Source organism: Glutamicibacter sp. MNS18 (assembly GCF_026107515.2).
Taxonomy (GTDB): Bacteria; Actinomycetota; Actinomycetes; order Actinomycetales; family Micrococcaceae; genus Glutamicibacter.
This window is the reverse complement of sequence record NZ_JAPCHW010000003.1, coordinates 115,343-229,972: the sequence shown is the minus strand read 5'-3', so window position 1 is coordinate 229,972 and position 114,630 is coordinate 115,343. Positions and strand designations below refer to the sequence as shown.

Annotated in this window: 107 protein-coding genes and 2 tRNA genes (1 of these 109 running past the window's edge); 35 read left to right on the top strand and 74 right to left on the bottom strand. The window is 63.7% G+C overall.

All coding sequences use genetic code 11. The features are described from left to right. From aroC to OK351_RS04595, 9 genes are all read right to left on the bottom strand, one after another. Positions 1–458, bottom strand: the beginning of a protein-coding gene (aroC, locus tag OK351_RS04635; RefSeq protein ID WP_265156716.1) for a chorismate synthase. Its footprint begins 742 nt before the window's first position; only the first 458 of its 1,200 coding nucleotides appear in the window; the start codon lies at positions 456–458; its stop codon lies off the left edge, out of view. Positions 459–487: 29 nt separating this feature from the next. Further along, positions 488–1,309 carry a shikimate dehydrogenase family protein gene (locus tag OK351_RS04630; protein WP_265156255.1) on the bottom strand — a complete coding sequence of 274 codons (822 nt, stop codon included), beginning with the start codon at positions 1,307–1,309 and terminating at the stop codon, positions 488–490. Continuing rightward, positions 1,300–2,568 (bottom strand): endolytic transglycosylase MltG, encoded by a 1,269-nt coding sequence (gene mltG, locus OK351_RS04625; protein WP_265156253.1) that lies wholly within the window; start codon positions 2,566–2,568, stop codon positions 1,300–1,302. The genes OK351_RS04630 and mltG overlap by 10 nt, the downstream gene beginning before the upstream one ends. Before the next feature lie 33 nt (positions 2,569–2,601). After that, entirely contained in the window at positions 2,602–3,075 is a 474-nt protein-coding gene (gene ruvX / locus OK351_RS04620; protein ID WP_265156251.1) for a Holliday junction resolvase RuvX, read from the bottom strand. After that, entirely contained in the window at positions 3,068–5,758 is a 2,691-nt protein-coding gene (gene alaS / locus OK351_RS04615; protein ID WP_265156249.1) for an alanine--tRNA ligase, read from the bottom strand. The genes ruvX and alaS overlap by 8 nt, the downstream gene beginning before the upstream one ends. Then, on the bottom strand, positions 5,755–5,988 hold the full coding sequence (locus tag OK351_RS04610; RefSeq protein ID WP_265156247.1) for a hypothetical protein: 234 nt from the start codon (positions 5,986–5,988) through the stop codon (positions 5,755–5,757). Before OK351_RS04610 ends, alaS begins: the two co-directional genes overlap by 4 nt. 10 nt (positions 5,989–5,998) lie before the next feature. Beyond that, entirely contained in the window at positions 5,999–6,370 is a 372-nt protein-coding gene (locus OK351_RS04605; RefSeq protein WP_265156245.1) for a DUF948 domain-containing protein, read from the bottom strand. Positions 6,371–6,503: 133 nt separating this feature from the next. Further along, positions 6,504–7,130, bottom strand: a complete 627-nt coding sequence (gene rpsD, locus OK351_RS04600; protein WP_265156713.1) for a 30S ribosomal protein S4 — start codon at positions 7,128–7,130, stop codon at positions 6,504–6,506. Between the two features lie 167 nt (positions 7,131–7,297). Beyond that, positions 7,298–8,671: a replication-associated recombination protein A gene (locus tag OK351_RS04595; RefSeq protein ID WP_265156243.1), complete on the bottom strand. Its 1,374-nt coding sequence runs from the start codon at positions 8,669–8,671 to the stop codon at positions 7,298–7,300. 96 nt (positions 8,672–8,767) lie between these two features. Between OK351_RS04595 and dtd the strand changes: the two genes are divergently transcribed. Both dtd and OK351_RS04585 read left to right on the top strand, forming a co-directional pair. Continuing rightward, the gene (gene dtd, locus OK351_RS04590) at positions 8,768–9,205 is read left to right on the top strand and encodes a D-aminoacyl-tRNA deacylase (RefSeq protein WP_265156241.1); all 438 of its coding nucleotides are present in this window, start codon (positions 8,768–8,770) and stop codon (positions 9,203–9,205) included. Between the two features lie 109 nt (positions 9,206–9,314). Next, on the top strand, positions 9,315–9,485 hold the full coding sequence (locus OK351_RS04585; protein ID WP_265156239.1) for a hypothetical protein: 171 nt from the start codon (positions 9,315–9,317) through the stop codon (positions 9,483–9,485). On the opposite strand, the gene OK351_RS04580 is transcribed toward OK351_RS04585, so the two are convergent. Then, positions 9,482–9,811: a PadR family transcriptional regulator gene (locus tag OK351_RS04580; RefSeq protein ID WP_265156236.1), complete on the bottom strand. Its 330-nt coding sequence runs from the start codon at positions 9,809–9,811 to the stop codon at positions 9,482–9,484. The genes OK351_RS04585 and OK351_RS04580 overlap by 4 nt on opposite strands. Continuing rightward, entirely contained in the window at positions 9,804–10,928 is a 1,125-nt protein-coding gene (locus OK351_RS04575; protein WP_265156234.1) for a hypothetical protein, read from the bottom strand. The genes OK351_RS04580 and OK351_RS04575 overlap by 8 nt, the downstream gene beginning before the upstream one ends. A gap of 222 nt (positions 10,929–11,150) precedes the next feature. On the opposite strand from OK351_RS04575, the gene OK351_RS04570 reads away from it, so the two are divergent. Both OK351_RS04570 and OK351_RS04565 read left to right on the top strand, forming a co-directional pair. Further along, entirely contained in the window at positions 11,151–11,882 is a 732-nt protein-coding gene (locus tag OK351_RS04570; protein WP_265156232.1) for a sodium/glutamate symporter family protein, read from the top strand. Then, positions 11,870–12,547, top strand: coding sequence for a sodium/glutamate symporter family protein (locus tag OK351_RS04565; protein WP_265156230.1), 678 nt, complete (start codon positions 11,870–11,872; stop codon positions 12,545–12,547). Before OK351_RS04570 ends, OK351_RS04565 begins: the two co-directional genes overlap by 13 nt. A gap of 80 nt (positions 12,548–12,627) precedes the next feature. Here the strand turns inward: OK351_RS04565 and aspS are convergent, their stop codons facing one another. Next, on the bottom strand, positions 12,628–14,418 hold the full coding sequence (gene aspS / locus OK351_RS04560) for an aspartate--tRNA ligase (protein WP_265156228.1): 1,791 nt from the start codon (positions 14,416–14,418) through the stop codon (positions 12,628–12,630). 66 nt (positions 14,419–14,484) lie between these two features. Next, a complete protein-coding gene (gene hisS, locus OK351_RS04555) occupies positions 14,485–15,810 on the bottom strand; it encodes a histidine--tRNA ligase (RefSeq protein WP_265156226.1) in 1,326 nt (441 codons plus the stop codon). Positions 15,811–15,951: 141 nt separating this feature from the next. Between hisS and OK351_RS04550 the strand changes: the two genes are divergently transcribed. Beyond that, a complete protein-coding gene (locus tag OK351_RS04550) occupies positions 15,952–17,322 on the top strand; it encodes a DUF349 domain-containing protein (protein WP_265156224.1) in 1,371 nt (456 codons plus the stop codon). A 63-nt stretch (positions 17,323–17,385) separates the two neighbouring features. Next, positions 17,386–17,991 carry a hypothetical protein gene (locus tag OK351_RS04545; protein WP_265156222.1) on the top strand — a complete coding sequence of 202 codons (606 nt, stop codon included), beginning with the start codon at positions 17,386–17,388 and terminating at the stop codon, positions 17,989–17,991. Here OK351_RS04545 and OK351_RS04540 read toward each other — a convergent pair whose 3' ends face one another. From OK351_RS04540 to pdxT, 9 genes are all read right to left on the bottom strand, one after another. Then, positions 17,992–20,256, bottom strand: a complete 2,265-nt coding sequence (locus tag OK351_RS04540; RefSeq protein WP_265156220.1) for a RelA/SpoT family protein — start codon at positions 20,254–20,256, stop codon at positions 17,992–17,994. It lies immediately after the preceding gene. 191 nt (positions 20,257–20,447) lie between these two features. Then, positions 20,448–21,419 (bottom strand): protein translocase subunit SecF, encoded by a 972-nt coding sequence (gene secF / locus OK351_RS04535; protein WP_265156219.1) that lies wholly within the window; start codon positions 21,417–21,419, stop codon positions 20,448–20,450. Continuing rightward, positions 21,412–23,109 carry a protein translocase subunit SecD gene (gene secD / locus OK351_RS04530; protein ID WP_265156217.1) on the bottom strand — a complete coding sequence of 566 codons (1,698 nt, stop codon included), beginning with the start codon at positions 23,107–23,109 and terminating at the stop codon, positions 21,412–21,414. The genes secF and secD overlap by 8 nt, the downstream gene beginning before the upstream one ends. Before the next feature lie 52 nt (positions 23,110–23,161). After that, positions 23,162–23,629, bottom strand: coding sequence for a preprotein translocase subunit YajC (gene yajC, locus OK351_RS04525; protein ID WP_265156215.1), 468 nt, complete (start codon positions 23,627–23,629; stop codon positions 23,162–23,164). Between the two features lie 53 nt (positions 23,630–23,682). Continuing rightward, positions 23,683–24,732: a Holliday junction branch migration DNA helicase RuvB gene (gene ruvB, locus OK351_RS04520; RefSeq protein ID WP_265156213.1), complete on the bottom strand. Its 1,050-nt coding sequence runs from the start codon at positions 24,730–24,732 to the stop codon at positions 23,683–23,685. A 9-nt stretch (positions 24,733–24,741) separates the two neighbouring features. Beyond that, the gene (gene ruvA, locus OK351_RS04515) at positions 24,742–25,365 is read right to left on the bottom strand and encodes a Holliday junction branch migration protein RuvA (protein ID WP_265156210.1); all 624 of its coding nucleotides are present in this window, start codon (positions 25,363–25,365) and stop codon (positions 24,742–24,744) included. A gap of 61 nt (positions 25,366–25,426) precedes the next feature. Continuing rightward, the gene (gene ruvC / locus OK351_RS04510; RefSeq protein ID WP_265156208.1) at positions 25,427–26,023 is read right to left on the bottom strand and encodes a crossover junction endodeoxyribonuclease RuvC; all 597 of its coding nucleotides are present in this window, start codon (positions 26,021–26,023) and stop codon (positions 25,427–25,429) included. Positions 26,024–26,037: 14 nt separating this feature from the next. Then, a complete protein-coding gene (locus OK351_RS04505) occupies positions 26,038–26,796 on the bottom strand; it encodes a YebC/PmpR family DNA-binding transcriptional regulator (protein ID WP_265156206.1) in 759 nt (252 codons plus the stop codon). A 4-nt stretch (positions 26,797–26,800) separates the two neighbouring features. Further along, positions 26,801–27,412 (bottom strand): pyridoxal 5'-phosphate synthase glutaminase subunit PdxT, encoded by a 612-nt coding sequence (gene pdxT / locus OK351_RS04500; protein ID WP_265156204.1) that lies wholly within the window; start codon positions 27,410–27,412, stop codon positions 26,801–26,803. A 632-nt stretch (positions 27,413–28,044) separates the two neighbouring features. On the opposite strand from pdxT, the gene OK351_RS04495 reads away from it, so the two are divergent. Both OK351_RS04495 and OK351_RS04490 read left to right on the top strand, forming a co-directional pair. Further along, a complete protein-coding gene (locus tag OK351_RS04495; protein ID WP_265156202.1) occupies positions 28,045–28,416 on the top strand; it encodes a hypothetical protein in 372 nt (123 codons plus the stop codon). A gap of 315 nt (positions 28,417–28,731) precedes the next feature. Next, on the top strand, positions 28,732–29,559 hold the full coding sequence (locus tag OK351_RS04490; protein ID WP_265156200.1) for an aldo/keto reductase: 828 nt from the start codon (positions 28,732–28,734) through the stop codon (positions 29,557–29,559). A gap of 74 nt (positions 29,560–29,633) precedes the next feature. Here the strand turns inward: OK351_RS04490 and OK351_RS04485 are convergent, their stop codons facing one another. Next, positions 29,634–30,800, bottom strand: a complete 1,167-nt coding sequence (locus OK351_RS04485; RefSeq protein WP_265156198.1) for a CapA family protein — start codon at positions 30,798–30,800, stop codon at positions 29,634–29,636. 71 nt (positions 30,801–30,871) lie between these two features. Between OK351_RS04485 and OK351_RS04480 the strand changes: the two genes are divergently transcribed. Both OK351_RS04480 and OK351_RS04475 read left to right on the top strand, forming a co-directional pair. Continuing rightward, positions 30,872–32,884 (top strand): M3 family metallopeptidase, encoded by a 2,013-nt coding sequence (locus OK351_RS04480; RefSeq protein WP_265156196.1) that lies wholly within the window; start codon positions 30,872–30,874, stop codon positions 32,882–32,884. A gap of 2 nt (positions 32,885–32,886) precedes the next feature. Continuing rightward, positions 32,887–33,651, top strand: a complete 765-nt coding sequence (locus OK351_RS04475; RefSeq protein ID WP_265156194.1) for a GNAT family N-acetyltransferase — start codon at positions 32,887–32,889, stop codon at positions 33,649–33,651. Between the two features lie 78 nt (positions 33,652–33,729). Here the strand turns inward: OK351_RS04475 and OK351_RS04470 are convergent, their stop codons facing one another. Then, a complete protein-coding gene (locus tag OK351_RS04470) occupies positions 33,730–34,290 on the bottom strand; it encodes a dihydrofolate reductase family protein (RefSeq protein WP_265156192.1) in 561 nt (186 codons plus the stop codon). Between the two features lie 198 nt (positions 34,291–34,488). Here OK351_RS04470 and OK351_RS04465 point away from each other — a divergent pair, with 198 nt between their 5' ends. From OK351_RS04465 to OK351_RS04450, 4 genes are all read left to right on the top strand, one after another. After that, positions 34,489–35,391, top strand: a complete 903-nt coding sequence (locus OK351_RS04465; protein ID WP_265156190.1) for an alpha/beta fold hydrolase — start codon at positions 34,489–34,491, stop codon at positions 35,389–35,391. A 357-nt stretch (positions 35,392–35,748) separates the two neighbouring features. Continuing rightward, complete coding sequence (locus OK351_RS04460) at positions 35,749–36,213, top strand: prevent-host-death protein (protein WP_265156188.1); 465 nt, start codon at positions 35,749–35,751, stop codon at positions 36,211–36,213. A 118-nt stretch (positions 36,214–36,331) separates the two neighbouring features. Next, a complete protein-coding gene (locus OK351_RS04455) occupies positions 36,332–36,556 on the top strand; it encodes a hypothetical protein (RefSeq protein ID WP_265156186.1) in 225 nt (74 codons plus the stop codon). Positions 36,557–36,562: 6 nt separating this feature from the next. Continuing rightward, positions 36,563–37,414 carry an abortive infection family protein gene (locus OK351_RS04450; protein ID WP_265156184.1) on the top strand — a complete coding sequence of 284 codons (852 nt, stop codon included), beginning with the start codon at positions 36,563–36,565 and terminating at the stop codon, positions 37,412–37,414. Positions 37,415–37,573: 159 nt separating this feature from the next. On the opposite strand, the gene OK351_RS17930 is transcribed toward OK351_RS04450, so the two are convergent. The 7 genes from OK351_RS17930 to OK351_RS04415 form a co-directional block, all read right to left on the bottom strand. Then, entirely contained in the window at positions 37,574–37,723 is a 150-nt protein-coding gene (locus OK351_RS17930; protein ID WP_371931376.1) for a zinc finger domain-containing protein, read from the bottom strand. Between the two features lie 346 nt (positions 37,724–38,069). Then, a complete protein-coding gene (gene pdxS, locus OK351_RS04440; protein ID WP_265156181.1) occupies positions 38,070–38,972 on the bottom strand; it encodes a pyridoxal 5'-phosphate synthase lyase subunit PdxS in 903 nt (300 codons plus the stop codon). 921 nt (positions 38,973–39,893) lie between these two features. Continuing rightward, entirely contained in the window at positions 39,894–40,487 is a 594-nt protein-coding gene (locus OK351_RS04435) for a TetR/AcrR family transcriptional regulator (RefSeq protein WP_265156179.1), read from the bottom strand. Further along, positions 40,480–41,319, bottom strand: a complete 840-nt coding sequence (locus tag OK351_RS04430; RefSeq protein WP_265156177.1) for an alpha/beta fold hydrolase — start codon at positions 41,317–41,319, stop codon at positions 40,480–40,482. The genes OK351_RS04435 and OK351_RS04430 overlap by 8 nt, the downstream gene beginning before the upstream one ends. A 125-nt stretch (positions 41,320–41,444) precedes the next feature. Further along, entirely contained in the window at positions 41,445–42,002 is a 558-nt protein-coding gene (locus tag OK351_RS04425; protein WP_265156175.1) for an HIT family protein, read from the bottom strand. A 29-nt stretch (positions 42,003–42,031) separates the two neighbouring features. Then, positions 42,032–44,044, bottom strand: coding sequence for a threonine--tRNA ligase (gene thrS, locus OK351_RS04420; protein ID WP_265156173.1), 2,013 nt, complete (start codon positions 44,042–44,044; stop codon positions 42,032–42,034). Between the two features lie 109 nt (positions 44,045–44,153). Continuing rightward, positions 44,154–44,801, bottom strand: a complete 648-nt coding sequence (locus OK351_RS04415; protein ID WP_265156171.1) for an ArsR/SmtB family transcription factor — start codon at positions 44,799–44,801, stop codon at positions 44,154–44,156. 79 nt (positions 44,802–44,880) lie between these two features. On the opposite strand from OK351_RS04415, the gene OK351_RS04410 reads away from it, so the two are divergent. The 4 genes from OK351_RS04410 to OK351_RS04395 all read left to right on the top strand — a co-directional run bounded on the left by OK351_RS04410 (position 44,881) and on the right by OK351_RS04395 (position 48,148). Continuing rightward, positions 44,881–46,296: an MFS transporter gene (locus OK351_RS04410; protein WP_265156169.1), complete on the top strand. Its 1,416-nt coding sequence runs from the start codon at positions 44,881–44,883 to the stop codon at positions 46,294–46,296. A gap of 58 nt (positions 46,297–46,354) precedes the next feature. Then, on the top strand, positions 46,355–46,915 hold the full coding sequence (locus tag OK351_RS04405) for a hypothetical protein (RefSeq protein ID WP_265156167.1): 561 nt from the start codon (positions 46,355–46,357) through the stop codon (positions 46,913–46,915). 96 nt (positions 46,916–47,011) lie between these two features. Then, complete coding sequence (locus OK351_RS04400; RefSeq protein ID WP_265156165.1) at positions 47,012–47,452, top strand: VOC family protein; 441 nt, start codon at positions 47,012–47,014, stop codon at positions 47,450–47,452. Between the two features lie 222 nt (positions 47,453–47,674). Beyond that, entirely contained in the window at positions 47,675–48,148 is a 474-nt protein-coding gene (locus OK351_RS04395) for a hypothetical protein (protein ID WP_265156163.1), read from the top strand. Positions 48,149–48,196: 48 nt separating this feature from the next. On the opposite strand, the gene OK351_RS04390 is transcribed toward OK351_RS04395, so the two are convergent. The 19 genes from OK351_RS04390 to OK351_RS04300 all read right to left on the bottom strand — a co-directional run bounded on the left by OK351_RS04390 (position 48,197) and on the right by OK351_RS04300 (position 73,625). Then, positions 48,197–51,640 (bottom strand): DNA polymerase III subunit alpha, encoded by a 3,444-nt coding sequence (locus OK351_RS04390; RefSeq protein ID WP_265156161.1) that lies wholly within the window; start codon positions 51,638–51,640, stop codon positions 48,197–48,199. Positions 51,641–51,712: 72 nt separating this feature from the next. Then, complete coding sequence (locus OK351_RS04385; RefSeq protein ID WP_265156159.1) at positions 51,713–52,027, bottom strand: DUF6504 family protein; 315 nt, start codon at positions 52,025–52,027, stop codon at positions 51,713–51,715. 228 nt (positions 52,028–52,255) lie between these two features. Then, positions 52,256–53,596, bottom strand: coding sequence for a M28 family metallopeptidase (locus OK351_RS04380; protein WP_265156157.1), 1,341 nt, complete (start codon positions 53,594–53,596; stop codon positions 52,256–52,258). Continuing rightward, positions 53,593–53,913: a hypothetical protein gene (locus OK351_RS04375; protein WP_265156155.1), complete on the bottom strand. Its 321-nt coding sequence runs from the start codon at positions 53,911–53,913 to the stop codon at positions 53,593–53,595. Before OK351_RS04375 ends, OK351_RS04380 begins: the two co-directional genes overlap by 4 nt. Before the next feature lie 81 nt (positions 53,914–53,994). Continuing rightward, on the bottom strand, positions 53,995–56,154 hold the full coding sequence (locus tag OK351_RS04370) for a zinc metalloprotease (RefSeq protein WP_265156153.1): 2,160 nt from the start codon (positions 56,152–56,154) through the stop codon (positions 53,995–53,997). A 154-nt stretch (positions 56,155–56,308) separates the two neighbouring features. Further along, a complete protein-coding gene (locus OK351_RS04365) occupies positions 56,309–57,664 on the bottom strand; it encodes an MFS transporter (RefSeq protein WP_265156151.1) in 1,356 nt (451 codons plus the stop codon). A 230-nt stretch (positions 57,665–57,894) separates the two neighbouring features. Then, positions 57,895–59,562 (bottom strand): FAD-dependent oxidoreductase, encoded by a 1,668-nt coding sequence (locus OK351_RS04360; RefSeq protein WP_306349466.1) that lies wholly within the window; start codon positions 59,560–59,562, stop codon positions 57,895–57,897. Positions 59,563–59,599: 37 nt separating this feature from the next. Then, the gene (locus OK351_RS04355; RefSeq protein ID WP_265156148.1) at positions 59,600–60,649 is read right to left on the bottom strand and encodes an alcohol dehydrogenase catalytic domain-containing protein; all 1,050 of its coding nucleotides are present in this window, start codon (positions 60,647–60,649) and stop codon (positions 59,600–59,602) included. 31 nt (positions 60,650–60,680) lie between these two features. Beyond that, complete coding sequence (locus OK351_RS04350; RefSeq protein ID WP_265156145.1) at positions 60,681–60,965, bottom strand: YciI family protein; 285 nt, start codon at positions 60,963–60,965, stop codon at positions 60,681–60,683. A gap of 63 nt (positions 60,966–61,028) precedes the next feature. Further along, the gene (locus OK351_RS04345) at positions 61,029–62,786 is read right to left on the bottom strand and encodes an FAD-dependent oxidoreductase (RefSeq protein ID WP_265156143.1); all 1,758 of its coding nucleotides are present in this window, start codon (positions 62,784–62,786) and stop codon (positions 61,029–61,031) included. A 54-nt stretch (positions 62,787–62,840) separates the two neighbouring features. Continuing rightward, entirely contained in the window at positions 62,841–63,683 is an 843-nt protein-coding gene (locus OK351_RS04340) for an aldo/keto reductase (protein ID WP_265156141.1), read from the bottom strand. A gap of 18 nt (positions 63,684–63,701) precedes the next feature. Further along, positions 63,702–64,547 carry a sugar phosphate isomerase/epimerase family protein gene (locus OK351_RS04335; RefSeq protein WP_265156139.1) on the bottom strand — a complete coding sequence of 282 codons (846 nt, stop codon included), beginning with the start codon at positions 64,545–64,547 and terminating at the stop codon, positions 63,702–63,704. Between the two features lie 48 nt (positions 64,548–64,595). Then, a complete protein-coding gene (locus OK351_RS04330; protein ID WP_265156137.1) occupies positions 64,596–65,738 on the bottom strand; it encodes a Gfo/Idh/MocA family protein in 1,143 nt (380 codons plus the stop codon). 223 nt (positions 65,739–65,961) lie between these two features. Then, a complete protein-coding gene (locus OK351_RS04325; protein WP_265156135.1) occupies positions 65,962–67,359 on the bottom strand; it encodes an MFS transporter in 1,398 nt (465 codons plus the stop codon). A 317-nt stretch (positions 67,360–67,676) separates the two neighbouring features. After that, positions 67,677–68,477: an IclR family transcriptional regulator gene (locus tag OK351_RS04320; protein ID WP_265156133.1), complete on the bottom strand. Its 801-nt coding sequence runs from the start codon at positions 68,475–68,477 to the stop codon at positions 67,677–67,679. A gap of 110 nt (positions 68,478–68,587) precedes the next feature. Continuing rightward, positions 68,588–69,490, bottom strand: a complete 903-nt coding sequence (locus OK351_RS04315; RefSeq protein ID WP_265156131.1) for a shikimate dehydrogenase — start codon at positions 69,488–69,490, stop codon at positions 68,588–68,590. Continuing rightward, positions 69,487–70,839 (bottom strand): MFS transporter, encoded by a 1,353-nt coding sequence (locus OK351_RS04310; protein ID WP_265156129.1) that lies wholly within the window; start codon positions 70,837–70,839, stop codon positions 69,487–69,489. The genes OK351_RS04315 and OK351_RS04310 overlap by 4 nt, the downstream gene beginning before the upstream one ends. 98 nt (positions 70,840–70,937) lie before the next feature. Continuing rightward, entirely contained in the window at positions 70,938–71,840 is a 903-nt protein-coding gene (locus tag OK351_RS04305) for a LysR family transcriptional regulator (RefSeq protein ID WP_265156127.1), read from the bottom strand. 18 nt (positions 71,841–71,858) lie between these two features. Continuing rightward, on the bottom strand, positions 71,859–73,625 hold the full coding sequence (locus OK351_RS04300) for an FAD-dependent oxidoreductase (protein ID WP_265156125.1): 1,767 nt from the start codon (positions 73,623–73,625) through the stop codon (positions 71,859–71,861). Positions 73,626–73,946: 321 nt separating this feature from the next. On the opposite strand from OK351_RS04300, the gene OK351_RS04295 reads away from it, so the two are divergent. The 3 genes from OK351_RS04295 (at position 73,947) to OK351_RS04285 (ending at position 77,682) form a co-directional block, all read left to right on the top strand. After that, positions 73,947–75,032 (top strand): S-(hydroxymethyl)mycothiol dehydrogenase, encoded by a 1,086-nt coding sequence (locus tag OK351_RS04295; RefSeq protein WP_265156123.1) that lies wholly within the window; start codon positions 73,947–73,949, stop codon positions 75,030–75,032. Beyond that, entirely contained in the window at positions 75,032–75,661 is a 630-nt protein-coding gene (locus OK351_RS04290) for an MBL fold metallo-hydrolase (protein WP_265156121.1), read from the top strand. Before OK351_RS04295 ends, OK351_RS04290 begins: the two co-directional genes overlap by 1 nt. A 344-nt stretch (positions 75,662–76,005) precedes the next feature. Beyond that, positions 76,006–77,682 (top strand): methyltransferase domain-containing protein, encoded by a 1,677-nt coding sequence (locus OK351_RS04285; RefSeq protein ID WP_265156120.1) that lies wholly within the window; start codon positions 76,006–76,008, stop codon positions 77,680–77,682. Here the strand turns inward: OK351_RS04285 and OK351_RS04280 are convergent. Next, positions 77,679–78,410, bottom strand: coding sequence for an SOS response-associated peptidase (locus OK351_RS04280; protein WP_265156119.1), 732 nt, complete (start codon positions 78,408–78,410; stop codon positions 77,679–77,681). The genes OK351_RS04285 and OK351_RS04280 overlap by 4 nt on opposite strands. A 36-nt stretch (positions 78,411–78,446) precedes the next feature. On the opposite strand from OK351_RS04280, the gene OK351_RS04275 reads away from it, so the two are divergent. Continuing rightward, positions 78,447–78,725, top strand: a complete 279-nt coding sequence (locus OK351_RS04275; protein WP_265156118.1) for a mycoredoxin — start codon at positions 78,447–78,449, stop codon at positions 78,723–78,725. 115 nt (positions 78,726–78,840) lie between these two features. On the opposite strand, the gene OK351_RS04270 is transcribed toward OK351_RS04275, so the two are convergent. Beyond that, complete coding sequence (locus tag OK351_RS04270; protein ID WP_265156117.1) at positions 78,841–79,575, bottom strand: lipoate--protein ligase family protein; 735 nt, start codon at positions 79,573–79,575, stop codon at positions 78,841–78,843. A 124-nt stretch (positions 79,576–79,699) separates the two neighbouring features. On the opposite strand from OK351_RS04270, the gene OK351_RS04265 reads away from it, so the two are divergent. After that, entirely contained in the window at positions 79,700–80,311 is a 612-nt protein-coding gene (locus OK351_RS04265) for a uridine kinase family protein (RefSeq protein WP_371931375.1), read from the top strand. Here the strand turns inward: OK351_RS04265 and OK351_RS04260 are convergent. Continuing rightward, the gene (locus OK351_RS04260; protein WP_265156115.1) at positions 80,308–81,126 is read right to left on the bottom strand and encodes a thioesterase family protein; all 819 of its coding nucleotides are present in this window, start codon (positions 81,124–81,126) and stop codon (positions 80,308–80,310) included. The two genes, OK351_RS04265 and OK351_RS04260, sit on opposite strands and share 4 nt — an antisense overlap. Positions 81,127–81,222: 96 nt before the next feature. Next, complete coding sequence (locus OK351_RS04255) at positions 81,223–81,801, bottom strand: helix-turn-helix domain-containing protein (protein WP_265156114.1); 579 nt, start codon at positions 81,799–81,801, stop codon at positions 81,223–81,225. A 76-nt stretch (positions 81,802–81,877) separates the two neighbouring features. Between OK351_RS04255 and OK351_RS04250 the strand changes: the two genes are divergently transcribed. Together OK351_RS04250 and OK351_RS04245 are read left to right on the top strand one after the other, a co-directional pair. After that, complete coding sequence (locus OK351_RS04250; RefSeq protein ID WP_265156113.1) at positions 81,878–82,801, top strand: NAD(P)/FAD-dependent oxidoreductase; 924 nt, start codon at positions 81,878–81,880, stop codon at positions 82,799–82,801. A 627-nt stretch (positions 82,802–83,428) separates the two neighbouring features. Continuing rightward, positions 83,429–83,632, top strand: a complete 204-nt coding sequence (locus tag OK351_RS04245; RefSeq protein WP_265156112.1) for a cold-shock protein — start codon at positions 83,429–83,431, stop codon at positions 83,630–83,632. 58 nt (positions 83,633–83,690) lie between these two features. Here OK351_RS04245 and OK351_RS04240 read toward each other — a convergent pair whose 3' ends face one another. The 10 genes from OK351_RS04240 to OK351_RS04195 all read right to left on the bottom strand — a co-directional run bounded on the left by OK351_RS04240 (position 83,691) and on the right by OK351_RS04195 (position 95,352). Next, positions 83,691–84,929, bottom strand: a complete 1,239-nt coding sequence (locus tag OK351_RS04240; protein ID WP_265156111.1) for an FAD-dependent oxidoreductase — start codon at positions 84,927–84,929, stop codon at positions 83,691–83,693. 54 nt (positions 84,930–84,983) lie between these two features. Further along, positions 84,984–86,228 (bottom strand): MFS transporter, encoded by a 1,245-nt coding sequence (locus OK351_RS04235; protein ID WP_265156110.1) that lies wholly within the window; start codon positions 86,226–86,228, stop codon positions 84,984–84,986. A 163-nt stretch (positions 86,229–86,391) separates the two neighbouring features. After that, complete coding sequence (gene nrdF / locus OK351_RS04230; RefSeq protein WP_265156109.1) at positions 86,392–87,366, bottom strand: class 1b ribonucleoside-diphosphate reductase subunit beta; 975 nt, start codon at positions 87,364–87,366, stop codon at positions 86,392–86,394. 193 nt (positions 87,367–87,559) lie between these two features. After that, positions 87,560–89,707 (bottom strand): class 1b ribonucleoside-diphosphate reductase subunit alpha, encoded by a 2,148-nt coding sequence (gene nrdE / locus OK351_RS04225; protein ID WP_265156108.1) that lies wholly within the window; start codon positions 89,705–89,707, stop codon positions 87,560–87,562. Next, complete coding sequence (nrdI, locus tag OK351_RS04220) at positions 89,707–90,189, bottom strand: class Ib ribonucleoside-diphosphate reductase assembly flavoprotein NrdI (RefSeq protein WP_265156107.1); 483 nt, start codon at positions 90,187–90,189, stop codon at positions 89,707–89,709. The genes nrdE and nrdI overlap by 1 nt, the downstream gene beginning before the upstream one ends. A 64-nt stretch (positions 90,190–90,253) precedes the next feature. Next, on the bottom strand, positions 90,254–90,484 hold the full coding sequence (nrdH, locus tag OK351_RS04215; protein ID WP_265156106.1) for a glutaredoxin-like protein NrdH: 231 nt from the start codon (positions 90,482–90,484) through the stop codon (positions 90,254–90,256). A 525-nt stretch (positions 90,485–91,009) separates the two neighbouring features. Beyond that, a complete protein-coding gene (locus OK351_RS04210; RefSeq protein WP_265156105.1) occupies positions 91,010–91,834 on the bottom strand; it encodes a PfkB family carbohydrate kinase in 825 nt (274 codons plus the stop codon). After that, positions 91,831–92,583, bottom strand: coding sequence for a YggS family pyridoxal phosphate-dependent enzyme (locus tag OK351_RS04205; RefSeq protein WP_265156104.1), 753 nt, complete (start codon positions 92,581–92,583; stop codon positions 91,831–91,833). The genes OK351_RS04210 and OK351_RS04205 overlap by 4 nt, the downstream gene beginning before the upstream one ends. Positions 92,584–92,714: 131 nt before the next feature. Beyond that, complete coding sequence (poxB, locus tag OK351_RS04200) at positions 92,715–94,439, bottom strand: ubiquinone-dependent pyruvate dehydrogenase (protein ID WP_265156103.1); 1,725 nt, start codon at positions 94,437–94,439, stop codon at positions 92,715–92,717. 133 nt (positions 94,440–94,572) lie between these two features. Continuing rightward, a complete protein-coding gene (locus OK351_RS04195) occupies positions 94,573–95,352 on the bottom strand; it encodes a YggS family pyridoxal phosphate-dependent enzyme (RefSeq protein WP_265156102.1) in 780 nt (259 codons plus the stop codon). A 143-nt stretch (positions 95,353–95,495) separates the two neighbouring features. Here OK351_RS04195 and OK351_RS04190 point away from each other — a divergent pair, with 143 nt between their 5' ends. Beyond that, positions 95,496–96,104 (top strand): DUF2249 domain-containing protein, encoded by a 609-nt coding sequence (locus OK351_RS04190; RefSeq protein ID WP_265156101.1) that lies wholly within the window; start codon positions 95,496–95,498, stop codon positions 96,102–96,104. Between the two features lie 7 nt (positions 96,105–96,111). On the opposite strand, the gene OK351_RS04185 is transcribed toward OK351_RS04190, so the two are convergent. Continuing rightward, entirely contained in the window at positions 96,112–97,194 is a 1,083-nt protein-coding gene (locus OK351_RS04185; RefSeq protein ID WP_265156100.1) for a PLP-dependent cysteine synthase family protein, read from the bottom strand. A 127-nt stretch (positions 97,195–97,321) separates the two neighbouring features. Here OK351_RS04185 and OK351_RS04180 point away from each other — a divergent pair, with 127 nt between their 5' ends. Further along, entirely contained in the window at positions 97,322–98,149 is an 828-nt protein-coding gene (locus OK351_RS04180; RefSeq protein ID WP_265156099.1) for a tryptophan-rich sensory protein, read from the top strand. Positions 98,150–98,303: 154 nt separating this feature from the next. Next, on the top strand, positions 98,304–98,660 hold the full coding sequence (locus OK351_RS04175; RefSeq protein ID WP_265156098.1) for a hypothetical protein: 357 nt from the start codon (positions 98,304–98,306) through the stop codon (positions 98,658–98,660). A gap of 77 nt (positions 98,661–98,737) precedes the next feature. Here the strand turns inward: OK351_RS04175 and OK351_RS04170 are convergent, their stop codons facing one another. Continuing rightward, entirely contained in the window at positions 98,738–98,938 is a 201-nt protein-coding gene (locus OK351_RS04170; RefSeq protein ID WP_265156097.1) for an AsnC family protein, read from the bottom strand. A 113-nt stretch (positions 98,939–99,051) separates the two neighbouring features. Here OK351_RS04170 and OK351_RS04165 point away from each other — a divergent pair, with 113 nt between their 5' ends. Then, complete coding sequence (locus tag OK351_RS04165; protein WP_265156096.1) at positions 99,052–100,734, top strand: ABC-F family ATP-binding cassette domain-containing protein; 1,683 nt, start codon at positions 99,052–99,054, stop codon at positions 100,732–100,734. 269 nt (positions 100,735–101,003) lie between these two features. On the opposite strand, the gene OK351_RS04160 is transcribed toward OK351_RS04165, so the two are convergent. Continuing rightward, complete coding sequence (locus OK351_RS04160) at positions 101,004–101,906, bottom strand: VOC family protein (RefSeq protein WP_265156095.1); 903 nt, start codon at positions 101,904–101,906, stop codon at positions 101,004–101,006. A gap of 85 nt (positions 101,907–101,991) precedes the next feature. After that, the gene (locus tag OK351_RS04155) at positions 101,992–102,873 is read right to left on the bottom strand and encodes an SDR family NAD(P)-dependent oxidoreductase (protein WP_265156094.1); all 882 of its coding nucleotides are present in this window, start codon (positions 102,871–102,873) and stop codon (positions 101,992–101,994) included. Between the two features lie 205 nt (positions 102,874–103,078). Here OK351_RS04155 and OK351_RS04150 point away from each other — a divergent pair, with 205 nt between their 5' ends. From OK351_RS04150 to OK351_RS04140, 3 genes are all read left to right on the top strand, one after another. After that, the gene (locus tag OK351_RS04150) at positions 103,079–103,558 is read left to right on the top strand and encodes an Lrp/AsnC family transcriptional regulator (protein ID WP_265156093.1); all 480 of its coding nucleotides are present in this window, start codon (positions 103,079–103,081) and stop codon (positions 103,556–103,558) included. 314 nt (positions 103,559–103,872) lie between these two features. Continuing rightward, positions 103,873–104,940: a histidinol-phosphate transaminase gene (gene hisC, locus OK351_RS04145; protein WP_265156092.1), complete on the top strand. Its 1,068-nt coding sequence runs from the start codon at positions 103,873–103,875 to the stop codon at positions 104,938–104,940. Then, entirely contained in the window at positions 104,937–106,346 is a 1,410-nt protein-coding gene (locus tag OK351_RS04140; protein ID WP_265156091.1) for an amino acid permease, read from the top strand. Before hisC ends, OK351_RS04140 begins: the two co-directional genes overlap by 4 nt. 62 nt (positions 106,347–106,408) lie before the next feature. Here OK351_RS04140 and OK351_RS04135 read toward each other — a convergent pair whose 3' ends face one another. Both OK351_RS04135 and OK351_RS04130 read right to left on the bottom strand, forming a co-directional pair. After that, a complete protein-coding gene (locus tag OK351_RS04135; RefSeq protein WP_265156090.1) occupies positions 106,409–107,098 on the bottom strand; it encodes a DNA alkylation repair protein in 690 nt (229 codons plus the stop codon). Between the two features lie 63 nt (positions 107,099–107,161). After that, positions 107,162–107,581, bottom strand: coding sequence for a protein-tyrosine phosphatase family protein (locus tag OK351_RS04130; RefSeq protein WP_265156089.1), 420 nt, complete (start codon positions 107,579–107,581; stop codon positions 107,162–107,164). A 620-nt stretch (positions 107,582–108,201) separates the two neighbouring features. Between OK351_RS04130 and OK351_RS04125 the strand changes: the two genes are divergently transcribed. Together OK351_RS04125 and OK351_RS04120 are read left to right on the top strand one after the other, a co-directional pair. After that, complete coding sequence (locus tag OK351_RS04125) at positions 108,202–109,569, top strand: NAD(P)-binding domain-containing protein (RefSeq protein WP_371931374.1); 1,368 nt, start codon at positions 108,202–108,204, stop codon at positions 109,567–109,569. A gap of 342 nt (positions 109,570–109,911) precedes the next feature. Continuing rightward, complete coding sequence (locus OK351_RS04120) at positions 109,912–110,832, top strand: SRPBCC family protein (RefSeq protein ID WP_265156087.1); 921 nt, start codon at positions 109,912–109,914, stop codon at positions 110,830–110,832. 611 nt (positions 110,833–111,443) lie between these two features. Here the strand turns inward: OK351_RS04120 and OK351_RS04115 are convergent. Next, positions 111,444–111,516, bottom strand: a tRNA-Ala gene (locus OK351_RS04115). A gap of 259 nt (positions 111,517–111,775) precedes the next feature. On the opposite strand from OK351_RS04115, the gene OK351_RS04110 reads away from it, so the two are divergent. Further along, complete coding sequence (locus OK351_RS04110; RefSeq protein ID WP_265156086.1) at positions 111,776–113,233, top strand: hypothetical protein; 1,458 nt, start codon at positions 111,776–111,778, stop codon at positions 113,231–113,233. Here the strand turns inward: OK351_RS04110 and OK351_RS04105 are convergent. From OK351_RS04105 to rsfS, 3 genes are all read right to left on the bottom strand, one after another. Further along, on the bottom strand, positions 113,230–113,688 hold the full coding sequence (locus tag OK351_RS04105) for a GatB/YqeY domain-containing protein (protein WP_265156085.1): 459 nt from the start codon (positions 113,686–113,688) through the stop codon (positions 113,230–113,232). The genes OK351_RS04110 and OK351_RS04105 overlap by 4 nt on opposite strands. Positions 113,689–114,044: 356 nt before the next feature. After that, positions 114,045–114,117: transfer RNA gene (locus OK351_RS04100), tRNA-Ala, on the bottom strand. A gap of 72 nt (positions 114,118–114,189) precedes the next feature. Further along, positions 114,190–114,570, bottom strand: a complete 381-nt coding sequence (gene rsfS / locus OK351_RS04095; RefSeq protein ID WP_265156084.1) for a ribosome silencing factor — start codon at positions 114,568–114,570, stop codon at positions 114,190–114,192. Between the last annotated feature and the right edge of the window lie 60 nt (positions 114,571–114,630).

Genomic DNA, 114,630 nt, shown 5'->3' with positions numbered 1-114,630 from the left:
GCGGCGGCCACCGAACCCAGGGCCACGCGGGCCGCGGTCTCCCGGGCACTGGCCCTTTCCAGCACCGGACGGGCATCATCGAAGCCGTACTTCTGCATGCCGGTGAAATCGGCGTGGCCCGGACGCGGGCGGGTCAGCGGCGCATTGCGCGCCATCGTGGCCAGTTCCTCGGCGTCCACCGGATCCGCGTTCATCACGCGTTCCCACTTGGGCCATTCGGTATTGCCGATCTCGATGGCGACCGGCCCGCCCTGGGTGCTTCCGTGGCGCACCCCGCCCAGGAAGGAGACCTGGTCCTTTTCGAACTTCATGCGCGCACCGCGCCCATAACCGAGGCGGCGGCGCGCCAACGCGTCGCGTACAACCTCACTGTCCACCGGGATACCGGCAGGTAGACCTTCAAGAATTCCAACAAGAGCCGGGCCGTGCGATTCGCCCGCGGTTAACCAACGCAACATGACGTTCATTTTGCCATGTCCTTGGCCATTTACCGGCCTCGATGAAGCCCTACGGCGTTAAACATGGCATTTGTGACATCCTGCCGGGTTCTTTCATCAAAATCCAGGCCGGTGAACAGGCGGACCTGTTCCACCGCCTGGTGCACCAGCATGGCCAGCCCGTTCACCACCGGCCCGGCCCAGGCCTTGGCCAGGGCCGAGGGCCACGGATCGTAGGCCACATCCAGCAATACCCCGCTGCCCGACCCCAGGGAGGCGATCCAGCCGTCGGCGGCACCCGGCGGCAGGGTGGAAACCACCACCGGGGCCGTCTCGATCGTCCCGACCGGCCGCGCAACGGCGGCCAGGCCCAGCGCCCGGGCGAAGTCCACGGTGGGTTGCGCGCGCCGCACGTCACGCACCACCAGGTCCAGTTCCCGCACGCCCATCACGTGCAGTGCCTCCACCGCGGCCAGGGCGGTGTTGCCGGCCCCCAGGATCGTGGCGGCCGGGCTATGCTCCACCCCGGCATCCCGGAAGGCCTGCACGATGCCGTAGATGTCGGTGTTCTCCCCGTGCAGCGCCCCGTCGGCGCCGACCAGGATGGTATTCAGCGCCCCCATGCGCTCAACGGTGGGCGAGAGCGTATCCATCTGCCCAACGAAGACGTCCTTCAGCGGCATGGTCACCGAGCAACCGGCCCAGCCGCCGGTGCGCAGGCCCGCGGCGAAGTCCGGCGCGTCGGAGGGGTCCAGCTCGATGCGCTGGTAGTCCATCGCCACTCCGAGCAGCGCATAGGCGGCCCGGTGCAGGACCGGGGACTTCGAGTGGCCGATCGGTTGGCCCAGTACGGCGGCCTTGTTCACTGGCATACCCCTTGGTTGGCTTGGCACCAGTCACGGAATTCCTGCTGGTTGATTCGGTGTTCGTCATAGCTGCGCGCGAACTTGGTTTCCCCGGTGGAGATGTTCACGGTCACCCAGTAGTAGTAGCCGTTGTCCTGCGGATTCACCGCGGCGGCAATGGCGCTTTCGGCCGGGGACCCGATGGGGCCCGGGGGCAGGCCGGGATGCACATAGGTGTTGTAGGGGTTGGCCGCATCGGCCTTCTCCGCCGCGCTGAACTGCAGGGTGTAACGGTCCAGGCCGTAGATCACCGTGGAATCCACCTGCAACAGCCCGTGGGTTTCCACATTGTCCGTCGCCAGCCGGTTGTTCAACGCCCCGGCCACGATCGCGTAGTCCCTGGGTTGGGCTTCGGCCTGCAGGATCGAGGCGATCTTCAGCACCCGGTAGCCTTCGGCCGGGTCGTTGATGCCCTGCTTGGCCAGCACCTCCTCGGTGGCCTGGACCATGCGGGCCAGCACCTCCCGGGCGCTGGTATCCACGGCGAACCGGTAGCCGGCCGGGTACAGGTAGCCTTCGAGGTTGGCCGCCTCGGCCGGCAGACCGAAGGTCTCGGGCTGGTTGGCCAGTTCCGTCAGTTCATCCAGATCCAGTCCGGATCCCTCGGAGATGGCCTCCAGCGCGGCACCCAGGCGCATGTTCTGGCTCAACCCCACGTAGAAGACCTTGTCCGGCCGGTTGTCGATCATGATCTGCACCGCCTCGGAGGCCGGGATCTGCTGGGGCAGCACATAGGTGCCCGGATGGATCTCCTTGTTCTCGGCCTGCACCTCGTCCATGGCCTTGACAAAGAGCTTGTCGCTGGCGACCACGTCCAGTTCGGCCAGCCGGCGGGAGATGATCGTCACCCCCCAGCCTTCCTCGACGGTCAATTCCACGGTCTGCCCGCCGGGACCGGTGTAGTCATCGGGGTTCAGCGTCTTGTAGATGCCGCGCACGGTGAAGACCGAGCCGAGAACCACCAGCACGAAGACCAGGACGGTGGCCAGCATCACCAGGTTGCGCCGCCGTTTGCTGCGTTGGCGCCGATGCCGGCTGTGCCCGGCAGGGGTTGCCGTCGGCTGCTCCCCCGGTAGCGTGGTATCGCCGGCGGTTTCGGGCAGTGCCTCGAAGATGATTTCCGGGGTGCCGGGCACCGCCAGGGGTGTGCCCTGGCGGGCACGGAACCGCTCATGCAGCTGAAGTTGGGCCTGGCGTTGGGTTTCCCGCCGGGATGCGTCTGGCATGGGGGCCTTCCTGCTGGGATCTCGGGCGCGGGGTTATCGAACGACGACCCGGCTGGCCTGGACACGCACCTGGTTGCGTTGCATCTCCAGTACCTGCTGCAGTATCTCGACCGCGGCCACCTGGTCCACCACCGAACGGTGGTTCTCGCTCTTCCGGCCGGCCTCGTGCAATGCCCGGTGGGCGCTGACGGTGCTCAATCGTTCGTCGATCAGCCAGATGCCGACCTCGATCCCGGCCGCATGGGCCTCTTCGGCCAGGGCAATGGCGTAATCCCGCGCCATCCTAGTTGATTCGGTGTCTTTGCCTGATAGCGACTTCGGCTCCCCAATGTACACGTCAGTAACATCCCGATCAAGAATCATCTTGAGCAGTATGCGCCTATCAGAGTTCTTTTTGGCATCCCGCCGCAGGGTTTGCACCGGCATGGCCAGCACCCCGCCGGACTGGGCGACCGCGACGCCGACGCGGGCGGCACCCACGTCGACGCCAAGCAGGTTGCTAGCCATTGGCCACGGCCGAACGGATCGCGGCCAGGGCCTCGGGAACCAGGGTGGCGTCCTTGCCGCCGCCCTGGGCCAGGTCGTCCTTGCCCCCGCCGCCGCCGCCGAGCACCCCGGTGGCGGTGCGCACCAGCGCACCGGCCTTGTGACCGGCGCCGCGGGCGGCCTCGTTGGTGGCGGCCAGCACCAGCGGACGGCCGTTGGCCACGCCGATGAGCACTACCACGGCCGGGTCGCTGCCCAGTTTGCCGCGCAGGTCCATGGCCAGGGTGCGCAGCGCGTCGGCCGAATCCACGGTTCCGGCATCGTGGGCCAGCAGCTTCACGCCGCCCAGGTCCTGCACCGACTCCAGCAGCGCCTGGCCCTGGGCCAGCAGCTGCGCGCTCTTGAGTTCGGCGATCTGCTTTTCCGCGGCCCTGAGCTTGGCAACGGTGTCGTTCACACGCTCGGAAACCTGCGCGGAGGGCACCTTGAACATCGTGGACAGCTCGTTGACCAGGGCGCGTTCGGCCGCCCCGTGACGGAAGGCCTCCATACCCACCAGGGCCTCGACGCGGCGGTTGCCCGAACCCACCGAAGCCTCGGAGAGCAGGGTCAGCTGGCCGATGGTGGCGGTGGAGGGCACGTGGGTGCCGCCACACAGTTCGCGTGACCAGTCCCCGTTCATCTCCACCACACGCACCTGGTTGCCGTATTTCTCGCCGAACAGGCCGATCGCGCCGCGTGCCTTGGCCTCGGCCAGGGCCATCTCGTCGGTGATGACATTGTGGTTGGCCAGGATCGCCAGGTTCACGACCTCCTCGATCTCCTGGCGTGCGCCGGCCGAAAGCTGCTCGGCCCAGGAGAAGTCGAAGCGCAGGTAGCCGGCCTTGTTGAAGGACCCGGCCTGGGTGGCCTCACTGCCCAGCAGCTGGCGCAGCGCGGCATGCACCAGGTGGGTGGCCGAGTGGGCCTGCTCCCCGGAGTGCCGGCGGATCGCGTCCACCTGGGTGCGCACCAGTGCCTCGGCGGGCAGTTCGCCCTCGCGCACCAGAACCTTGTGCACATTCAGGCCCTTGACCGGGGCCTGGGTGTCGAGTACCTCGAGCACGAATCCGTCACCGGTGATCAGCCCGACATCCCCGGCCTGGCCGCCGGATTCTGCGTAGAACGGGGTTTCCTCCAGCACCAGGTCGATTTCCTGGCCCTGTTCGGCGTAGGGCACCACCAGGCCGTCGCGGACGATGCCGCGGATCCTCGACTCGCCTTCCAGCCCCTGGTAGCCGGTGAAGTTCACCGCACCGGAGGCGGCCAGCTCGTTGTAGACCGCCACATCGGCATGCCCGGACTTCTTGGCCTTGGCGTCCTTCTGCGCGCGGGTGCGCTGTTCATTCATCAGCTCGCGGAAGCGGTGCTCGTCCACGGACAGGCCCGCTTCGGCGGCGATCTCCAGGGTCAGGTCGATCGGGAACCCGTAGGTGTCATGTAGGGCGAAGGCGTCATCACCGGAGAGGTTCGCCCCGGCGGTCTTCGCGTCGGTCAACGCCTCATCCAGCCGGGTGGTGCCCGAGGCGATGGTGCGCCTGAAGGCGCGCTCCTCGGCGTAGGCGATGCGTGCGATGCGCTCGAAGTCCTGCTCCACGATCGGGTAGACGCCCTTCATGGCGTCCCGGGAGACCGGCAGCAGTTCGGGCAGCACCTCGGTGTCCACGCCCATCAGGCGCATGGCCCGCACCGCACGGCGGATCAGTCGGCGCAACACGTAGCCGCGGCCCTCGTTGCCCGGGGTCACCCCGTCGGAAATCAGCATCAGCGAGGAGCGGATGTGATCGGCGATCATGCGCAGGCGCACGTCGTTGGCGTGGTTCGGATCTTCCGGGTCCTCGGTGGAGGTGTAGGTGATCCCGGCCAGTTGTGCGGCGCGGTCCAGCACCGGACGGACCTGGTCGGTCTCGTACATGTTCTCCACGCCCTGCAGGATCATCGCCAGACGTTCCAGGCCCAGGCCGGTGTCGATATTGCGTTTGGGCAGTTCCCCGGCCACATCGAAGTCGGTCTTGGAGCGCACGGCCGAGAGCCGGTACTGCATGAAAACCAGGTTCCAGATCTCGATGAAACGGGTCTCGTCCACGGCCGGCCCGCCGGGCAGGCCGTATTCCGGGCCACGGTCGTAGTAGATCTCCGAGCAGGGGCCACCGGGGCCGGGCTGTCCGGTGTTCCAGTAGTTGTCTTCCTTGCCGGTGCCCACCACGCGTTCGCGCGGGATGCCGATCTTCTCTTCCCAGATGCGCCGGGCCTCGACATCCTTCTCCTCGCCGTCCTCGTAGACGGTGACCCACAGGCGCTCGGGGTCCAGGCCGTAGCCGCCGTCCTCGATGCCGGTGGTCAGCAGCTCCCAGGCCCAGGTGATGGCTTCTTCCTTGAAGTAGTCCCCGAAGGAGAAGTTGCCGCACATCTGGAAGAAGGTGCCGTGGCGTACGGTCTTGCCCACTTCCTCGATGTCGCCGGTGCGGATGCACTTCTGCACACTGGTGGCGCGGGAGTACGGCGGTTCCTCCACCGCGGTCAGGTACGGGATGAAGGGCACCATGCCGGCCACCGTGAACAACAGTGACGGGTCGGTGGAGACCAGCGAGGCGCTGGGAACCGCGGTGTGGCCCTTGGAGACGAAAAAGTCGACCCAGCGGCGGGCAATTTCCTGCGTTTTCATCGTGCTGAGGGTGATCCCTTCATAGTGTCCTGGTCCACGCCCAGGGCGGTGCGTAATTCTTCTTCGCGCTGCGACATGCCGTCCCTGAAGGCCTCGGCGATGTCGGAGAGCCGGTCGGCGTACTTGCCGACCTGACGGTTCAGTGCCGTCCCACTGGAAATTTCCTGGTATTTCTTGGCAGCCAGCACGCCGACGCCCACGCCGATGGCCACCCAGATGATCTTTTTCATGGTTTCGCTCCTAGCGGCTGCGGCGTCCGCTGCTGCGTGGTTTGGCGTTCATTGCGGCCTTGACCCCTGAGGTGAATGCGGCAATCTTGATCAGAGGCTTACCCAGCGTGGCGGCGGCCAGGGCGGACAGGGCCGAGGCGTTGGCCGTGGCATCCGAGACGTTGGAGGTGATCGTATCGACCTTCTTGAGCTGGTCGTTGGTGGTGGCCACGGTGTTGGTCACCTCGCCGATCAGCGGGGTGGTGCCGTCGGACAGGTCCTTGATGGAGTCGCGCAGCTCATCGAAGACCCTTCCCAATTTGATGATGGGAACAGCCAATAAGGCCACCAGGATGGCGAAGACGCCGGCGGCGATGAGCCCTGCAATATCCGAACCCGACATGTGCTTCCTCTTCTAATTGGGTCAGTGGTGCCAGTCCACCTTATCGAACCGGACGGTTGAACAGGTAGTTAAGGGCCAATGGCCCGCAACCGGAACGGTTACGGGCCATTGGTCAGGCACACCAGGTAGTGGCTTAGCGTGCGTAGTACTCGACCACGAGGTTCTCTTCGCAGGTCACCGGGATCTCGGCACGCTCGGGAGCGCGCAGGTAGGTGGCCTGCAGGGATTCGAGCTTCACGTCCAGGTAACCCGGAACAGCTGGCAGCACCTGTGCGTGCTCGCCGGCTGCGGCCATCTGGAATGGAACCATCTTCTCGCTCTTCTCGTGAACGTGGATCATCTGACCCGGCTTCACCTTGAAGGAAGGACGGTCCACACGCTGGCCGTTGACCAGGATGTGACGGTGCACTACCAGCTGGCGGGCCTGCTGGATGGTGCGGGCGAAGCCGGCGCGGAGCACCAGGGCATCCAGGCGGGACTCGAGCAGTGCCAACAGGTTGTCACCGGTCTGGCCGCCGAGGCGCTTGGCTTCCTTGAAGGCGCTGAGCATCTGTGCTTCACGGATGCCGTACTGGGCGCGCAGACGCTGCTTTTCGCGCAGACGCACTGCGTAGTCGCTGTCCTGCTTCTTGCGGGCGCGACCATGCTGACCTGGGCCGTAGGGACGGCGTTCCATGTACTTCTCAGCTTTAGGGGTCAGGGCAAGGCCGAGTGCGCGCGACAGGCGCACGGTACGGCGGGCACGGGCGTTAGCCATAATGTGTCCTCTTTCGTAAGCGACGGGTGGTAACTGGCCTCCCGGACGGAGAGTGGTGGGGCGTCGCATCCCGGTAATCACTGCAACCGCGCGCAGGGCGCGGCTTGCCAGCCAAGGATCAAGTTTACACCAGCCGACGGCACCGGCACGCACCGGTGTAACCAATCTCGCTATCGCTTGCGGCGGATGATCTGGCGCAGGGTGGCCAACCGCGAACCGATGGTCTTTTCCGCGCCGTTGGCGGTGGGCCGGTAGTAGTCCACACCCAGCAGGTCGTCCGGGGCGTACTGCTGGCTGGCGATCGAATGCGGCGCGTCGTGGGAATAGATGTACCCCACCCCGTGCCCCAGGGCCTTCGCCCCGGGATAGTGCGCATCACGCAGGTGGTCGGGCACCTTGGCGCCCTTGCCTTCCTGGACATCGGCCAACGCCTGGTTCATCGCGTTGTAGGCGGCATTGGATTTCGGTGCGGTGGCCAGGTGCACGGTGGCGTGTCCCAGCATGATCCGGGCCTCGGGCATCCCGGTCAGCGCCACCGACTGGGCGGCGGCTACCGCCAACGGCAGCGCGGTGGGATCGGCCATACCGATATCCTCGCTGGCCGAGATCATCAGCCGGCGGGCGATGAAGCGCGGGTCCTCCCCCGCATGCAGCATCCGGGCCAGGTAGTGCAGGGCGGCGTCCACATCGGAGCCGCGGATGGACTTGATGAAGGCGCTGATGATGTCGTAGTGCTGGTCCCCGTCGCGGTCGTAGCGGGCCACCGCCTGGTCCATGGCCAGCTGCACATGCCCATCGTTGATCACCACCGGGGTGTCGGCCGCGCCCCCGGCGGCGTTCCAGGCCACCGCTGCGGCGGCTTCCAGCACCGTCAACGCGCGGCGGGCATCACCCTGGGCCAGGCGCACAATGGTGTCGCGTTGTTCGGCAGGCAGTTCAAGCTCATTGCCGAAGCCCCGCTCATCACCCACCGCCCGGATGAGCAGGTCGGCCACGTCCTGCTCCTCCAGCGGGCGCAGGGTCAGCAGCAGTGAGCGGGAAAGCAGCGGGGAGATCACCGAGAAGGAGGGGTTCTCGGTGGTCGCGGCCACCAGCACCACGACCCGGTTCTCCACCCCCGGTAACAGGGCATCCTGTTGCGCCTTGTTGAAGCGGTGGATCTCATCCAGGAACAGGACCGTGGTGATCCCACGCAAATCCCGGTCGTCCTTGGCCTGGTCGATGACCCGGCGCACGTCCTTGACCCCGGCGGTGATCGCCGAGAGTTCCACGAACTTGCGGTCCGTGGCCCGGGCGATCACGTGGGCGATGGTGGTCTTGCCGATACCCGGCGGGCCGTAGAGGATCACGCTGGCCGGCCCGGACGGGCCGGTGGCCGGGGATTCGGCCAGCTGGCGCAGCGGGGAGCCGGCACCCAACAGGTGCTGCTGGCCCACCAGCTCATCGAGGGTGCGTGGGCGCATGCGCACCGCCAGGGGCGGGCGCGGGCGCCTTACGGACTCGTTGCCTGCGTCATCTGCCAGTCCATCGAACAAATCGGTCACCGCTCCAGCCTACCGACACCCCGGGCCGGGCAACGAACGGACACCGGATCAGGCCGGGGTGGGAGATAATCTGACTACAGCCAGAGAAAGGACAAGATGCGCGCCGTATTGCAGGTGGCCAGCCGGGCCCAGGTCGAAGTCGAGAACGAAGTGGTCGGGGCGCTGGAGCGTCCCGGATTGGTGGTCCTGTTGGGCATCACCCACGAGGATGACCAGGCCACCGCCCGGAAGGTGGCCGAGAAGGTGTACCGGCTGCGCATCCTGGAGGGTGAAACCAGTTGCGAATCGGTGTCCGCCCCGCTGCTGGTGATCAGCCAATTCACCCTCTACGGTTCGGTGCGCAAGGGCCGGCGCCCCACCTGGACCGCCGCGGCCCCCGCCGAGCACAGCGAGCCGCTGTACGAATACTTCGTGGCCTACCTGCGTGAACTGGGCGCCGAGGTTGCCACGGGGAGATTCGGGGCGATGATGGAGGTCTCCTTGACCAACTCCGGGCCGTTCACTGTTCTGGTGGATTCGCACGACCTGCCCTGAGCGGCCGGGGTCCGGTCGGGCCCACCCATCCATTGGTCGTAGATCCGCACCCGCAGGATCATCACTCCGGCCGATCCGCAGCCCTGTGACGGAGCATAGAATCCGGTCTATGGCTGATTCCACTTTCAGGCTCGGCGATGCCGTGCTCACCACGCGTTCACCCGGCACGATCATCGATGTGCGGGCCACCGCCTCCGGCCACTGGGTGTACGGGGTGGAGGCCGAGGATGGCGAGGTCGGCTACTTCACCAGCCGCGGGCTTCGCCCTGCCGCCGGCTAGAGGAGTGTGGCCAGCCTCGCCAGGGCGCCACGGTAGTCCCCCAGCGCGACCCGGCCGCTGGCCGAGATCTCGTAGACCTTGCGTCCGGGCCCGCCCCGGCCCTCCTCCCACGAGGTGCTGACCAGCCCCTCGGCTTCCAGCTTGCCCAGCGCCGGGTACAGGCTGGCCCCCTTGACCGGGCTGAACCCCCGGGCCTCCAGGTTCCTGGCCAGCGCATAGCCATGTGCGGGAGCATCCTCCAGTTCGGCCAACAGCAGGAAGCCGAGCATTGCGCGTTGCCAGCCGGCGGGAATCAGCGGCCCGGACGCGGTCACCTGGCTAGTCATCCCTTGCCTCCAGCACCGCCTCGGCGTCCTTGCGGCGCGCCGTGATCCGTTGCGTGACGTAGTGCCGGCGGTCGGCCGGACGCAGCCCGTACAGCACACAGGCGGCGAAAAGACCCCAGGCGGCCACGAAGGTGATATTCCCGGCGCTAGGTCCCTCGTTCAGCAGCGCGAGGATGCCGGACACACCCCAGAGTGTCACCAGCGAAAGGTAGCACAGCTGGCGCAGCATCCAGCGCCGCACCAGGGGGCGTTCGGTACTGGCCGCCACCGACATAGCGTACTCGGTGGGGGTGCCGAATTCCTCCAGCGGACCGGTGGCCGACTGCCCGGCAACCGTCTCCCGCCAGTGCTGCCGTGCCGGCTCCAGCACCCGGGCCGCCTCGGCGCGGGTGAATCCATAGCGTCCACGCAACAGCGCCGCGCACTGGTCGAACCAGATTCGGTGGTCGGTTGCTTGATATAACCGGCCGGCCACCGCGTCGGGATAGGGCAGCAACACTGCGCCAACCACCAGTACCACCCCGAGCACGGGTACCACCAGGTTCGGGGATGCCAGGGTCTTGTCCCCCTGGGTGATGGCCAAAACCGCACAACTCCCCAGGGCCACGGTCACGCCGAGGGCCAGGGTCAGCCAGCCGGCCCGCAGCCGGCCGTTGCGTCGCAGGAACCAGGCGAGGTTGCCGCTCAGGGCAACCCCGGCCCCGCCGATCAGCGAGGCCAATTGCCAGACCTGCCAGGAGTGGGCCAACCAGCCATCACGGAAAGCCACCCACAGCCCGAAACCCAGCAGCAGCAACCCGATCACGATTCCGGCGCCCAGCAGCAGCGCCTTGGAGCTGTCCACCGGCAGTTCACGCAGGGCCCGCTGTTCGGGGCTGCGGATAGCCTGGGCACGCCGGGTACCGAAGGGCCAGGGCTCGCCCAGTAGTTCTTCCGGATTCTGCCCGCTGTCACGGATGGAGCGTCGCTGCAGCTCCAGTTCCGCAGCGCATTGCTCCGGGGTCAGGTCCGCCCAGACCAGGGACGCATGGAAGGCGTGCGCCCACGCGCGGTCCGCATCCGTGTACCGCTCCAGCACCGGCTCCACCGGGTCGGCCTGCTTCCTGCCGTGCATCATCCATCCACCATCCTTACTAGTCTGATTCCCAACCTAGTCTAGTTCATGTTCTAGAACAGGGAAGTGGCTTGGGTGGATGGGCCGCGCGACGGCACCCCTTGCGGATGTCCGCGGCACCGGTAGCGGCCGCATCCCCTGTCCCGCCCCTTGTCATATCCCCACCGCTGAGTAGGATCGGCAGAAAGCCAGTGCTGGACCGCAGCGGATGGAGCAGGTAGGCCGATGAACTACACGGACGCGCAATGGGTGGGAATCGCTTTCATTTTTCTGGGCATGATCCTGGCACTGGCCTGGGCCGCCCGGGCCTACATACCGGGGCTGGCCTCCCTGTTCATCCCTTCATCGGTGATCGCCGGGTTCGTGGTCCTGCTGATCGGGCCACAGGTGCTCGGAGCACTCGGCGGCGGCCAGGGACTCATCCCGCAACAGGTGCTCGATACCTGGCGGGTGCTTCCGGGGCTGATGATCAACGTGGTATTCGCCGCCGTGATGCTGGGCAAGACGCTGCCCAGCCTGAAGGAGATCTGGGGACAGTCCGCCCCGCATTTCATCCTGGGTTCGGTGCTCTCCTTCGGGCAATTCGCCTTGGGCGCACTGGCGGTGGTGGGGATCCTGACCCCGTTTTTCGGGCTGACCGACAAGGCCGGGTCGATCATCGAGCTGGCCTTCGCCGGCGGCCACGGCACGATCGCCGGCATGGGGCCGCTGCTCACCGAAGCCGGTGCCGCTGAGGTTGTCGACCTGGGACTCGGACTGGCCACGATCTCCATGGCCACCGGCGTCATCGGCGGCACCCTGCTGGTCAAATACGCGCTTCGCCACCAAGGCATTTCCATTGCACGGCAGAACCCGATCAGTGACGCGGAGGCCCTGCATATCACGGCCATTGCCGGTGTGGCGGATCAGGACGACAAGCCGGTCCCCGAGATGACACATCCGGCATGTCGAAGGTGACGGCCGCTTTCATGTTCATCGGGCTGGCCATCGCGATCGCCATCCTGATCCTGGAGACGCTGCGCTGGATCTTCGGCTCGATGGGCGTGGATGTGTTCGAGAATTTCCCGCTGTTCCCGTTCACCGTCATCGGCGGTTTCCTCGTGCAGTTGACCGCCACCCGGATGGGCATCGACGCACGTATCGACCGCGGTGCGGTCACCGGAATATCCGCCATCGCGTTGGATGTGCTGGTGGCCAGCGCGATCGGCACCATGTCCCTGGCCGCGTTGGGCGCCAATATCCCCGCGTTGGTGATCCTGACGCTGATCGCGGTCCTGTGGAGTGTTGTTGCACTGCTCTACCTGGCGCCGCGCTTCTACGCGGTGAACTGGTTCGAGCATGGGCTGGCGGATTTCGGCCAGTCGCAGGGCAATGTCGCCACCGGCTTCATCCTGGTGGAGATGGCCGATCCGCACCACCAGACGAATGCGACCACCGCCTACGGCTACAAACAGCTCAGCTACGAGCCGATCCTGGGTGGCGGTCTGCTCACCGCATTCAGCGTCCCGCTGATCATCCAGTTCGGTTCCCTGGCCTTCGGGCTGGTCAGCGCCGCGATCACCGTCGCCCTGATCATCTGGGGCGTGCTTCGCGGACGACGCGGCATCCGGGTGGGCCAGTAGCCGGGGTCCAGGACACGGCACAGGGCCGGCGCGGAACCCCGTATGGGAGTGCGCGCCGGCCCTGGGTGAAGTCGCCGGACCTACTGGGCGTCGGCGGTTTGTTCGACCTTTTTCTTCTCCGGCTTGAAGTCGATCCCGGCTTCCTTGCGCTGCTGCACGGTAATCGGGGCCGGTGCGGCGGTGAGCGGATCGAAGCCGCCACCGGTCTTCGGGAAGGCGATGACGTCGCGGATGGACTCCGAACCGGTCATCAGCTGCAGCACCCGGTCCCAGCCGAAGGCGATGCCGCCATGCGGCGGGGCACCGTACTTGAAGCCCTCCAGCAGGAAGCCGAACTGGGTCTGCGCCTGTTCCTCGGTGACTCCCATGAGCTTGAAGACGCGCTCCTGGACCTCGCGGTTGTGGATACGGATCGAGCCGCCGCCGATTTCGTTGCCATTGCACACGATGTCGTAGGCGTAGGACAGCGCCGAACCCGGGTCGGTGTCGAAGGTGTCCATGAATTCGGGCTTCGGGCTGGTGAACGCGTGGTGCACGGCGGTCCAGGCACCACCGCCGACGGCCACGTCGCCGGAGGCGACGGCTGCCGAGGCGGGCTCGAACATCGGGGCGTCCACGATCCAGACGAAGGCCCAGTCCCCGTCCTTGATCAGTCCGGTACGGTGGCCGATTTCCACACGCACGGCACCCAGCAGTGCGCGGGATTCGGCCTTGTCCCCGGCGGAGAAGAAGATGCAGTCCCCGGCGGTGGCGCCGGTGGCCTCGGCCAGCCCGGCCTTCTCCGCATCGGAGAGGTTCTTGGCCACCGGTCCGGCCAATTCCCCGTCTTCCTTGATCAGCACATAGGCCAGGCCCCGGGCCCCACGCTGCTTGGCGAATTCCTGCCAGGCATCCAGGGTGCGGCGCGGCTGGGCGGCACCACCGGGCATGACCACGGCGCCGACGTACTCGGCCTGGAACACCTTGAAGCTGGTGTTGGCGAAGTACTCGGTCATCTCGGTCAGTTCCAGCCCGAAACGCAGGTCCGGCTTGTCGCTGCCGTACTTGGCCATTGCTTCGGCGTAGGACATGCGGCGGATCGGGGTGGGGATCTGCACATCGATCAACGCCCAGAGTTCCTTCACGATGGCCTCGCCGAGCTCGATGATGTCGTCCTCCTCCACGAAGGAGGCCTCGATATCCAGTTGGGTGAACTCCGGCTGGCGGTCCGCGCGGAAGTCCTCGTCACGGTAGCAGCGGGCGATCTGGTAGTACTTCTCGAAACCGCCGACCTGCAGCAGCTGCTTGAACAGCTGCGGGGACTGTGGCAGGGCGTACCAGCTGCCCGGGCTCAGCCGGGCCGGGACCACGAAGTCGCGGGCGCCTTCCGGGGTGGAGCGGGTCAGCGTCGGGGTCTCGATTTCCACGAACCCCTGATCATGCAGCAGGTTGCGGGCGATCCGGTTGGCCTCGGAACGCAGCCGCAGCGCCTTGGCCGGGGCCGGACGGCGCAAATCCAGGTAGCGGTGGCGCAGGCGCGCCTCCTCGCCGACTTCCACATGCTCGTCGATCTGGAACGGCAGCGGGGCCGAGGCGTTGAGCACCTGGACCTCGTCGGCGAGCACTTCGATCTCGCCGGTGGGGATGGCGGGGTTCTCGTTGCCCTCCGGACGGCGTTCGACCTTGCCGGTCACCTTCAGCACGAACTCGTTGCGCAGCGGGTGGAAGTCCTCCTCGTCGCGCACCACGATCTGGGCGAAGCCCGAGGCATCGCGCATATCCAGGAAGGCGACACCGCCGTGGTCGCGTCGTCGCGCGACCCAACCGGTGAGGGTGACCTGCTGTCCAATGTGCTCGGCGCTTAGTTCGCCCAGCTTGTGAGTGCGTAGCACTACGGTCCTTTCAGTCGGAAAAGAGTGGAAAAGCCTTGTTTCTAGGTGCGAGTTTAGTTCACTTCGCTAGTTCACCGAATTCACCAGGTCCCCGGCCGGTGGGTTCCAGTTCACCGGATCGGCGGAGATCTGCTCACCGGAACGGATGTCCTTGACCTCGTGGGTACCATCGGCGTGGGTGAACCAGACGAACGGAATCCCGCGGCGATCGGCGTACTTGATCTGCTTGCCGAACTTCTCCGCGCTGGAGGCCACCTCACAGGCGATCCCGCGTTCACGCAGCGCGGCGGCCACATCCTGGGCCTCGTGCCAGGCATCCTCGTTGGCCAAGGTCACATAAACCACCGAGGGCACCGAACGTGCCGCGCTGACCAGCTCCTCGCCCAGGATCCGGGAGACCAGGCGGGTCACACCGATCGACAGACCCACCCCGGGGTAGGTCTTCTTGCCCTTGGAAGCCAACGACTCGTAGCGTCCGCCGGAGCAGATCGATCCCAGCGACTCGTGGCCCACCAGCACGGTTTCGTACACGGTGCCGGTGTAGTAGTCCAGGCCGCGGGCGATGGACAGGTCCGCGACCACCTTGCCCGGGGCGCGCTTGGATGCGGCGGAAATCACCTGGGAGAGCTCGTCCAGCCCGGTGTCCAGCAGTTCATGGGCCACGCCCAGGGCGCGCACCTGCTCCACGAAGGACACGTCGGAAGTGCAGATCCCGGCCAGGGCCAATGCCTTCTCGGCCTGTTCGGCGGTGGCACCGACCTCGGTGGTGAGGATCTCGGCGACCTTCTGCGGCCCGATCTTCTCCAGCTTGTCGATGGCGCGCAGCACCGCATCCGGGTCATCCAGGCCCAGCCCGCGGTAGAATCCCTCGGCCAGTTTGCGGTTGTTCACCCGCAGCCGGAAGTCCCCGATGGGCAGGGCGGAGAGGGCATCGGCAATGGTCAGGGCCAGTTCCACGTCGTAGCTGAACGGCAGCGAACCATCCCCGACCACATCGATGTCGGCCTGGGTGAATTCGCGGAAGCGCCCATCCTGCGGACGCTCTCCGCGCCAGACCTTCTGCATCTGGTAGCGGCGGAAGGGGAAAGCCAAATGACCGGCGTTCTCCACCACGTAACGGGCGAAGGGGACGGTCAGGTCGAAGTGCAGGGCCAGGGCGTTGGGATCGTTCTTGTCCTCGTCCTCGGCGGCCAGCCGTGACAGGCCGTACACTTCCTTGTCGATTTCGCCCTTGCGCAACAGTTGTCCGCGGGTCTCCACCGCGCGGGTTTCGATATTGGCAAAACCATGCAACTCAAAGACCCGGCGCAGGGTGTCCAGCACATGCTGCTCAACCACGCGTTCGGCGGGAAGCCATTCGGGGAAACCGGACAATGAGGCCTTGCGTGCCATGAAACTCCTTAGTTCGTTTGCGCTATCTCCTATAGTAGGGCGCAATAGAACAGAATACTGTGCGCTGCGGCTTACAAAGAAAGCGACGTCACAGGTACAGTTACTAGAGGCAAGTGCACAGTTAGCGAAAGAGTTCCAGCGGTGACAAGCAGTCAGAAATCCGACGACAACCAGATAACCCCGACACCGCAGGCCGTAAAGCCCGCAGTGAAACCGGCAGTCAAGGCCCCGGTGGCCCCGCCGGCAGCCCACTCCACCGATTTGGAGCAGGCACGTCAATTCGCCCGGGTGACCGAGGACGGACACGTCTTCGTCATCATCGACGGCGCCGAACACCCGGTCGGGCAGTACCCTGATGCCACCGAGGACGAGGCCCTGGCCTACTTTGTGCGCAAGTATGACGACGTGGTTTCCCAGATGATGTTGCTCGAGCAGCGGGTGGCCGCCAAGGCCCCGAGCGGCGACATGAACAAGACCATCGACTCGATCGCCGCCGTGGTGGCCGAGCGCTCGATGGTCGGCGATATCGCCGCCCTGGAAACCCGGCTGGAGACCCTGCGCAGTGCCGTGGAGGCCCTGGGTGCCGAACAGCGTCGGGCCACCGAGGCAGCCCGTGCCGAACAGCTCAAGGTCCGCGAACAGATCGTGGCCCAGGCCGAGGAGATGGCGGCCAAGAACCCGGAGCAGATCCAGTGGAAGACCGCCTCGCAGACCATGAACGGCCTGTTCGACGCGTGGAAGGAAGCGCAGCGTTCCTCCGTGCGGCTGCCTCGCTCCACCGAGGATTCACTGTGGAAGCGTTTCCGTGCCGCCCGTACCACCTTCGACCGCCACCGCCGGGCCTACTTCTCCCAGCTGGATGCGGTTAACGCCGAAGCCAAGTCGGCCAAGGAGGCGCTGATCGAGCGCGCCGAGGCGCTGCAGCACTCTACCGACTGGGTCGGCACCGCAGCCGAGTACCGGAAGCTGATGGATGAGTGGAAGAAGTCCCGCCGTGCTTCGCGGAAGGACGACGACGCGTTGTGGAGCCGCTTCCGTGCGGCCCAGGATGTGTTCTTCCAGGCCCGCACCGCGGAGAACGCCAAGATCGATGCCAGCTACCAGGAGAACCTGGTGGTCAAGGAGGCGCTGCTGGAAGAGGCCCGCGCCCTGCTGCCGATCAAGGACCTGAGCACCGCGAAGAAGGCGCTGGATTCGATCCGCAGCCGCTGGGAGGAAGCCGGCAAGGTGCCCCGCGCGGACCTGCAGCGGGTGGAGGCCGGCCTGCGCCAGGTCGAGGACGCGATACGCAGCGCCGAGGAAGAGCAGTGGCGGCGTTCCAACCCGGAGACCAAGGCCCGCTCGAACTCGATGCTCTCCCAGCTGCAGGACACCATTTCGCAGCTCGAGGACGATTTGGCCGCGGCCAAGGCCAAGGGCAACGAGAAGAAGATCGCGGCCGCCCAGGAAGCCCTGGACGCCCGCAGGATGTGGCTCAATACCCTGGAGAAGTCGGCAGCCGACTTCGAATAGGGGCCAATCCACAATCGGAGAAGTTCACCCCCACGCGGCGGTGCGATCTGTTTCAGTAGCTTCATGGACAAAGCTACCGAGCAGCGCACCGCCGCGTTGCGTATTCCCCAGGATCTTTTCATCATCGGCCAGCCCTTCACCCGTAATGAGTTGGGAGCCATGAGTTCACGTGGCTACCTGCGCGAAACCCTGCCCGGGCATTATCTTGACCTGTCCCATGAGTACACCCCTGCGGTGCGGGCCAGGATCGCCCAGCATGTGGCCGGGCGCCACTACCAGCGCGGGGAAGTGTTCACCCGGGCCACGGCGGCGTGGATCCACGGACTGATCGGGCACTGCACGACCCTGAATATCTCCAGTGCCCGGTACCGGCGGCCGGTGCCGCCACGGCACGGCATCAGTTTCGATTTCACCCCGCTGCCGCTGGACGGGCAGGAGACACTGGTGCGCGGGGAGGTGCGGCTCACCGACATGCTGCGCACCGTCTGCGATATGGCCTGCCGGGACCCCTTGCACCTGGCGGTGGAGGCCCTGGCCAGGGTGGGGAGGATGAACGATCCCTACCTGAACCTGGATATGATCGGCGCACGGTTGGGGCAGCTGCCCGCCAGTTCCCCGGTGGCACGCGGACTGCGCCTGGTCGCGTCGATGGACCGGCAGGCCGCCTGATCAGCGGCGGCTGCTGGCCGTGGTGCGGTACACGTCGTAGACCCCGTCGATGCGGCGTACCTGGTTCAGCACATGGGTCAGGAACTTCGGGTCCCCCATTTCGAAGGTGAACCGCGAGATCGCCACCCGTTCGCGGGTGGTCTGCACGCTGGCCGAGAGGATGTTCAGGTGGTTCTCGGACAGGATCCGCGTCACGTCCGAAAGCAGGGACTTGCGGTCCAGCGCCTCGACGATGATTTCCACCCGGAAGACGCCGGCGTGCTTGTCCGCCCAGGCCACCTTCACGATCCGATCGGACTGTTCGTTGAGCTGGGTCAGGTTCAGGCAGTCCGAACGGTGGATGGACACCCCGGAGCCGCGGGTGACGAAGCCGGTGATCTCATCCGGTGGAACCGGCGAGCAGCAGCGTGCCAGCTTGACCAGCACATCTCCCACGCCCTCGACCACGACCCCGGCGTCGTTGCCGGTGGTGGGCTTGACCACCGTCGGTGCGACGGTGACCTCTTCCTCGACCTGTTCGGCCTCTGGCGGGCCGATCAGGGCCGTCAGGTGCTCGATGACGTTTTGGGCACTGGTGTGCCCGTCCCCGACCGACTGGTAGAGCGCCGAGATGTCCTGGTGGTGCAGGCCGGTGGCCACGGCGGTCAGCAGCTCATGGGTCATCAGCTTCTGCAAGGGCAGCTGGTTGCGGCGCAGTTCCTTGGTCAGCAGCTCCTTGCCCTTTTCAATGGCCTCCTCGCGGCGTTCCTTGGAGAAGAACTGCCGGATCTTGGCCTTCGCGCGGGCGGACTTGACGAAATTCTGCCAATCCTGGGAGGGGCCGGCCCCTTCGGCCTTGGAGGTGAAGACCTCCACCACGTCGCCCTGCTTCAATTCGGTATGCAGCGGAACCAGTTTGCCGTTCACCCGGCTGCCGATGGTGCGGTGCCCGACATCGGTGTGCACCGAGTAGGCGAAGTCCACCGGGGTGGAGCCGGCCGGCAGGGACATGATGTCGCCCTTGGGGGTGAAGACATACACCTCATTGGAGCTGATCGAGTAGCGCAGCCCGTCCAGGAATTCCTCGGAGTCCTCGGTGTCGGCCTGCCATTCCATCAGGGAGCGCAGCCAGTCCATGTTCTGCTCCGGGGACAACGAGGAGTTGTCCGGGTCCCCGTGCTTGTACTGGAAGTGCGCGGCCACACCGTACTCGGCGCGCACATGCATCTGGTGGGTGCGGATCTGGATCTCCACCGGCTTGCCGCCCGGACCCATCACGGTGGTATGCAGCGACTGGTAGAGGTTCAGCTTCGGCATGGCGATGTAGTCCTTGAACCGCCCGGGCAGGGGGTTCCATTCGGTATGCACCACGCCCAGTGCACCGTAACAGTCCTTGACCGAGTCGACCAGGATCCGCACACCCATCAGGTCGTGGATATCGTCGAAGTCCTTGCCGCGCACGATCATCTTCTGGTAGATCGAATAGTAGTGCTTGGGACGGCCCGAGACCTCGGCCTTCAGGCCCTGGGCGGCCAATTCGCCATCCAGCAGCTGGCGCACCTTGCCCAGGTACTTTTCCCGTTCCGGGGTGCGGTCCCCCACCATGCGCACCACTTCCTGGTACACCTTGGGGTGCAGTGCGGCGAAGGACAGGTCCTCCAGTTCCCATTTGACGGTGTTCATGCCCAACCGGTGGGCCAACGGGGCGAAGATCTCCAGGGTTTCCTTGGCCTTGCGTGCGCTGGACTCCGGGGACACATAACGCCAGGTGCGCGCATTGTGCAGCCGGTCGGCAAGCTTGATCAGCAGCACCCGGATATCACGGGACATGGCGATGACCATCTTGCGCACGGTTTCGGCCGGGGCAGCGTCCCCATAATGGACCTTGTCCAGCTTGGTGACCCCGTCCACCAGCATCGCGATTTCCTTGGAGAAGTCCTTGGTCACCTGCTCCAGCGAATAGTCGGTGTCCTCCACCGTGTCATGCAGCAGCGCCGCGGCCAGGATCGAGCCGGTCATCCCCATTTCGGCAAGGATGGTGGCCACGGCCACCGGGTGGGTGATGTAGGGGTCCCCGCTCTTGCGCTTCTGCCCCTCATGGTATTTTTCGGCCACCTGGTAGGCGCGTTCAAGCAGGTCCAGGTCGGCCTTGGGGTGCTTGGACTTCACGGTGCGCAGCAGCGGCTCGAGGGTCGGCGAGGTATTGGTGGTACCCCGGCCGGCGAAGCGCACCAACCGTGAGATGGAGCGTCGTTTCGAATTGTTGAGATTGGATGCCGATGCCATACTCAACTCCTTCCACCCGGTTGAGGCGTTTAACCACCAATGCGCCAGTGCGAGGTTCTGCACCGGCGTGACACGTTGTGCTTAGTCCAATGTTTATAGCACGTTCAGGCGTTGACAACTAATTTCGGAATCCGTCCTTAACGTGCAAGGCGCCGCCAACCCGTCATGGGTTGGCGGCGCCTTGCCGTTGCCTAACGCTTGGCCAGCAGCCGTTCGCGCTGGGCCACCACGTCGGGCTCGTTGCGGCGCAGCCACGAATACATCGGGGCCTGGACGAACAGAGTCGACAGTGCCGAGATGATCAGGCCGATGAACAGCGCCAGCGACAGGTCCTTGAGCGTACCGGCACCCAGCAGGTAGGAGCCGATGAACAGGATCGCCGCAACCGGCAGCACCGCGACCACCGAGGTGTTGATCGAACGCACCAGGGTCTGGTTCACCGCGAGGTTCACCAGTTCGTTGAAGGTGCGGTCCTCGTTCTCGATGAAGTTCGCCGTGTTCTCGCGGATCTTGTCGAACACCACCACCGTGTCATAGAGGCAGTAGCTCATGATGGTCAGGAAGCCGATGATCGCGCTCGGGGTGATTTCGAAGCCGGAAAGGCCATAGATCCCCATCGTGATCACGATGACGGTCATCAACCCGATCACGGCGGCCGCGGACATCTTCCAGGTACGGAAGTAGGCGGCCATCAGCAGGGTCACCAGGACCACGAAGGCTACCAGGCCCACCAGGGCCTGCCTCGACACGTCCTGTCCCCAGGTCGGGCCGATGAAGGTACTGGTCACCTGGTCGGTGCCGACCTCGTAGGCTGCGGCCAGTTCCGCGGCGATGCTCAACGTCTGGTCATCATCCAGCCGTTCGGTCTGGATCCGCATGGTGTTCGGGGCGATATTGGTGACGGTGGCTTCCTGGCCTGGTACCGCGGTCGCCACCGCGGTCTCGCCCAGGGACACATCGGTGTTCGCCACCGCCGAGACGGTGAACTCCGACCCGCCCCGGAAGTCGATTCCCAGGTTGAACCCGCCCTTGACCACCGGGACAAGGATCGAGAGCAGCAGCAGCACGGCGGCGATCGAGAACCAGAGCTTGCGTTTGGGGACAAACGGGTAGGAACGTTTGCCGGTGTAGAGCTCATTGCCCCACTGTGCGAGCTTATTCATTGTCCTGCTCCCCCTTGGCTTGCGCGGCGCGGCGTTCGGCGATCGTCATCCGGCGGGATGCCTCGGCACCGGCCTTGGCATGCTTCTTGCCGCGGTTGGCCTCCGCATTCTCACCGAAGCGGCGGATCTGTCCGGCCCCACGGTACAGCGGCACGGCCCCCAGCAGGGATGGATCGAGCCCGGACATGCGGTGGCCTTCGGCGAAGAACTTGGTGCGCGCCAGGACCACCAGCAACGGATGGGTCAGACCGTAGACGATGATCAAGTCGATCACCGCGGTCAGGCCCAAGGTGAAGGCGAAGCCGCGCACGTTGCCCACTGCCACGATGTACAGCACCACGGCGGCGAGCAGGTTCACGGCCTTGGACACCAGAATGGTCCGCTTGGCCCTGCCCCAACCCACGTCGATGGCCCCGGCCAGCGGCCTGCCATCACGCAGTTCGTCACGTACACGTTCGAAGTAGACGATGAAGGAGTCGGCGATCAGGCCGATCGCCACGATCAGACCGGCCACACCGGCCAGTGACAGCCGGTAGTTCATCGTCCAGCCCAGCAGCACCAGTGCCAGGTAGGTCAGCACACCCGAGGCCAGCAGCGACAGGATGGTCACCAGCCCCAGGGCGCGGTACTGGAACAGCGAGTAGATGAACACCAGGACCAGGCCGATGATGCCCGCGATCAAACCGCCGCGCAACTGGTCGGCACCCAGGGTGGCAGAGATCTGTTGTTCGGACTGGATCTCGAAGCTGATCGGCAGTGCACCGTACTTGAGCTGTTCGGCCAGGGCCTGCGCGCTTTCCTCGGTGAACCCGCCGGTGATCTGCGGGCGCCCGTCGGTGATCACCGCGTTGGTGGTCGGGGCGGAGATCACGGTGCCATCCAGGACGATGGCGAACTGGTTGCGCGAGCCCTCCAGCGAGATCAGGCGCTGGGTGGTCTCGGAGAAAGCCGAACTACCGGCCCGGTTGAATTCGATGACCACGGCCCATTCGCCGGTGATGGCGCCTTGGGCTCCACGGCTCATCTGCGCGTAGGCATCGGAAATCTGCTCTCCGGGGATCTCGACCGGACCGAGGATATACTTCACGCCCATCCGCGGGTCACAGGAGATCATTGGCTCGTCCGGGTCATGGACCTCGGATTCGCGCTCGGCCAGCACCGTCGGGCAGTCGAAGGCCTCGAACTGCTGGTAGAGCTCCTTGGTGATCCAGTTGGTGTCCGACGGGTTCTCCGGTTCACCTTCCGGGGTCGGGATCTCGTCCTCGGCGGTACGCTGTTCCTCCGGGTAGGCCTCGAACGGCCCGGTGATCAACACCGGCCGGAATTCCATATTGGCCGAGGCCTGGATCAGTTCGCGGGTGCGGGTATCGGGAGTACCCGGCATCGAGACCACCACGTTGCGGCCGGACTGGGTGGTGATTTCGGCTTCCGAAACACCGGTACCGTCCACACGCTGGCGGATAATTTCCACGGCCTGGTCCAGCTGGTCCTGGCCGATGTTTTCATCACCCTTGACCCGGGGCGCCAGGATCATCTGGGTGCCACCTTCAAGGTCGAGTGCTAGTTTCGGGGCGAAGCTGGTCTTGCCTGCAGCGACGCCGGCGACAAGGATTCCGGTGGCGATAATGGTCAACGCCAACAGCCAGATCATCGCCTTGCGCGCCTGTTTTACAGGTCCAATTGATGACATCTAGTGTGCTTTCTCATCCAGAAGAGGGGTGGGCCCGTCAGGCCCGAACGGCTTAGTTGTTGCGCTCGTCCTTGCCTTCGCCATCCAGGCGGCGCAGGGATTCTTCTGGGGTTTCGGCTGCGGCGGTTGGCTCCTCGGTGACGACCTCGGGGTCGATGAACTGGGCGATTGCCTGGCGGTGAACAGTCAGCACCACGCCGGGGGCGACTTCCAGTTCAATCCGGTCCTGCTCGTCAATGCGCAGCACGGTGCCGAAGATCCCCGAGTTGGTCATGACCTTGGCACCGGGAACGGTCTTTTCCTTCAGGGTTTCCTGCTGCTTGCTGACTTTCTTGCGGCCGCGGATCATCATCAGGATCAGCACTGCGAACAGGCCCACCATCAGGATCAGCGAAGGATTGAAACCGCCACCGGCGGCCTGGGCAATCGTCACGGAGTACACGTATTTACCTGCTAACAAGTCGACTTTAAAGAATGCGTGGCCCGCGGCAACCTTGGAATAGGTCAAGGCACGGGCCACTACAGTCTAGTCGCACTGCATGAACAGGAGACAACATTTACGCGGGAAGAGGACTAATCCTCATCAGATTCATAGTTTTGCGTCCCGGCGAAGAGCGCGTCCTTGGGCATGGTCAGGCCCAGGTGCTCCCAGGCCCCGGGCATGGCGATGCGGCCACGCGGGGTCCGGCCCATCAACCCCTCACGGACCAGATACGGCTCGGCCACGGTCTCCACGGTCTCGGTCTCCTCACCGACCGCGATGGCCAGGGTGGACAGGCCCACCGGCCCTCCCCCGAATTTCTGGCACAGCGCCTCAAGCACCGACCGGTCCAGCCGATCCAGCCCCTTGGCATCCACCTCGTACATGTCCAGGGCCGCGGATGCCGCACGGTGGTCGATCTCCTCCAACCGGTTCACCAGCGACCAGTCACGCACCCGGCGCAAGAGGCGGTTGGCGATACGCGGGGTACCACGTGAGCGTGAGGCGATTTCGCTGAACGCCGCGGAGGTAACCCGCAAATCCAGCATCATAGCCGAGCGGCGCAGTACAAGCTCCAGCTCTTGTGACGAGTAGAACTCCAGGTGCCCGGTAAAACCGAAACGGTCACGCAATGGCCCGGGCAACAGTCCCGCCCGGGTGGTGGCGCCGACCAGGGTGAACGGCGGCAATTCCAGCGGGATGGCGGTGGCACCGGCCCCCTTGCCCACGATGATGTCGACCCGGAAGTCTTCCATGGCCATGTAGAGCATTTCCTCGGCCGGCCGGCTCATCCGGTGGATCTCGTCGAGGAACAGCACCTCGCCTTCGGTCAATGAGGACAGGATGGCAGCCAGGTCCCCGGCATGCTGGATGGCCGGACCTGAGGAAATCCGCAGCGGGGCATTCATCTCCGAGGCGATGATCATCGACAGGGTGGTCTTGCCCAGCCCCGGGGGGCCCGAGAGCAGGACATGGTCCGCGGTCCGCTCGCGGATCCGGGCGGCCTCCAGCACCATGGACAGCTGCTGGCGAACCCGGCCCTGCCCTACGAAGTCATCGAAGTTGCGCGGCCGCAGGGCCGCCTCGATGGTCCGTTCCTCGGTGCCGGAGCCGGCATCGGTGATTCTGCTGGAATCATTCACGTGCTGATCCTATCGGGCGCGGGTGCCGGTGGTCATGCTGCGCAATGCGGCGCGCAGGATCTCGGAGACGTTCCCGGATTCGACAACCTCCGGGGAGGACTTGACGAGCTTGGCCAGGGTTGACTTGGCATCTTTTTCGGTCCAGCCCAGCCCGGTCAGTGCCTCGATGACCTGCGGCTCCCAGATGCTGGTGGTTGACGGAGCGCCGTCCGGGACGGAGCCGGCGGCCCCGGTGGGCACCAGCTTGCCGTTCAGCTCCAGGACGATCCGACTGGCCCCCTTGGGGCCGATGCCCGAGACCTTGGTGAAGGCCGCTGTGTCCTTGGTGTTCGCCGCGATCCGGACATCCTCGGGGGTATGCACGGCCAGGATCGCCAATCCGGTGCGCGGACCGATTCCGGACACCGAAGTGAGCACCTCGAACACTTCGCGTTCATCGGCGGAGGCGAACCCGTACAGGGTCATCGAGTCCTCGCGCACCACCATCGAGGTGTGCACGGTGGCCTCCTGTCCCAACTGCAGGCCTGAAAGCGTATGCGGGGTGGCGTGGATCAGCATGCCGAAACCGTTGACGTTGATGACGGCGGTGTTCAAACCGACCGTCTGGACCTGTCCGGTCAATGAGCTGATCATGCCACTCCTTTGGATGTCTGTGCGATACACCCAGCATATCGAATATATGTACGAATATCGATTAGCGACTGGTGCCGCGGCGCTTTGCCGAGGCCTCGGCGGCAATCCAGGCCCGCTGGGCGTTGGTCAATTGCGTTGAGCCCACGCGACCGGCGCTGGCCGAGGCGTTGGAACCAACGGCCACTCCGCGCCAGGCATGGGCTATCGCCAGGGCCACCGCGTCGGCGGCATCCGCCGGTTTGGGCGGCTCGTCCAGGCGGCAGATCTTGGCGACCATCTTGCCCACGGAGGTCTTGTTGGCCTGGCCGTTGCCGGTCACCGCGGCCTTGACCTCGGTCGGGGTGTGCAATGCGACCGGGATATTGCGTTTGGCGGCGGCGGTAATCACCACACCGGAGGCCTGCGCCGTTCCGATCACGGTGGTCACGCTCACCGCGGAGAAGACCCGCTCAATGGCCAGCACATCGGGCTGGTGCAGATCCAGCCAGGCATCGATGGCCTCGGAAATGGTCAACAGCCGTCGGTCCAACGGGGTACCGGGAGGGGTGCCGGCCACCGACACGTCCACCAGGGAAACTTTTCGGTTGGGTTCGACGTCGACCACGGCCAGCCCGCAACGGGTCAGGCCGGGGTCGACGCCGACTACGCGTAGCGTCAAGTTCGGGTGTTTTCCTAGTCTTCTTCATCCAGCGCGGCATGGACCTCGTCGGAGATATCCGCGTTGGTGTACACGTTCTGCACGTCGTCCAGTTCCTCCAGCGCGTCGTAGAGGCGCATGAACTTCTTCGCCCCGTCAACGTCCAGGTCGACCTTCATCGAGGGCAGGAATTCCAGTTCGTCGGTGTCGTACTGGATCTCGGCCTCGTCCAGGGCCGTGGCTACCGCACGCAGATCGGTCGGCTCGGAAATGACTTCGAAGTGCCCGTCGGCTTCCTGAACCTCTTCCGCACCGGCATCCAGCACCGCCATCAGCACGTCGTCCTCGGTCAGTTCCCCTACCGGCAGGCGCACTACGCCCTTGCGCGAGAACAGGTAGTTCACGCTGCCCGGGTCGGCCACGGTGCCGCCGTTGCGGGTGATGGCCACGCGGACTTCCGAGGCGGCACGGTTCTTGTTGTCGGTCAGGCACTCGACCAGCAAGGCCGACCCCTGGGGGCCGCGTGCTTCGTAGATGATCTCGGTGTAGTCGATGACTTCACCGGTCAGGCCCGCACCGCGCTTGATCGCGCGCTCGATGTTGTCGTTGGGCACGGAGTTCTTCTTGGCCTTGGAGAGCGCCAGATCCAGTGCAGGGTTGCCGGCGGGGTCAGGGCCACCAGTGCGGGCGGCAACTTCAATGCCCTTAATGTACTTGGCGAAAGCCTTGGCGCGCTTGGCGTCGATTGCGGCTTTCTTGTGTTTGGTGGTTGCCCATTTGGAGTGGCCTGCCATGGTGTTAAGCGTCTCCTCGCGTCATGTTGATGAAAAATTCGTGGATGGCATTGCTGCCGGTGACTTCCGGATGGAAGGATGTTGCCAACAAATTTCCCTGTCGTACCGCAACAATTCTATCGTGAATCCCCGCGTCCTGGCCGGGGACGGTGGAAAGCACCTGGACATCGGGCCCAACGTCGATCGCTTCCGGTGCCCGGATGAACACCGCTTCCAACGGCTGCCCGTTGAAGGTCAGTGGGACTTCGAAGGAGTCGACCTGCCGCCCAAAGGCATTGCGGCGCACCGTCATGTCGATGCCTCCGAAACTGCCCTGGACCACTCCGCCGGACCCGCGGGCGGGATTCTCGATACGGTCGGCCAGCATGATCATTCCCGCGCAGGACCCATAGACCGGCAATCCGCCGGCAATGGCCGCACGGATCGGTGCGGCCAGGCCGTAGTTGCGCGCCAACCGGTCGATCACGGTGGACTCCCCGCCGGGAATCACCAGGCCGTCAAGTCCGCCCAGGTCCTCTGCCCGACGCACCGACAGCGTGTCGGCCCCCAATCCGGCTAGCCTTTCCAAGTGCTCGCGGAAGTCTCCCTGTAGTGCGAGCACGCCAATACGAGTCATTAATCATTCCTTCCCTGGCCGCTGCCGGGGTTCGGTTGCGGCGCGGGTCTCAGGGTATGCCCACCGACCCTGCATGGTTTTTATTTTCCCGGCGTGTCGCGGGACCAAATCCGATAGATGAGTCGGGCGCAAGGTGGCATCCATGCACCGGGCCGTCATCTGTTTCCTTCATTGAGCAGGTGAACCAACTCCGGGCGCACGCCGCGATGTCGAGGTTTCGTCCATGGGGCGAGTTACCCGGGGTGCGAACACGCCCCTCTCCTGCGAGGATCCGGCGTGGGTCATGGCTGAAGCCGTCGGAGACGAGCATCTGGGGATGGTGGATCGGTCAGCACGGTACCGGTCGGCACTGTGACACGGGACAGGTAAAACGTTCGGAAAACCATCACACGGATTCCTCAATGCATGCTGGGTTTACAGCGCGTCATCATTCCTCAGGCTCCCAGTCCGCTGCTCAACGTCCGGTTCCCCGTAGTACTTCGAACCTGACGATAAGCCTGTCTCAACACGAAGCGATCTCGAAGGCAGTACGCCCTACAGCCCCACTTTCCCAATTTTATCTATTAGTCTGAGAATCAAAGAATACAAAACTTCCATGTAGATCCAATGCAGGGATATGAATAAAGGATCCCATGTTCACCAGCGCAAAGATTAACTCCATGCCGCGGCTTCTGGCGACAATCATCGTTGGCGTAGCGGTCATTGGATACTGGGCGAAATGGGATGCAACGCCCGTCGTCACGATTTTCCTGATTGCAATTATCCTCCCATTCAGCCTGAGGCCGGCACTGCTTGATATCGAGGCGGATGCCGAGGCCTTGAAGAATCTGGAGAAGACTGGCGTGGTTCTTTTGTGGAGCGCTGCATCGGCCGCAGTATGCCTGACGGTCTGGTCCGGATACTTGATTGCAACCAAGCCCGCGTTCCTGAATTTCACCTGCGGTGTTGCCGGAATCCTGCTCGCCATCGTTCCGATCAAGGGGCTGCTGATTCGAAGTCGTTAGAACATCGTTGTTCCGTTCTAGCCACCTTGATGGAACGGCAAGGAGGGGTCGAATCAACCTCCGTCCATGTCTTGATCTTGGTTCCGATGTCATGAGCCAAGGGCGTCTCGGGTGCGGCCACTTCGAATGATCTGTGAGCCAATACGTAGATGCTTGTCTGGATGCCATTTTGCGGCTCTTGTCCCTTGCCTTGGTACGGCTATCGCTTTCCGATCCGTCGTTACACCACGTCAAGCCTTTGGTGCAGTGGTTGAAGATTGATAGCTTGAGAATCGGATAACCCATTACTGCCACTGCGCGAGGAGAACATCCATCATGAGCAATGCACGTTCTTTGGAACTACCCGGAGGCATCCAAATGCCGTCGCTGGCGCTGGGAACCTGGCCCATGCAGGGCGGTGAGGCCGCCCAGGCCGTTGAATCGGCCTTGCGGCTGGGCTACCGCCATATCGATACCGCGGAGAACTACGAGAACGAGGACGGGGTCGGTGAGGGAATCCGTCGTTCGGGCCTGGACCGCGAGGAAGTGTTCATCACCAGCAAGTTCAACAAGAAATGGCATAGTGTCGCCGGCGCCCGTCAGGCGTGGGAGAACTCCGTGCGCCGGCTCGGCGTGGACTACCTGGACCTGTTCCTGATCCACTGGCCGAACCCCGACCAGGGGACCTATGTCGAGGCCTTTGAAGGCTTGGTGAAGTTGCAGTCCGAGGGCAAGGTCCGGGCCATCGGGGTCTCCAATTTCAAGCCGACCCACCTGCAGCACCTGCTGAAAGCCGGACTGCATCCTGCGGTGAACCAGATCCAGCTGAACCCGACCTGCGTGAACCCCACCGCCCAGGCCTTCCACCGTGAGCAGGGGATCAAGACGGTCGCCTACACTCCCTTGGGTCGCGGCACGGAGTTCCTGGATGAACCGGTGCTCAGGGAGCTAGCCGGGAAGTACGGTAAGACCGCGGCGCAGGTGACCCTGCGCTGGCACGTCCAGCAGGGTATCGGTGCGGCACCCAAGTCCGCCAATCCCGAGCGCCAGCAGCAGAACCTGGAGATCTTCGACTTCGAGCTGGAGCCCGAGGAGATCGATCGGATCAATGCGATGGATACCGGCGTGACGGCCAAGATGGACTCGGACAGCTTCGGCCACTGAGTAGACGGACACCGAATGGCACGGGCCGGGACCGGGATCGATATCCCGGTCCCGGCCCGTGTCGCATGGAACCGTCAGCTACCAGCCGGCTGGTCCGCTTCCGGCACCCAGGGCACCAGGCCGTCCTTGATCGCACCGTACGCATCCACCGTTTCGGTGCTGCGTTCCAGCGATTGTTCGGCCTGTTCCTCAGGCACGCACTCCCCCGGTTCGGCCACCTGGCACCAACGCACCGGATTCTCGGAGAGGAAGTGCGGCACCCAGGCCAATTCGCTGACCTGCCAGGATTCGTCTTCCTCCTGGGTGAAGGTCGCCTTGACGCTGATTCCCTCCCGGTTCAGGATCGTCGGGGTGGCATGTTTGGCCACGGAATTACCCAGCCCGTAGACGATCCAGGTGCCTCGGCGGTTCTCAATGGGTAGCACCGAATGCGTATGGTGCATGTAGATGAAATCAAAAGCCTTTGAATCAGCCAGCTCACGGCCCAGCTTCCGCTGCGCATCGGTGGGCCGGCTGGTGTATTCGGCCCCGTCGTGGACGGCAGCCACCACGATATCCGCGCCTGCTTCCCGGGCCTTTTCGGCGCGCTCAACCAGGGACTGGGCCGAGATGTCGGTATCCACCCGCCATTCGGTATCCGCGCTGAGCCCGTTGAGTGAATAGGTCGAGGCGATGACCGCCAGCTTCACCCCGTCCACGTCCATGATCGGCGGGTTTTGCGCTTCCTGAAGGCTGCGGTAGGAGCCGGTGGCGAACATCCCGGCCGCCTCCAGGGTATCCAAAGTGCGGATAACCCCTTCGGTGCCGTCATCAACGGTGTGGTTGGTTGCGGTGGTGCACCCGTCATAGCCGATGTTGGCCAGGTCACCGACGATCTGGGCCGGTACCGTGAACATCGGGTAGCCGCGATATGGTGGTTCGCCAATCGGGGTTTCCAGGTTGCACAACGCGACATCGGCGTCCTGGATGTAGGGTTCCAGGCCTGCCAGCAGATCGGAGAAGTCGTACTCCCCGTCTTCCTGCTCGGCTTCGGCGAGCAGGGTTGGGTGCAGCAATACATCGCCCGTGACCGCAAGGGACAGGCTCGCCGGCTCCGCAGTCTCCTCGAGGGGAGGGGCCGGTGACGGGCTGGCCGAGCTGGTCGCGGGTGAGGGACTGGCAGTGACCTCGGCAGGGGGCGTTGCACTGCAGCCTGCCAGTAGGGCCGCCATGGCAGCCAAACCTAGAACGTGAAGCTTCATTCTTCTAGCCTACGCAATACGAGCCCGCGTAAATACCGCATATTGCCGGTGCGGTGTGGCAACCTTTGAGTATGGTCAACCCCCTCTTGCAACGCAGCGAACTTCCCTTCCAATGGCCTGACTTCTCCAAGCTTGGCGCTGAGGATTACCTTCACGCAGTCAAGGTCGGAGTGGCGGTACAGAACGAGGAAATCCAGGTGATCCTCGACAATGCCGAGACTGCCGGTTTCGAAAATACCTTCCTGGTCCTCGAACGCAGCGGCCAGGTGCTTCGCCGCGCCTTGATGACCTACTTCACGGTGCTCTCCGCACACGGCACCGAATCCATGTTGGCGGTCCAGTCCGAAATCAGCGGCCTGTACACCCGCCAGGAAGATGAGATCCAGCTCAACTCGCAGCTCTTCGTGCGGCTGAAGAAGGTGGATCTCTCGGTACTCGACGGTGAGGATCTGCGCCTTGCCACCGAGACCCTGAAGCGTTTCGAGCTGGCCGGTGCCACGCTGGATGAAGCCCGCAAATCCGAGCTCAAGGAACTGAACGCCCGGATCTCGGAGCTGTCCACCCGATTCTCCACCGCGGCATTGGAGTCGCTGAACGCCCATGCCGTGCATTTCGCTTCGCCCGAGGAGCTGGCAGGACTGGACCAGTCAGCGATCCAGGCCGCCGCGACCGCGGCACTCGAGGCGGGCCACGAAGGGGGCTACCTGCTCACCTTGGTTTCCCCCACCCAGCAGCCGGTCATGGCCGAACTTAAGCTTTCGGCCTCCCGCCGGAAGGTGTTCGAATCCTCGATGACCCGTGGGCTGGATGATGACACCACCGTGTCGTTGGCCCGGGACATGGCCCAGCTGCGTGCCCAACGTGCGGCGTTGCTGGGTTTCGCCACCCACGCCGATGCGGTGCTGGCCGAATCCACTGCCCCGGACACCCGGGCGGTGGCCACGCGGTTGGCCGAATTGACCGCCGCGGCAACCGCCAACGCGCAACGCGAGGCGGCCGCCCTGGCCGAGTTGGCGGGAGTCGAGCGGATCGATCCCTGGGATTGGTCGTTCTACTCGCAGGCAGTGCTGCGTGAACGCTACGAACTGGACTCGGTGGCCCTGCGCCCGTATTTCGAGCTGGAACGTGTGTTGCATGACGGGGTCTTCGCCACCGCGACCAAGCTCTACGGCATCAGCTTTGCCGAGCGCACCGATCTCCCCCTGTACCACCCGGATGTGCGTGTCTGGAACGTTATCGATGCCGACGGTAGCGCCCTGGGCCTGTTCACCGGCGACTTCTTCGCCCGGGAGACCAAGAAGGGCGGAGCCTGGATGACCTCGTTGCGGGACGCGGCGTCCGATCTGGGCGAGTTGCCTGTGGTGACCAATACCCTGAACATCGGTAAACCGGCTGCGGGTCAGCCGGCCCTGTTGACACTGGATGAAACGCACACGCTGTTCCACGAGTTCGGCCACGCCTTGCACGGGCTGTTCTCCAACGGCAAGTACGCTTCGCTGTCGGGCACCTCGGTACCGCGTGACTTCGTGGAGTTCCCATCCCAGGTCAACGAGATGTGGGTGATGCATCCCGAGGTGGTGGCCAGCTACGCCATCCACCACGAAACCGGCGAGGTGCTACCACCGGAAACCATCAAGCGGATCCGCGATGCCCAACTGTGGGGTGAAGGGTTCGCCACCACCGAGTACCTGGCCGCCAGCGTCCTGGACTGGGCGTGGCATACCCTGGAACCGGGCCAGCAGGTGTCCGATCCCCTGGCCTTTGAACGGGAATCACTGGTTAATGCCGGTTTCGACCCCGACTTGATTCCTCCGAGGTACCGCACCGCCTACTTCCAGCATATTTTCGCCAACGGCTATTCGGCCGGTTACTACTCCTACATCTGGTCCGAGGTGCTGGACGCGGACACGGTGCAGTGGTTCGAGGAAAACGGCGGGTTGCTACGCGAGAATGGGCAGAGGTTCCGCACCGAATTGCTCAGCCGCGGCAATACCCGTGAACCCCTGGAATCCTACGAACATTTCCGTGGCCGTGCGGCAGAGGTCGAACCGCTGCTGCGCCGTCGAGGCTTGGTGAACGCATAACCATGACAACAATCGCTTCAGCCCAGGACGCACTGACCCACTGGCACCAGGCCCTGGCGGTGGCCACCAGTGGCAAGATCTTCACCACCCACGGGTGCACCTGGGTCTGGCAGCCGGTGCGCAAGCGCCTGCTGCTGCTCTTCCCGGAAAACCCGGAACCGGCGGGCCTGCGCCCGGCGCTGGCCGAGGGCCGCCGGTTAGGCGCCCGGCGCGTGGAGGCCTGGATTAATTCGGGTGTTTCCTCCGAGCACCTGGTGGGAGCGGGCTTCACCGATAACGCCCAGGTGTCCTGGCATGCGGGCTTGCTGGCCATTCCCCATGAACAATGGAAAGGCAAGATCCGCCTGGGTCCCAATGTGCCCGAAGCCACCGGCCCCGATGCCCGGGAGCTGGAAGTCATCAACTTGTGGCGCAACCAGGAGACCGGCCTGCGTTCCGGGCATCCGGCACTGCGCCGGATCGAACATGCTGTGGCCCGCACGGAGGAGAACGAGATCGTCGGTCGCGGCTTCGTGCAGCAGGGACTGACGGGGCAGTTGATGGTCCACTCGTTGGCGGTCTCACCGAGCCACCGCCGCCAGGGGGTGGGAACGGCCTTGCTGCACGGTTTGTCCCGTTCCATGATCAATCCGCTGAACCCGCTGGATGACACCGAACCTCAGGAGCTGTTGGCCGCGGCCACTCCACGCAGCGCCGAGTTCTTTACCGCCAACGGCCTGCGGCTACTGGGCCGTGGTCGACATCTGGTACTGCGTTCCTGGATCTAGGAGGGAAGGGTCCCGGGGTCTCCGATCGGTAAGGCCAAAGCCGTGGGAAGCAAACACGTCAGGGCCACATCGGTGGCGCTATCCCGGAAAGCCCACCTCGTAGACCAGACGTGCGAACGGGCCGGTTTGCGCGGCGTGGACCAGTTGCAGCTGGTCCGCGCCGATATTCCGGGGCAGCACGGGTGCTCCCCCACGCAGCGTGGCCGGCGCGATGGTCAGCGCCAGCCTATCCAGGGCCCGGGCGTCAATGAACTGACCCACCAGTTCGCCTCCTCCCAAAACCCAGATATCGCCGTCGCCTGCCGCTTCCCGGATCCCCGGAAGTGCGTCGGCAACCGCGCCGGAAACAAGCCGCACATCGGCTCCCCGAGGGATAGGCAGATCGCGGGAGGTGAAGACGAAGGTGGGTTTGTTGCCGTACAGCTCCTGCCATCGCTGCGGTTGATCCAACAGGTCCTCGTGCTCCAGGACCCATAGATACGTGTTGGCGCCTTCGACGTGCACTGCGGCGTGAGAGGGAAACAGGGAAGGATCAGGTTCCCCGGCCCCTGGAACCTCGAAGAGCCACTGAAGCGAGTGCTGTTCGTTAGCCAGGAACCCGTTGAGGGTACACGCTGCATCGAAAATAATCTGTCCCATGGGCGCAACACTACAAAGACTACGGGAACCGGACAAGGTCACCTGTCGCGTTAATGCGGTTGGACCGCAGTGCACAGCTACGAGGGCCGGACACACCGGTATAACAACGGCCATATTTTTGAGGTGGTCCACTATTGGCGTAGTGCTTCCAGCGGTACACTAGTTTCACTACAAACGTAGTTGCCCAGGAGATGCACCATGCACACCGTCGCGAAGAGCAAACCGACCATGCCCGAGGTGGCCGGAGCTGAACATACCTACGTCGAACTCTCGGATGGCCGCATGCATGTGGCCAGCATGGGTCAAGGTGACCCGGTGTTACTGTTGTCCGGCTTCGCCCAGACCTGGTGGGAATGGCGCGAGCTGATGCCCGCCTTGGCCAAGGCGGGCTTTCGTGCCCTGGCCATCGACCTACGCGGCGAAGGCTGGAGCGATCTGCCGCATCAGGCGCTGACGCGTACCCGTCGTGCCGCGGACGTTCTTGAACTTTTCGATGCCCTCGACGTGCCGTCGGTCCATCTGGTGAGCCACGATATGGGTTCGATTTCCGCATTCCAACTCGGCCTGGAACACCCTGCCCGCGTCCGGAGGCAGGTCCTGCTTGCCGTGCCGCCACCGCAAATGCGCTTCAGCCTGGAGATGCTGCCGGGCATGCGGCATCTGTGGCATCAGGAGGTACTGTCCATTCCCTGGCTGAGTCCGGCCCTGTTGCGCTCGGGTCCGCTGCCGCAGTGGTTGCTATCGCATTTTGCGGCCCGCCCCTGGGACAGCGACGTCTTCGACTTCTACCAGGAACTGCTGCGGGATCCGGAGCTTTCCAGAGCGGCTGCCCCGCTCTGCGGGAGGATGGTATTGCCTGAACTGGCGAGAATCACCCGAGGCGCCTACCGGCAGCAGAGGTTCCAGACACCGACCCTTTTCTGTTTCGGCACCCGGGATCTGGGTTTCCCTCCCCGGGTCACCAGGAAGGTATTCGCCGACACCCGTCCGTATGGGAACGAAGTTCGTTTGGCCCTGATTGACGGAGTGGGCCACTACATCATGGATGAGGACCCGCAGGCGAGCACCCGAGTGATTATGGATTTCCTGCTCGAGGCCTGAACGAAGCGGCCCCGTGGAATCCGGGAGATCCCTGATTCCACGGGGCCGTGAGGCTAAAAGCCAATCAACCGCACTCCGCCAGGCGGTGCAGATCCGTCAGTTCATCGACGTTGATGCCGTGGCCCAAGAATGAAGCTTTGCATGATCCCCCGAGACGACACATCGCATTGCCTCGTAGTACATACTGCAAGTGAAAAACAGGGGCGCAAGGTCGACCTATGGCGGCATACCGCCTTCCTTGAGGTTGCGACAACCAATAGAACTCGCCACTGCCCCTGAAGGCCCATAGCCATTCAATGAGTGACCAGCACGCGCTGTCCACCACTCAACGCCTGGACTTCCGAACACCGTGGACACATGACCACCGCAGCTGAACCCCCGACCCGGACACGGCGCTCCTCGGACCTGAGCAAGCACTCGGCCGAGGTCTTCGCAGAGGCCGAGAACCACCCTGTCACGGTGACCCGCCGCGACGGCGAGTCCCTGGTCCTCATGTCCCAGCGCGAGGCCGATGCCCGCGCTGAGCTGCTGAGCATCGCAGGCACGCTCATCACCGTGACGCTCGAGGACGACCCCCTGACCGGGCGCATGGCCAGCCGCTACCCCTGGATGTACGCGCTGAACGCCCAGGACCGCGAGCAGTGCGCCCGGGACCTCATCGACGCCGCACGGGCATCTTTCTCCACTCAGCAGCCGCACCTGGCGATCACCAAGCTCACCAGCTGGCGCGAGACCGCCACGGCGATCGCCGCCGGCCTGGGCTCACAGCCGGTCGAATGGCTCGACGAGGACACCGACGACGTGGTCGTCGAGCACCCCTGAGCTGCCCAAGGAGACCGTCGTCCCGCGACCAGCGAAGAAGTCGGAGTACGTGCTGAAGCACGCCACGAGGCAGGCCGAGAAAGGCTGACGCGATCTCGTGGCGACGATCAGGAACCCCATGAGCGAGACCTGGGACTTCCTGACCCGCACGCCCCTGCAGACCACCGCGACCAATTACCCGCTGGAGGGATCCCTGGCAGTCATCACTCGCGGCGGCCAGACCTTCCAGCGGTGGCAGCACAAGCCCACGCCCAAGGGCAGCGCCAGGGTGTGGTTCTACGTCGACGGCGGCACCGTCTACCTGGAGCAGGTCCACACAGCGCACCCCAACGAGACGAGGTAGCCGGGCATGGGAACCTTCACGCCGCGGGTGATGCGGTTCCTCTCGGATCAGTTGACGGATACGCCTCTGCGCGAGATCGACGCGCTGCTCGAGGACCGGGGCGTCGCCCTCGGTCCGGAGCAGCTTCGCGAGAACGACGAGAGCGTCCGACGCGAGCGGATGCGGCGCTACCTCGCGACGCTCGACCTGGGCGACCTTGCAGATGCGCAGCGGCTGGCCGCGGTGCTCGGCGACGTGCTGCAGAAGATCACCCAGGACTCCACCACCGGCTGGGGCAACGACGACGGCCTGCGGGACAGGTGGCTCTGGATCCTGCGCGAGGACGGCTTCGACGTCGACGAGTCCACCGGCACGGTGCGCTTGGGCCGGACCGGGGTAGGCGCGCAGTTGACCGAGCGCGCGCTTAACGCCCTTCCCGACCCGCAGTCCATCCACGACCACCTGCGCAGGCTCGGCGACAGCGTCGATACCGACCCGCGGCTCGCCGTGAGCACCGCCAAGGCGCTGATCGAATCGACTGCCAAGTGCGTGCTCACCGCCCGCGGGCAGACCTACAGCCGTGGCGCGAAGGTTCCAGCCCTGGTCAACGCCGCCCAGGAGACGCTCGGCCTTGCACCCAAGTCGGTCAGCGACGAGGACCGCGCCCTCCGCCAGGCCTTGCAGTCGCTGTTCACACCCACCCAGAGCGTGACCGAGCTCAGGAACAGCGTCGGCATCGACCACGGGGCCGAGGAAGTCCCGAAATGGGTGCGACCACGGCACGCCCGCCTGGTCGTCGGGGCGGCACAGGTCTGGTGCCAGCTCATGCTCGAGACGCTCGCCGATCCCGACGCGCCCTGGCGTCGTTCCGAGTCCTAGCGCCGAACGTATGGAGAACGCCAGATCTGATCGCCACGGACTCAGCGACCGAGACCTCGCACCGTCCAATATCCAGGGCGACCGCGATCGGTATACGTTGACGTAGAGCAGCTCGAGGCAGCACCACGATTGAGGTCGGTGTGCGGGCGACCGGTCAAACTAGCGTTTTCGCTGGCAGACGGGGCAAAAGTGGCTCGATCGGTTCATGAAGTTCTTCCGCTCGATCGACGTCCCGCAGCGCCTACAAGGGTGCCCAGCAAGCGCACATATAGCTCGAAAGAGACCTCCCGAACCGGACTTGCCGTCCACGTTGAAACGTAGCGTATCGGAGCATTAGTTTGCTGGTCGAGCGAATCAAGTAATCCAATTAACGCCACTTCCATCATGCATGAATTCGCTAGTTGCAGCGCCCCTGCCCTGATTCACAGACTGCCGAACTGCGGAAAACAGGGACTGTCCGTGGCCCCACTGCGCGGTGAGATTGACTCCAACTCGAAGTATGAACGCAGGCCCAGACTGCGGACGGCCTGAGGGGCGCTCATGCGGATACTCATCGCGAACCACCGATTCGATCATGTGGTCAGTATGAAAAGCAAAGGCCCCACACCACCGCGCGAACGGTGATGTGGGGCCAAATCAGCTTTTGAAATTGTGTTTACCAGCCGCGCTCCGCCAGACGGTGCGGCTCCGGCAGTTCATCGACGTTGATGCCGACCATAGCTTCGCCCAGGCCGCGGGAGATCTTGGCCAGCTCGTCCGGGTTATCGAAGAAGGTGGTGGCCTTCACGATGGCCTCGGCACGCTGGACCGGATTACCCGATTTGAAGATGCCCGAGCCGACGAAGACGCCATCGGCACCCAGCTGCATCATCATGGCGGCATCGGCCGGAGTGGCGATACCACCGGCGGTGAACAGCACCACCGGAAGCTTGCCGGTGGCGGCGATTTCCTTGACCAGCTCGTACGGGGCCTGCAGTTCCTTGGCCGCCACGTACAGTTCGTCTTCCGGCAGCGCACGCAGCTTGGCGATCTGGGTGCGGATCTTGCGCATGTGACCGGTGGCGTTGGAGACATCCCCGGTGCCGGCTTCGCCCTTGGAGCGGATCATGGCCGCGCCCTCGTTGATACGGCGCAGCGCCTCACCCAGGTTGGTGGCACCGCAGACGAAGGGCACGGTAAACGGCCACTTGTCGATGTGGTTCTCGTAGTCGGCCGGGGTGAGCACCTCGGATTCGTCGATGTAGTCGACGCCCAGGGACTGCAGGATCTGGGCTTCGACGAAGTGGCCGATGCGGGCCTTGGCCATCACCGGAATCGACACCTCGTTGATGATGCCGTCGATCATGTCGGGGTCGCTCATGCGCGAGACGCCACCCTGGGCGCGGATATCGGCTGGAACACGCTCCAGGGCCATGACGGCCACCGCTCCGGCATCCTCGGCGATACGGGCCTGCTCGGGGGTGACCACATCCATGATCACACCTCCCTTGAGCATTTCCGCCATGCCGCGCTTCACACGATCGGAACCAAACTGTGGAGCTTTTTCTGGGGTCGACATCTGGGTTGTTCCTTTCCAACACAAACTAAAGGTCTTGGTTACGCCAGTAATCGTAGAACGGCGCGTAACAAAAGCGTCGGGTATTGCGTCACAAAGGCCGACCCGTGGACTTATCTCCTGATATTCTCATGTGACGTAACAATCCGCGGAGCGCAAAATGCCTTGTCAAAGGAAATTCGTGGATTCGTCGCGAAACTATCAGAATGCTTGCTGGCGCGCAACCAAAATCCTGGAATCCCGCCGTGAAGCTAGCGCGGAGGTAGCTCCCCTTGGCACTCCACCGACCCGCTCTCGGCACCCCAGGCGAAGGTGGTCGAGACCCATCGGTCATGCCGGGATTGGACTCCCTTTTGTTGGCATGGATTCAGGTCATGAAGACCTGGCCGTCGTTTATTCGCTCACTATGTGGGATAAATCCGAAGGTCCGGGATATGGCCACGTCCAGGCACTCCCCCTGGAGGAACAACCCGACTGTCCGCGGCGAGGGTCCGGTTGCCCGTTAACCTGAAAGGTGATCCACGACTGCGCCGCACAAGGTACATGCCCATTCCCGTCGGCGCACTCGGCGTCCCACTGTGCCAGTCCACCAGCCCACCGGCGGGGACATGGGGCAAAGGCGCCGGGTTCTTCGATGGGCTCACCGGTGGCCACCGGGGCGGTGGAAGTCGGACTGAATGCGGGCTGCGCGGCACGCTGCGGATGCCAGCCAATCAGTGGCGGACCAAGAGCGAATACTCAGGGTCCAAGACCGTTGCCCCGCTTGCTGAAGCCAATCATTGTCCTTCCGCTCGATGCGCACAGTGTCCAGGCTTTCTCCTTCCGTCCGGACAAAGAGGAATTGAATGAGAATGTCATCGATTTCACTTGTCGTTTTTGATCTACCCATCGTTTATCAAGTGCATGGTTCAGCGATGACGGTGCTCAGACGCCGCGAGCCAAGTGGCGCAGTCCATTGAGCAGGATCGAAACATGGATCTGGAAACTTTCCGCCAGGTCGCGGTCCAGACGGTATCCACCGCGTAACTCGAGGTCTATGAAACCGTGCAGGTGTGCCCGGACCGAGCGGAGAAGGTCCGTTTCATTTCCCTGGAGGGAATCCAGCTCCTGCAACGGCTCTGCCAGGAAATGCAGGACCCGGTCACCGGCCTGTCGCCAGGATTCATCCGCGGGAGCCTCGGGATCCGGGGCGGCTTGTGCCGCCGCATAAAGGCCGGGGAATTCCAGCGCGAAACCGCGAAATGCGACTGCAATGGCCACCAACCGGGCTTCCCAGTCGCCAGTGCCGGGCATGGCCCGTTCCAAGGTGTCAGCGAGTAGTCGCAAGCTGAGGATCGATACACCACGTTTGAGCGAAGCCAGGGAATTGATGTGCTTGTACAGGCTCGGGGTGGCCACCCCTGCCCGCTTGGCTACCTGTGCCAGTGACAGCCTGGCATGGCCTTCCACACCTTGCTCCTGGACCAGTTCGGCCGCAATTTCCACCACCCGTTGCGGGTTGAGCCCGGCCCTAGCCACGGGAATCCTCACGGGAGAGGAAGTCCACAATCAACTCGGCCAGGCGGCCGGGATGCTGGTGTTGCGGGTAGTGTCCGCTGTCCGGCATGACCACGGTGCTGGCATCCAGCAGGCGCCGGGCCAGCTGCATCTCGGAGTCCAGATCCTTGAAGTCCGGGTCCCGCTGCCCGTAGATGGCCAGCGTGGGGGCAGCGGCCTTGGCCGCCCAATCGGCGACCTGCCGGTGATCGAGTTGCAGGCACAGCTGGCGGAAGGAACGCAGCCGGTGGGGATCCGACAGGCTGGTGCGAATCAGTTGCAGGTGCGTCTCAAGTCCTGGTGCCGCAGCCCCCTTGTTCAGCGATCGATAGTAGCCACTCCAGCATGCCGCGCCCCAGGGGCGGGAGAAGAGCAGGCGATAGGCCATATGCAACAGGTACCTGCTGGGGTTCCCGCCTGGTTCGCGCAGGAACCCGTTGACCATGACGGCCGCTGCGATCCGATGCGGATCCATTCCCGCCGCGACAACGGCCGCCGAGCCCGCCATCGAGTTGCCCAGCAGGATCACCCGGTCCTTGCCCAGGTGTTTGGCCAGGGCCAGGAAGTCCTCGGCCGTGGCAAGGTCCCCGTGGTCGTTGAAAGTCGTGTCGCTCTGGCCATGGCCCCGCAGGTCCATGGCCGCGACCTGGTAGCCGGCTGCAACCAAGGCCGGGATGATCGCATCCCAGGTTTGACGCAGGTCCCCCATGCCGGGAAGTGCGATAATCAGTGGCCCGGCGCCCTGGACGGTGTAGGCCAGCCGCCCCTCGGGGCGTGGCAGCCACTGTGTGGTGAGGTCGTGGTGTGTTTCCATACGTTAAAGCTAATGCCATTAGCTTTATTTCGCAAGAGAAATCCGCGGCCGATTAAACGGCTGTCGGGCCCACTCTGGTCGGCGAAAGCCGAAGAGGGTGGGCCCGAGAGTCCAGCAAGCAGTTCCTAGGCCTCATCCCAGGCGTCGGCGATCAATTGTCGTACTTCGTCCAGGGTGGCGCTGATGGCCTTGGTCCCGGCGATGATCGGGAAGAAGTTTCCGTCCCCGCCCCAGCGCGGCACCACATGCTGGTGCAGGTGCGCGGCGATCCCGGCACCCCCGGCCAGCCCCTGGTTCATACCCAGGTTGAAGCCCTTGGCATTGGAGACCTTGCGCAGAACCCGCATCCCCTGTTGCGCCAAGGCGCCCATTTCCGCGGTTTCCTCCACGCTGATGTCATCGTAGTTCGGCACGTGGCGGTAAGGGCAAATCAACAGGTGCCCCGGATTGTAGGGATACAAGTTCAAAAGCACATAACTGGTCGTGCCACGATGGACGATCAGCGACTGTTCGTCGCTGCGCCCGGGACCGGCGCAGAACGGGCAGTCGTCCTTGTCCTTGAACTGGTGCTGCCCGCCCTGCACATAGGCCATCCGATAGGGAGTCCACAGGCGTTGGAACGAATCCGGAACCCCGGCGAGTTCAAAGTCGTCGGTGATCTCCCGATCGTTCGTGTAGTCCATCCCGGTGGACCCCCCTTTTCGGTAACTGGCTAGTTGCTGTTGTCGCGGCTCTTGATCGCGGTCACGATCCGGGCCACGGCCTCGTCAACCGGCACCTGGTTATCCTGGCTGCCATCACGGAAACGGAAGGACACGGCCCCGGCCTCGGCATCCTCGCCACCGGCGATGAGCGTGAACGGCACCTTCTCCTTGGATGCGTTGCGGATCTTCTTCGGGAAACGGTCCGAGGAGTCATCCAGCTCCACACGCACGCCTTCGGCCTTCAGCTTGGCCACGATCTCGGCCAGGTAGTCGTTGAAGGCCTCGGCCACCGGGATGGCGCGAACCTGCACCGGTGCGAGCCAGGCCGGGAATGCCCCGGCGTAGTGCTCGGTCAGCACACCCAGGAAGCGTTCGATCGAGCCGAACTTCGCCGCGTGGATCATGACCGGCTCCTGCCGCGAACCGTCGGCGGCCTGGTACTCCAGGCCGAAGCGGGCCGGCTGGTTGAAGTCGTACTGCACGGTGCCCATCTGCCAGGTGCGCCCGATGGCGTCCTTGGCCTGGACCGAGATCTTCGGACCATAGTAGGCCGCACCGCCCGGGTCCGGGACCAGGTCCACGCCGGTGGCGGTGGCCACGCGCTCCAGGACCTCGGTGGCCTCGGCCCACTGCTCCTCGGAGCCGATGAACTTGTCGCTGTCATCGCGGGTGGACAGTTCCAGGTAGAAGTCCTCCATGCCGAAGTCGCGCAGTAGCGAGAGCATGAAGTTCAGCAGGTGCTCGACCTCGGCCGGGGCCTGCTCCTTGGTGACATAGGAGTGCGAGTCGTCCTGGGCGAACCCGCGCACGCGGGTCAGCCCGTGCACCACGCCGGACTTCTCGTAGCGGTAGACGTGCCCGAACTCGAACAGGCGCAACGGCAGCTCACGGTAGGAACGGCCGCGGCCGCGGAAGATCAGGTTGTGCATCGGGCAGTTCATGGCCTTCAGCCGGTATTCCTGGCCCTGGCGGGTGATATTGCCGTGTTCGTCGCGCTCCTCATCGATATGCAGGGGCGGGAACATGGTGTCCGCGTAGTACGGCAGGTGCCCGGAGGTATGGAACAACCCGTCCTTGGAGATGTGCGGGGTGCCCACGTACTGGAACCCCTCCTCGATATGACGGTCGCGGACGTAGTCCTCCATCTCCCGCTTGATGATGCCACCCTTGGGGTGGAACACCGGCAGGCCGGATCCCAGCTCGTCGGGGAAGGAGAACAGGTCCAGTTCGGCGCCCAGCTTGCGGTGGTCGCGGCGCTCGGCCTCGGCCAGGCGCTCCTGGTAGGCCTTCAGGTCTTCCTTGGACGGCCAGGCGGTGCCGTAGATGCGCTGCAGCTGCTTGTTCTTCTCGCTGCCCAGCCAGTAGGCGGCCGCCGAGCGGGTCAGCGCAAAGGCGTTCTTGATCAGCTTGGTGTTCGGCAGGTGCGGGCCGCGGCACAGGTCCTTCCACACGGCCTCGCCGCTCTTGCGATCCACGTTGTCGTAGATGGTGGTTTCCCCGGCACCCACTTCCACGCTGACGCCTTCTCCGGAGGTGTCATCCGAATCGGCCTTGGCCAGCAGTTCGCACTTGTACGGCTCGTCGGCCATTTCGGCCTTGGCCTCGGCAGGGGTGACGGCGCGGCGGGTGAACAGCTGGTTCTGGTTGACGATCTTCAGCATCATCTTTTCCAGCTGCTTCAGGTCCTCCGGGGTGAAGGGCTCGTCCACGTCGAAGTCGAAGTAGAAACCATCGGTGATGTACGGGCCGATGCCCAGCTTGGCATCCGGGCGCAGCTGTTGCACGGCCTGGGCCATGACGTGGGCCGTTGAGTGACGCAGGACCTCCAACCCTTCCGGATCGCTGATGGTCACGCGGGTGACGGTGGTGCCTGCTTCGAGTTCGCGGGCCAGGTCGCGCAGTTCGCCGTCGACGTGCATCACAATGACGTCTTTCTGGTCGGCGTAGTACTGCAAACCGGAGGTTCCCGCGTCCACCTGTACCTGCTCGCCATCAATGGTGAGAGTCAGCTGCTCGCTCATGAGTTCGGGTTCTACCTTTCGTAACGAAAATGGCTTCATAGCTTGCGGCATACCTTGGCCACAGCCAGCCAACCCCCAGTTTAGTTCAGCGGCACCGTTCGCGCTGTGCTCACGTCGGGTTTTGTGTCGAATCAGCTTCCTCATGTGACTCGTTCAACAGGGATTCGGCCGAGAGCAATCCGAAGTAGTGCCATAGTTCGCGCTCACCGGCCGGCTGCGCGCTGGGGATCCGCCCCTTGTCCAGGTCCTCGCGGAAGGCCGGGATGACTTCTCCCAGCCTGCGCAGCAGCTCATGGGCCTCGTCCTCGGTGAGCATCAGGTTGCTGTTCGACAGCTGCGCCTTGGCCGGCTTGCCGGCATCGGGCCCGTAGAGCCGCTGGGCGTGTCGCAGGGCGGCTTCGAGGCGGCGTTTCTCGTCATGGGCCACCTGGTTCAGGTAGGCGTTCATGGCACTGGCCGGCCCCTGGTCGGATCGTGCGGTCGGCTCGCCGGTGGTGAACCCCTCCCCGGTAGGGCGCCACACCCGGTCGCGCTTGTCCCGCGCAAGCTCCGGGGCCTCGCCGATCATCCCGGCCTTGGCCAGCTCGCGCAGGTGGAAGCTGACCTTGTTGGCCGCGACATCCAAGGCCTGGGCCAGATCCGCCGCACGGGCCGACCCCAGGGCCGTGAGCGTATCGAAGATCCTGCGCCGCAAGGGGTTGGCCAGTGCCCTGAGCATCGGGGTGGTCAGCGTGATATCGGCTTCTTTCGGGCTCATGGTCCCAGCATAGCAATCCCCCAAATATTATTGCGCAAATTCTATTGCGCAAGTTTAGTTGCGGGTCTACTCTTGAACCATGACCTCGTCCCCAGCTCCCGTCCTGCCCCACGCGGACAGCAGCGCCCAGGTGCTGCAGCTGCCCGCCCTGCGCCACCAGCGCGACTACCGCAATTGGTGGTGCGCCGATACCTCGGCATTGCTGGCCGGCTCGATCTACAGTTTCGCGATCCCACTGTTGCTGCTGGCCTTGACCGGTTCCCCGGCCCAGGCCGGCCTGCTGGCCGCGGTAGGTAGTACTGCCCGCATCGGGCTGACGCTTTCCGGCGGTTCCTTGGCCGACCGGACCAACCGATCCCGGCTGATGGTGCTGGGCGGGACGCTGGGAGCGGTACTGACCGGCACCCTGGCCCTGATTTCCTGGATCGGAACCCTGGGCGCGGCCGTATTGTGCATCGGGCACGTGCTGCTGGAGCTGCGCGGCGGCTTGTTCTCCAGCGCCACCGATGCCGCCCTGAAGGATGTTGTGCATTCGAAGCAGCTGGGACGGGCCATGGCCGCGAACCAGGGCCGCGATGCGGTGCTCAGCCTGGGCGGCGCACCCCTGGGTGGTCTGCTGCTGGGATTGGGGGCCGCGCCCACCCTGGCCTTCGTCGCCGTGTTCCAGCTGCTATCTGCCATCTTCGGCCGCACGCTGGCCCCGGCCATGGCCCGGGCCGAGCGCACCGCGGCCGCCGATCCGCAGCACCAGCCCAGCGCGCAGGGGATCCTCTCGGGGCTTCGCTGGTGTTTCTCCCGCCCGCAATTGCGCATGATCCTCTGGGTCATGGTGGCCGTCAACCTGGGCGTCAACGGTGCGGTGACCACCCTGGTTTACGGTTTGCGCTACCGCGGCGAGAGTACCTTCAGCATCGGTTTGGTCAGCGCCTGTATGGGCGTCGGTCTGCTGCTCGGTTCGTTGGCGGCCACCTGGCTGATCGATCGGGTAGCCACCGGGATCCTGGCCTGCCTGGGCCTGAGCACCCTCAGCCTGTCCATGTTGCTGCTGGCCGTCAACGGCGAGCTCTGGTGGCTGGGGTTGATACTGGCTGCCGCGTTCGCCAGTGTTCCGGCCCTGAACGCCGCGGTGGGCGGGTATTTCATGGCCATTGTGCCGCGGGATATGGTCGGACGTGCCAACTCGGTAATGATGTTCATGGCCATGGTGGCCATGCCGGTGGGGCTGGTTGTCGCCGGTATCGGCGTGGAACTGGCCGGGATGGCCCCGACCCTGGTGTTCTTCGCCCTCCTCTCCACCCTGGCGACCCTGGCCGGGTGGACCAGTCGGCAAATCCGTTCCATTCCCGGCCCTGCACTGTGGAGCGAATCGACGGCGGCTCCCGCCGCCACGGCGAGCGCGGGCCGCAATTCCGCCCGAGGTCCTGCCAGCGGCTGGGATACCGGCCAACTGCGTGAACGCCGGCTTGAACCGCAGGGCCAGTGGATCTATCTGTAGGTGGATCTGGATGCAGATCCACCCAGTGTCCTTGTGGGTGCTTGCGCCGAGGTCGATAATGAGCTCACAGGCGGTCAAGGGATCAGGAGGTGCCATCATGGGGGACGCCTTGGAGCATGCGTTGGCCGTGCGGAAGCGTGAGGCAATCCTGCGGGAACTGGTTCACGGTTTGGATGCCTTGTCCGATGAGCAGCTGGTCTCGATTGACGACCCGGTGGGGTTGGGCAAGTCGATGGCCGGGTTGCTGGTCGCGGCTACGGGTTCCTTTGGCCAACTGGTTGGTCCGATGTACCACGCCCAGGCGCTGGAGTCGCTGTGGTCCATATCCCGTCAGGAGCTGGGCAAGCAGGTCACGGCTGGCCAGGTGCTGGCCTTGCAGGTCGGGGACGAATACCTGTTCCCGGTATTCCAGTTCAAGGGCCGGACGGTCCGCGAAGAGGTACTCGCCGTGGTCCGGGTGCTGCGTACCGCGGTCGACCCGTTCACCATTGCCCAGTGGTTGTGCACCCCGCAACAGGATGATCCCTCCGGTCGGACACCCCTGCAGCGTTTGAACGACGGGGAGTATGGCCAGGTCCTGGCCGAGGCTGAACGTGCCACTACCAGGTGGTCGGCCTAGCACCGGTGGTTCCGTTTGCCGCTTCCTTGGCCGGGGCGGGCATCACCGGGCGGTTTCCCTCTTCCACTGGGCATGACAGTTACCTAGGGTGGAGATATGAGCAAACCAGCCCCGCCGACCATCAGCGCGATTACCCTCGGTGTGCGTGATGTGGGCGTTTCCCTGAAGTTCTACACCGAGGGCATGGGTTTCGAACTGGTCCAGCCGGCCCACCCGCAGATCGCTTTTGTCCGGGCCGGGCATGGGCTGATGCTGGCCTTGTGGAATGTGGAGCAGATGCCCCAGGAGTACGGCGAGGTCGGGCATTCGCATCTCGCTCCGCCCATTTCCCTGGGACACAATGTCCGTGATGATTCCGAGGTGGAGGTGCATTACCGGCGGGCGTTGGAAGCCGGTGCCGTATCCGTCACTCCCCCGACGAAGCAACCGTGGGGTGGGATGAGCGCCTGTGTGGCCGACCCGGACGGGTTCCGCTGGGATTTCGTGCACAACCCGACGTTCGTGATCGAGGCCGATGGCCGGGTCAGCTCGGTCTGACTTCCCTTCTCCATCCCAGTTAGGGTGCGGTGAGGTGCCCAGCGGCAACGGCAATCTCCATGCGGTGGTTCGAATTCGCAGGTCCTTGGTAGCTGTCCCCTGCATGGTCCTTGGTTGCGCGACATGAAACCGGTGGCCACTGGCCTGTTTCGTCCCGTTGCCCTGGGGTTGGGCACAATAGTCTTCTTTCCATCCATTGGCTAAATCCTAGGTAGGCGCACCATGACCGTACGATTCAGCGGGCTCCCTGTGCTCGCCCTGCTCATGGTAGGGCTCAGTTCATGTTCCGCATCCGGGGTTGATGCCACGGGTACGGGCAGTGCCGGGGTGCTCGAGCTCGCCGTGGCCGAGACGTGCGCGGACGGGTCGGCACCGGAGTGCGTCCCGGTCAACGGTGAGCATCTGGTGTTGCCACCTAGCTTCGAACAGGCCGGCGTCAGGGATGCCACAGTTGCTGAAGGACAGGGAACAGCAACGATTGAAGTGATATTTACCGAGGATGGTGGGCGAATCCTGCAGGATCTGTCCTCCCAGGCCGTAGAATCTGGGGATTCGTCGCGTCTGGCGATCAAGGTCGGTGACGAAATCCGGGCATCGGTCGTGGTCATGGATGTCATCAAGGAAAACCGTGTCCAAATGTCCTTCGGTTCGGAGGAAAGCGCCCAGGAGATCCTCGAACTCATCCACGATGGCTAAGCGTGGGCTTCACCGCCCCCTGCAGTGAGCACCGGGCGTTGATGTTTCTCAGGCACCTCGTTGGTCCAGCCCTTCGGCCTCCATGCGTTGGGCCAGTTGTCCCACGGTTTCGGTGATCGCCTCGGCCTTGCGCATCCCCCGGGCCCGGGGCCGTAGCGGATCGTCCAGGTAACCTGAGGCTGGCCAGGTTTCGGGTTGGTGCAGGTCCCAGGCGTTCAACGCCTGCAGGGAGATCCCCCGCGGGCCGGTGCGTCGGGTGGTGCCGTGGATCAGCAGCATCCGGGTACTGAAAAGCAACGGCCCGGTCCGTTGCTGCACATCATCGAAGAAGGTCGCATCAATACAGCCGGTGCCGTCATCCACCGAGATGAACACCACGCGCTTGCCGCCACGCATGGGCGGGGTCTGGGTGGCGATACGTACCCCGGCAACCAGCACTTCACTGCCGTTACGCAGGTTCAGCAGCTGGACCGCACGGGTCATCGGCAGATGCCGTAATGCCTGGTTGTAGGACTCGATCAGGTGCTCGCTCACGTCCAGGTGCATCAGATCCAACTCGGTGCGTACCTTCTGGCTGGGAGTCAGTTCGGTGCCGCTGGCCTTGATGGTCTCCAGGTTCCCCAGGGGCAAGGCCAGCTGGCCGGGACCGGGACGGTATTTGGCCGGCAGGCTGGCATGGGCCATGGACTGGGTATGGGCGATGGTATCCGCGCGGGTGGTGCCGGAGAGCAACGAATCGAAGACCCCCAACGCGGCCAGGTTCTGGTAGGTGCGTCGCGAGAGTCCCGCGCGGTGGCGCACATCGGCCAACGAATCATAGGGTTGCCCGGCGACCAGCCGTTGCACCTCCCGTTCGCTCATCTGGTGGATATCACGGAAGGCCAGCCGCACCCCGTATTGTCCCGGACGCACGGTGCCGGCAGCGCGCGGGACCACGGGGGCCTGGCGGGCACTGGGTTCGAAAATACGTTCGACCCGGTAATGGCCGGTGGAACGGTTCACATCCAGCGGCAGGATCGGGATGTTCATCCGCCGCGCCTCGGAGACCAGCAACCGTTTGGGGTACATGCCCGGGTCGTGCTCCCAGATCCCGGCCAGGAAGGCTTCGGGATGGTGGGCCTTCAGCCAGGCCGAATGGTAGGTGGGCACGGCAAACGCCGCCCCGTGGGCCTTGCAGAAGCCGAAGGAGCCGAACCCGGCCAGCACCTGCCAGACCTTGTCGATGACCTCCTGGCCGTATCCCTTTCCGGTGGCTTTGGTACGGAATATGGATTCCACCTCCGGTTCGCGGCGCGGGTTACCCAGGTGCCGCCGGTACACATCGGCCATGCCCAGCCCGCAACCGGTCATCACATCCAGGATCCGCAGCACCTGCTCATGGAAAACGGTCACCCCATGGGTTTCGGCGAGCGCGGGCACCAGATCCGGGTGCAGGTATTGGGCCGGGGCGAAACCGTGGCGGTGCTCCAGATAGGGTTTGACCATATTGGACTGCATGGGCCCTGGCCTGAACAGCGAGATATCGATGATCAGGTCGTTGAATTCGGCGGGGGCGAGTTTGCCGATCAGTTCGCGTTGGCCCGGGGATTCGATCTGGAAGCAGCCCAGGGTGTGGGTGGAGCGGATCAGTTCAAAGGTGATCTGGTCATCCAGCGGCACCTTGGTGAAGTCGATATGCCCGTCCTGTTCGATGTAGCTATCATCCCGGTGCCCGCCGGCCCGGGCCACGGCCTGTTTGTTCGGGTGGAGGCGCTTGATTTCCTCCAGGGTGTAGGCGATGGCCGATTGCATACGCACCCCGAGCACATCGAGCTTGATCAGGCCCATCAGGTCCATATCGTGCTTGTCGAATTGGCTCATCTGCAGCCCGATGCCGGAGGGCTGGACCGGGGTGCGATCCAGCAAGCTGGCGTCGGAGAGGATCACCCCGCAGGGGTGCATGGAGATGTGCCGTGGCAGCCGGTCCAGCCGTTCGGTGACATCCACCAGCTGATCCAGCTGGATATTGCCGTTGATGCGTCCGGCCAGCAGCGCCAACTCGGGCTTTTCGCCCAGTGCCTCACGGAAGGATGAGGCGGGAAACCGCCAGAGCTGCTTGGCGATCTCGTCCACCTGCTCCTGTTCGATCCCCAGTGCCGCCCCGGCATCACGCACCGCACCCCGGGCACGGTAGGCGTTTTGCATGCTCATCAGGCTCACGCGTTCGCTGCCGAAGGTGTCGAAGATCTTGTGGTAGATCTCGTGCCTGCGCGCCGATTCCACGTCGATATCAATATCGGGCAGGGTGGTGCGGGTATCGGAGAGGAACCGCTCGAAGACCAGATCGTGTTCCAGCGGATTGACGTGGCTGATTCCCAGCAGGAAGTTCACCAACGAGGAGGCCCCGGAGCCGCGGGCGGAGACCCGCACCCCCATCTCGGTGATCAGCCGGACGGTCTCCGCCACGGTGAGGAAGTAGCCGGCGAAGTCCAGTCCTTCGATGATTCCCAGTTCCCGTTGGAGCTGGGTGTGAACCTGGTCCATATCGGCGTGGGGCAGTAACCGGGGTACCGCATCCTGGACCCGCTGGGCCAGTTGGTGCTGGGCGCTACCGCGGATGCCGATAATACGGTGCTCGGGGATCACCGGCTGTTTCCATCCCAGATCGGCGTACGGGTCAAGTACCGCCCAGCTGGCAAGCTGCTCGGTGGCGCGCAGCAGCCCGATCCCCCAGCCGCGTTCGGTCACCCGTCCGATATCCCCGGCTAGTCGATGCATGTCCCCTGGGGACTTGAGCCACCCCTGGCCGGTGGGTTGCAGTTCGGCGAGCGCGTCGAGGCTATGCAGTACCCGGGCCGAATCCAGGATGTCGGCGGTGACCGCCCCGTCCGGTCCGGCATAGCGCACGGCGTTGCTCAGGACGGCCTCGATCCGCAGTTCGTGGGCCAGGCGCAGGAACTTGCTGGCGTGCCCCAGGCAATACCGGGAACCTTCGGCGGAAAGATGGGTGGTGATTTCCACACGGAGCATCCGCCCGGCCAGCTTCCGCCAGTGCAGCAGCTGTTCCCGGGCCTTACCGTAGTTGCGGGCCTCGATGGAGCGCCCCACCTCGGATTCGGGCCCCACCAGCAGCATCAGCTGGCCGCCAGCCAAGTGCTTGCGCAGTTGCGGGTAGCTTAGCCCCACGGCCTTGCGCTGGCTATGGGCCGCGCTGACCGCCCGGCAGAGTGCGGCATACCCGGAGCCTTGGGCATGCCCGCGGGCCAACAGGATGATCCGCCCGAGATTGCCCCCGTTCCGGTCCAGCACCATCAGGTTGACCCCGAGGATCGGCGCCAGCCCTTCCTTTATGCAGGCCCCCACATGCTTGACCGCCCCATACAGCCCGTCACGGTCACTGAGCCCCACTGCGCTGGCACCGTCGGCCTTCGCCCGGGCGGCAAGCTGCTCCGGGGTATCAACCCCATAGTGGGCACTGTATGCCGAGCTGACGTTCAGGTGGGTGAAACTCATGGCTGCCAAATCCTTCGAAACTTTCCAGAACACCATTAGAACAAAGTTTCGAAGATTAAGCATGCGGACTACTCAGGCACTCAACGGGAGCTCATGGTGCACCCTGATCAGCCTCCAGCGGGTGGATTGCGGATCGAAGCTGACATCGATGGTGCGCCCCTCACTACGCGCCACCCCCGGCGCGATCTGCAATCGCCAGATCTCATAGTCAACCAGGCCGGCCCCGGCGCCGCGGGGAACCCGCAACCCCTCGTTCCACCATCTGCGGCGCTCGAACCAGCGGTGGGGCTCGGCAACCAGGCGGTACTCGCGTCCCTTCCACTGCACGCGCAACGGCACCCCGGCAGGGGTGCAGGTGACCTCAATCCCCTCGGTGAACGTGCCCACATTCGACTCCTAACTACTGCACCATTGATTCTATTCGAATATGTATTCGATTCACTAGTGACAGTAGTCAGAGCGGCCGACAGTTTGGGCGAGTAGCCTGAAGAGGAAGACCCGGAATGCAGTGAGACTTCCGGCTCGCGCCCATAGGAGTTACCCCGCCAAGGCCCTGGATGCAGCATGCTCCCCACGCCTGTGGGTAACCCCAAATCAGGGACAGATATGTGGCCCCTACCCAGCCCCGAAGACATCCAGCACGCCCGGCCCGCGGGCTATCACCGGGGATGAGCCCTGGCCGCGGCGCGGCTTGCCTTCCGGAGGCTCTCCGATGATGCCGCACAGGTGGGCGGTGGCGACCACGTTCATCGCCACGATATCGCGCATCAGCCCTTCGTCGATTTTTTCCGCCGTGTCGTTGCCGGTGTGGATCGCATGGTTGGAGGAATCCGCACCCTCGATGGTGAGCACTGCGGGCAGCCCGGCGTTGATGAAGGGTACGTGGTCGCTGGCGTAGGGGTTCAGTGAGGTTTCGACCTCCAGGTCGGTGTGCTGGTGGGCACAGTCGGCCAGCAGATTCATCACCGGTACCGAGACCTGCCCGCCTTCGAGCATGACCGAGGCCGGCCCGTCACCGTTCCTACTGCCGATCATGTCCATGTTGATCACCCCGGCAATCCGGTCCCGGTCTGCCGTTGGCAGTGCGGCCACCAGCTGGGTACTGCCATGCAGCCCCTGTTCCTCGCCACCAAACAGCACCAGACGCAGATCGTGCTTGTTGTCCTTCCCGGCCAGCAGCCGGGCGATCTCCAGCACCCCGGCACTGCCGCTGGCATTATCGTCGGCTCCCGGGGCGGGGGCGGCGCTGCCGTCGCGATGGTTAACCGAATCAAGGTGGGCGGTGACATACACCAGCTTCGCATCGGGGCCGCTGCCGGGTTTCTCGGCGACCACATTCGCGCTGCGCCCGGAACCGACGGTGATCAGCGGGGTGCTGACCCGGTACCCGGCGCTACGCAGTTTCCGGGCTGCCCAGGCCGCGGCCGTCTGGTATCCCGGGTGCACCGATAACCGGGTATAGAGGCTTGAGAGGTATTCCACGTCTGCGCGGAGCCGGGAGACATCCACCGTGGCGGCAAGCTCCTCGACCAGCTCGGGCAACCCGCCGCGCCGTGCCTTCGGGGGAAGTACCTTGCGTACCGCTCCCCCGGCCGGTAGCGGCACCGCCCCATAGCAGGCCGGATTAGCCGCGACGCGCTCGAGCACCTGCTCCTCGGTCGGGCCATCCAGATCCACTACCAGCTGCCGCCCGGCATCGAGCACCACCGGCACCTGCGGGAAGTCGGTGAGAAAACTCGTGCCGGCCTGCACCACAAGGTAGAGTCGCCCGGACACCTGCTGCCAGTGATCACTGCCCGCAGGTGCCGCGCAGAAGCCCGGATCCCCAGCGGTGCGTGGCATCCGGGTGGACTGCCCATCAAACCACCACAGGGTGTGTGTGCCCAGCACTGTGGATTGCGCCCCTTCGGGCGCGTCGGTGCGCACCAAGTCCAGTAACAGGTATCGACCGTTCATGATCGTGCAACCCTCAGTATCGTGTCGCTGGCCGTGAGGACCACCAAGCCCGAACTTTCCGGACCGGGCTCACCGGGTACCTGCGCCGTGTAGCGGTTCATGCCGGCGGGCTTCAGGACGGTGCCGGTGGGGTGTGGCCGGTCATCCGGTCCCGGGCCCATTTCCCGGATGCTCCCGTCATCCAGCACCTGCAACATCCGCCGGCGTCCGCGGGTGGGCGGCAGCACATGACTTTCAGGCCGGTAAACCTCTTGGTCCCCACGGTCCTCCTCGAAGGAGTGCACCCACAGCCCGGGTGCCGGTGCCGCTGTGCCCATGACCTGTCCCCCCTCGCTGTTCCAGGCGTATGCCCCATGGTAGTGGCCGCCGGAGTCCGGCCGCCACCGTAAGCCGGTCGGCTAGAAGTCGGTGATAACCCCGCCCAGGGTCTCGAACCCGGTGACCGAGGGTCCCCACGCGTGCCCGTCCCACCACTTGTGGAATAGTGCCCCGTTGGTGCCGGTGACAAACACGTCCAGACGGTCCGGTCCCCAGGCCACGGCCCGGGCCGGGGAGGTGCAGACCCCGCCCAGCCGCTCGAACCCGGTGACCGACGGACCCCAGGAGTTACCGTCCCACCACTTGTGGTATAGCGCGCTATCGGTGCCGATCACGAACACATCCAGCCGGTTCCCTGTCCAGCTGACCGCTTCGATGGAACCGACGCAGACCCCGCCCAGCCGCTCGAACCCGGTCACCGACGGACCCCAGGCGTTACCGTCCCACCACTTGTGGTACAGCGCGCTATCGGTGCCGATCACGAACACGTCCAACCGGTTCTCACCCCAGGACACCGCCCGGGCATCGCTGATGCAGACCCCGCCCAGCCGCTCATAGCCATCCAGCGAGGGACCCCAAGAGTGTCCATCCCACCATTTGTGGTACAGCGCCCGGTCGGTGCCAATGACAAACACATCCAACCGGTTCGACCCCCAGGACACCGCTTCGGGCTGGCCGAGGATGACCCCGCCCTGGCGTTCGTAGCCGGTGGTCGAGGGACCCCAGGAGTGTCCATCCCACCATTTGTGGTACAGGGCCCGGTCGGTGCCGATGACGAACACATCCAACCGGTTTGGCCCCCAGGACACCGCCTTGGGGTCCCCGACGATGATCCCGCCCAGGTTCTCGAATTCGGTGGGTGCCGGCCCCCAGGCGGAGCCGTCAAACCACTTGTGGTAGAGCGCGCTGTCGGTGCCGGTGACGAACACATCCAGCCTGTTCTCCTCCCAGCTGACCACCTGGGGCACCGAGGTGCAGATCCCGCCCTGGAAGTCGAAACTGGTCAGGCTCGGCTGCCACTCTGTGCCATCGAAGTACTTGTGGTGCAGGCCCCGGGTGGTGCCGGTGACGAACACGTCCAGCCGGTTCGCCTCCCAGCTGGCCACCGGCCCGGAGCCCTGGTGCCCGGTGGCGGATTCCTCGACCGTGCCAAAGCCGTTGCGTGGCCCGTCCAGGCAGGCGCGCATGCGGGCGACCTGTCCGGCGCTGAACATCACCATGGCCGCGTCATCGACGTAGTCCATGTAGTTCATGAACATGTCCCCGGGAGGTGTGCTGGTGCAGGACAGGTGGGGGTAGGTGGGCACCCCGTAGTTCGGTTCCTTGTGCTGCGGGGTGTCATCCACATTGTCGCTTCCGGTGCAGCCGATGACATCACCCCAGATGTGCCGCAGGTTCAGCCAGTGGCCGATTTCATGGGTGGTGGTCCGTCCGAGGTTAAACGGGGCGGCAGCGGTCCCGGTGGTGCCGAAGCCCGAGTGCAGGATGACCACCCCGTCGGTGGCGGCCGGCCCGCCGGGAAACTGGGCGTAGCCCAGCAGTCCGCCGGAGAGCTGGCAGACCCAGATGTTCAGGTAGCGGTTGGCCGGCCAGGCATCGTGCCCGCCCTGGGCGGTGAACTTCATCGCGTCGTTGGAGGAGAAAGCGGGCTGGCTGGTGTGGGTGCGGGTGATGCCGTCGGTGGGGTTGCCCTGCGGGTCCACGGTGGCCAACTGGAAGCGGATGCGCGCATCACCGGCCAGTGGAAGGAACGGGGCCGGGGTGTTGTCCGCGTCCGGGTTGGTGCGCCTGAAATCGCGGTTGAGCACCTCGAGCTGGCTATCGATCTGTTCACGGGAGACGTTTTGCGCCGCGGTGTTATGCACCACGTGCACCACCACCGGGATCAGCGTGATCCCGGCGCGCTCGGTGGCCATCTCGGTGAGCAGGAACGCCGCGGCGTGGCGTTCGATGAGGGTACGGGCCGCGGCGTATTCGGGGACCGTGGCCGCCAGCCGCGCGTCGACCTCGGTGGTGGCGCAGCGCCGACGCACCGGCGGCTGGAGCGTTTCGGCCTCGGATACTCCCGGGCCGGCCGGGGGCACCACGGCACGGGGCATGCCGCTGGCCGGGTCGACGTCGGTTTCCGGCTCGGGAATCGGCTCATCGGCCGGGCCGTGCTGCCCGGAAGCCGGCATCTGCCCCTCGTGCGCGTCGGGCATCTGGTAGCCGTCGGAGCCTGGGTGCGGGTCAGTGGGCATGGCGTCCTCCCGGGTTTCGCTGCTGGCGCTGGGCACAGGGTAGGCGCTGCGGTATTACCAAGGTGTTATCGCGCCGTTACCGGTTAACACCACAGCGGCCCGGAACCGACGTGATGTCGGTTCCGGGCCGCTGTGGTGAGCGTCGGAGGGAGGGTTAGTCCACGGGGTTGCCCAGCTCTTCCAACGGGGTGCGGAAGGTTTCCCGGGCCCAGATCGCACCGATCGCGGCGACGATCGAGGATCCGGCGACGATCCAGGCGGCCGGTCCGTAGTTGCCCGGATCGGCACCCACCAACGCGGTGGCCAGCATCGGGGTGAAGCCGGCGCACAGGATACCCACCTGCAACCCGATGGCCACTCCCGAGTAGCGCACCTTCACGTTGAACAGTTCGGAGAACCAGGCCGGGTAGATCGCGTTGGAGACGGCGTAGCTACCTGCGGTGATCGCGATGCTGGCCACGAAGATCAGGCCGATATTGGAGGTGGAAATCGCCCAGAAGTAGACCCAGATCAGCAGGCCCGAGGCCATCACCCCGCCTAGGAAGATGGGTCGGCGTCCGAAACGGTCCGAGAGCCAGGCACTGGCAGGCTGGGAGAAGATCGCGATCACGTTGCCCACGATGCTGACCACCAGCATGGTGGCCGCCGGGATCCCCACGCTGACCGCGTATGCCAGACCAAAGGCCTGCATCAGTGTATTGGTCACGCACTGGAAGGACATCAGCGAGATCTGGAAGAACTGTGCCGGGTGGGTGCGCAGCATCAGCAGGAACGGCATTTTCTCCTTCTGCTCGGAAGACTGGGCCTTGACCTCTTCCTGGAACACCTCGGGCTCCTCAAGCGAGCGGCGCACCAGCATGGCCACGACCATCACCACGATGGACAGCAGGAACGGGATACGCCAACCCCAGGAGAAGCGTGCCGCTTCATCCATGGCCGCCACCGGCATAAAGGCCAGCGAAGCCAGCACGATACCTGCCGAAATACCGCTCATGGCGAAGGAGGGGAAGAATCCGCGGCGACCGACCGGTGATTCCTCCATGGTCAGGGTCGAGGACCCTGCGGTTTCCGCACCGGCCGACAGGCCCTGCAGCAGGCGCATGACCACCAGCAGTGCCGGAGCCAGGTAACCGACCTGCTCAAAGGTCGGCAACAGTCCGATGATGAAGGTGGCCCCGCCCATCAGCATCAGGGTCAACACCAGGGTGTTCTTCCGCCCCATCCGGTCCCCCAGATGCCCGAAGACGATGGCGCCGAAGGGACGGGCCACATAGGCCACGCCGAACGTGGCGAAGGAGGCCATCAGGGTGACGGTGGGATTCCCTGCCGGGAAGAAGATATGCGAGAAGATCAGCGATGCCGCAGTGGCGTAGATGAAGAAGTCGTAGTACTCCAGCATCCCGCCGAGGAATGCGGCCAGCGCGGCCTTCTTGGCCCGCTTCGTGCGATGAACGCGCGTGGCTTCGCTTTCCACTGCACTGGCAGTGAGGTGTTGGATGTCGGTCGCCATGGGAACCCTCCGATGAATAAAGATTGATAGTGTGCGGTATGCGTACGCTGGTACGTAATCCGCACAATAAAAATGATAGCGGCTGTGAGCTGCAACACCAAGGCGGTCGAGTGGGTCACACTGGGGCGAAACGGCCAATAAACTACCACGTCCCGGTAACCAACAGGTCAACTATTGGTTACCGGGACGTAGCAATATGGAATTCGGATTCAGACCAATTCCGGGGGTGATTAGGATGTGGCTGATCTCAATGCGGGTTCCTGCTGGTCGGCAGCCAGTTGCCGGCCCAGGTGGCGGCCCACCGCGAAGGCACGGGTCACACCCGAGCCCAGCGTGGCACCACCGCCCGGGTAGGTGTTGCGGAAGACACTGGCCGAGACATTGCCTGCGGCGTAGAGCCCCGGCAGCGGCTGGTGCCTGAAATCCAGCACCTGCCCCTCGTGGTTGGTCAGCAGTCCCCCGCTGGTGCCCAGCATCCCGGCATGTAACGGCACCGCATAGTACGGGCCGGTGTCCAGCGCGGCCAGGCACGGGTTGGGCAGGTTCCCGGCGTCCCCCAGATGGCGGTCCTGCTCGGTGGACCCGCGACCGAATGCGGTATCCACCCCGGTCTTGGCATCGACGTTGAAGCGGGCCACCGTCTCGACCAGGGCCACCGGATCGATTCCGGCCTGCTGCGCCAAACCTGCCAGCGTTTGATCCTGCAGCATCCACCCGGCGGCTTCGCCCACGGTGGAGCCGGCCACCGGGTACCGGGACAGGTAGCCGGTGTCGAAGACCAGCCAGGCCGGGTTGTTCTGCGCCCGTCCGGTGTGCGGGTCGATATTGGCAAAGACCCTCGAGATGTCGTGGTAGTTCAGCGCCTCGTTCACAAAGCGCCGGCCGGCACTGTTCACGGTGATCGAGCCTGGCAGGGTCATCTCCACGTTGCCCATCCGCCCGGTGGGCCTGCCGTCGTATTCGGCCCCCGCGGCGGTGATCACCGGCACACCCCACAGGGCGGTCATGTCGGTGATGGCGGCCCCGGCACCCAGGGCCAATTCCAACCCGTCGCCCTCATTGGAGGGCGCACCGATCGGGGTGACATCCAAGGGCAGGAAGGCCCGGCGTAACCGCTCGTTGAATTCGAAACCGCCGGAGGCCAAGACCACGGCCCGGGCCGAGATCCGGATCCGCTCGCCGACCACCAGCTCCCAGCCGGTCGCACCGCGTTCCAGTGCGCGTAGCGGGCAGTTCACCGCCAGTACGACCCCCAGGTCCAGGGCACTGGCCGCCAGCGAACCGGCCAATGCCCCACCCATGGTGCGCACCCCGGTGGCGGCACGCTCGGCCAGCAGCTGCGGATCCGGGGCGCGGCCATTGAGGTTGTCACGCTCGATCATGGACAGCAGCGGGAAGTAGGTGGCCGGGCGCAACAGCTCGACCAGTCCCGGGTAGTCCGCTGCCTCGAAGGGCGCATTGTCCAGGCTGCGGCCGCCGTGGGCGGCACCGGGCCATTCCATGTGGTAGTCCGGGCGCCCCAGCGCCACCAGCTGCACACGGGTGTGCCCATCCAGGAAGCGGACCGCTTCACTGGCGGTGCGCACGTACCAGACGATATCCCCGGCGCCGACCGCATGCCCGGCCGCGGCCTGCAGGTAGCGCTCGCCGGCCTGCGCGGAGTCGGCAAAACCGGCGGCCTTGCCCAGGTGGTTGTCCGGAGCCCAGATGACCCCGCCCCCGGCGGCGGTGGTGCCGCCGAGCAGCGCGGCCTTTTCGATGACCGCGACCTTCAGCCCGTCGTGGGCGGCACGGACGGCGGCGGTCAGTCCGGCCGCGCCGGAACCGACGACCACCACGTCATAGGAGCAGTCAAGTTCTGCCGGGTTGCTGCGCACCAGCGGTTGGGGAGTACTCAAGGAAAAACACCTTTGTTTCTGGGCGCCGCGCGCCGGGTTAGTCCGCCACGACGCTGGCGGGCATGTCGATGAGGATCTTGCCGACCTGGGCGGTGCGGTCGGCCATGGTTTCAAAGGCCTGGGGCAACTGGTTGAGCCCGAAGCTGTGGGTTATTAACCGGTAGGCCAACTCGTGGTGGCGATTGAGTACGTCCAGGGCCTCGGGGATCAGGTTCAATGAATTACGGCTGCCGCGGATGTCCAGCTCCTTGAACGGGATATCGCGCATGGACAGGCTGGCGGTGGCCACCGAGATCCCCACCTGCACGATGCGGGCGGTCGGGGCGGCCAGCCGGACGGCGTTCTCGAAACTGGCTGCGGCGCCGGTGGCCTCGATGACGAGGCTCGGCCCGGACATCTGGCAGGATTCCTCGAGCAATGCCTGCCCCCGGCGATCCGGGAACGGGTTCGTCCCGGCCTGCAGGGTGGCGACCGCTCCGAAGGCGCGGGCCAGCTCCAGACGGGATTCATCCAGATCGGCGGCCAGCACCCTGACCCCGCGTTCGACCAGGAACAGGATGGACAGCAGGCCGATGGGTCCGCAGCCGAGCACCAGTGCGGTTTCTCCGGCGACCGGGGTACCCCGGTTGACCGCCTGCATGGCGATCGATCCCGGTTCGCCCAGGGCCGCCAGGCGCAGCGGCATTCCCTCCGGCAACGGGACGAGTTTGTCCACCGGCAGGCTGATGATCTCGGTCAGCGCCCCGTCCTCGTAGCAGCCGAGGCAGGAGATCGATTCGCACACGTTGTAGCGCCCCGCCCGGCAGGGGCCGCAGTCGCCGCAATAGACCATCGGGCTGACCGCGACGGCGGTACCCACCCGCAGGGCGCTGCCGGCTTCGGGGTCGATCGCCTCAATGGTGCCCACGAATTCGTGGCCCTGCACCAGCGGCAGGTCGGTGGGATAGTCGTCATCCCAGATATGCAGGTCGGTGCCGCACAAGGCGACATGGTGGACCTTGACCAGGGCGTGGCCCGGACTCTGCTCCGGGGCCGGCGAGTCACGGAATTCGATGGTGCGGCGTGAGACGGTATGGGCGCTGAGCATGGTTCTCCTCCAGGGTGCTTTCGGCGCGGGCCTAGAGCTTGTCCTTGCCGAAGAAGACATCCCAGCGGCGGATGTCACGTTGGCTGATCAGCCCGGCCTTCGCGAACGGGTCCTGGTCCATCATTTCCAGGGCCGCGGCTTCGCTGTCGGCGGCGACCACCAGCAGGGCGCCGGCTCCCGAATCGACCGGCCCGCTGATCAGCAGCTCCCCGGCCTCGAAACGCTCCTGGAGGAACTCGACGTGGACCGGGCGGACCTCGTCGCGTCCGGCGGCGGTGGTCTCGCAGTAGGTGTAGGTGATGGCATAGGTATTCATGGTCTTGTTCCCTCTGGCTTCTGTATTCGCGGCTTCTGCTGGGTATTGCGGGATGGTGCCGGGTCAGCGCCCGGCCGTGCTGCTGGAAACGGGCTCGTCCTCGTAGCCGGTGGCACCGGCCAGGTCGCGGGCCGCGACGTAGCCGAAGGTCAACGCCGGTCCGAGGTTGATGCCGCCGGCCGGGTAGTGCCCGCCCATGACGTTGGCCTGGTCGTTACCCACCGCGTAGAGTCCCTTGATTGCCCGTCCGTCCTCGTTCAGCACCCGGGACTTGGCGTCCACGTCGATACCGGCGAAGGTGCCGAAGGAGCCGGGAACCACCTTGACCGCGTAGAACGGGCCCTTGTCCAGGGGGGCCAGCGACGGGTTCGGACCCACGGCCGCGTCCCCGCCGTAGCGGTTGAAGGGGGTTTCACCGCGGCCGAAGTGCGGATCGACACCCCGGCGGGCGTTGGCGTTGAATTCGGCGACGGTCGCTTCCAGGTTGGCCGGTTCGATACCGCACTTTTCCGCCAGCTCGGCCAGGGTCCGGCCCTTGACCAGGTAGCCGTTGCGCAGGTACGGGGTCAACGGCACCGGAAGCGGCTTGGCCATACCCAGCGGGTAGCGGCGCACGAAACGGGAGTCGGCGATCTGCCAGGAGGTGACTTCCGCCCCTTCGTCGGTGGCCTTGATCATCGCATCCACGTAGTCGTAGTAGCCGTTGGCCTCGTTCACGAACCGCTTGCCGTTGGCCAGCACACCGATGCTGCCGGGCTTGGCCCGGTCCATGATGTGCGGGAAGGTGCCGGTTGCGCCATTCGGGTAGCGGATCAGCGAGACCGGGCACCAGGCGGCCGGGGAGGCGCCCGCGGTGTTGAACCTGGCACCCACGGCCTGGGCCATGTCCAGTCCCGAGCCGTTGCACTCGGCCGGCGCCAGGGACCAGTGTTCGGCACCGGTAGGGGTCTTGGGGAACAGCTCGGCACGGCGTTGGACGTTCTGCGGGAAACCGCCGGTGGCCAGCACCACTCCGCGGCGCACATTGACGGGGTACCGGCCCTGCGGACCACGCAGCCTCACCCCGGTGACCTTGCCTTCGGCATCGGTAAGCAGTTCCTCCGCCCCGGTATTCACCCGGATTTCCACGCCCAGCTCGTCCGCGGACTTCATGAGCCGGGCGGTCAATGCGGTGCCGTTGACCAGCTGCATGTTGCGCCGGTGGATGGCCAGGTCGAAGACATGCGGGATCACCCGTTTGGCCGCATGCAGGATACCGGTGACCGATCCCTTGGAAGCGGAGAGGAACTTGCCCAGGTCCTCGCCGGCCATGATGCCCATCCCCAGGAAGCTGGTCGCGTAGAGCTGGTGGCGCATCTTGGCGCGCACCTCGGGGCGCACCTGCCGTGCGTTCAGGGGCTTGGGGCCCACCGATCGGTGCCCGGTGCCCGCCCCCGGGGTGTTGCCGTAGATGTCGTTGATCTTGGCGCCGGGGACAAAGTGCAGGGAGGTGTGGTTCTGGAAGAAGCCGACCATATGCGGTACCGCTTCCAGGAAGGCCTCCACCCGGTCCTCGTTGTAGTCCTCACCGAGGCGTTCGCGAAGGTAGGTGCGGAACAGTTCACGGTCCTCGTTGACCCCGTCGGCCTTGGCCAGCGGGTTGCCCGGGGTCCAGGCCCAGCCACCGGACCAGGAGGTCGCCCCACCGCAGGTCTCGGCCTTTTCCACGACCAGCACCTTCAGCCCATGATGGGCCGCGGTGACAGCGGCGGACAGCCCGCCGGCGCCGGAGCCGACAACCAGGACATCGACGTCGGATTCAGTGGAATGGGGGTTGTTCATCGTATGACTTCCGTTTCTCAAGAAAAATGTGCCCGGCAGCTGGTGGCCGCGTGGCTAGTGGCCGTATTCGTCGGAGTCCAGCCGTGGGCCGGCCCCGGTGTCCAGGGCGTTGATCGCACTGATTTCATCCTCGCTGAGCGTGAAGTCGAAGATCTCCAGGTTTTCACGCTGCCGGGTGTCGCTGGCCGACTTCGGCACCGCGATCCGTCCGGAATCAACATGCCAGCGCAGCACCACCTGTGCCGGGCTCTTGCCGTAGCGCGCAGCGGCGGCGGTGATCGCCGGGTGCTCCAGGAAATCCCCGGCCCGCCCCAACGGACTGTAGGCCGCGGTCACCAGGCCCAGTGTGCGGTGGTGTTCCAGCTGCGCCCTCTGCAGGTGCTCGGGGTCCACCTGCACCTGGTTCACGCTCGGCCGAAGACCTGCGGCGTAGACCGCGTCCAGGTGGGCCGGCTTGAAATTGGACACGCCCCAGGCACGCAACGCACCGTCGGCGACCAGTTCGGCCAGCCCCTGGCAGGTGTCCACGTACCGGCCGTGTTCCGGATTCGGCCAGTGGATCAGGAACAGGTCCAGGTAGTCCAGGCCCATGCGTTCCAGGGCCCCTGCATAGGCGTCCTTGACCTTGGTCCGCGAGTGCCCTTCCAGGCTCAGCTTGCTGGTGACCCACAACTGGTCACGGCGGATGCCGGAGCGTGCGATCCCGTCCCCCACCGCGGCCTCGTTGGCGTAGCTGTGGGCGGTGTCCACATGGCGGTAGCCATTGGCGATACCGCGGGCCACCGCATCGGTGGCGTCCTCGCCGGTCAGCGGCCAGGTGCCCAACCCGATCGCCGGAATCGAGATGCCCTCGCCGAGCTGGATACGCTGCTGGCTGTAGGTATGGTGCTGTGTCATGGTTTCCTTTCCCCTTCCCTAGTGTTCCGCGGCCGCGGCGGTGCTCTGGCGCAGTGCCCGGGACTCGGCCAGTACGGCGCGGGCTCCGGCCATCAGCTCCCGGGCCCAAGCCACGTCCCCGATCCTGGCCACCGTCGAATCCGAAGGGGCTTCCACGCTCAGCGCCAACCCCTCGGGAAGTGCGGCGACCATCCGCGCCAGGGCGAACCCGCCCTGGCCGGGGACCATGCGTTCGCTGCGGGACTCGGCGACCAGGCCCTCCCTGTCGACCGGGGCGATGACCGGCCCGTCGCACAACTGCAGCAGCGGGATCAGCCCGGCATGCTCGGACAGCTGCCCGGTATCTGTACCCACCCGGGATAGGTGCAGGGTGTCCCCCACGATCGCGCAGCCGGTACGTCGGGCCAGCTCCGCGGCCTGCGGCAACGAGTTGACCGCCTGGTAGGAGATCACCTCCAGGGTCGGGGTGATGCCGTAGGCCTTGCCGTCCCGGGTCATGACCGAGAGGATATCGGCCAACTGGTTTTCATCAGCCAGCGAGGCGGCCACGGTCAGGGTGCTGGCCCCCAGCGCCTGTCCGGCCTCCATCATCCGCAGCCAGGCGTCACGTTGGTCGGACCCGTCGATCAGCAGGAACTCGATATCACGCACTCCCACCCCGGTTTCCGCCACGGCCTGCAGGGTTTGCTTCAGCAGCGGCGAACCGGGCTGCAGATCGTAGGCCCGTTCGGTGGCGGTGACCGGACGGACCCGGGCGCCAATGAAATCGAACCCGGCCTGGGCGGCGATCCGGATCAGTTGCGGGGCGGCGGTGTTCACCAGCGAGAGCTGGGCCAGTCCGATGGCGGGAGAGGAAACGGTCATGATGGCCTTTCAGGGATGGAACGGGGGGGTACTCACGGACAGGGGTGGCTAGGCGACCGGCTGACCGTGGTCCAGCCGGGCGATCACTTCATCGGTGGCTACGGGCACATCGGCCGGGAACGGCTCAAAGCGCACCGGCTGGCCGCTACGGGCCGAGGCGTACACCGCCAGCAGGATCCGCAGGGCGTTGGTGGCATCCGAGCCGGTTACCGCCACCGGCTCGCTTCCGCGCACCGCCTGGACGAACTGGGCGATCTGCGCCTTGTGGTGCGGGATCAACGCCCCGTTGATGGTGGACAACTCCACATTCGGGGCCACCCCCGCCGGATGCACCGGGTTGGTCTCCACGGTATCGCCGCTGGCCTGCAGGGTCAGCCGCCCGTCACTGCCCTCGGGGAACTCACTCAGTTCGGCGGTGGCGCCGGTGCGCCCGGTGATCCGGATCTGCACCCCGAGCGCCGGGTTGGCCGCGGTGGAGGCGTTCAGGGTGGCCATGGCCCCGCTGGTGAACTTCAGCAGTGCGCTCGCCGAGTCCTCGACCTCGATATCCGCCCCGTGTTTGAAGGTGTTGATCACCCCGTAGACTTCGGCCACCGGGCCCATGTACCACTGCAGCAGGTCGATGTAGTGGATGGCCTGGGTCATCAGCACCCCGCCGCCGTCGGTGGACCAGGTGCCGCGCCAGGCATCCGCCGAGTAGTATTCCGGGGCGCGGTGCAGCAACACCGAGGCCTGGCCGAGCACCGGGGTGCCCAGGGTGCCGTCATCGATCAGTGCGCGCAGGGCGCGCGCCGCCGGCCAGAAGCGGCGCTGGAACAGCACCGAGAACTTGACACCCGCCGCATCGCAGGCCTCCACCATGCGCTGGGCACTGGCCACGTCCACGGCGATCGGCTTCTCGCACAAGACATTCACCCCGGCCGCTGCGGCCTGGATAACCACCGCCTCGTGGGTCGGATGCGGGGTGCAGACCGAGACGATATCCAGCTCCAGGGCCAGCAGCCGGTCAACGGAGTCCACGGCGTGGGCGATATCCCAGGCGCCGGCGGTGTCCTGTGCGCGGGCCAGATCCACATCGCAGACGGCCACGACGTGCGCCCCGGCGATGGCGTTGAACGCCTCGATGTGGTTGCGGCTGATGTTGCCGCAGCCGACGATACCGACGCGTAGCACACGGGTGGATTCGTTCATGGTCAGGCCCTCCGGGGAACTCGTGGGATGCAGATGATGCGGAAGAATCCTCCGCCTCGCTTTCCTCCACTGTATGAACTGGAACACAGCCACGGTAACTCTTGCCCATTCAATGGCAAGCATGATTCATGAACGCGTTTTGACCAGTCATTTAGCGGTTAACGCACCGACTGCCGGTGATCATCGATACCGATCACCGGCAGTTTGCCCAACCTACGGCCGCCTAGCCGCGGTCGCTGGTCGCAGCCTTGCTCCAGCCGCCCTTGCCCAGCTGGTCCATCGGGGTGAAGGCCGTCTCCTTGGCTCCCATCACCGCGATCGCCGAAACCACGGCGCAGCTGACGGCGAAGACCGCCACCGGAACCCAGCCGAAGGTCCCCTCGCCCAGCAGCAAGGTCGCCACGGTGGGCGCGAAGCCGGTGAGGATCAAGCCGAACTGGTTGCCGATCGCCATACCCGAATAGCGGACCGGGGCGGCGAACATCTCCGGGAAGAACACCGTCCAGACACCGTTCCAGGCCGAATAGAACACGGACATGTTCAGGAACCCGAAGAGGAACACCAGCAGGATGTTCTGTTCGCTGATGGCCCAGAAATAGCCGACAATGGTCACCGAACAGCCGAACATGCCCGTGAGCAACACCGGTTTGCGACCGAAGCGGTCCGAGAGCGCACCGGCCAACGGGATGGTGAACATCGACAGGCCGATGGTCGTGGCATTGATGACCAGCATGGTGGTCCGCTCGATTCCCACCGCGTCGCTGGTGGCATAGGCCAGGGCGAAGACCGTGAAAATGGTCTGCATGACCGAGTACACGGTGATGAACACGATCCGCAGCACATCGCGCCACTGGGTGCTGAGCACGATGGCCGCCGGGGTGCGGCGCTTGGTCCGGGGTTGCTCCTGGACAACCTCCTGTTCGAAGACCGGGGTCTCGTCCAGGTGAGTACGTACCCAGTAGGCGATGAGCAGCACCACGACCGATAGCCAGAACGGCACGCGCCATCCCCAGCTCATCAGCGCTTCCTCGGGTAGTGCCGCGATCGGGATGAACACGATCGTGGAGAGCACCATGCCCGAGGCGTATCCGGTCATCACGAAGGAGGTGAAGAACCCGCGCTTGCCTTCCGGGGAGTGCTCCACCGTCAGGGTCGAGGCCCCGGCGGCTTCGGCACCTGCCGAGAATCCCTGGGCCAGCCGCCCCAACACCAGCAGTGCGGTGGCCCACCAGCCCAGCTGCTCGTAGGTGGGCAGCAGTCCGATTCCCAGCGAGGCCACACCCATGATGACCAGGGTGATCATCAGCGCCTTCTTGCGGCCCACGCGGTCACCGACATGGCTCATCACAATGCCGCCCAACGGGCGGGCCAGGTAGCCCACCCCGAAGGTGGCCATGGAACCGATCAGTGCCACCAACGGGTCGGCATCCGGGAAGAACAGCTTGTTGAAGACCAAGGCCGCGGCGGTGCCGTAGATGAAGAAGTCGTAGTATTCGAGGGTCGAGCCCAGGAACGAGGCCAGCGCGGCCTTGCGCGGTGAGCGTTGCGGCCCGTCGGCCGGAACCTCGGCAGTGCCGGCACCCGGATGGACAGGGGTGGGGTCATGGAGCTGGTTGGACATGGTTCTCCTGCAGAGAAGTGGATATGGAGTGCGAAGACGGATGACGTCGGATCAGCGGTAGGTCGATGGCCGACCAGGGGTATGAGTTCCCAAGGCTGCGACTGTGATCGCCGTTACATCCGGTCAGGTTCCAACTGTAGGAAGCCGGGTCACAGGCCAGGTGAAGATTCCCGTCCAACGGGAAAGTGCGTTCGAATCGTGATATGCCGGGCCCGGCGGACACTTCAAGAGACACAATCAAGAGGGCGATAAGTCCCCCTGATGCTTGCACCCAGTGGACATATCCCTGGTGCCGGGCACAACGCGGGGTCGCGCAGCTAGCGGACTTGCCCCAGCCAGCTGCGGGCGCCGTAGGGCCGCCGTTCGGAACCCATCGAGCGCGAGAGCGAGCGTCCGGCCGCCACGAGTACCGGGATGACCAGTTGTGCATTGTCCTCGCTGAGCGGGCTGACCACGGTAATGGCCCCGAGGACCTCGGAACCGCGTCCCACGACCGGCACCGAGTAGGCCACGTTCTCCTTGACCAGCACCCCGGCCAGGCGAACGAAGCCGCGATCACGGTACTGCGCCAGCTGGGCACGCAACCGGGCCGATTGAATCTCGGTGCCCGGCGCGGTGTCGGACAAGGGGCCATCGAGGAACTGCTCGCGCACCCGGTGCGGGGCGAAGGCCAGCATTGCCAGGCCCGCGGAAGTGGTGTGCATGTCCAGCCGGCCGGCCACCTCGGCCAGGTTGACCGCCGAACCGTGTTTGTCCAGTCGCTCCAGATACAGAACGGTGAAATCCTCATAGCTGGGCACCGAGAGTGAAACGTGCTGGCGGACCGCTTCCTGGATACCTTCCAGGACCGGCAGTCCGCGCTGCCTGAACTCCTCCAAAGGGTTGGATCGGGCGGCCAGTTCCCACATCCGCACCCCGATACCGAAGCGTCCCTCCTCGTCGCGGTCCAGGAAACCGGCATCCCACAGCTCGGTGGCCAGCCGGTGGGTGGTACTGGTGGGAAGTTGGGTGTGGCGGGCCAGCTCGCTCATGCTCAGTTTGGGGTTGCTACGCTCGAAGGCGCTGAGCAGCTTGATGATCCGGTCAACCACCGATTCCCCGGAGCGCGAGTTGGCCACGAGTCTTTCCTTCCACGATTCCCTTGCACCCATCAGGGGCAAAGTGCTGCCAGTATCCCATAATCGCCGCAGGGCGGTGTCATCACGACACCGCCCACCGGGAGGGGTGATTACTTGCGGGTTTCCCTGCTGCCAACTGGTGCGCCGAGCACCAGCGACAGCTCGTTGCGCAGCCGTTCCCGATTGGGCTCATCCCCGGTCAGCAGCGCAAAGGTGTCCGCGGCCTGTTCGATGAACATTCCCGTTCCCTGTACCGTGCGGCACCCCCGGGCCGCTGCGGCCCGCAACAGCTCGGTGTCCACCGGGCGGTAGATCACATCCGCCACCCAATGGTGGGACCGGAGCAGGGTCGGGTCCAACGGAATGCCGGGAATCTGCTCCATTCCCACCGGGGTGGCGTTGACCACGGCGTTCGCCTGCGGAACCCAGTCCGTCGCGCGCTCGGGGGTGCCGGTGTCGACCTGCACCCCTGCGGTTGCCCGTGAGCGTAACAGGCTGGCCAGGGAATCGAGCCTGCCCGCGTCGGTGTCAATGATGCGCAGGGCCTGCACCCCGAATTCGAGCAGTGCATGCGCCACGGCGCTACCGGCTCCCCCGGCCCCGAACAGCGCCACCTCGTGGCGTTCGGCATCGGCGGGCAGGTTGCGCTGCAGTGCGGCCAGGAATCCGCTCTGGTCGGTGTTGTGTCCGATCAGTTTCCCGGCCTCGCACACCACCACGTTGACCGCACCCAGGGCCTCGGCCTGGGGTGAGAGCCCGTCCAGGAACCGGATGATCGACTGCTTGTACGGGTGGGTGATGTTGAATCCGGTATATCCCGAGGTGAGTAGCCCTCCCATGATCTGCCCCAACCGGCCATGGGCATCGGCCTCGGCGGCCAGGTCCACCGCCTGGTAGTCGAAACCGGCCAGGCCCAGGGCCGCGGCCTCGGCGCGGTGGATCCGCGGGGAGAGCGAGGTGGCGATGTCGTCCCCCAGCAGGGCAATGCGTATCGGCGTGGCTCCCGGGGTCATTTGCCGACTCCCAGCGCCTTGCGCTGCGCCTTGGTCAGGCCCAGCTGGGCGGTGGGGATCTTGTAGGTTTCCGGGCCGGTGGCGAAGGCGATGGCCGAGAGCAGCGCGAATCCGGCGCACATGAGGGCGACAGGCATCCAGTTGGAGCTGTCCCCCGCGGTCATCACGGTGCCGATGGCCGGGGTGAATCCGGAGACCAGCAGGCCGAGCATCAGGCCGATCGCCATGCCGGAGTACCGGACCTTGGCCGGGAACTGCTCGGGGAAGGAGGCCATGTAGGAGCCGTTGGGGGCCGCATAGAAGACCCCCATCAGGATGATCGAGGAGATGAAGATGATCATCACGTTACCGGTGCCGATGGCGTTGAAGAAGACGAACACCATGCCACCGGCCCCCAAGGCGCCGCCGATGAACACCGGCTTGCGTCCGATCCTGTCGGCCAGCAAGCCGTACAGCGGCTGGGTGAGCACCGCGGTGAAATTGGCCGCGGCGATGGCCGCGAGCATGGTGGTGCGTTCGATCCCGTTGTGCTCCACGGCGTAGGCCAGGGCGAACACGTTCACGATGGTGTTGATCATGGCGAAGGTCGAGGAGAACATCACACGCAGCACCGAGGCCCAGTGGTTGCGGAACAGTTCCACCAGCGGGACCTTCACGACTTCCTCGTGCTCCTTGGCCTCTTCGAAGACCTCGGGCTCCTCCAGGTGCCGGCGGATCCAGAAGGCGAAGAAGGTCAGCAGGATGCTGGCCAGGAACGGCAGGCGCCAGCCCCAGCTCATCAGCTGCTCATCGGGCAGCGAGGCGACCGGGATGAAGACCAGGGTGGCCAGCACGATGCCGAACATGATCCCGCTCATGGTGAAGCTGGCGAAGAAGGAACGGCGACGCTCCGGGGCGTGCTCCATGGACAGCGAGGCGGCCCCCGGGGATTCACCGCCGGCGGACAGGCCCTGCAGCAGGCGCAGCAGCACCAGCAGTGCCGGGGCGAACAATCCGATCTGCTCGTAGGTGGGCAGGCAGCCGATCAGGAAGGTGGCGATGCCCATGAGCAGCAGACAGGCCATCAGGGTATTGCGCCGGCCGAACTTGTCGCCCAGGTGGCCCCAGAGCACCGCACCCAGTGGGCGGGCCACGTAGGCCACACCGAGGGTGGAGATCGAGAGCAGCACCGAGTTCGCCCCGTCGCCGGGGAAGAAGACGTGGGAGAAGACCAAGGCCGCGGCGGAGCCGTAGATGAAGAAGTCGAAGTACTCCAGGGTCGAGCCCAGGAAGCCGGAGAGCGCGGCGCGACGAGCCTGCGGGGTCCCCTTGGTCAGCGAGCGCTGAGGGACGGAAATGTTTGAGTTCATGGAAGAGTCCTTTCATCTTCGAAGAGGAACTGAATCCAGTGTGAACCCCGACACTTATTATGTCCACGACCTAATTGATCAAAGACAATGTAGCAAAATCACATAATCACGTCGGGGGTCGGCAGGACCTCGACGCTCAATTCCAGAAAGGCCTCGCGGGCCGCCGAACCGGGTCGGTTGGACCAGGCCAGCCCGTGGTTCATGTAGTAGGGCCGGCCGCCCAGCGGCACATAGACCGCACCGGGCGGCAGTACGGCGGCGATCCCCTCGGGCAGGAAGGCCACGCCCACCCCGGCACTAACCAGCATCATCGTCATATAGGGGTCGGTGATCTGCTGGGCCACGATCGGATAGAACCCGGCATCGGCACAGGAGCGCATGGTCGAATCGTAAAGGGCCGACCCCGCGGCCATGGGCGGGGTGATGAATGGCTGGTCGGCCATATCCGAGAGCAGCACCGAGTCCGAATCCGCCAGCGGGTGGTCAGCGGGCAACACCATGCCAAAGGCCTCCTGGGCCAGTAGCCGGGAACTGATCCGGGTCGAGTCCACCGGCAGTCCGACGAAGGCAAGATCCAGCGCCCCGGAATCCAGCTGGTGCACCGCGTCCTGGGTCATGACCCGGCCGACCAGGGTCAACTCGATTTCCGGGTGCCGGCGGCGCAGCGCCCCGGTGAGCACCGGTAGCGACATGTGATTCAGTACCCCGGTGAACCCCATGGTCAACGAACCATAGACCTCCCCCTCGGGGACCCTTACCGCCGCGGCGGCCACATTCAGCTGCTCGAGTACCTGCCGGGCATGCGGGAGGAACGCATGCCCGGCAGCGGTGAGCTCCACCGAGCGGGTGCTGCGGATAAACAGCTCCGCACCCAGCGAACGCTCCAGTTTGCGGATGGTCTGGCTCAGCGGGGATTGCGCCATACGCAGGCGCAGCGCGGCATTGCCGAAGTGCAGCTCCTCGGCGACCGCGATAAAGGCCTCCAGCCACCTGATTTCCATCTGCACCTTCCTGCGCGGCTACTTCGCCGCTTGCCCCTCCAGCGTACCGGTCGCAGCCTCATGGCCCAGTGCATGACGAGCGGCCGCCCAGCCGAAGGTCATGCCGGAGGCCACCTGGACCCCGGCACCTGGATACTCCGACCCCATGACGGAGGCGGCGTCATTCCCCGCCGCATAGAGCCCCGGTACCGGTTCACCCTGCGCGTCCAACGCCTGGCCGTTACCGTCGGTCCGCACTCCATAGGCGGTGGCCAACGGGGTGGGCACCACGGCCATGGCATAGAACGGGCCCTGGCTGATCTCGCCGATATTGGGGTTCGGCCCGCCATGGTCCGGGTCCCCGGCCACCTGCCCGAAGAGCAGTTCGCCCTTACCGAAATCCTCGTCCACACCGGTGGCGGCAAATCCGTTGAAGCGCTCCACGGTGGCCTGCAACCCCGCGGCATCCACCCCGATCTTGTCGGCCAGTTCGGCCAGGGTCGCCCCTTCATACAGGTAGCCGTCGTTGATGTAGCGCTGCAGGGCCCTACGCGGCAGGTGCGGCATGGTGATCATGCCCAGGCCGTATTTGGCCAGGGTTCGGGAGTCGACCACCAGCCAGGCGGGGATGGCCTGCTGGTTCCCGGAGTCGAACATCGCGCGCACGAACCGGTGGTAGGAGCAGGACTCGTCCACGAAACGCTGGCCGCGCGAGTCCACCGCGATAACCCCGGGACGGGCCCGGTCCCAGATATGCGGGAAAACCACCTGCGAACCGTCCTTGCGCCGGCCTATGGAGCTGGGGAACCACAGGGCGTTTTCGCCATTGTCATGCCCGAGGGCGGCGCCGGCCTTCTCGGCCAGGGCCAGGGTGTCACCGGTGGCTCCCTCCCCGGCGCGCGAGAAGCGCGGGGTCGGCTGCGGCAAAAGCTCCTGGCGCAGCTGCGCATTATGCGCAAATCCGCCGGCGGCCAGGACCACACCCCGGCGTGTGCCGATCCGTAGGCGTTTGCCGTTATGCGTGACCAGGGCACCGATGACCCGATTGCCCTCGGTCACCAGTTCAGTGGTGTGGGCGCCAAAGAGGAATTCCGCGCCGTGCTGCCGGGATTCGTGGAACATCCGGGCCACCAGCCCGTTGCCCATGACCAGTCGGGTCCCTCGTGGGTAGGAGATCCGGTCCCGCGCCCATTCCAGCCCCAGTTTCGCAGCCAGGCCCACGGCCTTCGCGCGTTCGGCGAGGGTGCCGGTGTAGAGCTTGAGCAGGGTGGCGACCTCCGGGCGGCGCAGCATCAGGGTGCCGCCCATGAGCGCGAACTCGGGCACCGGCGGGCGAACCCGACGGAAGTCGTTGCGCCCCAGTAGCCGCCCGTCAAAGGGGGCCGGCTCCAGCGCGCGGCCGGTTTTGCCGGTTTCCGGCAGTTCGGAGTGGTAGTCCACCACGGCAGGGGAACGCTGGAAGTGCACACCCAGCGCGTGCATGTCATCAAGCATCTTCGGCGCGGCATCCAGGTAGGCCAGCCAACCGGCCTTCGCGGCCTTGTCCCCAACCACCAGGTCCAGATAGCGTTCTGCGCGTTCGCGGTCATCGAGGTTGCCGTCCTCGCGCTGGAAGCGGTTATCCGGAATCCAGCAGGTTCCCGCGGAATAGGCGGTAGTTCCCCCGAGGTATTCGGTCTTCTCCAGGGCCAACACGCTGGCTCCACGGGCCGCTGCGGTCAACGTCGCCGACAACCCGGCAGCCCCGGTGCCCAAAACCAGAAGGTCAACGGTGTTATCCCAGGTATGCTCCGACTGCTGTGTCATCTGTTCTCCTCGACTACGCAGGGTAACCCGCGTCACTGTACTTGTTTCCCTATTATCAGCAGGCAAACAATATACTGTCCACGACAGATTCAGTCATTAATTATGTGCCAAAAGTATATAATGCGGGTACGCCGCCGCCATCCGCTCAATAACGCTTCACACGATTAAGCCGTCAACGGACGGAGCGCGGTTGACAGCCGGTGTTGCGCGCCACAACCCCGACACCGGCTGCCCCGGAGGCGTCGAGGCTAGCTTCCCGCCATCTGTGCCGATAGCATCAAGGTGACCTGCACTATCAAGACTTCAAGGGGACCAAACCACATGCCACAAAAGGTTAAAGCAGTTATTTCCCGTGCCAAGAACGCACCGGTCGAGGTCGTCGACATCATCGTTCCGGATCCGGGACCGGGAGAGGTCGTGGTCGACGTGCTGACCACCGGCGTATGCCACACCGACCTGCACTACAAGCTCGGCGGAATCGGTGATGACTACCCTTACCTGCTGGGCCACGAATCCACAGCTGTGGTCAGCCAGATCGGCGAGAACGTCACAAACGTGAAGGTCGGCGATCGGGTGATCCTGAACTGGCGCGCGGTGTGCGGCCAGTGCCGGGCCTGCGCCAAGGGCGAACCGAAGTACTGTTTCAACACCCACAACGCCACCCAGAAGATGACCCTGGAAGACGGCACCGAACTCTCAGCCGCCCTGGGCATCGGATCCTTTGCCGAGAAGACCCTGGTCCACTCCGGCCAGTGCACCATCGTCGACGAGGACGCCGACGCGGCCGCCGTAGGCCTGCTGGGCTGCGGCGTGATGGCCGGCATCGGTGCCGCCATCAACACCGGCGAGATCAAGCGCGGCGAGTCCGTGGCCGTTATCGGTTGCGGCGGTGTCGGCGCGGCCGCGATAGCCGGGGCCAAGCTGGCCGGGGCCACCACCATCATCGCGGTGGACGTGAACTCCGCGAAACTCGAAACCGCCCAGGGCTTCGGGGCCACCCACACGGTTGATTCCTCCAAGGTCGATGCGATTGAGGCCATCCGGGAGCTGACCGGTGGATTCGGTGCCGATGTCGTTATCGACGCGGTAGGCCGCCCGGAGACCTACACGCAGGCTTTCTACGCCCGCGACCTGGCCGGACGCGTGGTACTGGTGGGAGTGCCCACCCCTGAGATGAAGCTGGAACTGCCCCTGCTGGACGTCTTCGGTCGCGGTGGATCGTTGAAGAGCTCCTGGTACGGCGACTGCCTGCCAAGCCACGACTTCCCGATGCTCGTGGAGCAGTACAAGCTCGGCCGCCTGGACCTGGACTCGTTTGTTACCGAGCGCATCACGATCGATCAGATCGAGGAGGCCTTCGACAAGATGCATGAGGGAACCGTCCTGCGATCGGTGGTGGAAATCTAATGAGCGCGCAGATCGAGAATATCGTCACCTCCGGTACCTTCTCGCTCGATGGCGGGACCTGGGACGTGGAGAACAATGTCTGGCTGATCGGGGATGACCAGGAAGTCCTGGTCATCGATCCGGCCCACGAGCCGGATAAGGTGCTGGCCGCGATCGGTGAACGCACCGTCAAGGCGGTGCTGCTCACCCACGGCCACGATGACCACATCCGCGCGGCAGGCGAATTCGCCGACGAGGTCGATGCACCGCTGTACCTGAACCCGGCCGATTCGATGCTCTGGGAAGCGGTCTACCCGGACCGCAAGCCGGATGTCGAGATCAAGGACGGGGACGAGTACGCGATTGCCGGGATCACACTGAAGGCCCTGCATACCCCAGGGCACTCCCCCGGCTCGACCTGCTTCCACGTGGCGGAATTGGATGTGCTCTTCAGCGGGGACACGCTGTTCAACGGCGGCCCGGGTGCCACCGGGCGCAGCTACTCCAGCTTCGAGACCATCATCGAATCGATTCGAGAACGGTTACTGACCCTGCCGGAGAAGACGATCGTCTACACCGGCCATGGGCCAAGCACCAGCATCGGGGCCGAGGCGCCGAACCTGGATGAATGGATCGCCCGCGGCCACTAGGACCACGGGATCAATGGTGAACCTGTCATCGCGTCATGCAGATCCTGCGTGACGCGATGACAGGTCTCCTTGTTTCCAGCGCAGTTCTGTGCCCGCCTTGATCACCGGTTGGGCACATGGCCGGTGCCCCGGGCTTCACTGGGCGGCACGGTACCGTCAAAGAGACCGGCCAAGCTGTAGCCTGGTCCGTCGAACTGCCGTCGGCGTCATATACCGGTGTTCGCCGACCCCTCACTCCGGGTTAATCCTCCGTTCATTTTCCCGTACTACGATCCCGGGTGGCGGAGGTGACTACGGCTATCGCACAGTCCAGCTGCCGGAGCATTCCAACACACAGGAGATCCATGACACGTAGGACGTTGGCAGGCGCGATTCGGCGCATCCGGAAAAGACTTCACCGGTTTCATCCGGGATCCGCCGGGCTTGGTGCCACCAATCATCAGGGGCAGGTCACCCGCCGGGATCAGCACGCCATCGAGGGCTACCTCTTGGTCCCATCGGGTACCCCGGCCCTGGAGGTCGGCTTGTTTATCGGTGAGTTCCAGGCCATGACCAGTCTGGCGACCCTCGATATCGAAGAGCACGGCAGCCACGAGAAACGACATTTCCGGTTTGGGCTCCACGATTTCTGGCGATTCGCCCACCGCGGGGACAGGATCTCGGTCCGGGTGGACGCTCAACCCATCCGCCTGGACTCGGGCGAACTGTTTTTCCACCCACACCGTAACGGCAAGGAGAATATCGAACTTCTCCGGCAACGTTTCGAGCGCGGCGAGATCTTTGGCCAGGGCGGCAAGATCCAGCTCTCCCGGGTGGCCGATACCCGCTGGCAGCACCATGTCATCCGGCTCTACCAGGAAGTTTCCGGCCTGTTGCAGCAGCAGTTCGGATATCGTGCGTTCATCTACAACGGCACCTTGCTCGGCGCGGTGCGTGATAACGGATTTATCGGACACGACCGGGACTTCGACAGTGCCTACATATCCCGGCACCACGATCCCCGGGCGGTTGCCGAAGAACTTTTCGAGATCTCACGGGTCCTGCTGGCGGCGGGGTACTCGGTGGTCCCCAAATCCAGTTGTATCGCCATCCTGGACAAGGACTCCGGCCAGGCGCAGATCGACCTGTTCCACCTCTACACCACGCCAGCGGGGGTATTGCAGTTTCCCTTCGGCACCGTTGAAACCGGAGCACTGTACCTTGATGACTTGGGAGGCATCGTGGAACGTGGGTTCGTAGATGAAACCGTACTGGCCCCGGAGAAGGCCGCCGAACTGGTGGCCCATATCTACGGACCCAACTGGCAGTACCCGGATCCCTCCTTTCACTGGCCCACCGCACGAAAATCACGGGCCGCGGCGGCCCTGCTGACCCCGGACCAGCAGGACCGGTTGTACTGGGCCGATTTCTACGCCCACGACCACGACTTCGAACCCTCCGGGTTCGCCCATCACCTGCTTGAACGCGGGCAGCTGCCCCATCTGGTCATCGATCTGGGATGCGGCGAAGGCCGGGATTCGGTGGCCTTCGCTGCGGCAGGGCACCGCGTGCTGGGATTGGACCGCTCTGCCGGGGCCTTGGCCCAGGCCCACCGACGCGAGGGGCATGGGGTCCATTTCGAAGATTGCGATCTGACCAATGCCGCCGCACTGGCCGACCAAATCCGGTCTTTTCGTGGCCCCACACCGAACCGCGTGCTGTTCTACGGCCGCGCCCTGCTCACGTCGATGTCCCGGGAAGGGCAACAGTCATTGCTGCAGACCCTGGAGCAACAGGCCGAACCCGGGGATCTGCTGGCACTGGAACTGCGCACCGATAAGGACCACGGGCGGCACAAGGCCCACTTCCGCGCCTACCGGCGCTTACAGGCCGCGGCTGCACTCATCGAAGAAATCGAATCCCCCAACGGGTGGACGGTGCTCGAACATCTCGAATCGACCGGCTTGGCACCCTATCAGAAAGAGGATCCCGTCGTCCTGCGGCTGATCGCACTGCGTCCCGGTTCAACGCAGCAGACCTAGAACAGCGACGATGAATGGGGTTCGACCAGTTCGGCGTAATCATTGCGAACGTTGCCAACCGCCGAGTCCACTTCGTGCATCGTCCAGCTCGCGGCCACTTCATGGGCTTGCTCACGGAGTTGACCGATGAGTGCGGAGGCGTCCGGTTGTTCGGGGTCCAGCCAGTATGCCATCATCTGCGCGTCCATCGGGATCGGCAACCGGTCATGGAGTCCAGCCAGTTCCCCCAGGATCCCGGGAGCTTGCTCCGGTGGGGCGTCCATGGTCAGGATCGTGGTGGACAGGATCCAGCTCTCGTCGGCGTCCTTCCACCATTCGTAGAGTCCTGCGAAAAAAATGAGCCGGCCCTCGGGGTGGTACACGAAAAACGGTCGCTTCTTCCCGCCGGCTTCCTTTCTCCATTCGTAGTACCCCTGGACCGGTACCGCGGCCCGCCGCTTCTTGACGGCCGAACGGAATGTCGGTTTCTCCTCAACGGTTTCACTGCGGGCATTAAAGGCCCGCACCCCGACCGAGAGGTCCTTGGCCCATCCGGGGACGAGCCCCCAGCGTGCCACATGGATCTGGCGGCGTACCTCGCCGTCCACCAGGCGTTCCAAGACGATGGGCACATCGGTGGTGGGGGCCACATTCCATGACTGGCGTAGCTCCAGGTTCGCATCTGCTTCGGCCTCCGCCTCGGCAACCAGGTCACCGATGGCCTTGGCCATGACGTATCTTCCGCACATGGGAACAAGTCTGCCACCTCAATGGTTGAATGAAGTATGACCAACTCAGTTAATCTTGACCAGTACATTCCCGAAGCCGGGGCCGTCACCATGTTCACGACCAACTGGTGCGGATACTGCCGCAACCTGAAGCGGATGATGGACCAAAAAGGCGTGAAATACACCGAGGTCAATATCGAGCAGGTTGATGGTACCGCCGAGATCGTGGAGTCCTTCAACGGTGGCAACCAGACCGTTCCGACGTTGGTGTTCGCCGACGGAAGTGCCGCCACCAACCCGCGGATCGACGAGGTTCTCGAGCGCGCCGGTCTTTAGCGTCCTCGCCGAACCCCTGACACGTCCCGGGGTCGGGCAAGTAGTGCGGCCCGGCCCCGGGGATTGTCAATTTTGAGGGACATGCTTCCCAGGAAGGCGGGATTTCGGAACGAACTTAGCGTTCCAGCCCGTATTCGGCGGCGTATTCGTCCAGAAGCGCCTCGATAAAGGTTTCCGGAGTCAGCCCCTGGACCAGATCATCGGCCGCTCCGGCAGTTGCCGGATCCATCGGGATCCCCATCAGCCGGTACACCTCGTCAAGGACCTTGCGGATGGGTGGCGAATCGCTGATGACGAAGACCGAGGAGAACAGCCAGGCCCCGGCGATCACCCTTTGGGCGGTCCCCACCAATTTCACCGGCACCCCGGTGACCGACTCCGGCCCTGGTACCCCATGGACCGAATGCTCACCGGCGCAGTATTCTCCGTCCAGTTCCCCCACATGGGCGTCTACGCCTACCCGCTGCAAAGCGCGGGCGTACAGCTGACCGAAACGCACAAAGCGATCCTGGTGCCCGATCATGGCGTCCGGATGCGGCTCGATGTGATCCACGATCAAGGTGCCGCGGTGATAGGCTGCAGCCCGTCCACCGGCCTTGCGGACCAGGGGAAAGAACCCGTGTCGTTCACTGGACCGGACCGCCTGCTCGTACCCCTCCAGGCGTACATCCCGTTGCCCGAAGGCCAGGGTAGGATCCGGGCGGTAGATCCGCAACAGCGGCGGCCGCTGCCCTGCGCGTACCTCGCGTAGCAATTCCACTCCGCGGTCCAGATCGGCGGCAGCATCCCCGCTTGGCTCTTCAATGAGCACCTGCAGTGTGACTGGCTGCCGTTTGTTGTCAAAAGCCATGGTTTCCAGTCTAGTACCGGCGCAATGCCCAGCTCACCTCTTCATCCATCGGCCAGGCCGGCTGTGGCCAATCGGACTCCCCTGCGGTACCCCAGTGCATGGGCGCTGGGGAATAATGGAAGGCGTGCCAAATTCTAGAACCAAGGTGATTCTGATCGGCGGAGCTTCCGGCTCCGGCAAGTCCTATCTGGCGGCCCGCTACGGACGACCGCACCTTCCCCTGGACGAGTTCTATCGCCAGATGAGCGAGGACGGCTCCCCTGACCCGTTTCCACGGACCGGCTACGGTGAGATCGACTGGGATCATCCGCATACCTGGAACCGGCAAGCGGCACTGGATGCCATCACCGAATTGTTGCAGACCGGCTCGACAATGGTGCCGAACTACTCCATCAGCATTTCAAGCTACACCGGGCACCGTAGACTCCGAGGGTCGGGCCCGGTGGTGGCCGAGGGGATTTTCCTGGCCGAGCTCCTGGAACCGCTACGTGCAATGGGCGTGAACGTCGAGGCCTACTATGTGGATGAGCCGGCCCTGCTGACGGCACTTCGCCGCTTCGCGCGTGATGTGTCCGAGCGCAGGAAACCCATTCCGTTCCTGATCAGGCGAGGTTTTGCACTGTTCCGGGCTCATCGGCCAGATCGCGAGCTCTATCGTTCCAAGGGGTTCACCGTGATGGCCAAACCCAAATTGAAACGCCTGCTCGCCGAGCTGGCCGGGAGCCGGGATTCCTAGAGCGGGCGAACCGTCAGGATTTGCTCGCTTCGGCCGAAGGGGCCGTGGATGTCGTGAAGAACGGCTGAGGTCAGCCCGATCCCGTCGGTTCCATAGCTTTGCTGCGCCTCAAGCCCCAACCATTCCCCTACTGGTTCGCGGTACATATGGACTTGCAGATCCACATTGGGGAACATCCAGTTGTTGGGCCCTGGCTCCGAACGCGGGGCCACTCCGTTCGCGGTGTCGACCATTCCCAGCAGACGTTCCATGTCCGTGCAATCCACGCCGTTGATCATGCTGAAGGGGTTGCGCAGCCAGACGATCCCCTTGCCAGCGCGATGCTCAGGGGTGGTGCGCATCTCGAGTCCACGGATGTATCCTCCTGGCCAGACCTGCGCCCCAAGGTAGGGTTGGCAGTCTTGCGGCCCGGGAATCGGAGCATCCTCGGTTCCGGAAACTGCGCTGGTATCCCCCGTTGCCAACCGCCAGGCACGGGCGACAATGCTGGTGCGTCCATTGGTGAGCATTTCCGCTTCAACCAGCTCGATCGTTCGTCCCGGTCGCAACATGCGCGTCTTGACTTCGAACTCCCCGGCGTGGATCAGGCCATAGATCTCCAGACTCAACCGGGCCATCCGCATTCCCTCGCGCGGCTGGAAATTCAGCAGCTCATGGGTCAGTACTCCGGTGGCAGGAGCCATATGCTGCTCATGGGGATTCCATGCACCTTGGGCATGGATGGTGGAACGGTAACGCCCGTCCCCCAGCGGCTCATAGTAGAAATCTCCGGTTGCCAGGATTCCGGCAAGCTGGTCATCGACCTGATGGGTCATCGCGGTACCTCATAGAAAACTCTTCCAATACGTGCTCCTGATCACCCTACCTGAGATCCACGCAGGGGCGGCCCCAAGGGAAATCAGCAACGTGTGCTAAGCGGTCGCGTCATCACGGTGGGCATGGTGACCAGCCGGATCCATGATGCTCAACACCTCGGCCATCTCGCCAACCGCCCAGAAGGAATGCGGGGTCATCGTGTCGAATTGTGCCGCCTGGCCTGCCTTCACGTGATAGACCCTGTCACCCAGACGCAACCTGATCTCGCCGCGCAATACCGTAAACCAGTCCTTTCCCGGGTGCACCCGCGGCTCGGGCTCGTTTTCCGCTGCCCGCGGATCGATCCGCATTTTCACCACCACGGTTCCGTTCAGCCCTTCCGGATCGGACAGACGCCAGGTGGTCAGTCCCGGGTACTGGACCGGTTCGGGACGGATCACCGCGTCCTGCTCGGCGGCAGGGGCCACCAGTTCATCAATCGTCGTATCCAGCGACGTGGCCAGGGGCACCAACTGATCAAGTGCGATGCGCCGATTACCGGTCTCGATGCGGCTGAGCGTGGATACGCTCAGCCCTGCCCGGCTGGCCAAGGACTCCAATGACCACCCCTTGGCCTGGCGAAGTCCCCGGATTCTCAGTCGGACTATGGTATCCATTTCCAATTCTTGCGTCATACGCAAAAGAGTACCCGATTAAGGCAATGCACTTCTAGGCTGGGGACCATCAGGAACACCGGAATTGGGAGAGATCATGGAAGACTTCGACGTCATCATCATTGGAGCGGGAGCGGCCGGGATTTCCGCAGCGACGGCACTGGCCCGCAGCAAGCGTTCGGTACTGGTCATCGATGCAGGGAGTCCCCGCAACGCCGCCTCGACCAGCGCGCACAACCTGCTCGGTCGCGATGGCATCTCGCCGCACGAAATACTGGCTGAAGCACGACAGCAGGCGGTCGAATACGGCGTACTATTCCGCAACGAGTGGGTCGAACTGCTCGAGGGGTCATTGGAGAGCAGGTTCACCGTCAGGACCTCGGATTACTCCTATACTGCACGACGGATCATGCTGGCCACCGGTCTGCGCGATGTCCTTCCCCAGATCCCGGGAGTGCAGGACGGCTGGGGCAAGACCGTATTGCATTGCCCGTATTGCCATGGGTGGGAGGTCAGGGACCAACGCATCGCCATCTTGGGCATCGGCTTGATGAGCCCCCATCAGGCCCAAATGTTCAGCCAGCTCAGTGACCGGGTGACGTATATCAATCACGCTCCGGACATGCTTGGCGAAGAAGAGCGCAACAATCTTGCGGCACTGTCCATCCCGGTGATTGACACCCGGGTCGATGCGTTGGAGTTCGATCCATCGGGAGGGCTTCACAGCCTACGCCTTGCCAACGGCCAGCAACTGGAAGTGGATGCCGCGGTGGTCATGAGCCGGATGGAAGCCAATGCGCGGCTCTACGAATCCATGGGAGGGGTACTGACCGATCACCCCTTGGGAAGGCACATTGCAACCAATCAAATGGGCGCAACCGATATCCCGGGGGTGTTCGCTGCAGGCAACGTGGCCGACCTGGGAGCCATGGTATTGGCAGCCGCGGCCAGCGGGGTGACCACCGGGGCCGGAATCAATTACGATCTGATCAACGAACGGATCCACCCCGTGAGAGGATAGCTGCCATTGCGGCGGGCTGGCATTGCCATCCATGCGCAGACAAAGGTCTTCAGCGACGGGAAGTCCGTTTCCAAATGTCGATCTGATCAGGTGTGATTAGCCTGGGCCGCTGGCTGCCGATGCACCCAGAGGCCCAGGCATGTCACCGGCCCGCAAAAAGAATGCTATGCTTGTTGAGTTATCCCGCATTCATGAGCAATCAGGAATGCACTAGGTCGGTTATGCATCTTAGTTCGCACAACCGATCGCGCAGCAGCTTGGTCCAGTGGCGTAGTCACTACGCACGGACTCTTATATTGAAACGAATCCTTTAATTTCTTCTTCTCCACTGCCACTCCGGTCAGCATCCACATACCTCCACACCTTTTCATGGGTGGTCGTAACGCTGCTTCAGATCTCCCATCCCGGACGTGACCACCTACTCCCACGGAGTTCAGGGATTCCTTTCCCCTTCCGGAGCCAACTCAGCTCCACCAGCATCAACAGAATCAGCAATCGATTACCGATGCTGCGTCTAACTACACCTGTGCCAGCTGCGCACTAAGGTAACCACAAATTTCGTGTTGCTCCAGCAATACGGCACCAACGGTCGCACTGTGTGGCCGGAAATGAATAGGAAATAAAATTATGGCCACTGGCACTGTGAAATGGTTCAACGCTGAAAAGGGCTTCGGCTTCATCGCTCCTAACGACGGATCGGCTGATGTCTTCGCTCACTACAGCGCAATCCAGAGCTTCGGTTTCCGCAGCCTTGAAGAAGGCCAGACCGTGGAATACGATCTGGAAGCCGGCCCGAAGGGCCCACAGGCAACCAACATCCAGGCTCGCTAAGTCTGAGATCACCAGGTGGGGCCGGACGAAGTTCAACTTCGTCCGGCCCCACCGGTCTTTAACGGTTTACTGGACCTTTGGAAGCTTCCCGGGCCGCGGCTGGCGGCCGCTCCCGCAGCAGACCGACGCCCAACAGCCGGGCGGGAATTCTGGCCAGCACCGGCACGGATTCGAAGAGCCAGGCCAACGGTGCAGGAAGTCGTACACTCACATCCTGACCGAGCAGTCTACGTAGCCCCACATGCATGATCCGCTGGACCATCTGCGTCACCCTGGTCGGCAACATCCGACGGCGTTGTACCGCGGCAACATCCCGATCAGAAACGCGGTTGGCAGCCAGCGGACCGGCCAGTAGCCTCGCGGCGCACACCGCATCCTGGACCGCAAGATTAACCCCTACCCCACCAACCGGGCTCATGGCATGCGCCGCGTCACCGATGCATAGAAGCCCTTTGCGCCACCATCGGTGCGCCAGGTTCACATGGACATCCAGGAGTTTCAGGTCTTCAAGAGCCAGTTCCCGCACCCCTTCCTCCAGATCAGGCACGGCATGGCTGATCTCGGCACGGAACTTCTCGATGCCCCGCTGGCGCTGCACAGCATCTTGCCCCTTCAACAGGAGCATCGCAGCTTGCACATATCCGACCCGTGGAATCAGAATATAGACCCGGCCCGGGGCAAAAACCGGCAGTAGTGACTCACGGACATGGTGTGTGCCGGGGACCCGGAACCACCAGACATCGATGGGGACCCTGAACTCCTTGACCGGCAGTTCCGCTTGTTCCCTGATGGCAGACCACCGGCCATCAGCCGCGATGGTCAATAGCGCCCGGATTTCCTGCTCCCCGTCCGGGCCCTGGTAGCGCACTCCCGTGACCTGTCCGTCATCAACCAGTAATTCGGTGGCTTCGCAGTTCATCCGCAGCTCGAAGTTCTCCTCTTCGGTGGCGGCTTGGGCCAATAAGTTCAGGAACTCCCATTGCGGCGCCATGGCGATATAGGGAAATGGATGCTTCAAGGCTGCCAGATCCAGAACCGTCACCTCCCGTCCACGGGCATCGGGGATCTTCGCTCCGGTCACCTTGGACAAGCCTGTGGCCAGGAACTTCTGCATCAACCCCAGATCACTGAGGAGTTCAAGGGTGGACGGGTGGACGGTATCTCCGCGGAAATCCCGTAGGAAGTCACCGTGCTTCTCCAGTACGAGAACACGCACTCCGCTACGGGCCAGCAACAGGCCCGCCATCATGCCAGCGGGACCTCCGCCGACGATGACACACTGCCATGGCTGATCCATTGCGGCCTCCCTGAGCGATTTGTACCTGCCTCCAGCTTGGCACCACGCCCGGATTCAGGAAAGAGCGGGTTTGCCGAAGATCCCACGATTCAGGAAAATCACCACAAGGGCCAGACCCAGCAGGACCAACGACAGTCCCCCGTACCCCAGCCAAGCCAAAACCGGCCCAGCCAGGATACCGCCCCCGGCCCCGCACAGATTCATCACCAGGTCGGAGGTGCCCTGCAATTGCGGTCGCTGCTCGATCGCCACTGCCCCGGTCACCATGGACGCGCCGGCCACGGTCGATGCACTCCACCCCAGCCCCAGGCAGACCAGTGCAAAGGTCACCATCACGTAGTCATCGCGCCAGAACCAGGCGGAGAAACTTGCGATGACGAACAGCGCCTGGCCACCGATGACGACGTACCGCGCCCCGAGGGTATCGCTCAGCCAACCGAACAGCGGCGACAGCGCGTACATTCCAGCAACATGCGCGGAGATCGTCACGCCGATCAACGTCAGGCTTGCCCCGTGGTGTTGCAGGTGGATCGGCGTCATTGCCATGAGGGCCACCATGTGGGCATGGCTCAAGGCCACCGTCAGAACGGCCTGGCGAGCCGAAGACGAGGTGCGAAGCAGGCTGAATCCACTGGCACGTTTGACCAGTCCGCCGCCGGTTTTTCCCTCCCGGGCAAGGGCCACATGCATCGGATCCGGTCGTAATCCGATCCAGTAGATCGCCATTCCCACGGCCTGGGCTCCCATGGCAATCACGAATCCCCCGGTGAACTCCGGCAGCCCCCACGCCTGGGAGATGATCTCACCGGGCTGGAAAAGGTTCGGTCCGGCGACCGCACCAATCGTGGTCGCCCAGACCACCAGGGAGAGGTCCCTGCCACGGGTTTCAGGGGACGAAAGGTCCGTGGCCGCGAATCGCGATTGCAGGTTCAGGGCGCTGCCGGTACCCAACAAGCCCATTCCTGCCAAGAGCAATGGCCACCATTGCTGGACGGCCGCGGCCAGGATCACCAGGATTCCAAGAATGGCGATCAAGGCACCAGATGACAGTGCGACTCGTCGACCACGATTCTGCGCGAGAACTGCCAAAGGTATGGCCATCGCCGCGGCACCCACGGTGTTCATCGTCGCGGCCATACCGGCCAGGGCCTCGCTGCCGGCGACATTCACTATCAACAAGGAACCCAGGGTCAAGGTGGCACCGGCCCCCATGCCTCCAAGGACCTGCCCAAGGGCCAGTACCGCGATCGATCGGCGACGCACTTGTTGGATCTGTCGGGCGGAGAAGCTCCTGGTCATGTTCCTCGGTTCCTTGCTGCGTGTTTCTGCTCCGATCATAGTCGCAGAATGCGATGCCGCGGCTCTTGCTGCTCGCCGCGTAAGCACTGTGCTACTTAAACAGCTGGAGGCTGTGACCACCAGAAAATCTGGTGGTCACAGCCTCCACGCGCGGCAACCGGGTCTAGAATTCCCAATCCTCGTCTTCGGTGTTCACGGCCTTGCCTATCACGTAGGAGGAACCCGACCCCGAGAAGAAGTCGTGGTTCTCATCGGCATTCGGGCTCAACGCCGACAGAATCGCCGGGGACACGTCGGTGACCGCAGCCGGGAACATGGCCTCGTAGCCCAGGTTCATCAGGGCCTTGTTGGCGTTATAGTGCAGGAACTTCTTGACGTCCTCGCTCAGTCCCACCGGGTCATAGAGGTCGTGGGTGTACTGGACCTCGTTTTCGTACAGTTCAAAGAGCAGCTCGAAAGTGTAATCCTTCAGTTCCTCACGGCGTTCCGGGCTCTGGGTTTCCAGACCCTTCTGGTACTTGTAGCCGATGTAGTATCCGTGAACCGCCTCGTCGCGGATGATCAAACGGATCAAGTCCGCTGTATTGGTCAATTTCGCGCGCGATGACCAATGCATCGGCAGGTAGAACCCGGAGTAGAAGAGGAATGATTCCAGCAAGGTCGAGGCGATCTTGCGCTTGAGCGGGTCATCACCGTAGTAGTAGCTTTCGATAATCTGCGCCTTCTTTTGCAGATTGCGGTTCTCGGTGGACCAGCGGAAGGCCTCGTCGATGTCCTTGGTTGAGGCCAGCGTGGAGAAAATCGAGGAGTAGCTCTTGGCATGCACCGATTCCATGAACGCGATGTTGGTGTATACCGCTTCCTCATGCGGGGTTAGCGCGTCGGGGATCAGCGACACTGCTCCAACGGTACCTTGCAGGGTGTCCAGCAGGGTGAGTCCGGTGAACACCCGCATGGTCAACAGCTTCTCGTCTTCCGTGAGTGTTCCCCAGGACTGGATATCGTTGGACAACGGAACCTTTTCCGGCAACCAGAAGTTGTTGACCAGGCGGTTCCAGACTTCAACATCTTTTTCGTCCTGGATGCGATTCCAGTTGATGGCTTCAACCTTGTGGGTGAGTTTGATCTTCTCGGTCATGGCCCCTCATCGAAGTGTCGTGTGGTTCGTGCCTCTAATTTTATCTATCGACCGTGTTCCCGGTCAGTAGACGAGTCTTTCGGGTTCATCCCTCCCGGAATAGCCCAAAGGGTGTGGAGGGCAGACTAGGCACCTGGAAACATGAGTTTTCAGGTGCCTAGTTGGTCCTCAGTCGCGGCAGTTGCCGTCCCGCCTAGAGCATGCAGGACACGCAGTTATCGACTTCGGTGCCTTCCAGGGCCAACTGGCGCAGACGGATGTAGTAGAGGGTCTTGATCCCCTTACGCCATGCGTAGATCTGTGCCTTGTTGATGTCGCGGGTGGTGATGGTGTCCTTGAAGAACAGCGTGAGGGACAAGCCCTGGTCCACGTGCTGGGTGGCAGCGGCGTAGGTATCGATGATCTTCTCGTAGCCGATCTCGTAGGCATCCTCGTAGAACTCGATATTCTCGTTGTTCATGAAGGGCGCCGGGTAGTACACGCGGCCGATCTTTCCCTCTTTGCGGATCTCGATCTTCGAGGCCACCGGGTGGATCGACGAGGTCGAGTTGTTGATGTAGGAGATCGATCCGGTCGGCGGGATGGCCTGCAGGTTCTGGTTGTAGATCCCGTGTTCCATGACCGAGGCCTTCAGGGTCTGCCAGTCAGCCTGCGTTGGGATCTGGATCCCGTCGAAGAGCTCCCGGACACGCTCGGTAGCCGGTTCCCACACCTGGTCGGTGTACTTGTCGAAGAACTCGCCCGAGGCGTACTTCGAGTTCTCGAATCCGTCAAAGGTCTGGCCACGTTCGATGGACAACTTGTTCGATGCGGTCAACGCATGGAACAGCACGGTGTAGAAGTAGATATTCGTGAAGTCAATACCCTCTTCGGAACCGTAGTGGACGTGCTCACGGGCCAGGTAGCCGTGCAGGTTCATCTGTCCCAGGCCGATGGCGTGGGACTTCGCGTTGCCTCCGGCGATCGATGGCACCGAGACGATATCGGACATATCCGATACGGCCGTCAAGGCCCGGATCGCGATATCCACCGAACCGGCCAGATCCTTGCCGTCCATCGCCTTGGCAATGTTCATCGAGCCGAGGTTGCAGGAAATGTCCTTGCCTACGCTCGCGTAGCTCAGGTCGTCGTTGTACTCGGAGGCCGAGGAGACCTGCAGGATTTCCGAGCACAGGTTGGACATGGTGATCCGACCGGCAATCGGGTTCTCCCGGTTCACCGTGTCTTCGAACATGATGTACGGGTAGCCGGATTCGAACTGGATCTCGGCAATGGTGGTGAAGAAGTCACGGGCGTTGATCTTCTTCTTGGTGATCCGCGGATCGTCAACCATCTCGTAGTACTTTTCGCTCACCGAGATCTCGCTGAACGGTACTCCGTAGACACGCTGGACGTCGTACGGGCTGAACAGGTACATGTCCTCGTTCTTGCGCGCGATTTCGAAGGTGATGTCCGGAACCACGACGCCCAGGGAGAGTGTCTTGATGCGGATCTTCTCGTCGGCGTTTTCACGCTTGGTGTCCAGGAAACGCAGGATGTCCGGGTGGTGGGCATTCAGGTACACCGCACCGGCGCCCTGGCGGGCGCCGAGCTGGTTGGCGTAGGAGAAGGAGTCTTCCAGCAGCTTCATCACCGGGATCACGCCGGAGGACTGGTTCTCGATCTGCTTGATCGGTGCGCCGTGCTCACGCAGGTTGGTCAACGACAAGGCGACACCGCCGCCGCGCTTTGACAGCTGCAACGAGGAGTTCACTGCGCGGGCGATCGATTCCATATTGTCTTCGATCCGCAGCAGGAAGCAGGACACCAGTTCGCCGCGCTGGGCCTTGCCGGCATTCAGGAAGGTCGGGGTGGCAGGCTGGAATCGACCGGAGATGATCTCGTCAACCAGTTTCTCGGCCAGCTGCTCTTCGCCACGTGCCAGGTGCAGGGCCACCATGCACACACGGTCCTCGTAGCGTTCCAGATAGCGCTTGCCGTCGAAGGTCTTCAAGGTGTACGAGGTGTAGAACTTGAAGGCACCCAGGAAGGTCTGGAAACGGAACTTCTTGTCGTAGGCGCGCTTGAACAGCCCGCGGATGAAGTTCATCGAGTACTGGTCGAGGGTTTCGCGCTCGTAGTACTCGTGCTTGACCAGGTATTCAAGCTTCTCATCCAGGTCGTGGAAGAACACGGTGTTGTTGTTCACGTGGTCCAGGAAATACTGGCGGGCAGCGTAGCGGTCGACCTCGAACTGGATCTTGCCGTCCGGACCGTAGAGGTTCAGCATGGCATTCAGGTCGTTGTAGGTCAGTCCCTGCAGGTTCGCGGGAAGTTCCTTGGAGTCCGTGGAGTCATTCATCAGGTCCGCTTCTGCGACTTTAATGTCCAAAAGGTATCAAGCCCTTCTTTGACGTTGAGAACATCTTCTGAGGTTCCCATCAATTCAAATGTGTATAAGACCGGTACGTGGCATTTGGCCGAAATCTTCTTTGCGGCCAGGCAATATGCGGTACCGAAGTTGGTGTTTCCCGAGCCGATAACTCCCTGGAGGAGTTGGCGGTTCTGTTCGCTTCTCAGGAATCTGAGGATCTGGGGTAGAACCGCACGTCTGCCGTTTTCCCCGCCATAGGTGGGAATCAGCAGAACATAGGGTTCGGTGGCAATGAGCTCTGGTTCGCTGGCAAACAGGGGAATGCGAGCCGAGCCGGTATTGAGTTTTTGTACGAAACGGTGCGTGTACTCCGATGCCGAGGAGAAGTAGATCAGCTTCTGATCGGTGTACTGCACGTCGCGACCATCTTCATCCAGCTGCCGGTTCTCGGCAAGGGCTGATGGTGGCATGTGAATCGCCTCCACTCACTCGTGGGTACGAGCAAGGTCTTTGATGTTCCGAAGAACGCTGAACCTAGTTGGCCTGGGCCAGGGTGTCGATCTTGTCCGGGCGGAACCCCGACCAGTGATCGTTGTCGGTGATGACCACGGGGGCCTGCATGTAGCCCAGGTTGCGGACACGTTCAAGGGCTGCGGCATCCTGTGAGATGTCGACCTTGTTGTACACGATGCCCTTTTTGTCCAAGGCGCGGTAGGTAGCGTTGCACTGCACGCAAGATGGCTTGGTGTATACCGTGACGGTCATGTCCCTGTTCCCCTTTTGGAAAGTCCCTTTTGGCTATGCGATCAGCCTCTTGGGCTTGTCGCGTGCCACCTCTCAAATGCCCTGAAAACGGGTTTCCAGGGCGACTGCGACGCTCTGCGCGCCATCGGGTTCAATACTACATCTTGTGTTGGTTCGCGCAAGCAGCCACTACATGATGTATTACAAGTATGTCATTTGGCCATTGTCAAGTCCACAGCAGCTGTGGATAAAGCCGGTCGATTAAACCGCGATTTCTCGGGCTCTTGCCGATCTTGTCCACAACCGGTGGATGGCCCCATGTGGGCAAAAAATTGTTCGTGTGACACTCCTTTCGGCGTGTTGCCACAGCACACCATCTGGTGCTCCCACCCTGTCGGGGAACCTATCCCTAGTGTCCACCCGCCGGCCGACGTTTTGGTTTTGCACGCACGGCTTGTGGGCAACCAGGGCACCACGAAGGAAACACTGCGCGCAACGATCGGGGACGGGCCTTGTCCCTGTGAAGCCAACCGCCAACGGCGCAGGCTAGGACCCAGCCGGCACCGTGCCGCCGAAAAGCCTGTGCGCCCCTGACAGGGCCAGCGCGGTACCGGACACCGCGTGCTGCACCCCGCGGAGCAACGAGGCGCCCTCGAGCAGCTGCGAAATCAGCAGCCCGGCGAAACAGTCCCCCGCGCCCTTGGCCGTGGACGCTACCCGTGGGGTGTCCACCTGATCGAAGTCTTCCTCGCTGGTGGCCAGCAGGCACCCCACCATGCCCGGATCCTCCGAAGGTGTCGAGGTCACCACAACGTGCCTGCACCCCAGCTCCAGCAGCTCCAGGCAGGCGTTGGCCGCATCCTGTTCGTCGGTGATCGCCAACCCGGTGAACAGGGCCAGTTCGAAGCTGTTCGGAGTGGTGAGCCAGGACTGCTCGAGCAGATGCTCACGGTATCCCTCGGCAACCGCAGGCTCCGCGTACATCCCCACATCCGTGTCCCCCATGGCCGGATCCAATATCAGCTTCAGCTGCGGGTACAGTTGGCGGGCACGGACGAGCCAGCGGGCGATGATCCCGGCCTGGTCCGCGGTCCCCAGATACCCCACGAACACGTATCGGGTCCGGTCCAGCACCTCGCGGGCCAGCAGGTCGTCCAGGAAACCGGCTAACCACTGGTCGGATACGGGTCCGCCAGCAAGGGTGGGGTAGTGCGGCAGGTTGCTCAGCACGACCGTGGGCACTTGAACGCACCGGTGTCCGCCGGCTTCGATCATCCGTGCCACGGTGTTGTTGCCCACGGCCCCGTAGGCCAGCTGTGAACCGATCACCACGACCTCGACCGGACGCTGGTCCAGTTCGTATCCGCTCATCCGACGGCCCGCTGCGGGTACTGCCGGGCCCCGAAGATCCCCTGGCCGACACGCACCACGGTGGCACCTTCGGCAATGGCCAGCTCGAAGTCGCCGCTCATGCCCATGGAGAGCTCGGTGAACTGTTCGGGAACTGCCACGTGCTGGCGTACCTGGCTGGCACAGTCGCGCAGATCCCTGAAGCAACTCCGGATGACCTGCTCCTCGGTTGTATTGGTGGCCATGGTCATCAGGCCGCGCAAAACCAACCGGTCCAAGGGAGCTAGATCCCGCGCCAATTCGGCGGCATCGGCCGCAGCCAGCCCGGACTTGGTTTCTTCCCCGGAGGTGTTGACCTGGATATAGACCTCCAGGCTCCGGTCCTGCTCATCGAGCTGCCGCTGCAGGGTTTCGGCCAGTCGCAAGGAGTCCAGGGCATGGAACTCGTGGGCGAAGCGGGCCACGAATTTGGCCTTGTTCCGTTGCAGCGGACCGATGATCGCGTAGCGCAGGTGAGGCAGGTCGGCCAGTTCCTCGCTTTTGGCCAGGGCCTCCTGGACCTTGTTCTCCCCCAGCGTGTCCACCCCGGCGGCAATGGCCAGGCGCAACCTTTCGGCGGGAACGGTCTTGGTCACCGGCAACAGGCGCACCCCGTCGCCCTGGCGTCCGGCCGCGCTTGCCGCGGCGCTAATCCGCGAATGGACCGCGGAGAGATTGTGGATGAAATCCTCGGTTGTCGCCGCAAACTGTGCTGCTGGTTGCGAAGTCATGAATACGTGCCGGCCTCTTCTTCCAACGTGATGACCTGTTCTCTTGCCGGAACGTGGGCCCGCAGGCCGGCGCTCCGTCATCTCAAGCATAGGCCGGTTGACTTCCGACTTCACCTTCGCGCCCGGCAGGTTCAGAACATCCGCCGCCAGTTGGTCTTGGCCAGATCCAGCAATTCATCCCCACGTCCGGACATCACGGTCTTGATCGCGAAGAGGGCGAAGCCCTTGGCCTGCTCGAATTTGATGGTCGGCGGCATGCTCAGTTCCTGTCGGTCGGTCAGCACATCCAGCAGCACCGGGCCATCATGGGCCAGCATTTCCTCGACCGCCTCGGCAAGCTCCGCGGATTCGGTCACCCGGATGCCCTTGATTCCCAGCGCCCGCGCCACGGCGGCGAAATCCGGGTTCTCCAGATCCGTGGCGTAGGTCAGGTACCCGGCGGCCTTCATTTCCAGTTCCACGAAGTTCAGGGAGGAGTTGTTGAACACCACAATCTTGACCGGCAAGTTGTTCTGGGTGGCGGTGAGCAGCTCACCCATCAGCATGGCCAGTCCCCCATCCCCCGCCAGCGCGATCACCTGCCGCGTGCGATCCACTGCCTGGGCCCCGAGCCCGTGGGAGAGCGCGTTGGCCATGGACCCGTGGCTGAACGAGCCGAGCAGTCGGCGTTGGCCGTTCATGCTCAGGTAGCGTGCCGCCCACACGGTGGGAGAGCCGACATCGGCGGTGAAGATCGCATCCTCGGCAGCCCCCTGGTCGATCAGGCGGGTGAGGTACTGCGGGTGGATCGCTTCCCCGGGTTTGGACGCGGTGGCCAATTCATCCAGCTTTTCCCGGGTCTTCTCGAAGTGCTTAATCGACTCCTCCAGGTGCTTGCGGTGCTTGGCCCGTGGCAGGACGGCCCCCAACGCGGCAGCGGTGTCCTTAACCGTACCCACCAGTGGCAGATCCACCTGGGTGCGCCGCCCGATCTGTTCCCCGCGTATATCGACCTGGATGACCGTGGCGTGCTCCGGAAGGAATTGCTGGTAGGGGAAATCGGTGCCCAGCATCAGCAGCACCTCGCATTCCTCGATCGCCCGGTATCCGGAGGCGAACCCGATCAGGCCGGTGAGCCCCACATCAAACGGGTTGTTGTAGGAGATGTGTTCCTTGCCGCGGAGCGCATGCACCACCGGGGCGGCCAGCTTGTCCGCCAGCTCCATGACCTCGGCATGGGCACCGGCCGTTCCGGCACCAGCCAGGATGGTGACCTTCTTGGATGATCCCAGGATCGTGGCGGCCCGTTCCAGTTCGTCTTCACTGGGAAGGACCCGCGGTTTGGTGGCAACGATGGCCCGCGGGGTGGTCTTGGGCATATCCCCCAGGGCCACGTCCCCGGAGATCACCAGCACCGCAACACCCCGCTTCTCGATGGCGGCCCGCAACGCGATGTCCAGGATCCGCGGCATCTGCGACACATCGCTGACCTGTTCCACGTAGACCGAGCATTCACGGAACACCTCGGCCGGGTGGGTTTCCTGGAAGTAGTTGGAACCGATTTCCTCGCTGGGGATATGCGCGGCGATCGCCAGCACCGGGACGCGCGAACGATTCGCGTCGTAGAGGCCGTTGATCAGATGCAGGTTGCCCGGGCCGCAGGACCCGACGCAGACCGCCAGCTTCCCGGTGATTTCCGCTTCCGCCGCCGCGGCGAAGGCCGCAGCCTCCTCGTGCCTGTGGTGGATCCATTCGATCCCGCCGTTCTCCCGCAGGGCATCTGTCAAGCCGTTCAGCGAATCTCCGGGGATGCCGTAGATGCGCTGCACCCCTTGGGCATCGAGCTGGCTGATGATGTTCTGGGCAACCGTGGACATGGATCCTCCTGTGCTCGGGGACGGTGGCGTGGCCCGCCACCTGCCTGCTGATCAGCCTACGACCTGCCCGTGGTTGCGGCCAAGGATCCCGGCCCGTTCCCAGCGGACCCGAAGCCCGGCGACAGCGAGCCGGTTAGCCGGCGAATCCGGGCCAGTAGTGGCTGTCGGGCAACGCCCTGGCCCCGAAGACCGCCTGGCCCACCCTGACCACGGTGGCACCCTCGGTTATGGCCAACTCGAAATCGCCGCTCATCCCCATGGACAGTTCCTCCAGGCCGATGCCCTCCGGCGCGTCCTGGCGCAACCGGTCGCGCAGTTCACGCAGGGTCACGAAACAGCTTCGTACCCGCTCGGTGTCCGCGGAGAAGATGGCCAGGGTCATCAATCCGCGGACCTTCAGCCGGTCGAAGGCCGGCAGCTCGTTGATGAACGCCGCGGTCGCGGCCGGTTCCAGCCCGAATTTCGACTCCTCGGCCGAGGTGTTCACCTGGACGAAGACATCCAGGGTTCGGTCTTCGGCTTCCAGCCGGCGTTGCAGCGCTGTCGCCTGGCGCAGGTTGTCCAGGGCCTGGAATTCGTGGGCGAAGCGGGCCACGTACTTGGCCTTGTTGGTTTGCAGGTGCCCGATGACGGAGAACTTCAGCCCCGGGATATCGGCCAGGTTCTCGGCCTTGCGCGCGGCCTCCTGCACCTTGTTCTCGCCCAGGAAGTCCATGCCGGCCGCAACGGCCAGGCGCAGGCGGTCTTCCGGCACCGTCTTGGACACCGGTAGCAGGCGCACCGAACCTGCCGGTCGGCCGGCTCGTTGCTCCGCCAGGGCGATCCTGCGGCGCACCGCGGCCAGGTTGGCCTGGAAATCCTCCAGGGTCTGCGCGTGCTGCGCGGCGCTGGGGGCCGGTACGGCATCACTCATGCTGGGTCCCATCCTTCTCGGGTTCTCGATCATCAGGTGTCTGCTCCCAGTGTAGGCATGGTCGCTTCCCCTGTGCGGCCCACGGGCTACGCTGAAGACAGATAGAGAACCACCGGCCCGACACGATGGAAAGGACCCCCCCGATGGATTCCCCGGCAGAACAGAGCATCGACGTCCGGCAGATCGCCAAGCCCGAGCGCCACCGGCTCATCTTCGAACGCTACGCGCAGCTGGCGGTTGGTGCCAGACTGCTCCTGGTGTCAGATCACGAGCCGAAGAACCTGCACAGCGAATTCACCCGCGACCACCCCGGAACCCATCGGTGGCAGTCCGAGCAGTTGCCGGACGGAGGGTGGCAGGTAGTGCTCACCAAATTGGCTTCCACCCCGGCACCCCGGGTGCTGGCCAATACCGGTCAGCTGGCCGGCCAGGACACGCCGACGGACCTGAATGGCGCGGTGTGGAAGCTGGAACCGGCTGCCCGGGACCTGGATGCCAATGTCATTGCCCTGGCCCCCGGGGCGCAGATCGGCGAGCATACCGGACCGGATCTCGATGTGTTGCTGCACGTGATCTCCGGCGACGGGATCCTGCATACCGAAACCGGTAGCGTGGAACTGGGCCCCGGGGACGTGGCCTACCTTCCGGCCCGCTCACGACGCCATTTTGTGGCCGGGGCCAACGGGCTGCGATATTTCTCGGTGCACCAGCGTAAGCGCACCCTGGGATTGATGCCCACCGTCCGCGGTTGACCGTCCGTTACCCGCTCCAGCTTCCGCTGTCCAGGAAATGCTCGAGCGCCACGGTATGGCCGTGGATGTCCAGGCCATTGGCCACCAGCCAGGCATCATCGTAGTAGGTGTTCTGGTAGCGCTCGCCCTTGTCGCAGATCAAGGTGATGACACTGCCCTGTTCCCCGCGTTCCAGCATCCGGGCGATCACCTGGAAGGCGGCATACAGGTTGGTTCCCGTCGAGCCACCAGCCCAGTGCCGGGTGCGGGCACGCAGCAGCCGCATCGCGGCAATGGATCCGGCATCGGGAACCTGGAACATCTCGTCGATGACCCCGGGGACGAAGGAGGGCTCCACCACGGGCCGCCCGATCCCCTCGATCCGTGAACCGATCCCGGTCCGGTAGGACATGTCCCGGCGCCGCCACCCCTCATAGAATGCCGAGTTCTCGGGATCCGCCACCGCGATGCGGGTGGCATGGCGCCGGTAACGCACATAACGGCCGAAGGTGGCGCTGGTTCCCCCGGTCCCGGCGCTGACCACGATCCAGGACGGGATGCTGTGCCGTTCGGCCGACATCTGGTTGAAAACCGATTCGGCGATATTGTTGTTGCCGCGCCAATCCGTGGCGCGCTCGGCATAGGAAAACTGGTCCAGGTAGTAGCCGCCGGTCGACGCGGCCAGTTCACGAGCGGACGCGTACACCGCGGAGGGTCCGTCCACGAAATGGCAGCGACCACCGTAGAACTCGATTAATTCCACTTTCTCGGCGCTGGTGCCATGCGGCACCACCGCGATGAACGGCAATCCCAGCATCCGGGCGAAGTACGCTTCGGAGACCGCCGTGGAGCCGCTGGAGGCTTCCACCAAGGTGGTTCCCTCGCTGATATGCCCATTGACCAAGCCGTAGAGGATCAGCGAACGGGCCAAACGGTGCTTGAGCGAGCCGGTGGGATGCACCGACTCGTCCTTCAGGTAGAGCTCGATCCCCCACTGCGCCGGCAACGGGAAAACGTGCAGGTGCGTATCGGCACTACGGTTGGCATCGGCATCAAGCAGGGCAATGGCCTCACGGCTCCAGTCGGCCCCGGAGAAAGTTACATCAGTCACGGTACAACCCTAGCCTCTTCTGCGCCGCACACGGCTGCCGTTCAGGCTACCCGGGCAATATGCCACGAAGTGATATGTTGTGAGCACCATGAGCTCCTCAAGCAGTCCGATCTGAAGCAGGGAAACGTTGCGCTCCACTGATCCCAAGGTTCCAGCGCTCGCGGCGTCACTTGGCGCCTTGGCGGGCTTCTGCTCCCTGGCTTGGGCTTTCCTGGCCAGCGGTACGGTGTTCGGTACCACTGTTGCCACTTCGGTCGACGGGTGGCTGGCCAGTGACGGAACCACTGCGGCACCGGCCTCGGCGGCCTTCACCATCTGGTTTCCGATCTACCTTGGATTGGCCGGCTACCTGCTATGGCAATTCCTGCCCCGCAATCGTGGTGTACAGCTGCATCAACTGATCCGTCCCTGGGCGATCGCCTCCGTCGTACTGAACGCCCTATGGCTGCAAATGATCCAGTGGAACCAGCTGGGCCTGTCCCTGGTGGTCATGCTGCTGCTGGCCACGGTACTGATCACCGTGGTGCGTTTGATCAGCACCCAAGTCCTGTACTCGGCCACCGACCGGTGGATCACCAGGGCGACCTTCGGAATCTATCTCGGATGGATCCTCATTGCCGCCATCGCGAACCTGATCGCCTGGTTGAGCAGCCTGCAATACGAGGCGCTGACCGAGCTGCTGAAGACCGCCACCGCCTTGCTGATCCTGCTGGCGGGCCTGGCGATCGGCGCCTTGACCTTCAAGAACCCGATGGGGATCTACGTCAATGCCGGTTCCTTGTGGGCCGTAACCTGGATCGCGGTGGCCAGGTTCAATGGCCCGCTGCACTCGGCATCCGTGGGGCTGTGTGCTTCGGTGGCCGCTGCCCTGATGCTCATTTGCCTGTTGACCAGCGTTCGCCACCGGGTTCCCCGCCTGGTCGGTGAGGTGTTGGGCCGACGCCGACACCGGTAGGAAACCCCGACGGGTCGGTCCGTCCTTGCTGTGAGTTCACATAAAGGGTGGCCGATCCCTTGAGTACGAACCAGGCGCTGGCTAGGCTGGAATCAGCGGCACCGTACTGTCCCAGGTGCAGGTGCCGAGGGGAAATCAACGAAAGAGGGAAAATATGTCCAAGACCAAGAAGAGTTTCCAAGAGGTCGAGAAATCGCTGAAGAAACTTGCGAAGAACGCAAAAACTGAGATCCCCAACGAATTGAAGGACAGCTGGAACAAGGCCATTGCAGGTGTTGATGCCAGTGCGATCAGCGAGGCTGGAGCAAATCTGGTTAGCAATGTGACCGGGGATTCGAAGATCGCCAAGCGTACCCGCACCTCGGTTGAAGATGCCGTGACCCGCGCCCAGAAGGCCTTGAGCACCGAGAAGAAGGGCTCCGCGGGACGCAAATTCTTCGTCTTCCTGGTACTGGCCGGTGTGGCCGTCGCAGCGGTGGTCGCCGCCAACAAGAAATCCGCCACCAGCTAGTCAACGACGTACCCGAACACCAGGGCCTGGGCGGCACCCGCGGGTGCCGCCCAGGCCCTGGTCATGCCACGTCCGACCTATTTCCTGCCGTACTTGCGGTGTGCCGCTTGGCGGCTGACACCCAGCGCGAAGGCGATGCCGGCCCAGCTCATGCCCGAGTTGTGCGCCTTGCGCACCACAGCTGCCTCGCGACGTTCAAGCTCACGGCGTTGCGCCACGATTTCCATCAGCTCCTCAATCGGGCTCTTGCCCTCGTCCTGCCGCAAATCCGTTGTCATACCCAACCTCCTGTCAATTAAAGGTGACATGCGCTGCGGCACCTGTCAACACCTGTTGACGTCATTCCGGCTTTGGCGACCCTTCTCTGCGTTGCACTCGATAGGATGATCAGGTGGCACACATCGACGTCTCTGACATCCAATATTTCCTTTCCGACGGCACCCAACTGCTGGGCGGGGTGAGTTTCAAGGTCACCGAGGGCTCCAAAACCGCGCTCATTGGCCCCAACGGCACCGGCAAGACGACCCTGTTCAAGATCATCGCCGGTGACCTCAAAGCCGATGAGGGAGCGATCAGCCGGTCAGGCTCCCTGGGGATCATGCGCCAGTTCGTCGGCCAGGTGCGTGATGAGAGCACCGTCCGTGACCTCCTGCTCTCCACCGCAGCGGCCCAGGTGGCCGACGTGGCCGCCAGGGTTGCCCGACTGGAAGCCAAGATGCTTTCCTCCGAGGACGAAAAGGTCCATATGAAGTACGCTGAGGCGATCATCGAGTGGGGTGATGTCGGCGGCTACGAGCTGGAGACCGTCTGGGACAAGGTGTGCATGGCCGCCCTGGGAATCCCCTTCGACCGGGCATCCGACCGCCTGGCCTCGACCCTGTCCGGCGGCGAGCAGAAGCGGCTGGTCCTCGAAGCCCTCTTTGCCGGCAGCGACGACGTCCTGTTGCTGGACGAACCGGACAACTACCTGGATGTGCCGGGAAAGCTATGGCTGGAACACACACTGAACACTTCGGCTAAAACCGTGCTGTTCATCAGCCACGACCGTGAGTTGCTGGACAACGCCGCCACACGCATAGCTACCCTGGAACCGGGGCACAGCGGTGCCACCGCATGGGTTCATGGCGGCTCCTTCGGCTCCTATGTCGAGGCTCGGCGCGAACGCAACGAGCGTTTCGAGGAACTGCGCAAGCGTTGGGATGAGGAGCATTCCAAACTCAAGGAACTGGTCAACATGTACAAGACCAAGGCCGCCTTCCGCTCGGATATGGCCAATCGGTACCATGCGGCGCAGACCCGGTTGGAAAAGTTCCTGCAGGAGGGTCCGCCCCAGGCGATCCCGCTGGAACAGAACGTGAACATGCGCCTGAAGGGCGGACGCACGGCCAAGCGGGCCGTGGTGGCCGAAAACCTGGAACTGACCGGGTTGATGAAACCCTTCAGCAACGAGATCTGGTTCGGCGACCGGGTAGCCGTGCTTGGATCCAATGGCTCAGGAAAATCGCACTTCCTGCGACTACTGGCTCGCGGTGGCACGGATCCGGAACGGGAACACCTGCCGGTTTCGGATGTTACCCTGGCCCCGGTGGAGCACCGGGGCTCGGTCAAGCTGGGAGCCAGGATCAGGCCAGGTTACTTCGCCCAGACCCATACCCGCCCGGACCTCTTCGGACGCACCTTGCTGGAGATCCTGCACCGCGGTGACGAGCATCGCTCGGGCCTGCCCCGTGAAGCCGCTGCCGCCGCGCTGGACGGTTATGGTCTGGCCGGCCAATCCGAGCAGAAGTTCGAGTCGCTATCCGGCGGACAGCAGGCCAGATTCCAGATCCTGTTGCTCCAGCTGTCCGGGGCCACCTTGTTGCTCTTGGATGAACCGACCGACAACCTCGACCTGCATTCGGGCGAAGCCCTGGAACGGGCCATCGACGCCTTCGAGGGTAGCGTCGTGGCCGTGACACACGACCGCTGGTTCTCAAAGTCCTTTGATCGCTTCTGGGTCTTCGGATCCGATGGGCGGGTCTATGAATCCAGTGAGCCGGTGTGGGACGAAGCCCGGGTGCAACGCCAACGCTGAGCCGTGTGGCGCGGCCACGGAACTGCCAGGGTGAATCCGGGGGTGAATTCATTCAGTTTGATCTAATCCGGACCGTCGAATGGGTCAAACTGGGGTATAGGGAGGCGTTGGGGGGCCATTTGTTCTCAAATGGTTTAGCGTCCAGGATGCAGCCTTATTCTCGCAAAGGTTGCTTCGAGGCAGTCTTCGTCATGTAGAGCGACGATTCCTGACCTGCAGCCGGCTCGCTTCCGGCTGCAGGTGACTGCGTCGTTCGTGGAAGGCCTGGATCAGAAATCCGCGATGACGATCTTGCCCATCTTCATGAGCTTCGAGAATGCATCAGGCCGTTCCATCAGTTCTTCCATGTTCGCCGGGACAATCTGCCAGCTCAGCCCGAAACGATCGCGCAGCCAACCGCATTGCTCCTCGGCCGGGTGGGCCGAAAGTGCCAGCCACAATCGGTCTATTTCGGCCTGGTCCCGGCAGTGCACTTCCAGGGAGACTCCCCCGCTGAAGCTGAAGTCCTGGGGGACTCCCGAATCCATGGCGCTGAAACGCTGGCCTGCCAAGCAGAAGTCCGTATACATCAACGAGGTGGGCAGAACCGGATCCACAGCTTCGGGATAGTACACCTTCTGGCCACTGGCACTGTCGTCGAATAGCGACTGGTAGAAATCCGTGGCTTCCTCGGCACGGTTCTGGGCCTGGCCTCCAAAGAGCAGGCATGGGACCAGGAACTGCTCCGGTTCCTGCCCTTCAGCCAAGGACAGTTGCCAGCTGATTCCGTAGCGATCCTGGACCCACCCGTACAAATCGCTGAAGGGGTAGGTTCCCAGGTCCATCAGGACCGTTCCGCCTTCCAGCAGGCCCGCCCAAGCCGTTTCCAGCGCTTCCCGGGCTGGCAAGCGGTCATCTGCGAGGAATTTCCGGTGGTAGTTCAGGGTGAAGGAGATGCTCGGGTTCGGGGTCATCTCAGGCCCGGCATTGATCAGTGAAAGCCGCATCCCGGCGATGGTCAAGGCCACAACCAGCGGCTGGCCCACGAAGGGGAGCTGAAAATCCAGCAGCCCTTCCTGTGGGTAGGTCATCTCGACCAGGCTGGAAGTGTCAGGGAATAGCGTTGCGTAGAATTCCGCGGCTTCAACGGCATTGGCGTTGTACCAGAGGTTGGGAACGATTTTCTGTGCCATGGAAAGCTCCTTGAGTGGGGTCCATTGCTCTGCCCTGTGAACCGGAGGAGGCCAGCAAGTTTCCGCCGTTGTCCTGGATGTAGACCTAGCGTACGTCCTCGGGCCGTGCCGCGTCAGTCCCCGTTGCGGATTTCCGCCCGGTAAATCCGTCCATGGAGCGATAGACCCCCAGGACGTGCTCGGCCAGGTAATCCCATGCCACCCGTGGCAGCATGCCACGAAGCATCTGTCCCAGTTTGCTGGTCCACGGCATCAGTACCAACGGCGTTCCGGCCAGCATCGCCCGCCAGGCGCGGTCCGTCACCTGCTGCGGTTCCATGATCGGGGTGAGCAGCATTTTTCGGACCCCGGCAAACATCCCGGTCTTGACATAGGTCGGGCAGAAGGTCGTGACCGACACCTGGTTGCCCGCCATCCGTTCCAGCTCCAGCCGCAGCGAATCACTCCAGGCCAATGCGGCAGCCTTGGATGCCGCATAGACACTCATCTTCGGGTTTGAGACCAGTGCGGCCGCTGAAGCCATGGTGAGGATCCGGGCAGGCTCTTCAAGGGCGATCATCCCGGGCAGCAGCTTGCGGGTCAGGAGCATCGGCGCCAAAGTATTCACCTCCATGATCTGCCGGATCTGCGCGGTATCGTGGTTGATAAACGGCTGGCCGGTCACCAGCCCGGCATTGTTGACCAGCACGTGAGGGGCACCGCCCTGCAACGCTGCCCGTACTGCATCACCAATCGCCTGTCCATCACAAAGGTCCACCCTTCGGGGTTCGACCGTGAGCCCCGGATGACGTTGGCCCAGCTCCCGGGCCAGCTCAAGCAACAGCGGCTCATTGATATCCCAGAGAATGAGCCGTGCGGCACCTTCCCGGGCGGCCTGTCGGGCGAAGAGCTCCCCCATCCCCTGGGCGGCACCGGTGATCAATACCGTCAATGACTGAACGGAATTCAGGGCTCGGGTCCGTGGCATTGGTTCTCCTTGAGTCACCGGATGTTACTACCCAGTGTAAAGCCGGTCACATCTTCGCCCACTCCCGAACCGCCACGGCTTCGATCCACGCTCGCTGGGGACATTCAGCCCGGTTGGCGATGACTTAGAGTTAGAAGACGGGTCAAGGGGCCACAGCCTTTCAGACCCTCGGGACATCCTCCAGCCACACATCAAAGGATCGTACATGCGACTAGATTCCCTGGACGCAGACCTCATTCAGTTACTGACAGACTCCCCCATGCTCCCGGCCATGGAATGCGCCAGGCGCCTTGGCGTGGCCCGGGGCACGGTCACCAGCCGACTGGCCCGGCTCCAGGAGAACGGGGTAATCGAAGCAATCATCCCGCGCATCCAGCCTGCCGGCTTCGGCTACCAGCTGGTGGCATTCTGCTCCGTGGAGCTCGATCAGAAGTATGGGCACGTTCGCATCACCGATGCCTTGACCGAATCCATCCCGGAGATCATGGACATGTACACGGTGACCGGAGATTTCGACCTGCACTTGCGCGTGGTGGCCCGAAACGCTTCCGAACTCCAGGACGTCTTCGACCGCATCTCCCAGGTTCCCGGCGTGGCCCGCACCTCTTCGTCCCTGGCGCTGCGCGAGCACTTCCAGGGACGCACGTTGCCACTGGTGAAGACCGAGGCATCCCACGATGAATAATCCGCCGACACTATGCAGCCTGTATAGCCAAACCCTTCTTTAAGTGACATCTGGAAGGCATTTCGCCTAGTGTGGCACGCACCACTTGCGCCGGTATGCGCGAGACTCCTAGCATGACTGCTCGTGACCGGATTCACTGATCAACCGTCTTCACCACCACAATCCCGAGATTTATCCGCATGGTTTCGGTCCTTCGAGGACCGGCAGGTGAGGGTGCATCCCACCCGCGCTTCACGAAATCCTTCCGCCACAGCCGATCGCGCCACACCCAGCGCGGCAGCCGGCGGCAGCACTTCCGTTCAGAGAGGAACGTTATGACCATCAACACCCGCCCAGGACTGGACTTGGTTCCCGCTTACCGACAGGGAAAGGCCGCATCGCCTGGAGCCTCGAAGCTCTCCTCGAATGAATCCCCCCACCAGCCGTTGGACTCGGTCGTCACTGCCGTGACCGAACGCTTGACCACGATCCACCGCTACCCCGATATCGGTGCCGCGCAGCTGCGTGATGCCATCGCCGGCAAGTACGCGGTGAATGCCGACAATATCGCCCTGGGCGCAGGATCTGTTGAAGTCGCTTCCCAGTTGATCCACGCCGTGGCCGGCCCGGGCGATGAAGTCGTATTCGCCTGGCGTTCCTTCGAGGCCTATCCGTCCCTGGTGCGTATCGCCGGGGCGGTCCCCGTTGAGGTTCCGTTGAATCAGGACGCGGCCCATGACCTGCCTGCCATGCTCGAGGCCATTACCGAGCGCACCAAGCTGATCTTCATCTGCAACCCCAACAATCCCACCGGTACAGTGGTTGATGCCCAGCAGCTCGATGACTTCGTGAACGCCGTTCCACGCGATGTGTTGGTGGTGATCGACGAGGCCTACGTTCATTTCGACCGTTCGGCAGTTCGTGCCGATGGGCTTGCCCTCTTTGCCAAGTATCCGCATGTGGCTGTACTGCATACCTTCTCCAAGGCCTACGGGCTGGCCGGGTTACGCATCGGCTATGCCATCGCGCCGACCGAGGTGGCACAGAACCTGAACAAGGTGGCCATCCCGTTTTCGGTCACCGACCTGGCGCAGGTTGCCGCCCTGGCTTCCCTTCGGGCCGAGGTGGAACTTGCCGCGCGGATCAGCGAGGTTGTCCAACAGCGTGAACGTCTGCTGCAGGGACTGCTGGCCGCCGGATACCCTGCCATTGCCTCACAAGCGAACTTCGTATGGGTTCCGGCCGGGGAGGCCAGTGCCGAGCTGGAAGCACTGCTGGATGCCGGTGGCGTGGTGGCACGTACCTTTGCCGGGGAGGGCGTTCGCATCTCCTCGGGCACGTCCCAGGACGTTGATCGCGTCCTGAAGGCCGTGGCCGGTCAGCGGTCGGAGGTCACCGCATGAATCGCTCCGCTCTGAAGGCACCGCGGACCCCGGCCGCGCCCGCTGCCACAGGCAATCAGCTGCACACGGGACTGACCCGCTCGCAGATCTCCATGATGGGTCTGGGTGGCGCCATCGGTGCCGGGCTCTTCGTCGGCTCGGGGCAGGCGATTTCCATTGCGGGGCCCGCGGTCCTGGTCTCCTACCTGCTGGCCGGCACCATTGTCATTGTGATCATGGCAATGCTGGCCGAAATGGTGGCCGCCAATCCATCAGCGGGCGCCTTCAGCACCTTTGCCCACAAGGCCCTGGGGCGAAGTGCCGGCAGCACCGTGGGATGGCTGTACTGGATCCAGCTGGTGGTGGTGATCGCGGCCGAGGCCACCGGTGCCGCGGCAATCCTGTCCACCTGGTTCCACGGGATTCCGCAATGGTCCTGGGTCCTGCTCTTTGTTGTTGTCCTCACCGGGGTGAACCTGCTGGGTGTGGGAAATTACGGAAAGTTCGAATTCTGGTTCGCCTTCATCAAGGTGGCCGCGATCCTCGCGTTCCTGGTGCTCGGCGCCCTGGTGATCTTCGGGGTGATCCCCACCAGCCAGCCGGTCGGATTCGCGAACTTCGTGGACAACGGGGGCTTCGCGCCCAGCGGTATGGCCGGCATTGCCGCGGCCCTGCTGATCGTGATCTTCTCCTTCGGCGGAACCGAGGTTGTCTCGATCGCGGCGGCCGAATCGGATGATCCGGCGGGGAACATCAAGCGCACTGTCTCGCAGGTGATGCTGCGGATCCTGTTCTTCTACCTGGGATCGATCATCGTGATCCTCGCGGTGCTTCCGTGGAACTCCCCTGCCGTGGTCGAGGGGCCGTTCTCCGCAGTGCTCGCGGTGCTCAATGTCCCCGGAGTGGAACTGTTGATGTCGCTGCTGATCGTCATCGCCCTGCTCTCGGCGATGAACGCCAACATCTACGGGGCCTCACGCATGCTGTACTCGCTGGGTAGCCGCAAAATGGCTCCGACCCTGGTCACCACGGTGACCGGCAAGGGGGTTCCGGCCAATGCGGTCATCTGGTCGGTCTCGTTCTCATTCATTGCCGTGGGCCTGAACTGGGTATGGCCCGATGCGGTGATGCCGTTGTTGCTGAATGTGGTGGGTTCCACCATCATCGTGATCTGGAGTTTCATTGCGGTGACCCAGTTCGTCCTGCGTCGTCGTGCGGAGCGTGAGGGGACGGCCATGCCGCTGAAGTTGTGGGGATTCCCCTACTTGTCGCTGGCAACCATCGCGGCAATGCTCGGCATCATGGGCATGGCCATGACCGACGCCACGGCCCGCACCCAGTTGCTGCTGACCCTGGGATTGACCGGGATGCTCTGGCTCTTCTCGAAACTGAGCAAGCGAACCACGGCGGAAGTCGACGTCCGCTAGCTGCTCGCTTGAGCCAACGGGGCCGGGACACTGCGCAACAATCGTTGCGCGGGGTTCCGGCCCTATTGCTGTTGCCGACGCACCATTTCCTCGATCCAGATCGGCGCAAACGGCGAGGTGCAGCCCGGCGAGGTCGGGTAGTCTGCCAGCACCTGCAGGTCGTGGCCGATCTGCAGGGCCCGTGGGCGCAAGTCCGGGTCGTTGATGCCGATCGTGGCCAGCACATTGTTCATGGCCCACTGCAGCCGGTCCGGTGCCTGGGCCATCCTGGCTTCGATGACATCCAGCAGTCCGGTGAAGTCCAGAACCTCGGGTTTCTTGGTGACCTGGTGGGCGGTCAATTCCCAGCCCGCGGCGGCCACCACCGTATCCTCCTGGGCGAACCAGCGCTGGCGCATTGTTTCGAGGTGGGGACTTTTCTTGACTACGTAGTTGATGAACCAGTCATTGACCTTGGGGACGGTGCTATCGCGCATCCATTGCTCAAGCTGTTCTTCGCTGAACTTCTTCGGCTGGCAGATGAGCAATGCCAGCAGCCGAAGGGTGGTGTCCCCGGTTCGCCACAGTTCCCCGGCCAGCTCCTGGTTGGTCTTCAACGCCTTGGCCACGGCCCTCAGCTTGGTGAGGTTTACGCCGAAATCGTTGCCGTGCTTCTCATTGGTCGCCCGCATCCGGGGGTCCTCCAAGGACTCGATTTCCGCGCGGATCTCCACCACGGTGCTCTGCGGATTCAAGGTACTCTGCCAGGCCATACTCGCTCCCCTAGGATTCACGTCGCTGTCACCCATCACTTTACTGGTACCGGCTTATACGCATCAGCCCCCGAGCTGGGTTCCGATATCCGTGATCCACTCTCGCTGACGGCGGGTCTCCACGGCACGCGGCCGGTAGTTCTCCCGGATCCATTCCACGGCATTGGCCGCTTCCACTCCCCCGAGGACTGCTATCAGCGCCAGCGCGGTCCCCGTCCTGCCCGTTCCACCGGAGCAGACAACCAGCACGCGTTCGGTTGCAGCGCGCCGATGGGCTTCCCTTAGCCTCGACACCACTTCTGTGGTCGAGCGCGGAAGCCTGAAGTCGGGCCAGCGGATCCATTCAAAGTCCGTGGCGGTCTTCCGCGGCGCCCTGACCTGCAAATACACCACCAGATCCGCGTCACCCATCAGGTTCCGGGCTGCGCGTCGTGACGAGCCGCGCACCGTTCGCCCGTCGGGTAGCTCAATGACCCCAGGCATGCTTGTATTCCATCCGCTCACCTTGCCAAACTAGCACCTGCCATGTGGAACGGCCACGATAATGCCGGTGATTTCCGGGCATAATTCAGGTGGCATCTCTGGGGCACTTGCCCCCAATTCCATGTATGAATAATGGGCGAGTTTCCGAATATTCCGGTTCAGAGTTTTCATAGGGAATATCCGGTACCTCGGATTCACCGGATCCCTGGGCTCGCGTTTCGCGTACCTGTCCGCGGACGGGTACGGCCGCACCCGCAGCGCTGGTACCCAGCTCGATCACGCGTCTAAACCACGCCTTGACTAAGAGGTTCATGAAGTACAGTTAATGGAATCTAACTAGTAATCAGCAATTGATCTGGAACTTTACGAGCCGCGAACCAGTGAATCTGTTACACTCGAAGCAGTAGACCCGCCAGGTGGCGGGATTTTCTCCCAGCACGTGAACGCCCTTTGGTGTGTCTGGCTGGGTTGCGACTGGTGCTTTTTTCTTGATTCCACGCGGTGTCACCAGGTCCGTCTGAGAGATACTTTCCACCGCGTGATGGATAATATTAGGCTGAAAAGCCGGAGAGGTACGCTTGCCACAACGCGTTGCAATTATCGGAGCAGGACCCAGCGGAATGGCCCAGCTCAGGGCCTTTGAATCAGCCCGGAAATCCGGCCGTCCGGTCCCGGAAATCATCTGTTACGAAAAACAGGAGGACTGGGGCGGACAATGGAACTTCAGCTGGCGCACCGGAATCGACCGGCACGGTGAACCGGTGCACTCAAGCATGTACCGCAACCTGTGGTCCAATGGTCCGAAAGAAGCCCTCGAATTTGCCGAGTACACCTTCGACGAACACTTCGGTCGCCCCATCTCCTCCTACCCGCCACGTGAAGTGCTCTGGGACTACATTAACGGGCGGGTCGAGAAATCCGATGTGAAAAAGCACGTCCGGTTCTCGACTGTCGTACGCTGGGTTGACTTCAATGCGGAAACCCAGCTTTTCACCGTCACGGTCCAGGACCTGAAAACCGGGCAGACTGAAAGTAACGAATTCGATCACGTCATTGTCGGTTCGGGACACTTCAGTTTCCCCAACGTCCCGGAATTCAAGGGTATTGAATCCTACCCCGGCATATTAATGCACGCCCACGACTTCCGTGGGGCCGAAGGATTGGCCGGCAAGGATGTGCTGCTCATCGGGGCCAGCTACTCGGCCGAGGATATCGGTGTCCAGGCCTTCAAGATGGGCGCCAGCTCGGTGACCATCAGCTACCGGTCGGCGGCCATGGGCTTCGACTGGCCCGAGGGCATGGACGAGCTGCCGCTCGTGGATCGTTTCGAAGGCTCCGTGGCGCATTTCCGCGATGGCCAGTCACGCACGTACGACGCGGTGATCCTGTGCACCGGTTACCTGCACCACTACCCCTTCCTGCCTGCAGATCTGGCTCTGTCCTCGCCGAATAATCTCTACCCGGATACGCTCTACCGCGGCGTGGTCAGCGAGGCCAACAACAAGCTGTTCTACCTGGGTGCCCAGGATCAGTGGTTCACCTTCAACATGTTTGATGCCCAGGCCTGGTACGTGCGTGACGTCATTCTGGGTGATGCCACCTTGCCCTCGGCCGCAAAGCAGCGGCAGGATATCGATGCCTGGCTTGAGCGTCTCGCAGCATTGGCCACCGCAGCCGACGAGGTCCGTTTCCAGGCTGACTACATCCGGGACCTGATCGAACAAACCGACTACCCGATGTTCGACCTCGACGAGGTCACCCGGATCTTCCTGGCCTGGAAGAACGACAAACAGCACAACATCCTGAACTACCGTGACCAGGTGTACCCTTCGGTCATGACCGGCACCATGGCCGAAGTACACCACACACCGTGGTTACGCGAGCTCGACGATTCGCTGGAACGCTACCTTTCCGTTCCGGAAGAGGATGAGATCGAGCGGTTGGTCCGCGGGGAAAAGAGTTCGGTGGGTAAGACTTCCAGGAAGTAGTCGGCACTACGCGGTTCCATGGGGCCGTGGCCGGTGCGCACTCCGCGGAATGGGCGAATTCAAGCGTTCTATACAACGCCAGGCTGCTAAGCCACGAACGGTAGTTCATCAAGACGCTCGGCTGGAATTTTCCAGTCGAGCGTTTTACGTGGCCGCCCGTTGTGCAGATGACACACATGCTCCAAGCCCACTGGACCTTACACGGATAGATCCCCGCCGATCCACAAACCACGCTCCAGGACCTGTCCAGCCACCACCGTGGCACCGGTGGCAAGACATCCAGACCGGCCATCGCGTGCTAGGCTGCACCACCCGACTAATATCAAGAGAAGGGGACCGACCTTGAGTTATGCACTGCAACTACAGGCCAGGATGGCTGCCGCACCCGCTGCCGTCTACCGGGCCCTGACCAACACCACGGCCCTGGAGACATGGTTCGCCGAGAACGCAGACGTCTCGCTGCCCGAACAACGCTTCGAGTTCTGGGGCCGGCACACTCCCCAGGGTGAACGCGGTCACCACGCCCTGCTGACAGCGACGCCGGGCAAACTGCTGCGCTTCAGCTGGAAGCTCGACGGCCAGCGGACGATCGTAGAAATCAGGTTGGTGCCCGACGGCGAAGACCACACGATCCTGCGCCTACACCAAGACGGGCTGCCCACCCTCGAAGAGATGTTGTCCCCCACAGGCCGGCGCGACGGCCTACACACGATGCACACCTTCTGGGGTCTGGCCTTGGCTAATCTCGCCGAGTACTTCGACGGCAGAGCGCTGACGCCGAAGGCGGACTTCCGAGCCAGCCGGTCCGACGAGATTCGCGTGAGCCTCGAAATCGCCGCATCACCGGAAGCGGTGTTTGCGTCGCTGGTCGACCCCGAGCAGGTCAAGGACTGGTTCGGCTGGGAGATTGAAATCGAGCCGCGGCTGGAAGGCAAGATCACCCTGGGCGCCGACGGGAAAATCTTCGAGTTCGAATCCGCCCAGCGGCTCGCCTACTCCGAGCCTGACGGGTCGGTCGTACGCTGGGAACTCGAAGGTTCTGATGCCAAGACCTATCTCACCTTCGTACAAACCGGCTACGCGGACGACGAATGGGACAGCGCTGCCCAGCATGAGGCAGGGTGGCTGGGCAGCCTCGCTGAACTCAAGCGTATGCACGAACTCGGAAAGGACTGGATGCCTTTGATCACAGAGCGTCCAAGCGGCGACGAACCGAACAGCGAGACCGATAGGAGGAGGCAGGATCGAACGGACCTCCCCTGAGGATCGTGGGTCATGTTCGTCTTCGCCCTGGCTAGTCTGCTGCTGAGTCGCCGTTGCGGCACCGTTGTTCTGCGCGTGATAATGGCAACAGCTGCTGCCGGTAGCGTCCTCCTGCTCCGTCAGACCTTCGATGATCCTGACTTGGCCAGTACCTTTGCGGCCAGCTGACGAATCCACCTCGGTACCTTGATGCCGACCGATGTCAGCGCCTAGAGAACCCGTTACCGAGGATCCGACCATGGAATGTGGATGACAGGCCCTTGGGGCCAGCACGAGCACGCATCCACGGATGGCTAGCAATGCCAAGAATGTTGGCGAAAAAGGAATACGCCGAATCGTAGAACGTGAAAACCCAATGGCGCGGATACTGCCACGCCGCCGGATCACCGTTTACAAGCGAAGCGCATGCAGGCCCAGGTACGACCGCGTTGCTGTGATGAACTCATTAAGACAGGACACATGCACCCGGTAGAGTGTCCAGAAAGTGTCCACTCCCAATCTGCTTGGTCATCTTTAGGCAGGACGCGACAAGATTCACGGATTGTCAAGAACCAACAAAAACACCCCCGGAAATCCGCATGATTGCACGGGATCCCGAGGGTGTCGAGGGGTGGAGCTAAGGGGAATCGAACCCCTGACCTTTTCATTGCGAACGAAACGCTCTACCAACTGAGCTATAGCCCCAACGGAATAGAGATTACTCCAGAGCAAGTGCTACATCCAAATCCGGCATCGGGCGCGGAGGGTTGATGATCTGTGGACCGGTCCTGCCGACGTGGTAGTCCCACTTTCCTGCCGGGCTGCGGTGGTGCCCCACGGCTTCACTCGTCATCCACTGTGACCGTGGGACACTGCCTGGGCCCTATCAGTGTCACGGAATCATTGACCGGGCCGATACCCTGACGCTAGCCTTTGCACACCGCACAGGATTCAGGGGGCAGCTATGGAAACCATGGACGTCGACTATCGGCTACCGGTCACTGTCGTGACGATCGCCGGAACCAGGACTAGCGTGGACAACCCGATTCTGGATCCACGCAGGACGACGAATCGAATGGCCCAAATCGGTATTGAAATTGTGCCCGACCCCGACGTGCCACAGAAAATCCAGGTCGATCCCGTGTCCTGGGCCAAACGTTCGGTCACCGTCTCATTACGTGCCGATGGCCGGCTCAGTGCCGTGAATTCAGAATATGAGGACCAGTCAGGTGCCCGCCTGACCGGCGCATTGCGCATCGGCACCACCATGTTCGGTACCGTCGCTCCGTTGGCCGTCGGGCTGCTCGGCCCGGCCGGTGGTGCCATGCTGGCTGCTGCCGCGGGACTAACCGGCGGATTCATGGCCCACTCAGATATCAGTCTGCGCGGGTTCGCAGCCCAAGCCGTCCCCGCCCGGCCGGGACAGCCGCCAGCTGCCATCGAACGCCCGGATCCCACGGAACTCGGCATCGACTGGCGATACGTCCGCGCCCACCCCGAACAGGCGGAGTTGCTGGCGGATCTGCGCTTCTCGCGGGTGTTGCTCGTCGTCCGCCGTGGAAAGTGCACATACCAACCTGCGGCGCCGGATATGGCAGCACTAAGCCGTGAGCTGCGGCAGGTCAATAAGGCGTTGGACGACCTGCGTCCAGGGTTGGAGGAAGCTGAAACACAGTACACCTCCTGGGTAAGAGAGCAGGCCTCCACCGTCGTCGACCAGTTCTACCGGACCTTTACGCTGGATCAGCTGCCCACCGATGAGGAACTCCATCAGGCAGCCGCGAACAACTTTTGGCGTGTGGGGTCCAAACGTGAGCCTGGGTGGCAACGGCTTTTCAAGAACCTGCATGTGGCCGTGTCCGTCGAGATACTCAACGCTGCCCCCGATCAGCAGGGAGCAAACAGCACTGCCGCTCAGGACCCACCAGCCCCGAACAGGACCCTGACGTACCGGCGAGCACAACTGGCCCGCATCACCCAATGGAAAATCGTGATCGGTGAGGAGAACAAGTACCAGTTGAGGCGGGAGCTGGTGGAGACGAAGGTGGTGGTACTGCCAGGTAGCGAACAGTATCTGCCGCTGTTCCTCCAGGACGGGAAACGGACCATGTCCGTGGCATTTGATTCCGATGGCCTGCTGGGCGAGGTGTCGTTCGAACACACCGATTCGAAGGTGACCCGCGCCGAACAGCTCAGGGACTTGCCAGGACTTCTGGCTGGAGCTGTCGAATCGGGTGGGAAGATCGCCAAGGGTCTGGAAGGCGCACTTCCGACCCCTGCCGATCCGTTGGAGGAGCTACGTGCGGAGCTGGAGGAAACGGAGCTACGTGCCCGGCTGGGTAGGGCCAGGGTGCTCGTCTCGGATCCGACACGCAGCTTGACGTTGTTCTACGACCACACAGATGCCCAGGCCCCGGATTAGCCTAGTTTGGCCCGGACCATCTGGGAAACGGCTTTACCGTCGAAACGCCCGGCGATTTCGGCACCCACCAGCTTCATGGCCCTGCCCATGTCCTTCATGGTCAACTCATGGTCCGAGGCAAGCTCGCCCATGATCCGTTCCACGATTTCCCGTGCCTCCTGCTCGGTGAGCAACTTCGGCAGGTAGCTTGAAATGAAGGCGGCCTCGGCCAGCTCCCGTTCCGCCCGTTCGGCCCGGCCATCCTCGCTGGCGATCTTGGCGGTTTCCTCACGGTTGGCAACCTCCTTGCGCAGCAGGTTCTCAACCTCCTGGTCAGTCATTTCCGTGGGATTCTTACCGGACTTCTCCTTGGTGCCAATCGCACTGAGGATATTTCGCAAGGTGGTCTTCTCCAGCTCGTTTCCGGCCTTCAAATGGGCAATGCTGTCATCACGCAGGCGCGCTTTTAAGCTCATCGGTATTTCTCCTTGTATGGTCCTAGATTCGACTTTACTCGCTTGACGTCATCACCACCCTCATTGCCGAGCGACGGAGTCGTGATGCTACCGGTTCTCCGCCACTGCGACACTGTGGACCCCTTCCGCAGTTGACCTCGACTACCCGATTCTGGCAGGGCAACCGTGGCATGTCACCCACCGGGGTTTGCGGCGATGGGTCCCGAACGACTGCAAACATCACATGGACTGGTATGAGGGTAACTGGCCGCCGGTTGCACCGCCGACTTGTACGGATTCCGCTGTGTCAAAAAGAAAATTCCGCCGGGCTAGTGCCCAGCGGAATTTTCATGTACGAGCTGTCTCATTTTCTCGAGTGGAGGTAAGGGGATTCGAACCCCTGACCTTCTGCATGCCATGCAGACGCGCTACCAACTGCGCCATACCCCCGAAGGATTTGCCACCTTCATCAGGCAACTCATTCATCATAGTTGAGTTGCCGAGCCAGAGGCAAATCCGGTGTTACTTTCCGGTTTCCAGCACTTCGGCGGGAAGCTCGATCACCGGGCAATCGGCCCACAGGCGTTCCAGCGCGTAGAACACCCGGTCTTCCTGGTGCTGAACGTGCACAACCACATCCCCGTAGTCCAGCAGCACCCAACGACCCATGCCGAAGCCCTCACGGCGTACTGGGCGCAAGTCGTACTTCTCCAGCACCTTCGCCTGCACTTCATCGACAATGGCGTTGACCTGGGGTTCGGATCCTCCCGAGACGATCAGGAAGGCGTCGGTTACACCGAGTCGGTCGGCAACGTCCAATGCGACGATATTTTCAGCTTTTTTCTCGCTGGCAGCCAGGGCTGCAATGTGAACGAGCTGGATGGAATCAGCGTGTGCGCCCATAAAATGGAGTGTCTCCTTGAAGAGGGATTGGGTATGCTCAAGTATAGTTCAGCGGCGGGC

Excerpts from the sequence above, each read along its gene's own strand:
- OK351_RS04210 (WP_265156105.1), bottom strand. The coding sequence starts at position 91,834 with ATGAGCGGATACGAACTGGACCAGCGTCCGGTCGAGGTCGTGGTGATC.
- hisS (WP_265156226.1), bottom strand. The coding sequence starts at position 15,810 with ATGGCACGCAAGGCCTCATTGTCCGGTTTCCCCGAATGGCTTCCCGCC.
- OK351_RS04570 (WP_265156232.1), top strand. The coding sequence starts at position 11,151 with ATGAACTACACGGACGCGCAATGGGTGGGAATCGCTTTCATTTTTCTG.
- ruvX (WP_265156251.1), bottom strand. The coding sequence starts at position 3,075 with ATGGCTAGCAACCTGCTTGGCGTCGACGTGGGTGCCGCCCGCGTCGGC.
- OK351_RS04580 (WP_265156236.1), bottom strand. The coding sequence starts at position 9,811 with ATGACTAGCCAGGTGACCGCGTCCGGGCCGCTGATTCCCGCCGGCTGG.
- OK351_RS04325 (WP_265156135.1), bottom strand. The coding sequence starts at position 67,359 with ATGTCCAACCAGCTCCATGACCCCACCCCTGTCCATCCGGGTGCCGGC.
- OK351_RS04335 (WP_265156139.1), bottom strand. The coding sequence starts at position 64,547 with ATGACCGTTTCCTCTCCCGCCATCGGACTGGCCCAGCTCTCGCTGGTG.
- mltG (WP_265156253.1), bottom strand. The coding sequence starts at position 2,568 with ATGCCAGACGCATCCCGGCGGGAAACCCAACGCCAGGCCCAACTTCAG.
- OK351_RS04465 (WP_265156190.1), top strand. The coding sequence starts at position 34,489 with ATGCACACCGTCGCGAAGAGCAAACCGACCATGCCCGAGGTGGCCGGA.
- OK351_RS04540 (WP_265156220.1), bottom strand. The coding sequence starts at position 20,256 with ATGGCATCGGCATCCAATCTCAACAATTCGAAACGACGCTCCATCTCA.
- OK351_RS04575 (WP_265156234.1), bottom strand. The coding sequence starts at position 10,928 with ATGATGCACGGCAGGAAGCAGGCCGACCCGGTGGAGCCGGTGCTGGAG.
- OK351_RS04370 (WP_265156153.1), bottom strand. The coding sequence starts at position 56,154 with ATGCCCACTGACCCGCACCCAGGCTCCGACGGCTACCAGATGCCCGAC.
- OK351_RS04105 (WP_265156085.1), bottom strand. The coding sequence starts at position 113,688 with ATGAGCTTAAAAGCGCGCCTGCGTGATGACAGCATTGCCCATTTGAAG.
- OK351_RS04235 (WP_265156110.1), bottom strand. The coding sequence starts at position 86,228 with ATGACCAGGAGCTTCTCCGCCCGACAGATCCAACAAGTGCGTCGCCGA.
- secD (WP_265156217.1), bottom strand. The coding sequence starts at position 23,109 with ATGTCATCAATTGGACCTGTAAAACAGGCGCGCAAGGCGATGATCTGG.
- OK351_RS04205 (WP_265156104.1), bottom strand. The coding sequence starts at position 92,583 with ATGACTTCGCAACCAGCAGCACAGTTTGCGGCGACAACCGAGGATTTC.
- dtd (WP_265156241.1), top strand. The coding sequence starts at position 8,768 with ATGCGCGCCGTATTGCAGGTGGCCAGCCGGGCCCAGGTCGAAGTCGAG.
- OK351_RS04250 (WP_265156113.1), top strand. The coding sequence starts at position 81,878 with ATGGAAGACTTCGACGTCATCATCATTGGAGCGGGAGCGGCCGGGATT.
- OK351_RS04150 (WP_265156093.1), top strand. The coding sequence starts at position 103,079 with ATGCGACTAGATTCCCTGGACGCAGACCTCATTCAGTTACTGACAGAC.
- OK351_RS04410 (WP_265156169.1), top strand. The coding sequence starts at position 44,881 with ATGACCTCGTCCCCAGCTCCCGTCCTGCCCCACGCGGACAGCAGCGCC.
- secF (WP_265156219.1), bottom strand. The coding sequence starts at position 21,419 with ATGAATAAGCTCGCACAGTGGGGCAATGAGCTCTACACCGGCAAACGT.
- OK351_RS04140 (WP_265156091.1), top strand. The coding sequence starts at position 104,937 with ATGAATCGCTCCGCTCTGAAGGCACCGCGGACCCCGGCCGCGCCCGCT.
- OK351_RS04195 (WP_265156102.1), bottom strand. The coding sequence starts at position 95,352 with ATGAGTGATGCCGTACCGGCCCCCAGCGCCGCGCAGCACGCGCAGACC.
- OK351_RS04190 (WP_265156101.1), top strand. The coding sequence starts at position 95,496 with ATGGATTCCCCGGCAGAACAGAGCATCGACGTCCGGCAGATCGCCAAG.
- OK351_RS04605 (WP_265156245.1), bottom strand. The coding sequence starts at position 6,370 with ATGTCGGGTTCGGATATTGCAGGGCTCATCGCCGCCGGCGTCTTCGCC.
- OK351_RS04135 (WP_265156090.1), bottom strand. The coding sequence starts at position 107,098 with ATGGCCTGGCAGAGTACCTTGAATCCGCAGAGCACCGTGGTGGAGATC.
- OK351_RS04315 (WP_265156131.1), bottom strand. The coding sequence starts at position 69,490 with ATGACCCCGGGAGCCACGCCGATACGCATTGCCCTGCTGGGGGACGAC.
- OK351_RS04130 (WP_265156089.1), bottom strand. The coding sequence starts at position 107,581 with ATGCCTGGGGTCATTGAGCTACCCGACGGGCGAACGGTGCGCGGCTCG.
- OK351_RS04175 (WP_265156098.1), top strand. The coding sequence starts at position 98,304 with ATGTCCAAGACCAAGAAGAGTTTCCAAGAGGTCGAGAAATCGCTGAAG.
- OK351_RS04630 (WP_265156255.1), bottom strand. The coding sequence starts at position 1,309 with ATGCCAGTGAACAAGGCCGCCGTACTGGGCCAACCGATCGGCCACTCG.
- OK351_RS04290 (WP_265156121.1), top strand. The coding sequence starts at position 75,032 with ATGAGCGCGCAGATCGAGAATATCGTCACCTCCGGTACCTTCTCGCTC.
- OK351_RS04260 (WP_265156115.1), bottom strand. The coding sequence starts at position 81,126 with ATGACCCATCAGGTCGATGACCAGCTTGCCGGAATCCTGGCAACCGGA.
- OK351_RS04125 (WP_371931374.1), top strand. The coding sequence starts at position 108,202 with ATGGCCCAGCTCAGGGCCTTTGAATCAGCCCGGAAATCCGGCCGTCCG.
- OK351_RS04495 (WP_265156202.1), top strand. The coding sequence starts at position 28,045 with ATGTTCACCAGCGCAAAGATTAACTCCATGCCGCGGCTTCTGGCGACA.
- OK351_RS04450 (WP_265156184.1), top strand. The coding sequence starts at position 36,563 with ATGGGAACCTTCACGCCGCGGGTGATGCGGTTCCTCTCGGATCAGTTG.
- OK351_RS04545 (WP_265156222.1), top strand. The coding sequence starts at position 17,386 with ATGGACAAAGCTACCGAGCAGCGCACCGCCGCGTTGCGTATTCCCCAG.
- hisC (WP_265156092.1), top strand. The coding sequence starts at position 103,873 with ATGACCATCAACACCCGCCCAGGACTGGACTTGGTTCCCGCTTACCGA.
- OK351_RS04405 (WP_265156167.1), top strand. The coding sequence starts at position 46,355 with ATGAGCTCACAGGCGGTCAAGGGATCAGGAGGTGCCATCATGGGGGAC.
- OK351_RS04390 (WP_265156161.1), bottom strand. The coding sequence starts at position 51,640 with ATGAGTTTCACCCACCTGAACGTCAGCTCGGCATACAGTGCCCACTAT.
- OK351_RS04350 (WP_265156145.1), bottom strand. The coding sequence starts at position 60,965 with ATGAATACCTATGCCATCACCTACACCTACTGCGAGACCACCGCCGCC.
- OK351_RS04415 (WP_265156171.1), bottom strand. The coding sequence starts at position 44,801 with ATGAGCCCGAAAGAAGCCGATATCACGCTGACCACCCCGATGCTCAGG.
- OK351_RS04310 (WP_265156129.1), bottom strand. The coding sequence starts at position 70,839 with ATGAACTCAAACATTTCCGTCCCTCAGCGCTCGCTGACCAAGGGGACC.
- OK351_RS04330 (WP_265156137.1), bottom strand. The coding sequence starts at position 65,738 with ATGAACGAATCCACCCGTGTGCTACGCGTCGGTATCGTCGGCTGCGGC.
- nrdI (WP_265156107.1), bottom strand. The coding sequence starts at position 90,189 with ATGCCACCATCAGCCCTTGCCGAGAACCGGCAGCTGGATGAAGATGGT.
- OK351_RS04170 (WP_265156097.1), bottom strand. The coding sequence starts at position 98,938 with ATGACAACGGATTTGCGGCAGGACGAGGGCAAGAGCCCGATTGAGGAG.
- OK351_RS04430 (WP_265156177.1), bottom strand. The coding sequence starts at position 41,319 with ATGGAAACACACCACGACCTCACCACACAGTGGCTGCCACGCCCCGAG.
- OK351_RS04480 (WP_265156196.1), top strand. The coding sequence starts at position 30,872 with ATGGTCAACCCCCTCTTGCAACGCAGCGAACTTCCCTTCCAATGGCCT.
- OK351_RS04305 (WP_265156127.1), bottom strand. The coding sequence starts at position 71,840 with ATGGAAATCAGGTGGCTGGAGGCCTTTATCGCGGTCGCCGAGGAGCTG.
- OK351_RS04585 (WP_265156239.1), top strand. The coding sequence starts at position 9,315 with ATGGCTGATTCCACTTTCAGGCTCGGCGATGCCGTGCTCACCACGCGT.
- OK351_RS04270 (WP_265156117.1), bottom strand. The coding sequence starts at position 79,575 with ATGGCTTTTGACAACAAACGGCAGCCAGTCACACTGCAGGTGCTCATT.
- OK351_RS04380 (WP_265156157.1), bottom strand. The coding sequence starts at position 53,596 with ATGAACGGTCGATACCTGTTACTGGACTTGGTGCGCACCGACGCGCCC.
- OK351_RS04240 (WP_265156111.1), bottom strand. The coding sequence starts at position 84,929 with ATGGATCAGCCATGGCAGTGTGTCATCGTCGGCGGAGGTCCCGCTGGC.
- OK351_RS04295 (WP_265156123.1), top strand. The coding sequence starts at position 73,947 with ATGCCACAAAAGGTTAAAGCAGTTATTTCCCGTGCCAAGAACGCACCG.
- OK351_RS04610 (WP_265156247.1), bottom strand. The coding sequence starts at position 5,988 with ATGAAAAAGATCATCTGGGTGGCCATCGGCGTGGGCGTCGGCGTGCTG.
- alaS (WP_265156249.1), bottom strand. The coding sequence starts at position 5,758 with ATGAAAACGCAGGAAATTGCCCGCCGCTGGGTCGACTTTTTCGTCTCC.
- OK351_RS04395 (WP_265156163.1), top strand. The coding sequence starts at position 47,675 with ATGACCGTACGATTCAGCGGGCTCCCTGTGCTCGCCCTGCTCATGGTA.
- nrdE (WP_265156108.1), bottom strand. The coding sequence starts at position 89,707 with ATGAATGACTCCACGGACTCCAAGGAACTTCCCGCGAACCTGCAGGGA.
- OK351_RS04110 (WP_265156086.1), top strand. The coding sequence starts at position 111,776 with ATGGAAACCATGGACGTCGACTATCGGCTACCGGTCACTGTCGTGACG.
- OK351_RS04340 (WP_265156141.1), bottom strand. The coding sequence starts at position 63,683 with ATGACACAGCACCATACCTACAGCCAGCAGCGTATCCAGCTCGGCGAG.
- OK351_RS04490 (WP_265156200.1), top strand. The coding sequence starts at position 28,732 with ATGAGCAATGCACGTTCTTTGGAACTACCCGGAGGCATCCAAATGCCG.
- pdxT (WP_265156204.1), bottom strand. The coding sequence starts at position 27,412 with ATGACTCGTATTGGCGTGCTCGCACTACAGGGAGACTTCCGCGAGCAC.
- OK351_RS04470 (WP_265156192.1), bottom strand. The coding sequence starts at position 34,290 with ATGGGACAGATTATTTTCGATGCAGCGTGTACCCTCAACGGGTTCCTG.
- OK351_RS04485 (WP_265156198.1), bottom strand. The coding sequence starts at position 30,800 with ATGAAGCTTCACGTTCTAGGTTTGGCTGCCATGGCGGCCCTACTGGCA.
- OK351_RS04455 (WP_265156186.1), top strand. The coding sequence starts at position 36,332 with ATGAGCGAGACCTGGGACTTCCTGACCCGCACGCCCCTGCAGACCACC.
- OK351_RS04275 (WP_265156118.1), top strand. The coding sequence starts at position 78,447 with ATGACCAACTCAGTTAATCTTGACCAGTACATTCCCGAAGCCGGGGCC.
- OK351_RS04345 (WP_265156143.1), bottom strand. The coding sequence starts at position 62,786 with ATGAACAACCCCCATTCCACTGAATCCGACGTCGATGTCCTGGTTGTC.
- poxB (WP_265156103.1), bottom strand. The coding sequence starts at position 94,439 with ATGTCCACGGTTGCCCAGAACATCATCAGCCAGCTCGATGCCCAAGGG.
- OK351_RS04255 (WP_265156114.1), bottom strand. The coding sequence starts at position 81,801 with ATGACGCAAGAATTGGAAATGGATACCATAGTCCGACTGAGAATCCGG.
- OK351_RS04375 (WP_265156155.1), bottom strand. The coding sequence starts at position 53,913 with ATGGGCACAGCGGCACCGGCACCCGGGCTGTGGGTGCACTCCTTCGAG.
- OK351_RS04400 (WP_265156165.1), top strand. The coding sequence starts at position 47,012 with ATGAGCAAACCAGCCCCGCCGACCATCAGCGCGATTACCCTCGGTGTG.
- OK351_RS04355 (WP_265156148.1), bottom strand. The coding sequence starts at position 60,649 with ATGCTCAGCGCCCATACCGTCTCACGCCGCACCATCGAATTCCGTGAC.
- rsfS (WP_265156084.1), bottom strand. The coding sequence starts at position 114,570 with ATGGGCGCACACGCTGATTCCATCCAGCTCGTTCACATTGCAGCCCTG.
- OK351_RS04245 (WP_265156112.1), top strand. The coding sequence starts at position 83,429 with ATGGCCACTGGCACTGTGAAATGGTTCAACGCTGAAAAGGGCTTCGGC.
- OK351_RS04460 (WP_265156188.1), top strand. The coding sequence starts at position 35,749 with ATGACCACCGCAGCTGAACCCCCGACCCGGACACGGCGCTCCTCGGAC.
- OK351_RS04300 (WP_265156125.1), bottom strand. The coding sequence starts at position 73,625 with ATGACACAGCAGTCGGAGCATACCTGGGATAACACCGTTGACCTTCTG.
- thrS (WP_265156173.1), bottom strand. The coding sequence starts at position 44,044 with ATGAGCGAGCAGCTGACTCTCACCATTGATGGCGAGCAGGTACAGGTG.
- OK351_RS04285 (WP_265156120.1), top strand. The coding sequence starts at position 76,006 with ATGACACGTAGGACGTTGGCAGGCGCGATTCGGCGCATCCGGAAAAGA.
- OK351_RS04280 (WP_265156119.1), bottom strand. The coding sequence starts at position 78,410 with ATGTGCGGAAGATACGTCATGGCCAAGGCCATCGGTGACCTGGTTGCC.
- OK351_RS04505 (WP_265156206.1), bottom strand. The coding sequence starts at position 26,796 with ATGGCAGGCCACTCCAAATGGGCAACCACCAAACACAAGAAAGCCGCA.
- nrdH (WP_265156106.1), bottom strand. The coding sequence starts at position 90,484 with ATGACCGTCACGGTATACACCAAGCCATCTTGCGTGCAGTGCAACGCT.
- OK351_RS04365 (WP_265156151.1), bottom strand. The coding sequence starts at position 57,664 with ATGGCGACCGACATCCAACACCTCACTGCCAGTGCAGTGGAAAGCGAA.
- ruvA (WP_265156210.1), bottom strand. The coding sequence starts at position 25,365 with ATGATCAGCTCATTGACCGGACAGGTCCAGACGGTCGGTTTGAACACC.
- nrdF (WP_265156109.1), bottom strand. The coding sequence starts at position 87,366 with ATGACCGAGAAGATCAAACTCACCCACAAGGTTGAAGCCATCAACTGG.
- OK351_RS04565 (WP_265156230.1), top strand. The coding sequence starts at position 11,870 with ATGTCGAAGGTGACGGCCGCTTTCATGTTCATCGGGCTGGCCATCGCG.
- pdxS (WP_265156181.1), bottom strand. The coding sequence starts at position 38,972 with ATGTCGACCCCAGAAAAAGCTCCACAGTTTGGTTCCGATCGTGTGAAG.
- OK351_RS04475 (WP_265156194.1), top strand. The coding sequence starts at position 32,887 with ATGACAACAATCGCTTCAGCCCAGGACGCACTGACCCACTGGCACCAG.
- OK351_RS04155 (WP_265156094.1), bottom strand. The coding sequence starts at position 102,873 with ATGCCACGGACCCGAGCCCTGAATTCCGTTCAGTCATTGACGGTATTG.
- OK351_RS04425 (WP_265156175.1), bottom strand. The coding sequence starts at position 42,002 with ATGGACTACACGAACGATCGGGAGATCACCGACGACTTTGAACTCGCC.
- OK351_RS04160 (WP_265156095.1), bottom strand. The coding sequence starts at position 101,906 with ATGGCACAGAAAATCGTTCCCAACCTCTGGTACAACGCCAATGCCGTT.